At 72.6% G+C, this 112,244-nt stretch carries 116 protein-coding genes and 3 tRNA genes (2 of these 119 cut by a window edge); 56 read left to right on the forward strand and 63 right to left on the reverse strand.

What is annotated here, in order from left to right; translation table 11 throughout:
- Positions 1-171 carry the 3' portion of a DUF4242 domain-containing protein gene (locus tag OEB99_RS13060; RefSeq protein WP_263577717.1) on the forward strand. It extends 81 nt beyond the left edge of the window, so 171 of the gene's 252 nt are visible here — the last part of the coding sequence; the start codon falls outside the window, past its left edge; its stop codon occupies positions 169-171.
- A gap of 82 nt (positions 172-253) precedes the next feature.
- On the opposite strand, the gene OEB99_RS13065 is transcribed toward OEB99_RS13060, so the two are convergent.
- Positions 254-1,921 (reverse strand): ABC1 kinase family protein, encoded by a 1,668-nt coding sequence (locus tag OEB99_RS13065; protein ID WP_263577718.1) that lies wholly within the window; start codon positions 1,919-1,921, stop codon positions 254-256.
- Positions 1,922-2,002: 81 nt separating this feature from the next.
- Between OEB99_RS13065 and OEB99_RS13070 the strand changes: the two genes are divergently transcribed.
- The 5 genes from OEB99_RS13070 (at position 2,003) to OEB99_RS13090 (ending at position 6,024) form a co-directional block, all read left to right on the forward strand.
- Positions 2,003-2,926 carry an oxidoreductase gene (locus OEB99_RS13070; protein ID WP_263577719.1) on the forward strand — a complete coding sequence of 308 codons (924 nt, stop codon included), beginning with the start codon at positions 2,003-2,005 and terminating at the stop codon, positions 2,924-2,926.
- Positions 2,926-4,140: a low temperature requirement protein A gene (locus tag OEB99_RS13075; protein ID WP_263577720.1), complete on the forward strand. Its 1,215-nt coding sequence runs from the start codon at positions 2,926-2,928 to the stop codon at positions 4,138-4,140. The genes OEB99_RS13070 and OEB99_RS13075 overlap by 1 nt, the downstream gene beginning before the upstream one ends.
- A gap of 16 nt (positions 4,141-4,156) precedes the next feature.
- Complete coding sequence (locus OEB99_RS13080) at positions 4,157-4,888, forward strand: hypothetical protein (protein WP_263577721.1); 732 nt, start codon at positions 4,157-4,159, stop codon at positions 4,886-4,888.
- Positions 4,889-5,086: 198 nt separating this feature from the next.
- Positions 5,087-5,476 (forward strand): hypothetical protein, encoded by a 390-nt coding sequence (locus tag OEB99_RS13085; RefSeq protein ID WP_263577722.1) that lies wholly within the window; start codon positions 5,087-5,089, stop codon positions 5,474-5,476.
- A gap of 71 nt (positions 5,477-5,547) precedes the next feature.
- Positions 5,548-6,024 (forward strand): hypothetical protein, encoded by a 477-nt coding sequence (locus OEB99_RS13090; RefSeq protein ID WP_263577723.1) that lies wholly within the window; start codon positions 5,548-5,550, stop codon positions 6,022-6,024.
- A gap of 95 nt (positions 6,025-6,119) precedes the next feature.
- Here OEB99_RS13090 and OEB99_RS13095 read toward each other — a convergent pair whose 3' ends face one another.
- The gene (locus OEB99_RS13095; protein WP_263577724.1) at positions 6,120-6,551 is read right to left on the reverse strand and encodes a hypothetical protein; all 432 of its coding nucleotides are present in this window, start codon (positions 6,549-6,551) and stop codon (positions 6,120-6,122) included.
- 222 nt (positions 6,552-6,773) lie between these two features.
- On the opposite strand from OEB99_RS13095, the gene OEB99_RS13100 reads away from it, so the two are divergent.
- A complete protein-coding gene (locus OEB99_RS13100) occupies positions 6,774-7,286 on the forward strand; it encodes a hypothetical protein (protein WP_263577725.1) in 513 nt (170 codons plus the stop codon).
- Between the two features lie 202 nt (positions 7,287-7,488).
- Here OEB99_RS13100 and OEB99_RS13105 read toward each other — a convergent pair whose 3' ends face one another.
- Both OEB99_RS13105 and OEB99_RS13110 read right to left on the reverse strand, forming a co-directional pair.
- Positions 7,489-8,535, reverse strand: coding sequence for a hypothetical protein (locus OEB99_RS13105; protein ID WP_263577726.1), 1,047 nt, complete (start codon positions 8,533-8,535; stop codon positions 7,489-7,491).
- Positions 8,536-8,537: 2 nt separating this feature from the next.
- Positions 8,538-8,873: a hypothetical protein gene (locus OEB99_RS13110; RefSeq protein WP_263577727.1), complete on the reverse strand. Its 336-nt coding sequence runs from the start codon at positions 8,871-8,873 to the stop codon at positions 8,538-8,540.
- A gap of 365 nt (positions 8,874-9,238) precedes the next feature.
- Between OEB99_RS13110 and OEB99_RS13115 the strand changes: the two genes are divergently transcribed.
- Positions 9,239-9,802 (forward strand): DinB family protein, encoded by a 564-nt coding sequence (locus OEB99_RS13115; RefSeq protein ID WP_263577728.1) that lies wholly within the window; start codon positions 9,239-9,241, stop codon positions 9,800-9,802.
- 35 nt (positions 9,803-9,837) lie between these two features.
- Here OEB99_RS13115 and OEB99_RS13120 read toward each other — a convergent pair whose 3' ends face one another.
- Complete coding sequence (locus OEB99_RS13120) at positions 9,838-10,161, reverse strand: hypothetical protein (RefSeq protein WP_263577729.1); 324 nt, start codon at positions 10,159-10,161, stop codon at positions 9,838-9,840.
- An 88-nt stretch (positions 10,162-10,249) separates the two neighbouring features.
- Here OEB99_RS13120 and OEB99_RS13125 point away from each other — a divergent pair, with 88 nt between their 5' ends.
- Positions 10,250-11,053, forward strand: a complete 804-nt coding sequence (locus tag OEB99_RS13125; protein ID WP_263577730.1) for a class I SAM-dependent methyltransferase — start codon at positions 10,250-10,252, stop codon at positions 11,051-11,053.
- Here the strand turns inward: OEB99_RS13125 and OEB99_RS13130 are convergent.
- Positions 11,009-11,437: a hypothetical protein gene (locus OEB99_RS13130; protein ID WP_263577731.1), complete on the reverse strand. Its 429-nt coding sequence runs from the start codon at positions 11,435-11,437 to the stop codon at positions 11,009-11,011. The genes OEB99_RS13125 and OEB99_RS13130 overlap by 45 nt on opposite strands.
- 153 nt (positions 11,438-11,590) lie before the next feature.
- On the opposite strand from OEB99_RS13130, the gene OEB99_RS13135 reads away from it, so the two are divergent.
- Genes OEB99_RS13135 through OEB99_RS13145 form a run of 3 tightly spaced genes read left to right on the forward strand, consistent with a single transcriptional unit; the run spans position 11,591 to position 13,403 of the window.
- Entirely contained in the window at positions 11,591-12,136 is a 546-nt protein-coding gene (locus OEB99_RS13135) for a COG4315 family predicted lipoprotein (protein WP_263577732.1), read from the forward strand.
- Positions 12,137-12,159: 23 nt separating this feature from the next.
- Positions 12,160-12,666: a sigma-70 family RNA polymerase sigma factor gene (locus tag OEB99_RS13140; protein ID WP_263577733.1), complete on the forward strand. Its 507-nt coding sequence runs from the start codon at positions 12,160-12,162 to the stop codon at positions 12,664-12,666.
- Positions 12,663-13,403: an anti-sigma factor family protein gene (locus OEB99_RS13145; protein ID WP_263577734.1), complete on the forward strand. Its 741-nt coding sequence runs from the start codon at positions 12,663-12,665 to the stop codon at positions 13,401-13,403. The genes OEB99_RS13140 and OEB99_RS13145 overlap by 4 nt, the downstream gene beginning before the upstream one ends.
- A 99-nt stretch (positions 13,404-13,502) precedes the next feature.
- Here OEB99_RS13145 and OEB99_RS13150 read toward each other — a convergent pair whose 3' ends face one another.
- The 3 genes from OEB99_RS13150 to OEB99_RS13160 all read right to left on the reverse strand — a co-directional run bounded on the left by OEB99_RS13150 (position 13,503) and on the right by OEB99_RS13160 (position 15,347).
- Positions 13,503-14,186: a DUF4389 domain-containing protein gene (locus OEB99_RS13150; RefSeq protein WP_263577735.1), complete on the reverse strand. Its 684-nt coding sequence runs from the start codon at positions 14,184-14,186 to the stop codon at positions 13,503-13,505.
- A 114-nt stretch (positions 14,187-14,300) separates the two neighbouring features.
- Positions 14,301-14,699, reverse strand: coding sequence for a hypothetical protein (locus OEB99_RS13155; protein ID WP_263577736.1), 399 nt, complete (start codon positions 14,697-14,699; stop codon positions 14,301-14,303).
- 180 nt (positions 14,700-14,879) lie between these two features.
- Positions 14,880-15,347 carry a Dps family protein gene (locus OEB99_RS13160; RefSeq protein ID WP_263577737.1) on the reverse strand — a complete coding sequence of 156 codons (468 nt, stop codon included), beginning with the start codon at positions 15,345-15,347 and terminating at the stop codon, positions 14,880-14,882.
- 243 nt (positions 15,348-15,590) lie between these two features.
- On the opposite strand from OEB99_RS13160, the gene OEB99_RS13165 reads away from it, so the two are divergent.
- Entirely contained in the window at positions 15,591-16,808 is a 1,218-nt protein-coding gene (locus OEB99_RS13165) for an EAL domain-containing protein (protein WP_263577738.1), read from the forward strand.
- 51 nt (positions 16,809-16,859) lie between these two features.
- Here the strand turns inward: OEB99_RS13165 and OEB99_RS13170 are convergent, their stop codons facing one another.
- Together OEB99_RS13170 and OEB99_RS13175 are read right to left on the reverse strand one after the other, a co-directional pair.
- The gene (locus OEB99_RS13170) at positions 16,860-17,138 is read right to left on the reverse strand and encodes an adhesin (protein WP_263577739.1); all 279 of its coding nucleotides are present in this window, start codon (positions 17,136-17,138) and stop codon (positions 16,860-16,862) included.
- 120 nt (positions 17,139-17,258) lie between these two features.
- Positions 17,259-18,605 carry a mechanosensitive ion channel family protein gene (locus OEB99_RS13175; RefSeq protein WP_263577740.1) on the reverse strand — a complete coding sequence of 449 codons (1,347 nt, stop codon included), beginning with the start codon at positions 18,603-18,605 and terminating at the stop codon, positions 17,259-17,261.
- Positions 18,606-18,723: 118 nt separating this feature from the next.
- Between OEB99_RS13175 and galE the strand changes: the two genes are divergently transcribed.
- Positions 18,724-19,719: a UDP-glucose 4-epimerase GalE gene (gene galE, locus OEB99_RS13180; RefSeq protein ID WP_263577741.1), complete on the forward strand. Its 996-nt coding sequence runs from the start codon at positions 18,724-18,726 to the stop codon at positions 19,717-19,719.
- Positions 19,720-19,752: 33 nt separating this feature from the next.
- Here galE and OEB99_RS13185 read toward each other — a convergent pair whose 3' ends face one another.
- Both OEB99_RS13185 and OEB99_RS13190 read right to left on the reverse strand, forming a co-directional pair.
- Positions 19,753-20,661 carry an LLM class flavin-dependent oxidoreductase gene (locus OEB99_RS13185; RefSeq protein ID WP_263577742.1) on the reverse strand — a complete coding sequence of 303 codons (909 nt, stop codon included), beginning with the start codon at positions 20,659-20,661 and terminating at the stop codon, positions 19,753-19,755.
- Between the two features lie 11 nt (positions 20,662-20,672).
- Entirely contained in the window at positions 20,673-21,020 is a 348-nt protein-coding gene (locus tag OEB99_RS13190) for a metallopeptidase family protein (RefSeq protein ID WP_263577881.1), read from the reverse strand.
- Between the two features lie 110 nt (positions 21,021-21,130).
- On the opposite strand from OEB99_RS13190, the gene OEB99_RS13195 reads away from it, so the two are divergent.
- The 5 genes from OEB99_RS13195 (at position 21,131) to OEB99_RS13215 (ending at position 22,236) form a co-directional block, all read left to right on the forward strand.
- Positions 21,131-21,203, forward strand: a tRNA-Glu gene (locus tag OEB99_RS13195).
- 29 nt (positions 21,204-21,232) lie between these two features.
- Positions 21,233-21,306 (forward strand) — tRNA-Asp (locus tag OEB99_RS13200).
- A 34-nt stretch (positions 21,307-21,340) separates the two neighbouring features.
- Positions 21,341-21,413: transfer RNA gene (locus tag OEB99_RS13205), tRNA-Phe, on the forward strand.
- Positions 21,414-21,563: 150 nt separating this feature from the next.
- Positions 21,564-21,974: a phage holin family protein gene (locus tag OEB99_RS13210; protein WP_263577743.1), complete on the forward strand. Its 411-nt coding sequence runs from the start codon at positions 21,564-21,566 to the stop codon at positions 21,972-21,974.
- Entirely contained in the window at positions 21,961-22,236 is a 276-nt protein-coding gene (locus tag OEB99_RS13215) for a DUF3618 domain-containing protein (protein ID WP_263577744.1), read from the forward strand. The genes OEB99_RS13210 and OEB99_RS13215 overlap by 14 nt, the downstream gene beginning before the upstream one ends.
- A gap of 35 nt (positions 22,237-22,271) precedes the next feature.
- On the opposite strand, the gene OEB99_RS13220 is transcribed toward OEB99_RS13215, so the two are convergent.
- On the reverse strand, positions 22,272-23,102 hold the full coding sequence (locus OEB99_RS13220; protein WP_263577745.1) for a DNA-3-methyladenine glycosylase family protein: 831 nt from the start codon (positions 23,100-23,102) through the stop codon (positions 22,272-22,274).
- Complete coding sequence (locus tag OEB99_RS13225; RefSeq protein ID WP_263577746.1) at positions 23,099-23,308, reverse strand: BldC family transcriptional regulator; 210 nt, start codon at positions 23,306-23,308, stop codon at positions 23,099-23,101. Before OEB99_RS13225 ends, OEB99_RS13220 begins: the two co-directional genes overlap by 4 nt.
- 272 nt (positions 23,309-23,580) lie before the next feature.
- Between OEB99_RS13225 and OEB99_RS13230 the strand changes: the two genes are divergently transcribed.
- On the forward strand, positions 23,581-23,769 hold the full coding sequence (locus OEB99_RS13230) for a DUF3073 domain-containing protein (RefSeq protein ID WP_263577747.1): 189 nt from the start codon (positions 23,581-23,583) through the stop codon (positions 23,767-23,769).
- A 55-nt stretch (positions 23,770-23,824) separates the two neighbouring features.
- Here OEB99_RS13230 and purM read toward each other — a convergent pair whose 3' ends face one another.
- The gene (gene purM, locus OEB99_RS13235) at positions 23,825-24,922 is read right to left on the reverse strand and encodes a phosphoribosylformylglycinamidine cyclo-ligase (RefSeq protein WP_263577748.1); all 1,098 of its coding nucleotides are present in this window, start codon (positions 24,920-24,922) and stop codon (positions 23,825-23,827) included.
- Positions 24,919-26,451 carry an amidophosphoribosyltransferase gene (gene purF / locus OEB99_RS13240; RefSeq protein WP_263577749.1) on the reverse strand — a complete coding sequence of 511 codons (1,533 nt, stop codon included), beginning with the start codon at positions 26,449-26,451 and terminating at the stop codon, positions 24,919-24,921. Before purF ends, purM begins: the two co-directional genes overlap by 4 nt.
- A 334-nt stretch (positions 26,452-26,785) precedes the next feature.
- Between purF and OEB99_RS13245 the strand changes: the two genes are divergently transcribed.
- A complete protein-coding gene (locus OEB99_RS13245) occupies positions 26,786-28,417 on the forward strand; it encodes an esterase/lipase family protein (RefSeq protein WP_263577750.1) in 1,632 nt (543 codons plus the stop codon).
- 132 nt (positions 28,418-28,549) lie between these two features.
- Here the strand turns inward: OEB99_RS13245 and OEB99_RS13250 are convergent, their stop codons facing one another.
- The 3 genes from OEB99_RS13250 to OEB99_RS13260 all read right to left on the reverse strand — a co-directional run bounded on the left by OEB99_RS13250 (position 28,550) and on the right by OEB99_RS13260 (position 31,558).
- Positions 28,550-30,673, reverse strand: a complete 2,124-nt coding sequence (locus tag OEB99_RS13250; protein WP_263577751.1) for an ExeM/NucH family extracellular endonuclease — start codon at positions 30,671-30,673, stop codon at positions 28,550-28,552.
- A 155-nt stretch (positions 30,674-30,828) separates the two neighbouring features.
- Positions 30,829-31,170: a hypothetical protein gene (locus tag OEB99_RS13255; RefSeq protein ID WP_263577752.1), complete on the reverse strand. Its 342-nt coding sequence runs from the start codon at positions 31,168-31,170 to the stop codon at positions 30,829-30,831.
- A gap of 10 nt (positions 31,171-31,180) precedes the next feature.
- Positions 31,181-31,558 carry a sterol carrier family protein gene (locus tag OEB99_RS13260; protein ID WP_263577753.1) on the reverse strand — a complete coding sequence of 126 codons (378 nt, stop codon included), beginning with the start codon at positions 31,556-31,558 and terminating at the stop codon, positions 31,181-31,183.
- A gap of 288 nt (positions 31,559-31,846) precedes the next feature.
- On the opposite strand from OEB99_RS13260, the gene trpS reads away from it, so the two are divergent.
- Positions 31,847-32,965 (forward strand): tryptophan--tRNA ligase, encoded by a 1,119-nt coding sequence (gene trpS / locus OEB99_RS13265; protein WP_263577754.1) that lies wholly within the window; start codon positions 31,847-31,849, stop codon positions 32,963-32,965.
- A 7-nt stretch (positions 32,966-32,972) separates the two neighbouring features.
- Here trpS and OEB99_RS13270 read toward each other — a convergent pair whose 3' ends face one another.
- Together OEB99_RS13270 and purL are read right to left on the reverse strand one after the other, a co-directional pair.
- On the reverse strand, positions 32,973-33,806 hold the full coding sequence (locus OEB99_RS13270) for a M15 family metallopeptidase (RefSeq protein ID WP_263577755.1): 834 nt from the start codon (positions 33,804-33,806) through the stop codon (positions 32,973-32,975).
- Positions 33,807-33,856: 50 nt separating this feature from the next.
- The gene (purL, locus tag OEB99_RS13275) at positions 33,857-36,208 is read right to left on the reverse strand and encodes a phosphoribosylformylglycinamidine synthase subunit PurL (RefSeq protein WP_263577756.1); all 2,352 of its coding nucleotides are present in this window, start codon (positions 36,206-36,208) and stop codon (positions 33,857-33,859) included.
- A 131-nt stretch (positions 36,209-36,339) separates the two neighbouring features.
- Between purL and OEB99_RS13280 the strand changes: the two genes are divergently transcribed.
- A complete protein-coding gene (locus OEB99_RS13280; protein WP_263577757.1) occupies positions 36,340-38,028 on the forward strand; it encodes a peptidase M16 family protein in 1,689 nt (562 codons plus the stop codon).
- 174 nt (positions 38,029-38,202) lie between these two features.
- Positions 38,203-39,045, forward strand: a complete 843-nt coding sequence (ppk2, locus tag OEB99_RS13285) for a polyphosphate kinase 2 (RefSeq protein ID WP_263577758.1) — start codon at positions 38,203-38,205, stop codon at positions 39,043-39,045.
- A gap of 50 nt (positions 39,046-39,095) precedes the next feature.
- Here ppk2 and OEB99_RS13290 read toward each other — a convergent pair whose 3' ends face one another.
- Together OEB99_RS13290 and OEB99_RS13295 are read right to left on the reverse strand one after the other, a co-directional pair.
- A complete protein-coding gene (locus tag OEB99_RS13290; protein WP_263577759.1) occupies positions 39,096-39,701 on the reverse strand; it encodes a dihydrofolate reductase family protein in 606 nt (201 codons plus the stop codon).
- 105 nt (positions 39,702-39,806) lie between these two features.
- Positions 39,807-41,282 (reverse strand): AAA family ATPase, encoded by a 1,476-nt coding sequence (locus OEB99_RS13295; protein WP_263577760.1) that lies wholly within the window; start codon positions 41,280-41,282, stop codon positions 39,807-39,809.
- Between the two features lie 151 nt (positions 41,283-41,433).
- Here OEB99_RS13295 and OEB99_RS13300 point away from each other — a divergent pair, with 151 nt between their 5' ends.
- The 4 genes from OEB99_RS13300 to OEB99_RS13315 all read left to right on the forward strand — a co-directional run bounded on the left by OEB99_RS13300 (position 41,434) and on the right by OEB99_RS13315 (position 44,480).
- A complete protein-coding gene (locus OEB99_RS13300) occupies positions 41,434-41,826 on the forward strand; it encodes an ArsR/SmtB family transcription factor (protein ID WP_263577761.1) in 393 nt (130 codons plus the stop codon).
- Between the two features lie 33 nt (positions 41,827-41,859).
- Positions 41,860-42,837 carry an SRPBCC family protein gene (locus tag OEB99_RS13305; protein ID WP_263577762.1) on the forward strand — a complete coding sequence of 326 codons (978 nt, stop codon included), beginning with the start codon at positions 41,860-41,862 and terminating at the stop codon, positions 42,835-42,837.
- 183 nt (positions 42,838-43,020) lie between these two features.
- The gene (locus OEB99_RS13310) at positions 43,021-43,416 is read left to right on the forward strand and encodes a cupin domain-containing protein (RefSeq protein WP_263577763.1); all 396 of its coding nucleotides are present in this window, start codon (positions 43,021-43,023) and stop codon (positions 43,414-43,416) included.
- The gene (locus OEB99_RS13315) at positions 43,416-44,480 is read left to right on the forward strand and encodes an ATP-dependent DNA ligase (protein WP_263577764.1); all 1,065 of its coding nucleotides are present in this window, start codon (positions 43,416-43,418) and stop codon (positions 44,478-44,480) included. The genes OEB99_RS13310 and OEB99_RS13315 overlap by 1 nt, the downstream gene beginning before the upstream one ends.
- Positions 44,481-44,635: 155 nt before the next feature.
- On the opposite strand, the gene OEB99_RS13320 is transcribed toward OEB99_RS13315, so the two are convergent.
- Both OEB99_RS13320 and OEB99_RS13325 read right to left on the reverse strand, forming a co-directional pair.
- Positions 44,636-46,684, reverse strand: a complete 2,049-nt coding sequence (locus tag OEB99_RS13320; protein WP_263577765.1) for an acyl-CoA dehydrogenase family protein — start codon at positions 46,682-46,684, stop codon at positions 44,636-44,638.
- A complete protein-coding gene (locus OEB99_RS13325) occupies positions 46,681-47,445 on the reverse strand; it encodes a TetR/AcrR family transcriptional regulator (protein WP_263577766.1) in 765 nt (254 codons plus the stop codon). The genes OEB99_RS13320 and OEB99_RS13325 overlap by 4 nt, the downstream gene beginning before the upstream one ends.
- 208 nt (positions 47,446-47,653) lie before the next feature.
- On the opposite strand from OEB99_RS13325, the gene OEB99_RS13330 reads away from it, so the two are divergent.
- From OEB99_RS13330 to OEB99_RS13360, 7 genes are all read left to right on the forward strand, one after another.
- Positions 47,654-49,027, forward strand: coding sequence for an ABC transporter substrate-binding protein (locus OEB99_RS13330; RefSeq protein ID WP_263577767.1), 1,374 nt, complete (start codon positions 47,654-47,656; stop codon positions 49,025-49,027).
- Between the two features lie 193 nt (positions 49,028-49,220).
- Entirely contained in the window at positions 49,221-50,384 is a 1,164-nt protein-coding gene (locus OEB99_RS13335) for a carbohydrate ABC transporter permease (RefSeq protein ID WP_263577768.1), read from the forward strand.
- Positions 50,381-51,346 carry a carbohydrate ABC transporter permease gene (locus OEB99_RS13340; protein WP_263577769.1) on the forward strand — a complete coding sequence of 322 codons (966 nt, stop codon included), beginning with the start codon at positions 50,381-50,383 and terminating at the stop codon, positions 51,344-51,346. Before OEB99_RS13335 ends, OEB99_RS13340 begins: the two co-directional genes overlap by 4 nt.
- Positions 51,347-51,513: 167 nt before the next feature.
- Positions 51,514-52,803 carry an acetyl-CoA C-acetyltransferase gene (locus OEB99_RS13345; RefSeq protein ID WP_263577770.1) on the forward strand — a complete coding sequence of 430 codons (1,290 nt, stop codon included), beginning with the start codon at positions 51,514-51,516 and terminating at the stop codon, positions 52,801-52,803.
- A complete protein-coding gene (locus OEB99_RS13350; RefSeq protein ID WP_263577771.1) occupies positions 52,800-54,149 on the forward strand; it encodes a 3-oxoacyl-ACP reductase in 1,350 nt (449 codons plus the stop codon). Before OEB99_RS13345 ends, OEB99_RS13350 begins: the two co-directional genes overlap by 4 nt.
- Positions 54,146-55,066, forward strand: coding sequence for a MaoC family dehydratase (locus OEB99_RS13355; protein ID WP_263577772.1), 921 nt, complete (start codon positions 54,146-54,148; stop codon positions 55,064-55,066). Before OEB99_RS13350 ends, OEB99_RS13355 begins: the two co-directional genes overlap by 4 nt.
- A gap of 22 nt (positions 55,067-55,088) precedes the next feature.
- Positions 55,089-55,700 carry a pentapeptide repeat-containing protein gene (locus OEB99_RS13360; RefSeq protein WP_263577773.1) on the forward strand — a complete coding sequence of 204 codons (612 nt, stop codon included), beginning with the start codon at positions 55,089-55,091 and terminating at the stop codon, positions 55,698-55,700.
- A 3-nt stretch (positions 55,701-55,703) separates the two neighbouring features.
- Here the strand turns inward: OEB99_RS13360 and OEB99_RS13365 are convergent, their stop codons facing one another.
- From OEB99_RS13365 to OEB99_RS13435, 15 genes are all read right to left on the reverse strand, one after another.
- The gene (locus OEB99_RS13365; RefSeq protein WP_263577774.1) at positions 55,704-57,923 is read right to left on the reverse strand and encodes a methyl-accepting chemotaxis protein; all 2,220 of its coding nucleotides are present in this window, start codon (positions 57,921-57,923) and stop codon (positions 55,704-55,706) included.
- Between the two features lie 94 nt (positions 57,924-58,017).
- Positions 58,018-59,001 (reverse strand): GNAT family N-acetyltransferase, encoded by a 984-nt coding sequence (locus OEB99_RS13370; protein WP_263577775.1) that lies wholly within the window; start codon positions 58,999-59,001, stop codon positions 58,018-58,020.
- Positions 58,998-59,744: a phosphoribosylformylglycinamidine synthase subunit PurQ gene (purQ, locus tag OEB99_RS13375; protein WP_263577776.1), complete on the reverse strand. Its 747-nt coding sequence runs from the start codon at positions 59,742-59,744 to the stop codon at positions 58,998-59,000. Before purQ ends, OEB99_RS13370 begins: the two co-directional genes overlap by 4 nt.
- Positions 59,741-60,013 (reverse strand): phosphoribosylformylglycinamidine synthase subunit PurS, encoded by a 273-nt coding sequence (gene purS, locus OEB99_RS13380; protein WP_263577777.1) that lies wholly within the window; start codon positions 60,011-60,013, stop codon positions 59,741-59,743. The genes purQ and purS overlap by 4 nt, the downstream gene beginning before the upstream one ends.
- 108 nt (positions 60,014-60,121) lie before the next feature.
- Entirely contained in the window at positions 60,122-60,775 is a 654-nt protein-coding gene (locus tag OEB99_RS13385) for a class I SAM-dependent methyltransferase (RefSeq protein ID WP_263577778.1), read from the reverse strand.
- Between the two features lie 59 nt (positions 60,776-60,834).
- Entirely contained in the window at positions 60,835-61,353 is a 519-nt protein-coding gene (locus tag OEB99_RS13390) for a hypothetical protein (protein ID WP_263577779.1), read from the reverse strand.
- The gene (locus OEB99_RS13395; RefSeq protein ID WP_263577780.1) at positions 61,350-61,514 is read right to left on the reverse strand and encodes a hypothetical protein; all 165 of its coding nucleotides are present in this window, start codon (positions 61,512-61,514) and stop codon (positions 61,350-61,352) included. Before OEB99_RS13395 ends, OEB99_RS13390 begins: the two co-directional genes overlap by 4 nt.
- Positions 61,511-61,846, reverse strand: coding sequence for a PadR family transcriptional regulator (locus OEB99_RS13400; RefSeq protein WP_263577781.1), 336 nt, complete (start codon positions 61,844-61,846; stop codon positions 61,511-61,513). Before OEB99_RS13400 ends, OEB99_RS13395 begins: the two co-directional genes overlap by 4 nt.
- Before the next feature lie 106 nt (positions 61,847-61,952).
- Positions 61,953-62,996, reverse strand: coding sequence for a zinc-dependent alcohol dehydrogenase family protein (locus OEB99_RS13405; protein WP_263577782.1), 1,044 nt, complete (start codon positions 62,994-62,996; stop codon positions 61,953-61,955).
- Positions 62,997-63,003: 7 nt separating this feature from the next.
- On the reverse strand, positions 63,004-64,041 hold the full coding sequence (locus OEB99_RS13410) for a zinc-dependent alcohol dehydrogenase family protein (RefSeq protein ID WP_263577783.1): 1,038 nt from the start codon (positions 64,039-64,041) through the stop codon (positions 63,004-63,006).
- A 97-nt stretch (positions 64,042-64,138) separates the two neighbouring features.
- Positions 64,139-66,430: an alpha-xylosidase gene (yicI, locus tag OEB99_RS13415; RefSeq protein WP_263577784.1), complete on the reverse strand. Its 2,292-nt coding sequence runs from the start codon at positions 66,428-66,430 to the stop codon at positions 64,139-64,141.
- Positions 66,431-66,548: 118 nt separating this feature from the next.
- Complete coding sequence (locus OEB99_RS13420) at positions 66,549-67,439, reverse strand: carbohydrate ABC transporter permease (RefSeq protein WP_263577785.1); 891 nt, start codon at positions 67,437-67,439, stop codon at positions 66,549-66,551.
- Positions 67,439-68,392 carry a carbohydrate ABC transporter permease gene (locus OEB99_RS13425; RefSeq protein ID WP_263577786.1) on the reverse strand — a complete coding sequence of 318 codons (954 nt, stop codon included), beginning with the start codon at positions 68,390-68,392 and terminating at the stop codon, positions 67,439-67,441. Before OEB99_RS13425 ends, OEB99_RS13420 begins: the two co-directional genes overlap by 1 nt.
- An 83-nt stretch (positions 68,393-68,475) precedes the next feature.
- Positions 68,476-69,747, reverse strand: a complete 1,272-nt coding sequence (locus OEB99_RS13430; RefSeq protein WP_263577787.1) for an ABC transporter substrate-binding protein — start codon at positions 69,745-69,747, stop codon at positions 68,476-68,478.
- Between the two features lie 160 nt (positions 69,748-69,907).
- Entirely contained in the window at positions 69,908-71,692 is a 1,785-nt protein-coding gene (locus OEB99_RS13435) for a glycoside hydrolase family 3 protein (protein ID WP_263577788.1), read from the reverse strand.
- A gap of 297 nt (positions 71,693-71,989) precedes the next feature.
- Here OEB99_RS13435 and OEB99_RS13440 point away from each other — a divergent pair, with 297 nt between their 5' ends.
- Entirely contained in the window at positions 71,990-73,018 is a 1,029-nt protein-coding gene (locus OEB99_RS13440) for a LacI family DNA-binding transcriptional regulator (RefSeq protein WP_263577789.1), read from the forward strand.
- Positions 73,019-73,080: 62 nt separating this feature from the next.
- On the opposite strand, the gene OEB99_RS13445 is transcribed toward OEB99_RS13440, so the two are convergent.
- Complete coding sequence (locus OEB99_RS13445; RefSeq protein WP_263577790.1) at positions 73,081-73,401, reverse strand: hypothetical protein; 321 nt, start codon at positions 73,399-73,401, stop codon at positions 73,081-73,083.
- A gap of 52 nt (positions 73,402-73,453) precedes the next feature.
- Positions 73,454-73,858 carry a DUF1801 domain-containing protein gene (locus OEB99_RS13450; protein WP_263577791.1) on the reverse strand — a complete coding sequence of 135 codons (405 nt, stop codon included), beginning with the start codon at positions 73,856-73,858 and terminating at the stop codon, positions 73,454-73,456.
- Between the two features lie 98 nt (positions 73,859-73,956).
- Here OEB99_RS13450 and OEB99_RS13455 point away from each other — a divergent pair, with 98 nt between their 5' ends.
- The gene (locus tag OEB99_RS13455) at positions 73,957-74,277 is read left to right on the forward strand and encodes an ArsR/SmtB family transcription factor (protein ID WP_263577792.1); all 321 of its coding nucleotides are present in this window, start codon (positions 73,957-73,959) and stop codon (positions 74,275-74,277) included.
- Positions 74,274-74,744, forward strand: coding sequence for an SRPBCC family protein (locus OEB99_RS13460; protein ID WP_263577793.1), 471 nt, complete (start codon positions 74,274-74,276; stop codon positions 74,742-74,744). The genes OEB99_RS13455 and OEB99_RS13460 overlap by 4 nt, the downstream gene beginning before the upstream one ends.
- 57 nt (positions 74,745-74,801) lie before the next feature.
- Here OEB99_RS13460 and OEB99_RS13465 read toward each other — a convergent pair whose 3' ends face one another.
- Complete coding sequence (locus OEB99_RS13465) at positions 74,802-76,313, reverse strand: amidohydrolase (RefSeq protein WP_263577794.1); 1,512 nt, start codon at positions 76,311-76,313, stop codon at positions 74,802-74,804.
- Positions 76,314-76,366: 53 nt separating this feature from the next.
- Positions 76,367-77,320: a phosphoribosylaminoimidazolesuccinocarboxamide synthase gene (locus OEB99_RS13470; RefSeq protein WP_263577795.1), complete on the reverse strand. Its 954-nt coding sequence runs from the start codon at positions 77,318-77,320 to the stop codon at positions 76,367-76,369.
- Between the two features lie 282 nt (positions 77,321-77,602).
- Between OEB99_RS13470 and OEB99_RS13475 the strand changes: the two genes are divergently transcribed.
- From OEB99_RS13475 to OEB99_RS13510, 8 genes are all read left to right on the forward strand, one after another.
- The gene (locus OEB99_RS13475) at positions 77,603-79,222 is read left to right on the forward strand and encodes a peptide ABC transporter substrate-binding protein (RefSeq protein WP_263577796.1); all 1,620 of its coding nucleotides are present in this window, start codon (positions 77,603-77,605) and stop codon (positions 79,220-79,222) included.
- A 5-nt stretch (positions 79,223-79,227) separates the two neighbouring features.
- Positions 79,228-80,649 (forward strand): M14 family zinc carboxypeptidase, encoded by a 1,422-nt coding sequence (locus tag OEB99_RS13480; RefSeq protein ID WP_263577797.1) that lies wholly within the window; start codon positions 79,228-79,230, stop codon positions 80,647-80,649.
- On the forward strand, positions 80,646-81,578 hold the full coding sequence (locus tag OEB99_RS13485) for an ABC transporter permease (RefSeq protein ID WP_263577798.1): 933 nt from the start codon (positions 80,646-80,648) through the stop codon (positions 81,576-81,578). Before OEB99_RS13480 ends, OEB99_RS13485 begins: the two co-directional genes overlap by 4 nt.
- A complete protein-coding gene (locus OEB99_RS13490; protein WP_263577799.1) occupies positions 81,571-82,578 on the forward strand; it encodes an ABC transporter permease in 1,008 nt (335 codons plus the stop codon). Before OEB99_RS13485 ends, OEB99_RS13490 begins: the two co-directional genes overlap by 8 nt.
- 16 nt (positions 82,579-82,594) lie before the next feature.
- Positions 82,595-84,031: a serine hydrolase domain-containing protein gene (locus OEB99_RS13495; RefSeq protein ID WP_263577800.1), complete on the forward strand. Its 1,437-nt coding sequence runs from the start codon at positions 82,595-82,597 to the stop codon at positions 84,029-84,031.
- A complete protein-coding gene (locus OEB99_RS13500; RefSeq protein ID WP_263577801.1) occupies positions 84,028-84,615 on the forward strand; it encodes a GbsR/MarR family transcriptional regulator in 588 nt (195 codons plus the stop codon). The genes OEB99_RS13495 and OEB99_RS13500 overlap by 4 nt, the downstream gene beginning before the upstream one ends.
- A complete protein-coding gene (locus OEB99_RS13505; protein ID WP_263577802.1) occupies positions 84,612-86,276 on the forward strand; it encodes a dipeptide ABC transporter ATP-binding protein in 1,665 nt (554 codons plus the stop codon). Before OEB99_RS13500 ends, OEB99_RS13505 begins: the two co-directional genes overlap by 4 nt.
- 62 nt (positions 86,277-86,338) lie before the next feature.
- Positions 86,339-86,848, forward strand: a complete 510-nt coding sequence (locus OEB99_RS13510) for a P-loop nucleotide/nucleoside kinase family protein (RefSeq protein WP_263577803.1) — start codon at positions 86,339-86,341, stop codon at positions 86,846-86,848.
- 49 nt (positions 86,849-86,897) lie between these two features.
- On the opposite strand, the gene purD is transcribed toward OEB99_RS13510, so the two are convergent.
- Both purD and OEB99_RS13520 read right to left on the reverse strand, forming a co-directional pair.
- The gene (purD, locus tag OEB99_RS13515; protein WP_263577804.1) at positions 86,898-88,256 is read right to left on the reverse strand and encodes a phosphoribosylamine--glycine ligase; all 1,359 of its coding nucleotides are present in this window, start codon (positions 88,254-88,256) and stop codon (positions 86,898-86,900) included.
- 11 nt (positions 88,257-88,267) lie between these two features.
- A complete protein-coding gene (locus tag OEB99_RS13520; protein WP_263577805.1) occupies positions 88,268-88,861 on the reverse strand; it encodes a winged helix-turn-helix domain-containing protein in 594 nt (197 codons plus the stop codon).
- Positions 88,862-88,937: 76 nt separating this feature from the next.
- On the opposite strand from OEB99_RS13520, the gene OEB99_RS13525 reads away from it, so the two are divergent.
- Positions 88,938-90,269: an MFS transporter gene (locus OEB99_RS13525; protein ID WP_263577806.1), complete on the forward strand. Its 1,332-nt coding sequence runs from the start codon at positions 88,938-88,940 to the stop codon at positions 90,267-90,269.
- 6 nt (positions 90,270-90,275) lie between these two features.
- Here OEB99_RS13525 and OEB99_RS13530 read toward each other — a convergent pair whose 3' ends face one another.
- On the reverse strand, positions 90,276-91,562 hold the full coding sequence (locus tag OEB99_RS13530; RefSeq protein WP_263577807.1) for an adenylosuccinate synthase: 1,287 nt from the start codon (positions 91,560-91,562) through the stop codon (positions 90,276-90,278).
- A gap of 147 nt (positions 91,563-91,709) precedes the next feature.
- On the opposite strand from OEB99_RS13530, the gene OEB99_RS13535 reads away from it, so the two are divergent.
- Positions 91,710-92,069 (forward strand): STAS domain-containing protein, encoded by a 360-nt coding sequence (locus OEB99_RS13535; RefSeq protein ID WP_263577808.1) that lies wholly within the window; start codon positions 91,710-91,712, stop codon positions 92,067-92,069.
- Between the two features lie 63 nt (positions 92,070-92,132).
- On the opposite strand, the gene OEB99_RS13540 is transcribed toward OEB99_RS13535, so the two are convergent.
- Positions 92,133-94,214 (reverse strand): SpoIIE family protein phosphatase, encoded by a 2,082-nt coding sequence (locus OEB99_RS13540; protein ID WP_263577882.1) that lies wholly within the window; start codon positions 94,212-94,214, stop codon positions 92,133-92,135.
- Positions 94,215-94,283: 69 nt separating this feature from the next.
- On the opposite strand from OEB99_RS13540, the gene OEB99_RS13545 reads away from it, so the two are divergent.
- A complete protein-coding gene (locus tag OEB99_RS13545) occupies positions 94,284-94,736 on the forward strand; it encodes an STAS domain-containing protein (RefSeq protein WP_263577809.1) in 453 nt (150 codons plus the stop codon).
- A gap of 231 nt (positions 94,737-94,967) precedes the next feature.
- On the opposite strand, the gene fbaA is transcribed toward OEB99_RS13545, so the two are convergent.
- From fbaA to OEB99_RS13560, 3 genes are all read right to left on the reverse strand, one after another.
- Positions 94,968-95,987 (reverse strand): class II fructose-bisphosphate aldolase, encoded by a 1,020-nt coding sequence (gene fbaA / locus OEB99_RS13550; RefSeq protein ID WP_263577810.1) that lies wholly within the window; start codon positions 95,985-95,987, stop codon positions 94,968-94,970.
- A gap of 113 nt (positions 95,988-96,100) precedes the next feature.
- Positions 96,101-97,057, reverse strand: coding sequence for a prolyl aminopeptidase (gene pip / locus OEB99_RS13555; RefSeq protein WP_263577811.1), 957 nt, complete (start codon positions 97,055-97,057; stop codon positions 96,101-96,103).
- 17 nt (positions 97,058-97,074) lie between these two features.
- Positions 97,075-97,806 carry a TrmH family RNA methyltransferase gene (locus tag OEB99_RS13560; RefSeq protein ID WP_263577812.1) on the reverse strand — a complete coding sequence of 244 codons (732 nt, stop codon included), beginning with the start codon at positions 97,804-97,806 and terminating at the stop codon, positions 97,075-97,077.
- On the opposite strand from OEB99_RS13560, the gene OEB99_RS13565 reads away from it, so the two are divergent.
- On the forward strand, positions 97,805-98,350 hold the full coding sequence (locus OEB99_RS13565) for an NUDIX domain-containing protein (RefSeq protein WP_263577813.1): 546 nt from the start codon (positions 97,805-97,807) through the stop codon (positions 98,348-98,350). The genes OEB99_RS13560 and OEB99_RS13565 overlap by 2 nt on opposite strands.
- A gap of 21 nt (positions 98,351-98,371) precedes the next feature.
- Here the strand turns inward: OEB99_RS13565 and aspS are convergent, their stop codons facing one another.
- A complete protein-coding gene (aspS, locus tag OEB99_RS13570; RefSeq protein ID WP_263577814.1) occupies positions 98,372-99,709 on the reverse strand; it encodes an aspartate--tRNA(Asn) ligase in 1,338 nt (445 codons plus the stop codon).
- A gap of 262 nt (positions 99,710-99,971) precedes the next feature.
- On the opposite strand from aspS, the gene OEB99_RS13575 reads away from it, so the two are divergent.
- On the forward strand, positions 99,972-100,832 hold the full coding sequence (locus tag OEB99_RS13575; RefSeq protein ID WP_263577815.1) for an isocitrate lyase/PEP mutase family protein: 861 nt from the start codon (positions 99,972-99,974) through the stop codon (positions 100,830-100,832).
- 81 nt (positions 100,833-100,913) lie between these two features.
- Here the strand turns inward: OEB99_RS13575 and OEB99_RS13580 are convergent, their stop codons facing one another.
- From OEB99_RS13580 to OEB99_RS13605, 6 genes are all read right to left on the reverse strand, one after another.
- Positions 100,914-101,555, reverse strand: a complete 642-nt coding sequence (locus OEB99_RS13580; protein WP_263577816.1) for a winged helix-turn-helix transcriptional regulator — start codon at positions 101,553-101,555, stop codon at positions 100,914-100,916.
- Positions 101,556-101,560: 5 nt separating this feature from the next.
- A complete protein-coding gene (locus OEB99_RS13585; RefSeq protein WP_263577817.1) occupies positions 101,561-101,995 on the reverse strand; it encodes a VOC family protein in 435 nt (144 codons plus the stop codon).
- Positions 101,996-102,109: 114 nt separating this feature from the next.
- Positions 102,110-103,132, reverse strand: a complete 1,023-nt coding sequence (locus OEB99_RS13590; protein ID WP_263577818.1) for a patatin-like phospholipase family protein — start codon at positions 103,130-103,132, stop codon at positions 102,110-102,112.
- A gap of 205 nt (positions 103,133-103,337) precedes the next feature.
- Complete coding sequence (locus tag OEB99_RS13595; RefSeq protein ID WP_263577819.1) at positions 103,338-103,799, reverse strand: hypothetical protein; 462 nt, start codon at positions 103,797-103,799, stop codon at positions 103,338-103,340.
- A 140-nt stretch (positions 103,800-103,939) separates the two neighbouring features.
- Entirely contained in the window at positions 103,940-104,512 is a 573-nt protein-coding gene (locus OEB99_RS13600; protein WP_263577820.1) for a PASTA domain-containing protein, read from the reverse strand.
- Positions 104,509-104,844, reverse strand: coding sequence for a PadR family transcriptional regulator (locus OEB99_RS13605; protein WP_263577821.1), 336 nt, complete (start codon positions 104,842-104,844; stop codon positions 104,509-104,511). The genes OEB99_RS13600 and OEB99_RS13605 overlap by 4 nt, the downstream gene beginning before the upstream one ends.
- An 80-nt stretch (positions 104,845-104,924) precedes the next feature.
- Here OEB99_RS13605 and OEB99_RS13610 point away from each other — a divergent pair, with 80 nt between their 5' ends.
- Together OEB99_RS13610 and OEB99_RS13615 are read left to right on the forward strand one after the other, a co-directional pair.
- The gene (locus tag OEB99_RS13610; RefSeq protein ID WP_263577822.1) at positions 104,925-105,125 is read left to right on the forward strand and encodes a transposase; all 201 of its coding nucleotides are present in this window, start codon (positions 104,925-104,927) and stop codon (positions 105,123-105,125) included.
- Complete coding sequence (locus tag OEB99_RS13615; RefSeq protein WP_263577823.1) at positions 105,119-105,634, forward strand: GNAT family N-acetyltransferase; 516 nt, start codon at positions 105,119-105,121, stop codon at positions 105,632-105,634. Before OEB99_RS13610 ends, OEB99_RS13615 begins: the two co-directional genes overlap by 7 nt.
- A gap of 140 nt (positions 105,635-105,774) precedes the next feature.
- On the opposite strand, the gene purT is transcribed toward OEB99_RS13615, so the two are convergent.
- From purT to OEB99_RS13630, 3 genes are read right to left on the reverse strand one after another with little or no spacing between them, the layout of a single operon-like run.
- Complete coding sequence (gene purT / locus OEB99_RS13620) at positions 105,775-107,001, reverse strand: formate-dependent phosphoribosylglycinamide formyltransferase (protein ID WP_263577824.1); 1,227 nt, start codon at positions 106,999-107,001, stop codon at positions 105,775-105,777.
- Positions 106,983-108,287, reverse strand: a complete 1,305-nt coding sequence (locus tag OEB99_RS13625) for an ABC transporter permease (RefSeq protein ID WP_263577825.1) — start codon at positions 108,285-108,287, stop codon at positions 106,983-106,985. The genes purT and OEB99_RS13625 overlap by 19 nt, the downstream gene beginning before the upstream one ends.
- Complete coding sequence (locus OEB99_RS13630; RefSeq protein ID WP_318011417.1) at positions 108,284-109,192, reverse strand: ABC transporter ATP-binding protein; 909 nt, start codon at positions 109,190-109,192, stop codon at positions 108,284-108,286. Before OEB99_RS13630 ends, OEB99_RS13625 begins: the two co-directional genes overlap by 4 nt.
- 220 nt (positions 109,193-109,412) lie before the next feature.
- On the opposite strand from OEB99_RS13630, the gene OEB99_RS13635 reads away from it, so the two are divergent.
- From OEB99_RS13635 to OEB99_RS13645, 3 genes are read left to right on the forward strand one after another with little or no spacing between them, the layout of a single operon-like run.
- The gene (locus OEB99_RS13635) at positions 109,413-110,147 is read left to right on the forward strand and encodes a DedA family protein (protein ID WP_263577826.1); all 735 of its coding nucleotides are present in this window, start codon (positions 109,413-109,415) and stop codon (positions 110,145-110,147) included.
- The gene (locus OEB99_RS13640; RefSeq protein WP_263577827.1) at positions 110,147-110,923 is read left to right on the forward strand and encodes an HAD-IIA family hydrolase; all 777 of its coding nucleotides are present in this window, start codon (positions 110,147-110,149) and stop codon (positions 110,921-110,923) included. The genes OEB99_RS13635 and OEB99_RS13640 overlap by 1 nt, the downstream gene beginning before the upstream one ends.
- A gap of 9 nt (positions 110,924-110,932) precedes the next feature.
- Complete coding sequence (locus OEB99_RS13645; RefSeq protein ID WP_263577828.1) at positions 110,933-111,751, forward strand: YwiC-like family protein; 819 nt, start codon at positions 110,933-110,935, stop codon at positions 111,749-111,751.
- Between the two features lie 13 nt (positions 111,752-111,764).
- Here OEB99_RS13645 and OEB99_RS13650 read toward each other — a convergent pair whose 3' ends face one another.
- Positions 111,765-112,244, reverse strand: the 3' portion of a protein-coding gene (locus OEB99_RS13650) for a LemA family protein (RefSeq protein ID WP_263577829.1). 96 nt of this gene lie beyond the right edge of the window; 480 of the gene's 576 nt are visible here — the last part of the coding sequence; its start codon lies beyond the right edge, outside the window — the gene reads right to left on this strand; its stop codon occupies positions 111,765-111,767.

The raw sequence follows: 112,244 nt of genomic DNA on the forward strand, positions 1-112,244 counted from the left end.
GCCACGCAGGGCGACCACGGGGTCAGCTACCTGCGCTACTGGGTCGACGAGGAGGCCGGTCAGATCTTCTGCCTGGTCGAGGCGCCGGACGCCGAGGCCGCCAACACCGTGCACCGCGAGGCCCACGGCCTGGTCGCCGACAAGATCTTCGCGGTCCAGGAAGGCGCCTGACCGTGGTCGTGCTGCAGCCCGGTCGCGCGCCCGAGGCGCCGGCCGGGCCGCGGCGCGGACCGCGGCGCGAGCTCGCGGTCAGCTACCTGCGCGTGCCCGCTGCCAGCACCCAGACGAGTCCGAGCCCGGCCGCGACGAACAACCCGACCCCGGCCCCGAGGTAGCCCGACCCGACGAGCACGGACGCAGCCACCAGCAGCCCGGTGGTGAGCACCGCACCGGAGAGCCGGTCGACGGCCCGCCCGACCGAGCGCAGCGCACGCGTGCCCTGCTCGTCACGCACCGCGAGACCCTTGGTCTCCGCCTGCGCCAGGACCCGGCCGAGCTGGCCCGGCAGCGCGACGGAGGCCATCAGGGCGTCGAGGATCTCGTCCACCCACGCCCCGATCCCCGACGTCGCCTCGTCGGCGACCAGCCGCCGGGCGTACGGCGCGAGCTCTTCCCAGACGTTGAAGTCCGGCTCGAGCCCGGTGCACATGCCGGACAGGATCGCCACGGTGCGCACGACGTAGATCAGGTCTTGCGGCACCTGGAACGGCAGGTCGAGCAGCAGGTCGCGGTACTGGTGCGCGAACTGGCGCACCTCGTCGGGGTCGATGTTGCGCAGCTCGCTCATCGACATGCCCCAGTAGCGGTCGAACACCGCGGCCTCGGCGCGCTCGATCGCGTCCACGTCGGCCCCCGGGAGCAGCATGCCCAGCTGCTGGTAGGCCTTCACCACGCGGGACGCGTCCCTGGTCCCGACCGCCACGACCAGCTCGCGCAGGGTGACCCGCACGCCGTCCGGGATCCGCGCCACCATGCCGAAGTCGACGAACGTCAGCCGCCACCCGTCGGCTCCGCCGTCCGGCCCGGGCGTGACGAAGATGTTCCCCGGGTGCGGGTCGGCGTGCACGAAGCCGTCCTCGAACACCTGGCGCAGGTACACGTCGAGCAGCCGCGAGGCGACGTCCGCCCGGTCGATCCCGGCCGCGGTGATCGCCGCATAGTCGGTGATCTTGATCGCCGAGACGTCCTCCAGGGTCAGGACGCGCTGCGCGCTCAGCTCCCGGACCACCCGCGGCACCTGGACCCCGGGGTCGTCGGCGAGGTTCGCGCGGAACTGGTCTGCGTGGTCGGCCTCGAGGCGGTAGTCGATCTCCTCGTAGAGGGTCGCGGCGAACTCCCGCAGCAGCGCCGGGACGTCGGCGTGCGCCCGGATCGGCCGGTAGCGCATCAGCCAGCGGCCCACCCGGGCGAGCGCCGCGAGGTCGGTGTCGACGATGGCCTTGATGCCGGTGCGCTGCACCTTGATCACGACGTCCCGGAAGCCGGCCTCGTGCTCGGGCGTGAGCGTCGCGCGGTGCACCTGGCCGAGCGACGCGGCCGCGAGCGGAACGGTCTCGACGCTCGCGAACAGCTCGCTCAGCGGAGCGCCGAGCTCGGCCTCGGCGAGCGCCCGGATGTCCGCGAAGTCCTCAGCCGGCACCTCGTCCTGGAGGTTCGCCAGCTCGGCGGTGACCTCGCGCGGCAGCACGTCGAGCCGGGAGGACAGGAACTGGCCGATCTTGATCATCACGCCACCCATCCGGATGGCGAGCGCCCGGAACCGCACGGCCTCACGCCGGTACCGCTCGGTGGCGCCGCGGCGCACCCGACCCGCGAACCCGATCCGGCGCAGCACGAGGTCGAACCAGATGAACCGGGTGATCATCCCCGCGAAGAACGTGAGAATGTGCAGGTACCGGCCGCGCAGGCGGGACGAGGTCATCGGGCCTCCAGCCGGTGAGGGGTCACCGGCAGCATGCCACGCGCAGCGGTGCGACGGCGGACGAGCGAGAGGCGAGAACGCATGACGTACACACGGGACTCGATCCCGGACCTGACCGGGCTCACCGCGGTCGTGACCGGCGCGAACGGCGGCCTGGGCCTGGCGACCGCGGCCGCGCTCGCCGCGAAGGGCGCGCACGTCGTGATGGCCGTGCGGGACCGGGCCAAGGCCGACGAGGCAGTGCAGACGATCCGCGACGAGACGCCGGAGGCGAGCCTCGAGCTGGTGTCCCTGGATCTCGCCTCGCAGGAGTCGGTCAAGAACGCGGCCCGGCAGATCGCCGCGGCCCACGCGACCGTGGACATCCTGGTCAACAACGCCGGCGTGATGGCCACGCCCGAGCGCCGCACGGTCGACGGCTACGAGCTGCAGCTGGGCGTGAACCACCTCGGGCACTGGACGCTCACCGCGTCGCTGATGCCCGCGATCCTCGCCGCGCCCGCGGCCCGCGTGGTGTCGGTGACGTCGACCGCGCACCACATGGGCCGGACGCTCGACCCGGACAACCCGCACCTGGACGGCCGGTACGACCCGTGGCTCGCGTACGGGAACTCCAAGCTCGCGAACTACTACTTCGGTCTGGGCCTGCAACGCCGGTTCAAGGCCGCCGGGGTGAGTGCGCAGAGCCTGGTCGCGCACCCGGGCCTGAGCCACAGCGACCTGCAGGTGCGCACCGCGGCCGAGGGCGGCGCGGGCTGGCAGGGCCCGTTCTGGGCGTGGATGGCCGCGCACACCGGGATGGACGTCGAGCACGGCGCGATGCCGCAGATCCGCGCGGCGACCGACCCGGAGGCCAGGGGCGGTGAGCTGTACGGGCCGCGGTTCGTCAACACCGGCCCGGCGGTGAAGCTGCTGGTGCTGCGCCCCGGCCGGGACGAGGGCATCCGCACCCTGTGGGAGGTCTCCGAGCGTGAGACCGGGGTGCCGATGACGATCGAGGTCTGATGGGCGAGCCGGGGACCGGGTTCGGCCCGGCGCTGCGGCACTGGTTCACCGCGCCGCCGCGGCGGCACGGTGAGCTCGACACCGAGCGCACGGTCGGGTTCCTCGAGCTCTTCTACGACCTGGTGTTCGTCGTGCTCGTCGGCCAGCTCGCGCACACTCTGGCCGAGGACGCGTCGTGGTCCGGCCTGGCCGGGTTCGCCGTGGTGTTCGGGCTGGTGTGGATCGCGTGGCTGAACGGCTCGCTCTACCACGAGCTGCACGGCCGCGAGGACGGACGGCACCGGGCGTACATCTTCGGCCAGATGCTCCTGCTGGTGCTGCTCGCGACGTTCGCCGGCCACGCGACCGAGGACGACGGCGCACCGTTCGCGATCACCTTCGCCGTGCTGCTGGCCGTGCTGTCCTGGCAGTGGTGGACGGTGCGCCGGTACGACACCGTGGAGGTCTACCGGTCCTCGGCCGCGCGGTACATCGCGTTCCTGGTGATCGCGATCGTGGTGGTGCTGGCGAGCATCCCGCTCGCTGCGGCGCCGCGGCTGTGGGTGTGGGCGGCGCTGGTGGTGGGCTGGGTGACCGCCAACGCCGTCGCGGCCGCGACCACCCGGAACCGGCCACTCGGCTTCTCGGCGACCGAGTCGATGGCGGAGCGGTTCGGCCTGTTCACGATCATCGTGCTCGGCGAGGTCGTCATCGGCGTGGTCGACGGGATCCTCGAGGCGGACCGCGCGAGCATCGCGGTGGTGACCGGACTGCTCGCGCTGACGGTGGGGTTCGGCTTCTGGTGGAACTACTTCGACGGCGTCGGCCGCCGCACGCCGCACGCGGGCTCGCCGGGCGCGCTCGCCGCGTGGATGGTCGCGCACCTGCCGCTCACCGCCGCGATCGCCGCGGCCGGCGCCGGGATGGTCGGCCTGATCGAGCACGCCGCCGAGGACCGCGCGCCACTCGTGCCCGCGTGGCTCCTCGCCGGGGCCTCGGCCCTGCTCCTCGCGCTGCTGGCGGTGCTCGTCAGGTCGGTGGACCTCGGGCCCGCGACCGCGCTCGTGCCGAGCGTGACCGTGGTGCTGCTGCTCGGCTCGGCCGCGAGCGTCGCCGTCGGGGCGGTGCGACCGGTGGCGTGGCTGCTCGCGCTCCTGCTCACGGTGGTTCACGTCGCGGTCTGGACCGCAGTGTTCTGGCTGAAGGCCCGCGCTCCCCGCGCCGCGGGCGACTAGGCCGCACAATGACGCGGTGGACTTCTCCGAGCGCATCGACGCGCTGACGCAGAGCTGCCGCACCACCCCGGGTGTCACGAGCCTGGTCGTCTACGGCTCGACCACCACGGCGGCCGCGGGCCGCCGCGACGGGTGGTCGGACCTCGACTTCACGGTCTTTCTCACCGAGGACGTGCTGGCCGACCGCGCGGGCTGGGCGTTCCTCCCGGACCGCGAGCACCTCGTGCTGACGGCCCGCGAGGACGACAACGGCGGCGTCGCGATCTGGGACGACGGGACCGTCGCCGAGTTCGGCGCCGGCCGCCCCTGGCTGGTCCGCGACCCCGACCGCGAGGTCCTCATCGACGGCGGCGACCTCGGCTACGCCGACCCCGACCCGCTGCCCGACCCGGGCAACCAGATCCGCCTCTTCCTGGTGAAGCTCGCGATCGGCGTCGGCCGCGTGCGCCGCGGCGAACGGGTCGCCGGCAACGCGCACATCCGCACCTACGCGACGACCGCGCTGTGCGAGGCCCTGCGCCAACGCCTCGCGCCCGACTCCCCGCGCAGCCCGTTCGACCCCCTGCGCCGGATCGAGCAGGCCCTGCCCGAGATCGGCGCCCGGCTCGCCGACCTGCTCGACTCTCCCGCCGAGACCTGCGCCCGCGGCGAGCTCGACCTCGCCCGCGAGGCGCTCGAACCCGGCTGGGAGCACTTCCCGACCCGCGCCGCCGACGTGGTCGCGGCACGCCTCGGCTGGGCAGACTGAGCGGCAGCGCGCGACGGCGCGGGGCCTGGTCGGGGCGCCGGGGGCGCCCCGACCGGCAGACGGTGGACGGGGCGGCCGGGGCGCGGGGCGGCCGGTGCCGAGTGCCATGGTCGGGCAGGTCGGCAGAGAGCCGAGGACCAGATCGCGAGGGGCCCGTTGTCGGTTGTCGGCTTGGTCGTCGGGTTGCTCGCGTCACTCGTGGTGTTCATGGTCGGATCATGGATCTCCCGCTCCGGGGTGGACTACCTGCCCGGCGGTTGGTGGGTGCTCCTTCTCGGCCTCGCGGTCGTGGTCGTCGGGTTCGGGGGGATCGCGACCAGCGTGGACCTCGTCGTCGGTGGGGCGAATGCGGTCAACGAGATCCCCAGCTGGCTTCACACCGCATCCGCGGCAGCGTTCGTCGGGCTCGGCTTGGCGCTGGCCTGGTCCTTGCCAAGGCTGATCGCTGATCGACGTAGGGCCCCGGCGCGTCACCGCGGCGAGTCGGGCGAACCGGATCGGGGCCGCCTGCCGACTGTCCTGACATGGTTGGCTTCCGCGCTCCTCGTCGCCGCCGGCGTGCTCTTCGCCGTGCTGTCGCCCGCCTAGTTCGACGGGGCCTCGCGGCGAGTCGCGGCGGCCAGGCAACCGCTCGTTCGAGCAGACACGTCTCGTCTGGCATGCTCGGCCGGTGGCTGTTCGCCCAGGTCGACCCGAGTGAGTCCCCGGTGAGCCGGGTCGGCGTGGGCGTCGTGGTCACATCTGCCTCGCTCATCCCCGCGACGATCCTGCTGTTCAAGGGGCTGTTCGCCTATCACACCGGTTCGGATGAGTACTGGAAGCGCGGGGGCAGGTGGGGTCTGATCGCCACCGGGCTGAGCGGGTTCTGTCTCTTCATCGCAGGCAGCGCTGTCGGTCTCGTGTCCCAGGGCCGTCCACTGCCCGACCAGCTACCGCTCGCGGCTCTCGTGGTCGGCGGCATGCTCGTCGTCTTCGCCGGGGTCTACGCGGCGGCGATCAAGTGGAGGCAACCTCGGAGGCGCCCGGGGTCGGCTGGAGAGGCCCGTCCTGCGCAGTGGCGACACGTGAGCCCAGCGGCATACGCGGCCGCAGCGGGCACGCTGCTGGTGACCGGAGTCGTGCTCCTGACGGCATGACCGAGCCCGCGCAACAGCGGCGTGGCGTCGTCCGGTCGGGCCGCGGATGGCATCGGTTCCGGGTCCTTGACGATGGCCGCTCCGCGACCGGCTCCTCACACCCGGGTCAGCAGGGTTGAGCCGCCGAAGATCAGAAGCGCCGGCGGCAACCAGCGCGCCGCCGCCCAGATGTACGGCGGGAAGTCATGCCACCCCCGGCCGTTGAAGACCTCGGGACGGCGGCGGATCGACCAGTTGATGTAGTGCCGGAAGCTCACCGCCCAGGCCAGCCCGAGCCCGACGGCAGCGACGCCGGTCGAGACCGTTGCCGTGTGGAGCCACCCTCCTGGCTCGCCTGCAGGCGGGGCGACGAGCGCGAGGAGTGAAGCGCTGACCAGTGAGCTTCCTAGAACAAGGCCCACACCGATCGCCAGGAGCGCTTCCGCGGGGCGGAAGTGTGCGCCGGAGAATCCGTGGCCCCACGACACACCCAGCCCGACCACGACCACGCCACCGAGAAGTGCCGCGACCAGACCGAAGCTGGCCACCTCACACCCCCGTCCGGCCGCGGCAGGACGCGACCCGACGCGGGAACCTGCCCTCCACCCGCCCATCGTGCCGCAGAGACGCCACTCGACGGCTGAACCACCGGGCACGCGGCGTCGAACAGTCCGCCCATGCCGCAGATGGCATGGGCGGCGCATGCGCTGGCCCCTGTCGAGCCTGTCAGACTCCTCGGTGTACGAGACCTCTCCGACATCGAGCGGCGCGTGCTCACCAGGCTCCTCTCCGTGGACTTCCCCGGCGTGGAGGCGCTGCGCACACAGGTGGAGGAGATCCACGGGGTGGAGCTCAACTGCACCTGTGGATGTCCCTCGATCACACCGATCGTCGACCGCGATGCAGCGCCGCCTGCGCACGGTAGGTCCCAGCTCCCGGTCGAGCTCGCCGAGATGTCGCGCCGCGACGGGGTCGAGCGCAGCGTCCTGTGTTTCGTCGACGCCGGCGGGTACCTGGGCAACCTCGAGTGCGTGTACTACGACGACCCCAAGGCGGAGTGGCCGGACCCTGCCGACTGCGCGGTCCTCCTCGAGGACGAGCAGGGCTACACCCAGGCAGTCCAGCTTCCGGGCGGGGCCCTTGTGCGCCCGCAGGATCCGAACGACCGGTGGACCTCGTTCGGGCCGGTGGACGGTGGCCGGTTCTGCGCCACGACGTTCACCGGCTACCGCGAGTGCTTCGCTCCTGACGGCACCCTCGCCTCACGCACCTCCGCCAAGTAGCGCCAGATCGTCCGCTCATGCGCCGACCACGCGGGTGATGAACGTCCGCCCGGGCCTGGTGGCTGGTGCAAACCTGGCGAGCCCTGGTCGCGCGCCGACTCGCGCGGAACTCGCCCGGAGACCCCCACGCGGCAGCGCCCGAGGACGCCCACTCATGCTGCCGATGGTGCGCGTACCCTCCGGGACTCTGAGCTCAAGGGACCTACGCGTCGATGTCCACGTCGAAGTCGTCGGGTTCGCCCAGGGCGGCGCCCAGCTGGCCGGCAAGGGCTCGCAGGCGGGCGACCAGCCGGTCCCAGTGTTCGGCCGTGGCGGCGGTCTGGTCCACGTCGACCAGGCGCAGGCGCCGACGGTGGACCGCAACGCTCACTTCGCTGTACCAGTGCTCGTCCTGAGCGATGAACGACGCCTCGTCCACCCGCAGGTCCCGCGCCGTGGGCACCCGCCCGTCGACCCGGTACCCGAGCTCGCCCAACGCGGCCGCGACCACCTGCTCGTCCAGGGGTTCGAGCAGACGCGGGTCCTCCAACCCGGCCGCTGGGCCGCGGATCAGCACCAGCTGTGGCTGCTTGACCAGCACCGGGTTGCTGGGGGCGGGCACAGGTTCGGGCTCTTCGGTCCAGCGCAGGACCGGGGTGACCGCGGCCTCCGGCGGCATCGGGCCCAGATCGGCCGCCAGGTAGTGGGCGAGCACCGACTTCCCCCGCGGTTCACCCTCGGCGACCTTCGGGAAGCGCATCTGCACAAGCCGCAGGAGTCGGTCGGGGTCACGAGAGTTCATGGACTCTGACGAGGCTCTCCTCGCCGCGATCCTGACGTACTCGAAGTCGGGCACCTCTCCGTCCGAGCGTTGGATCCCGGTGATGTGCTCGAACGCGTCGCGAGGTTGCCCAGGGCGGGACACCTTGACCGCCCAACCTGCTGGTGGGTCGTAGTGGCCGACGACGAGACGGACGTAGTGCCCCAGCCGCTCACCCGCCACCGTCCTGCGGATGTTCTCACTGGGCTTGACTTCCGGCAGGTCGGCGGGCCGGACATCGCTCGACACGCCCGGCATCCCCATGTCGACGAACCTCACGAACCACTGCCACAACTCCACCAGCGACTCCGCAGAGGCGTCCATCGAGTCGATGGGGCCACCGGTCGCCGCCATCCACGTCGCCACCTCCCGCAGGAAGTACGGCTCACGTGCTCGAACGTGGTCGCAGAACTCCTGCGCGCGCTCGAGCGAGACCTGAGAGAACAACACCGCTACCCCCGGGGCAGGTGAGTCACGACCTCAATCTCGTCGCGCTCGAGCAGCGAGTCGAGGATGTACTGCGATGGGCCGATCCTGCCAGTCAGGTCGCTCGCGAAGTAGTGCCACTCCGCACCGTCGAAGACGCCCTCCGCGATAAGTGCCTTGTCGCGCGCGAGCTGACTCCGGGCCTGGGCACCGCGTCCCATCTTCGCCTCGAGCAGAATCCGTGCGCCGTCTCGGATGTACTCGCCGTCGGGGAATCGCCGGAACGCCCCGATCGAGTCCGTCCCCGAGAACCAGACGCTGCCAGGCACGACGTCGGGGTCGATGCCGCGGAACTCGCGCATGTACCGCCGGCGAGGACGGGTCGTGTTCGGCCGGCCCGACGGCGAACAGTCGGCAGCTACGGTCGATCAACGCCACGGTCGAACGGACTCCCCTGACGATCGACGTCGACCAGCTCCGGCAGCGCGTCGACGCCCTCCTGGTGCGGGCCAGGCTCGTGCCTCTGCCCGCCGCAGGGGCGCTCGCGACGCCCCCGCTCTTCAGCGCGTCGTACTCGGCCAAGGGTTGGCTCGGGTTCATCGGCGGCGCCGTTGGCGCTGCGTTAGTGGCCTGGCTCACCGCACCTTGGTGCGTGGAACCGATCAAGGTCGAGCGCCGGCGGTGATTGCGCTCGCCCCGTCCGCCGCGGCGGGGAGACACTCCTTCGATGACACCCCAGACCCCTGAGCGCTGGACCCGAGCGCAGCAGTACCCGGACACGTGGGTCGACCCGGCCGAGGACCCGCGGGAGAGCCAGCGCCCGCTGGTCACCGAGCGGGACGTCCTCGTGGAGTACCTGCGGCGGTACCGGCTGACGCTGGAGCTGAAGTGCGCGGACCTGAGCGCCGAGGACCTCGCCCGACGCTCGGTACCGCCGTCCACGCTCTCGCTGCTCGGCCTGGTCAGGCACCTGTCGGAGGTCGAGCGCGGCTGGTTCAGGCGCACGATGGCGGGCCTGGACGCGCCGCCGCACTTCTACTCGAAGGACGACCCTGACGGCGACTTCGACAACGCGAAGCCCGATCCGGCCCTCGTGGACCAGGCGTGGCAGGCGTGGCGCGAGGAGGTCGCTTTCGCCGAGGGTTTCGTCGCGGACCACGACCTTGACCACGAGGGCGTGACCGGGGTGCGGCTGCGCGAGGTCGTCGTGCACCTCATCGAGGAGTACGCCCGCCACGCCGGGCACGCGGACCTGCTGCGGGAGCGGATCGACGGGCGCGTCGGGCAGTAGCCCACCTGCGCGAGGCCCGCTTCGCGCTGCTCCGATCAATCCGCCGTCGCGTGATCGCGGACCACGGCACCCGCGCGCCGATGCCGGAGGGTGCGCCAGGAGTCGATCAGGGCCTGGAAGAAGGACCCGATCGCGAACGCCTGCACCGCCTGCGGGAGGAGGTCCGTCATGTTCACGGCGTGCAGCGCCACGGCGATGCCGATGGCCAGCACCCAGACGGGCATGAGCGCCGCCCACCGGCGCCAGTCCTGCGGACCGAAACGGCCACCGATGAACCCGGCGTAGGCGACGCCGAGCGCGACGCCACCGACGGTCACGAGCAGGAACATCTCAGCCCTTCGACGCGGAGAGATCAGCACCGGCCAGGCTAGCGCCGCCGCCTGGTCTGGCGCCGCGGAGCGAAGCCCCTCGAGTTGCCGAACCGGCGTGCGCGTCCACCCTGGTGGTGTGACCGAGCGCCCGGTGACCGACAGGTGGGAGCGCGGCGACCCGTACGAGCGGTACATCGGGCGCTGGAGCCGTCGCGTCGCGCCGCTGTTCCTCGACTGGCTCGACATCCCGCCAGGGCGACGCTGGCTCGACGTCGGCTGCGGCACCGGCGCGCTGAGCGCGGCGGTCGTGGACCGCTCCGCGCCGTCCGCCGTGACCGCCGTCGATCCGTCCGAGGGCTTCCTCGCGACCGTCTCCGAGCACCTCGGCCCCCGGGTCGCCGCTCGGCGCGGCACGGCCGACGACCTCCCGCTCGACACCGCGTCGGTCGACGCCGCGGTGTCCGGCCTGGTCCTGAACTTCGTGCCCGATCCGCGGGCCGCGCTCGCCGAGCTGTCGCGGGTCACTGCTCCAGGCGGCACGGTCGCGGCCTACGTCTGGGACTACGCGGACGGCATGCAGCTGCTGCGGCTGTTCTGGGACGCGGCCGTCGGGCTCGACCCCGCCGCGGCGCCGCTCGACGAGGGCACCCGCTTCCCGCTGTGCCGGCCCGAGCCACTCGGCGCGGCCTTCCGGGACACCGGGCTCGAGTCCGTCGAAGTCGTCCCGATCGAGGTCGACACCGTGTTCGCCGACGTCGACGACCTCTGGGCCCCGTTCCTCGGCGGACAGGGCCCGGCGCCCTCCTACGTGGCGTCGCTCGACGACTCCGCCCGCACCGCACTCCGCGACCGGCTGCGCCACCGGCTCCCGACCAGCTCGGACGGGTCCGTCCCGCTACGCGCGCGAGCCTGGGCGGTGCGCGGCTTCCGCGGCGACTGAGCCGCCGGCCGCACCACGACCCTCGAGCCGCACCCGCCACGCCCCGACCGCACCGAGCGCGATCGCCAGCGCCTCGGACACGGCCGCGAGCCATACCGCGGGTCCACGCCACTGCTCGTGCACCCCGAAGAACCCCACCGTTGTGGACAGCACGAACGCCCCGAGCGTCGCGGCGCCGAACCCCGCCGACGCGAGCAGCGGGAGCCAGTGGTCCCACAGCTGGACCAGGACGCCGAGCGCCAGACCCGCGACCGCGTTCACCAGGAACGCCGGCCCGACGACGGACAGCCCGGACATGCCCTGTGCCCAGAGCACGAGGTGGACCACCCCGGAGAGCATCACCGAGGCCGACGTGAGGGACCGGATCACGGTGATCGATGACATCCCGACCTCCCTGGCGGGCTCCGACGACCCTCGTCGGCCCCACCCAGGACTACGGCGGAGGGCGATCCGCGGTTCATCCACCGTGTCGACCGGGAGTGAACCGATCGGACCTCCGGCCCGTATCAACCGGTGAGGACGGACCAGGGAGGCATCATGGCGGTGACTGACGGAACGAGATCGTGGCGGACGGCCCGGCGGTGGGCGGTCCCCGTCGCGGCGCTGCTCGCCCTGAGCGCCTGCACGGCCCAGACCGGCTCGACCGGTGGGAGCTCGACTGGCGAGAGCTCGTCGGCCGCGGCGTCCACATCGTCCGGGGAGTCGACCGGCGCGACCTCGGCTGCGGCCGGCACGGCCGTCGACCTGGGATCGACCTCGCTCGGCACGGTGCTGGTCGACCAGAGCGGGCTGACCCTGTACACGTTCGACAGCGACACCCAAGGCAGCCCGAGCACGTGCTACGACGGGTGCGCCTCCGCCTGGCCACCGCTGCTCACGGACGGCACGCCCACCGCGGGCGACGGCGTCGACGCCGCCAAGCTCGGCACCGCCGACCGCACCGACGGCACCGTGCAGGTGACGTACGACGGCTGGCCGCTGTACTACTGGGCACAGGACTCGCAGCCCGGCGACGTGAACGGCGAGGGCGTCAACGACGTCTGGTGGGTGCTCGGGGCCGACGGCACGCCGATCCACGGGTGAGGACCGTGCGCGGAGGTGGTGGCATGGCGACGAGCGCCGAGGACGTGCTCGTCGCCCTGCACGCCGAGCACGGGAGGGGTCTGTGGGGGTACGTCCTGCGGCTCACCGGCGGAGACCGGGCGCGCGCCGAGGACGTCGTCCAGGAGACGCTGATCCGCGCCTGGCGCCACCCCGAGGTGCTCTCGCGTCCGCCCGGCGCGGTGCGGTCGTGGCTCTTCACGGTCTCGCGTCACCTCGTGATCGACCAGTGGCGGGCGGGCCACGAGGTCGCCGTGGAGGACCCACCCGAGCCGACCGGCGTCGCCGACACCTGGACCGACGAGGTCCTGAACGGCTGGATCGTCGCCGACGCGCTCACCCGGCTCACCCCCGAGCACCGGCAGGTCGTCGTGCTCTGCTACTTCCGCGGGCTGTCGGTCGCGGAAGTAGCGCGCCTGCTCGGCGTGCCCGACGGGACGGTGAAGTCGCGCACCCACTACGCGCTGCGGGCCCTGCGCCTGGCGCTCGAGGAGAAGGGAGTGACCCGGTGAACGACCCATGGCGGCCCGATGCCGAGGCCTACGTGCTGGGCGCGGTCGACGAGCCCGAGCGCGCCGCCTTCGAGGCCCATCTGCGCGGTTGTGCGGGGTGCCGGGCCGCGGTCGAGGAGGTCGGTGCCCTGCCTGCGCTGCTCGACCTGGTCCCGCCGGGGCTGGTCGATCGGCTGGCGGCGTCCGATCCGGTGACCGCTTCGGTCCCCGAGTCGGTCGTTACGCCGGTGCCCGAGTCCGTACTGGCCGGGCTGCTGGGCTCGGCCCGCCGCCGAGCGGTCATCCGTCGGCGCCGGTTCGTCCTGGGTGGCCTGGTCGCCGCCGCGGCCGCGGTCGTGCTCGCGCTGGTGCTGCCGGCCTCACCGGTCTCCCTGATCGGGTCCCGGCCTCCGAACGTCCAGGTCGTGGCGATGCAGCCCGAGGCGCCGTCCGCCATCACCGCGTCGGTCAGCCTGGAACAGGTCGCCTGGGGTACGAGGATCGAGCTGACCTGCACCTATGCCGACGACGGATCGCCGAGCGCCGGGAGCGCCGGCCCGGCGAGCGGCTACGGTCCGACGACGTACGCGCTCGTCGTCGTCGGCGAGGACAGCTCGACCGAGCAGGTCGCCACCTGGACGGCCGTACCGGGGCGCACCATCACGGTGCCCGCCGCCAGCAGCCTGCCGGCGTCCCAGATCGACGCCATCGAGCTCGTGGCCGACGACGGCACGGCACTCCTGACCGCGCAGCCGTGACCACGAGCCGGCCCCGGAAGAACGGCCCGGGCTGTCGAGCACGCCGCCGCGACGACCGTGCGCTGCTCGCCCGACGACGGCCCTCCCCCGCGGTGCCCGTCAGTCGAAGCTGAACGGCGGGTACCGGTCGGTCACCAGCAACGTCGCGTACGCAGCGACCCGCAGCGACCACCGACCGACGCCGACCACGTAGTCGAACAGTCCGCGCGGGTACCGCCCGGTGAACAGGATCGCGAACCACGCGATGACGATCGCGAAGAACGACCCGACCCACAGGAACGCGAGCACCACGACGTGCGGCAGCACCAGCAGCCACTTGACCAGGGGCATCAGCGGGTTGAGCCGCTGGGCGTCCGGGTAGTCCAGCTCGAGGTGCACGGACTGCTCGTCCTCGGTGGACGGGTAGCGGTCGGTGAGCAGCGCGCCGTACGCCGCGACCCGCGCCGAGAAGCGCTGGAACTGGAGCGCGAAGTCGAACCACCAGCGCGGGTACCGCTGCCGGAACACGATCATGATCAGCGTCGCGAGGAACAGCCCTCCGGCGATCCCGCCACCGGTCTGGCTGGTCTGCTTGATCACCTCACCGGTCTCGGTCAGGACGGTGTACGTCGAGGTCGCGGTCGCGGACAGCGCGCTCAGCACGATCGCGATCGGGATGATCCAGAGGAAGCGGAAGACGCTGGTCACCCGGTCCAGGCGCTCCGGGTAGTCGACCTGTAGACGTGCCGGGTACGGCTCGGGGCCGGGCGGCGGAGGGACTGGGTAGGGCTGGGGGGTGGCCACGGGGCCTCCTAGGTTCGGATGCCGGAGGGCCGACCCGTCGGGCACGGCCCGTGGGTCCCACGCAACGCCAACCGCAAGCAGCGCACAAGGGCTGAACGGCTCAGCTCGGCCGCCTCACTCGCACGGGTGGTCGAGCTGCTCCCAGTTGTGCGTGAACCAGGCGACCGGCTCCTTGCCGGCCGGACCGGCCGCGAGGCAGAAGGCGTCGGACGCGGCCGAGACGAGCACCACGTCCACATCGTTCGTCGGCACCCAGCCCGCCTGGATCAGCGCACCCGGGTCGACGGTGTACCCACCGTGCAGGTCGTGGAACGACTCCTGCGCGGCCGCGGCCTCGGCGAGCGCCTCGCTCACCGACTCCGACGGCGTGGTCGTGGCGAACGGGGCGTTCCACAGCCACATCGCGGCGGTCACGAGCACGGCGGCGATCGACGCGGCGACGACGGTGGTCACGCGCAGCGCGGTGTGGTGCGACGCCTCGTGCGCCGGCACCCCCATCGCGACTGTGGCCACGGCCGTGCTCCCTCTCGGTGCGAGTCCGCCGGGCCCCGGCTACGGGGCACGACCCTCACTCCTAGGGATCGACCACTCGGCCGTCACCTTGAGCGCGAACGGCAAGAGTCGCGCCCGGACTTCACGCGCCGAGGTCGACTCCGCGGGGATCGACGCGGAGCTCGCTCGAGACCGGTGCTCTCAGCCGCGCTCCGCCTGGAACATCCAGCGGTGCTTCTCGAGCTCGGCCGCGATGCCGATGAACAGGTCCTGCGTGATCGGGTCGGCCTTCTCGGTCTCCTCGACCTGCTCGCGCACCCGGCCGATCACGGCGCCGAGCTGGTCGACGAACCACGCGACGACGTCGGTGTCCGAGATCCAGCCCACCGGGTGCTCGGCGATCACGCTGTCGGCCGCCACGGTCGCGGCGCGCCCGTCCGGCGGGACCCCGATCGCCGCGGCCCGCTCGGCCACGGTGTCGGCGAAGTCGCGTGCTGCGGTCACGACCTCGTCCAGCTGCAGGTGCACGCTGCGGAACCTCGGACCCACCAGGTTCCAGTGCGCCTGCTTCGCGACCAGGCTCAGGTCCACCAGGTCCACCAGCACGGACTGCAGCGCGCTCCCCGCGATCCGCTGCTCGCCCTCCGCCAGGCTTCCGGTGATCTCCACGACATCCTCCTTCGATCCGGGTCTCGGTCTCCTCGACGGTACGCCGAGCCGGCGACATCTTCCCGGGGAACGGGGGCCGAAGACGCTCGAGCGGCGTGGCGTGGCGGTTGCGCTGGTCAACCCGGTACCGGCACGACATAGTGAGCAGGTGCCGGGGCTGGCCCCGGTCTCAGGGGGCATGCCGGTCACTCCGACAGCCGAGGAGCCCGGTGCTCGAGGACCGTTCGACCGCCGTGGGGGCAGATGAAGCTCGGCACCTCGTGGCCGCCGTCGTGGGAGCGCCCCACCGGCGTGCGAGAGCGCACCCTGGCGCGCCTCGTCACCATGCCCCCGATCGCGGCGGCCGTGATGATCGCCGCCGCGCTCGCCGTGTGCTGGGGCCTGGTCTGGGTGACCGGCGGCAGCCAGCGGGCCTTCAGCCACACCTTCTACGTGCCGATCGTGCTCGCCGCCGTCCGGTTCGGCCTGCGCGGCACCCTGGTCACGTCGGCGGCCGCGGCGACCCTCGCCGGCCCGCTGATGCCGCTCGACACGACGACCGGTGAGGCGCAGGCGCCCCACGCCTGGATCGTGCGGGCCGTGATGTTCCTGGCCGTCGGGACGCTGGTGACGTTCGCCTTCGAGGCCCGGCGACGCGCGGCCGAGCGGCAGCTGGCCCGGGACGTGCGTGAGACGCTCACGCCGTTCGTCGTGCGGCAGGTCGACGCCGCGCTCGTGCCCCTGGTCGACGGCGTGCTCGCCGACAACACGTTCCACACCGTCTTCCAGCCGATCTACGCACTGCACAGCGGACGGCTGCTCGGCGTCGAGGCGCTCACCCGGGTCGACGTGGCTCCGTACCGCCCGCCGGACGCCTGGTTCGCCGCCGCCCGCGCGACCGGGCGCGGCACCGAGCTGGAGCTCGCGGTCGTGGTGCACGCCCTGGGCGAGGCGCAGGCGCTCCCGGACGGCATCGACCTCGCACTGAACGTCTCGCCGACCACCCTGGCCGACCCGCAGCTGGTGGACCTGCTGCGGGACGCGGGGCGGCCGGTCACGATCGAGATCACCGAGCACGCCGGGGTCGAGGACTACGACCTGCTGTCCCACCGGATCGACGAGCTGCGCGGGGCGGGCATCCGGATCGCGGTGGACGACGCGGGTGCCGGGATCGCCAGCCTGCAGCACATCGTCCAGCTGGCCCCGCACGTCATCAAGCTCGACATCTCGCTGACCCAGGGGGTCGCGGCGAGCCCGTTGCGGCGCGCGCTCGCGGGCTCGCTCATCGAGTTCGCGCAGCAGACCGGAGCACAGCTGCTGGTCGAGGGCATCGAGGACGACGACGACCTGGAGACCTGGACGGCGCTCGGGGCGCACGCGTGCCAGGGCTTCCTCGTCGGTCGCCCGTCCGGCCTCCCGGTGCCCGCCGTGTCGCACGCGATCACCCGGCACCGCACGACGCTGGCGCGCCGGCCGGCCTGAGACGGCGCACGACCCGGTGATCGCGGGGCGATCACCGGGCCGTGCGTGCGCTCACTGCTGCGGGGTCAGGGTGAAGCCGGTGCCCTCGCCGGTGGACCGGGCGTCGAGCTGCTGGTTCGCGAGCAGCTCGCCGGCGACCGGCTCGACGAACACCCGGGCGCCGGACTGCTCGATGAGGGAGTCTCCCTCGACAGGGGCGGCGACGAGCGCCAGGTCGAAGGCCCCGTTCTCGGACGACTCGGCGATCCGCATCCCGCCGTCGGCCGGGAGCCCGGCGCGCTCGGTGAGGTCGTGGACCGCGTGGCAGGCGTTCTCGGTCAGGGTGAGCATGGCTCTCTCTTCTTTCCGGGTACGTGCAGGCGGTGGCGCCTGCTCGTCCACCGTCACCCGCGGGCTGGAGGTGGGCAACCCAGGGCCCGGAGGCATCCCACCCAGCGGACCAGGTCCGTGTCAGCGATCGGACCGCCGGTCGTCCTGCCCGGGCGGGCGGAGCCCTTCCGCGTGGTGCTCACGGTCGGCGATCACCTGGTCGCCGGGACCGGTGAACGCCTTCGACCGCTCGAGGGCCGACAGGCTACCGGTGAACAGCCCGGCGTCGCGGCCGCCGTCGACCAGCACCGTCTCCGCCGAGCCGGCCGGGAGCTCGCGGGTCCCGGGTTCCGGTGCGGGTTCTGCGCTCGGCATCGCACGTCGGCCGGTCCCGCCGGCCGGGGTGACGGGGCCGGGGACGCCGGCGCCTCCGGCCGGTTCCCAGCGCGTCCGCGGCAGTGACTCCGGGTGCTCGCGCTGCAGCCACGCGACCAGCCCCTCGCGCACCGCGCACCGCAGGTCCCACAGGGTCGGCGCGTCCGCCGCCGACGCGAGCGCCCGGATCCGGACCTTGCCGTCGACCGCGTCGGTGACCTGGAGAACGCCGACCCGGTGGTCCCACAGCTCGCTGGTCTGCAGGATCCGCATCAGCTCGGCGCGCATCCGGCCGACCGGCACCGTCCAGTCCACGTCGAGCTCGACCGTTCCGAGCAGGTCGGCGGCCCGCCTGGTCCAGTTCTCGAACGGCGTGGTCGCGAAGTAGGTCGACGGCAGGATGAGCCGCCGGTCGTCCCAGATGTGCACCACGACGTAGGTCATGGTGATCTCCTCGATCCTCCCCCAGTGCCCCTCGACCACCACGACGTCGTCGAGCCGGATCGCGTCGGTGAAGGCGAGCTGCACCCCGGCGAACACGTTGCCGAGCGAGGTCTGCGCCGCGAGGCCGGCGATCACCGACAGCACGCCGGCCGACGCCAGCAGCCCGGCGCCGATCGTGCGTGCGCCGTCGAAGGTGAGCAGTGCCGCGCCGATCGCGACGACGGCGAGCACCAGCACGGTGAGCCGGCGGGCGACGCTGATCTGCGTCCTGACCCGTCGCGCGTGCCGGTCGTCCCGGCCGCCGACCTGGTAGCGCGCGAGCGCGGCGTCCTCGGCCACGAAGGCCAGTGCGGCGACCAGCCAGGCGCCGGCGAAGATCAGCGCGATGAGCAGCAGGTGCTGCACCCAGATCATCCAGTCCGGTCGCGGCCGGCTCGTCGCGATCAGCAGCGCGATCCACACGGCCGCCACGAGGAGCACGGCGCGCAGCGGTCGGCGGGCGCGCCGGGAGAGCGCCTCGGCGAGCCGGGTGTGCCGCCCGACCGCCCTGGTGAGGGCCGCGAGGACCTCGGCGAGCACGAGTGCGAGGATCAGCGCGGCCGCGACCGCGAGGATGATCGTGACGCCGTCGGTGACGGCTGGGGGGACGTCGACAGCTCGGTGCAGCATCGGTCCAGGCTAGACGCCGCAGCCGCAACCGCCGGACGGGTGACGGAACCATCCGGCATGTGTTCGGTTTTGTTTGATTCTGATGACTCATGGGGGAAACTGCGCTAGCATGGCGGCCATGACCTGGATGGTGACCGGCGGGGCCGGATACATCGGTGCGCACGTGGTGCGCGCCTTCCTCGACGAGGGCATCGACGTCGTCGTGCTGGACGACCTGTCGAGCGGGCACGCGGACTTCGTCCCCGACGGCGTGCCGTTCGTGCGCGGCAGCATCCGCGACCAGCCCCTCGTCGCCGCAGCCCTGCGCGAGCACGCCTGCGAGGGCGTGGTGCACCTGGCCGGCTTCAAGTACGCCGGGGTCAGCGTGCAGCGCCCCCTGCACACCTACGCCGAGAACGTCACCGGCACCGTGTCGCTGCTCGCCGCGATGGCCGAGGCCGACGTCACCGCGATCGTCTTCTCCTCCTCCGCCGCCGTGTACGGCACACCCGACGTCGACCTGGTCACCGAGGAGACGCCCACCACGCCGGAGTCGCCCTACGGCGAGTCCAAGCTGATCGGTGAGTGGGTCATCCGCGACCAGGCCCGCGCGACCGCCGACGGCCCCCACCCGTTGCGGCACACGTCGCTCCGCTACTTCAACGTGGTGGGCTCGCAGGGCTCGTTGTACGACTCGAGCCCGCACAACCTCTTCCCGCTCGTGCTCGACGCGCTCGTCGCGGGCCGGACGCCGCGGGTCAACGGCGTCGACTACCCGACCCCCGACGGCTCGTGCGTGCGGGACTACATCCACGTCGCCGACCTCGCCGCGACCCACGTCGCCGCCGCGCGGGCGCTCGCCGGTGGCCGCGAGCTCCAGCCGGTCTACAACCTGGGCAGCGGCGCCGGCTCGTCGGTGCTGGAGATCATGGCCGCGATGGCGGCCGGCACCGGGATCGACTTCACCCCCGAGATCGCACCGCGCCGCCCGGGCGACCCGGCCCGGATCGTCGCCTCCGGCGAGGCGGCCGCACGCGACCTCGGGTGGCGCATGACGCACGATCTCGAGTCGATGGTCGCCTCGGCGTGGCGCGCGCGACAGCTGCTCGAGGAGTCCACGGCCGGCGCTGACTGACCGGCCCGAGGACGGTCGAGCCGGGGCTCGCGCTCAGGCGCCGATCGCCTGCAGCTCGGCCAGCCGTTCGACCACCTGGTCGAGCACCCGCTCGCTGCCCGCGTACACACCGTCCGGGCGCGGCCAGTGCACCACCACGTCGGTGAACCCGAGCGCCGCCGCCCGCTCGACACCCTCGGTGAGCACCTCGAGCGAGCTCATCGAGAAGACCGGTGCACCGTCCAGGCTCAGGTAGCGATCCACCGACGCAGGGTCCCGCCCGGCCGCCTCGAACCGGGCCTCGGCCCGCTCGACGAGCGCCGCGAGCCCGGTCCACCAGCGGTCCTGGTCGTCGCCGTCGCCGCCCTCGCCGACCCCGCCGGCCGCCGGGCCGTAGGTGATCCAGCCCTGCCCGTACCGGGCGACCAGGTCCAACGCCCGGGGCCCCTGCGCGGCGACCGCGAACGGCACCCGCGGCTGCTGCACGCACCCCGGCAGCATCCGGGCACCGCGGGCCTCGTACCACCCGCCGTCATGGTCGGTCACGGGCGCCGTGAGCAGGCGGTCGAGCAGCCCCACCCACTCGACGAACCGGTCGGTCCGCTCACGGGCGCTCGGCGCCGGGCCGAGCACCTCGGCGTCGAACCCCGAGCCGCCCGACCCGAGCCCCAGCAGCAGCCGGCCGCCGCTGATGTCGTCCAGTCCCATCACGTCCTTGGCGAACGGCACCGGGTGGCGGAAGTTGGGGCTCGCGACGAACGTGCCGAGCCGGATCCGCTCGGTCGTCGCGGCGGCCGCGGCCAGCAGCGGCACGGTGGCCAGCCACGGTCCGTCGGCCAGCGAGCGCCACGCCAGGTGGTCGTACGTCCAGGCGTGGTCGAAGCCCCACTCCTCGGCGGCCCGCCACCGCGCGGCGTCCGCAGCCCAGCGCTGCTCGGGCAGCAGCACGATCCCGATCCGCATCGTTCTCCCTCTCAGTCCCAGCCCAGCTCGTGCAGTCGCTCGTCGGAGATCCCGAAGTGGTGCGCCACCTCGTGCACGATCGTCACGGCGACCTCCTCGGCCACCTCCTCGACCGTGTCGCAGAAGGCCAGGGTCGGCAGACGGAACACCGTGATCCGATCCGGCAGCGACCCGGCGCCCCACCACTGGTCGCGCTCGGTGAGGGCGACCCCCTCGTACAGCCCGAGCAGGTCGTCCGGCTCACCCGGGGGCGGGTCGTCCTCGACGAGGACCACGACGTCGTCCATCATCTCGGCGAGGTCCGTCGGGATCAGGTCCAGCGCATCGCGCACGGCGTCCTCGAACTCGTCCCGGGACATCTGCACCACGCGACCATCCTGCCCTGTGCGCGATCGACTTTGGCGGTTCGGCACATGTGCCCGTATGATTCCCGAGGTTCTGGGCGCGAGGCGTCCCGGGCGCCCACCCGGCCCCCATCGTCTAGCGGCCTAGGACCCCGCCCTTTCACGGCGGTAGCACGGGTTCGAATCCCGTTGGGGGTACGAACGAAGCAGGACCTTGTTCCACACAAGGCCCCGTAGCGCAGTTGGTTAGCGCGCCGCCCTGTCACGGCGGAGGTCGCGGGTTCAAGTCCCGTCGGGGTCGCTCGTCGGTCCGGTCACACCGGACCGGAGGTCGAGGCCACTTAGCTCAGTTGGTAGAGCGTTCGACTGAAAATCGAAAGGTCGGCAGTTCGACCCTGCCAGTGGCCACCTCAGCGCCCCGCCCCGTTCCTCGGAGCGGGGCGTCGTCGTTCCCACCCGATTGCCCGCCGGGAAGCACGTGCGTTGCGTCTCGCCGTGCGGGAGGATGATCGGACGAAGCCGGCCCCGACCTGGGTCGTTTGCGACGGAGGTGGTGACGTGATCGGCCGCACCGAGACCAAGCCCTCGATCGGCGAGCTGGTGTCCTTGTTGTCCGAGAAGACCTCGAAGCTCGTGCGGGCCGAGATCGAGCTCGCGAAGGCTGAGATGGCCGACAAGGCCAAGCACGCCGGTGCCGGGATCGGCATGTTCGTCGGCGCGGGCCTGTTCGCGTTCTTCGCGTTCGGGACGCTCGTCGCCACCGCGGTCCTCGGCCTGGCCGAGGCGCTGCCCGCCTGGCTGGCGGCACTGATCGTGGCGGTCGTGCTGCTGCTGATCGCCGGAGCCCTCGGCTTCGTCGGCAAGACCATGCTCGACAAGGGCACCCCGCCCGTGCCGCTCAAGGCGCAGGAGAGCATCAAGGCCGACGTGGCCGCCGTGAAGGAGGGACTGGCGCATGAGCGGGACTGAGGGCATCGAGGCCGACATCGAGCGCACCCGCGCCGAGCTTCAGGCCACGGTCGACGAGCTTGCCGAGCGGCTGAACCCCAAGGCGAACGTCCTGCGTGCCCTCGACGAGGCGAAGGTCGCCGTGGACGACATCCGCCGCCGGGTGACCCACGAGGAGCGCGGCCCGGAGGACCCGGAGCCCACCACCACCGGTTGGGTGGTGCTCGGTGCCGGCGCCGCGGCCGCCGCCGCGATCGTGGCGGGCGTCGCCCGCAAGCTCTAGCCGGAGCCCGCCGGGTTCCGGCGAGGGTCCGCGCCTCACGCGGACCAGAGGAGCTGCGCGGCGAACCCACGCCACGGGCGCCAACGATCCGCGATCGCGAGCGCCTCACGCGGGTCGGTCACACCCAGTCGACGGCGCAGCACCAGGTCGTGCGCCGGGAAGGCGTCCAGGTCGCGCATCGCCCGGAGAGCGACGTACTCGACGGTCCACGGGCCGATCCCCGGCAGCGCGGCCAGCTCACGGCGCGCGGACGCCGGGTCTCCGGCGAGGTCCAACCCGTCGGCGAGCGCGGCAGCGAGGGCGAGCAGGGTGCGGGTCCGCCCGCCGGTGAGGCCCACCTCGCGCACCCCTTCCCCGGCCGAGGCGATCGCCGTCGGGGTCGGGAAGGCACGCAGGTCGCCCACGGGCTCGCCGAGTCGCGCGGCCAGCCGGCCTGCGAAGGTGGCCGCCGCGCCGAGACTGACCTGCTGGCCGAGCACGGTGCGCAGCGCGAGCTCAGCCGGGTCCACCGCCCCGGGGACGCCGAGCGCGGGCCTCGCCGCGAGCAACGGAGCCATCAGGGGGTCCTCGGCGAGAGCCACGCGCGCGGGCCCGAGGTCGAGGTCGGCGCCGAGCCAGCGTCGCACCGACGCGAGGGACTCCGTCCCTGCCTGGATCTCCGCGCCGTTCGGGGGCCAGGCCCGCTCGCGGTGTACGAGCGCGTCGTCGGCGCCGTCGCTGCCGAGCCGGATGGTCACGGCCTGCGGACCCACCGGTGTCGGAACCAGGCGACGCACCGAACGCTCCGGCGGCTCACCCAGCCGTTCGACCCCTGGCACGGCGCGAGCCCGGACGAACTCCCACCACGCCGTGAGGTCGAGCGTCACCGCTCCCGGGAGGGGGCCTGGTCCGGGACCCCCATCAGGGCGCGGACCTCGGACTCCAGGTAGCGACGGTGACCACCGAGGGTGCGGATGGAGCTGAGCTTCCCGCTCTTGGCCCATCGGGTGACCGTCTTGGGGTCGACCCGGAACATGGCCGCGACCTCGGCAGGAGTCAGCAGGTTCTCGGACTGCTCGGACCTCGTGTGCACGGCACCTCCCACGCTCTGGAACCACGACGTACCGTCGCCGCGAGCACGCCGGCCGGACGACCGTTACCGTGCTGTGACCACCGTACCCCGAGCCTCGCCGAACCGGACCGCGAGCGCCCGACCGCGTCCGCCGAGCGGGTGGGAGCCCGCGGGCTCCGGGGGGCGCGGTCGCAGGAAGCCCCCGGGACCCTGTAGCGTTAGGTCGGAACCAGCACTCCGGGGCCGCATCGTGATGGTGCCGCCCCGCTGCCACGTAAGAGGGGGTCGATGCCATGGGGCGCGGCCGTCAGAAGGCGAAGCAGACGAAGGTCGCTCGCGAGCTGAAGTACTCGATCTACGAGCCCAACTACAAGGCTCTGGAGCAGGAGCTCACCTCGGCGCAGCGACACGAGCACGCCGACGAGGACCAGTACGCATCGTGGGCCGACGACGAGGACGACGAGTCCGAGGACGACGACTGACCAACGGTCCGACCACCCGGGTCGCACCGGGCGCCTCGTCGTGCCCGGGCACTGCTCACGCGACCCGGTAGCCCCCCACCAGCCTGACCCCGCCGCCCTGGACCCCCTTGGTGCCGCGGACCACGTCCGCCCCGGCGTCGTCCTGGCCGATCTCGCCCGCCACCCAGGCCGGCACGCCTGAGGCGGCCAGCGAGGCGAGCGCCGCGTCGGCGGCATCGGCCGGGACCACCGCCACCATGCCGACCCCCAGGTTGAGAGTGCCCTCGAGGTCGTCCCACGGGACCTGACCGAGCCCGCGGACCAGCTCGAACACCGGCGGCACGGCCCACGTGCCGCGATCGACCGTCGCGACCAGGCCGGCCGGCAGCACACGTGCGAGGTTCGCGGCCAGCCCACCGCCCGTCACGTGCGACATCGCGTGCACCTCGACCGCGGCCGCGAGGTCCAGGCACGGGCGGGTGTAGAGCCGGGTGGGGGTCAGCAGCTCGAGGCCGAGGGCCTGGCCGAGCTCGGGGACCTCACGGTCCAGCGACCACCCGGCCACCTCGATGACGCGACGCACCAGCGAGAACCCGTTGGAGTGCAGCCCTGAGGACGCCATCGCGATGACGACGTCGCCTGACCGCACCCGGTCCGGGCCGAGCAGCGCGTCGGCCTCGACCACGCCGGTCGCGGCGCCTGCGACGTCGTACTCGTCCGGTCCGAGCAGCCCCGGGTGCTCCGCGGTCTCGCCGCCCACCAGGGCAGTCCCGGCCTCGGCGCAGGCCGCGGCGATGCCGCGCACGATCGCCGCGATCCGTTCGGGCACCACCCGGCCGCACGCGATGTAGTCGGTCATCACGAGCGGGCGCGCGCCCACCACCACGATGTCGTCGACGACCATGCCGACGAGGTCGAAGCCGATCGTGTCGTGCACGTCCATGGCCTGCGCGATCGCGACCTTCGTGCCGACCCCGTCGGTCGAGGTGGCCAGCAGCGGTCGGCGGTAGTCCTTGAGCGCGCTCGCGTCGTACAGGCCGGCGAAGCCGCCGACGCCGCCGAGCACCTGCGGGCCGTGCGTCGCGCGCACGGCGTCCTTCATCAGCTCCACGGCGCGGTCACCGGCCGCCGTGTCGACCCCCGCCGCCGCGTAGGTGATCGGCTGGTCGCTCACGGCTGCTCCAGGGCGGTGGCGCCGCCGACGCCACCCAGCAGGGTCGCGAGGCCGTCGTCACCGAGGGTCGGCTGGTCGACCAGCGTGGCGCCGAGCCGCTCGGCGGGCGGAAGCTCGATCGGGTACTCGCCGGTGAAGCACGCCGTGCACAGCCGGGTCCGCGGCTGGTCGCTCGCCGCGATCATGCCCTCGAGCGAGATGTAGCCGAGCGAGTCCGCGCCGATCGAGCGGCCGACCTCCTCGGCGTTCAAACCGGTCGCGATCAGCTCGGCCCGCGTCGCGAAGTCGATGCCGTAGAAGCACGGCCAGCGCACCGGCGGCGACGAGATCCGCACGTGCACCGCTGCCGCGCCGGCCTCGCGCAGCATCCGGACCAGGGCGCGCTGGGTGTTCCCGCGGACGATCGAGTCGTCCACCACCACGAGCCGCTTGCCGCGGATGACCTCACGCAACGGGTTGAGCTTGAGCCGGATGCCGAGCTGGCGCAGCGTCTGGGACGGCTGGATGAAGGTCCGGCCCACGTAGGCGTTCTTCGTCAGGCCCTGCGCGAACGGGATGCCGGACTCCTGGGCGAAGCCGACCGCGGCCGGTGTGCCGGACTCCGGCACGGGGATGACCAGGTCCGCGTCGACGGGGTGCTCACGCGCGAGCGTGCGGCCCATCTGGACGCGTGACGCGTGCACCGAGCGGCCCGCGATCGTGGTGTCCGGGCGGGCGAGGTAGACGTACTCGAACACGCAGCCGGTCGGCTGCGGCTCGGCGAACCTCGTGCTGCGCAGCCCGTTCGCGTCGATCGCGAGGAGCTCGCCGGGCTCGACCTCACGGACCAGGGCCGCGCCGATGATGTCGAGGGCCGCGGTCTCGCTGGCGACCGCCCAGCCGCGCTCGAGGCGACCGAGCACCAGTGGGCGCACGCCGTGCGGGTCGCGAGCCGCGTACAGCGTGTTCTCGTCCATGAACACCAGGGAGTAGGCGCCGCGCAGCCGCGGCAGGACCTCCAGCGCGGTGGCCTCGAGGGTCCGGTCCGGGTCGCCGGCGAGCAGCGCCGTGATCAGCGCGGTGTCGGTGGTGTTGCCCCGGCCGAGCTCGCCGCGCCGGCGCGAGCCGTACCGCTCGGCGACCAGGTCGATCAGCTCGGCGGTGTTGGTCAGGTTGCCGTTGTGGCCGAGCGCCACGGTGCCGGCCGCGGTCGGGCCGAGAGTCGGCTGGGCGTTCTCCCAGACGGACGCGCCGGTCGTCGAGTAGCGGGTGTGCCCGATCGCGATGTGCCCGGTGAGGGCGTTGAGCGCGGTCTCGTCGAAGACCTGGGACACCAGCCCCATGTCCTTGTAGACCAGCAGCTGGTCGCCGTTCGAGGTCGCGATGCCCGCGGACTCCTGTCCGCGGTGCTGCAGCGCGTACAACCCGAAGTAGGTGAGCTTCGCGACCTCCTCGCCCGGAGCCCAGACCCCGAAGACGCCGCAGGCGTCCTGAGGGCCCTTCTCACCAGGCAGGAGGTCGTGGGTCAGTCGTCCGTCTGGCCTCGCCACGGGCTCATCGTCGCACACGGATCTGCGCAACCCGACCCGGGGACCAGCCCTCGGGCACGGCGATCGAGCCGCCCGCACCGCCGCGTCACCCCGGACGCCGTGCCGGCGCCCTGCCCGCTCGCGCGACGGCCGAGGCACTTCTTTCTCGCGGTCGACGCCGGGTCTACAGTGCTGCCACGGGGGCGTTGATGTGATGTCCGTCACAGCGTCTGTGCGACGCGGATCGCCGACGATCTCGCGTGGCACCTGGCACCCGCGTGCACGCGGGTGACGTCGTGGATCTACCGACCACGTGCGACCCGGTGACCGCCGGGCCGCGGAACGCGAGACAGCGATGTCGAACCCAGCAGTCGCCCCGACCGGCCCCCGCCCCCTGATCCTGATCCGCGGCTTCGGCGGACCCGACGTCTCGGACGAGACGGCCAGCCCCTACCAGGGGTTCAACGACGGCACCGTCTACCCGGACCGTCGCGGCGAGAACTACATCTACGAGGGCTTCGTGCTTCGGGCCCTCAAGTCCGCCGACCACCCGTACCGCGACGCGACGAACGTCGTCGGCTACTACGCCGACGACATCGCGGCGCCACCCGAGACCGGAGGCCTCGAGCCGGACGACGTCCACGGAACGGTCGTGCTCGACCCGGCCACGGAGGCCAAGGTCCTCTCGCAGGGAACCGCCGGCACGATCTGGATCTACCGCTACTACGACCTACAACCTCGCGCTCTCGCGCGCTACGGCCAGGGGCTGCTGCGTCTGGTCCACCTCATCGAAGCCTGCGCCCAGCGACGCGGCGAGCAGTTCGACGGCGTCGACGTCGTGGCGCACAGCATGGGTGGCCTGGTCGCACGCGAGGGCGTGCTCGCCATGGACGCCGCCGAGCCCGGGTACGCCAAGCGTGCGATCCACCGGATCGTCACGCTCGGCACCCCGCACCGGGGCATCTCCTTCCAGCGGGTGCCGGACTGGCTGCTCCGCGTCCTGCCCGGGGTCGAGAAGGCCAGCGACGAGCTCGCGTCCTTCGACCCGAGCTCGACCCGGTTCCGCGAGTGGAACCACGCCTTCGACCCGCGACACGTGCTGACCGTCGTCGGGACGAACTACCGCACCTACGGCGTGCGGGTAGCGACCAAGCTGAACCGACTCTCGAGCCTGCTCGACGACGGCTCGCTGGTCTACAACCGCAGCGACGGCCTGGTGAAGCAGGCCTCCGCGCAGCTGCCGGGCGCACCACGCACCTTCGTGAACAAGTGCCACGGCGGTCACGACTCGCTGGTCACCTCGCGCGAGGCGTTCGAGATCGCCATGCGCTTCTTCCACGGCACCCACCGCGTCGCACTCTCGCTGGACAGCGGGGCGATCAAGCGCGGCGGCGACTGGTTCGGCCGCAGCGAGTTCTACCTCGGGGTGTCGGTCAAGCCGCGCTACGTCGACTTCGAGCTCTTCCACCAGAGCCCGGATGCGGAGAACTGCTACGGGCCGTTCCACGAGAACGACCTGAGCGACGACATGCCCGACCTCGCCACCGAGCTCGACAAGCCCCTCGCCGAGTTCGGCGACCGGACGACCGGCTGGGCCGGACCCGGCCGCCTGATCTGGGAGGGCTGGGTCGACGGCCAGGTCAAGCCCGACCAGGCCCAGGGCCTGGTGTTCCGCCTCGACTTCTACATCGGCGAGCGCGACACCTTCGGCATCGGCTTCTCCGACAACGTCGTCTACCGGAAGCAGTACTACGTCCAGGCCTTCCCCGGCTCACCGCCCGAGCTCTTCATCCACACGGGCGAGAAGTACCTTGCCGGCGACCTCGCGCTCGACCAGGCGGGCCTGCGGGCCAAGGCCGGCGCCGGCGCCGGGTCCGAGGTCCAGGCGGCCGCGCCGATCGACGGCTCGCCCGGCGAGTGGACCTTCGACATCGGCGGCACGGGGTTCGACGGGCGCTTCCGGATCAGCATCCACGCCGACGCGTAGCGGTGCGCCCGGCGCGGAGCCGGCACGCCTGCCACGTCCGGGCTCGGCACGTCGGCGGCACGGGAACGCGGCCCGGGGCAGGCCCGTCGGGTCGTCCGCTCTCCGGACCGACCCGACGGGCCTGCCGCGCCGTCAGTCGGTGACCTCGCAGGTGTGCCCGTCGAGCGCGAAGCCGGTCGGTGTGCCCGGACCGCTCCGCCCGGTCAGGCCGAGCGCCACGAACCCGATCCGGTCGTCCGGCACGGACGTGGCGCGCACCGCGGAGACCGTCACCTGGTCGCCGGACTGGTGCAGCCGGACCCCGAAGGCGGTGAGGTAGCGATCCTGGTCCGCCGCGGTCCAGGTGAGCTCCCAGCCGGCGCGGAGCTCGGGCGAGCTGAGCCGGACCTGGGACAGGAACGTCCGGTGGAACCCGGTCGCGCGGTAGCTCACCGTGCAGTACGCCGGGACGTCCACACCGACGACGATCGGGTCGTGGTCGGAGGCGCGGTACGGCGTCCCGATCTCCGGGAAGCCGCCGTAGTAGCCGAGTGCGGACCACTCGTCGGCGTTGATGTCCCACACGTCCGCGCCGGTCAGGCGCTCGGCGAGCGCCGGCGTGGCCAGGACGTGGTCGAGCGAGCCCTGCTCACCGTCGTACGTGTAGGTGTACTGGCCGGCCGCCAGGCTCGGCACGACGTCGGTGTAGCCGGCGTCCAGGAACACCTGGACCGGGTCCTCGTGCGCGTAGGCGTTGAGGTCGCCCATCACCGCGACGTCGGCGACCCCGGTCGAGGCCGTGATCTCGGCCGCGAGGTCGCGGACCGCCTGGGCCTGCTCGACCCGCTCGGCGTTGAACAGGCCCTGGCCGTCGGCCGGCTCCTCGCCGTCACCGCTCTTGGACTTGAAGTGGTTGGCGATCACGACGAGCTCGCCGCCGCTGCCCTCGACCGGGTCGAAGACCTGCGCGACGGGCTCGCGGGCGATGTCCCACACGGTCTCGTCGACGTCGGTGATCGCGTCACCGACCGGCGTCACCGCGGCGGGCCGGTAGATGAGCGCGGTCATGATCACATCGGTCTCGGGTGCGCCGTCGCCGTACAGCGCCGTCGGCGTGGGGACATAGGCCCAGGTGCCGGCGCCGGCCGCGGCGTTGAGGCCGTCGACGAGGTCCGCGAGCGCCTCGTCGGGGGTGGCGGCACCGAAGTGGATCGAGTTCTCGACCTCCTCGAGCGCGACGACGTCGGCACCGAGCCCGTTGATCGCAGCGACGATCTTGGCCTTCTGGATGTCGAACTGCGCCTGGTCGTCGGCGCCGCGGGCCAGGTCGGACTCGGACCGGAACGTGGTGAAGTAGTTGTAGACGTTGAACGTCGCGAGGTGCAGGTCCCCGCCCACGTCGGCGGGGGTCCGGGGCCGGGGGTTCAGCGCCGTGAACGACGCCTTCTGGTCGGCCGGGGTGTCGGCGTCGATCGGCTCGGTCGGCTGCAGCCGCCACTCGTCGTACCCGTAGGAGAGCACGTAGGCGAGGTCACCCGAGTCCAGCTGGTCGCCGACCCGGACGACGGTGCCCGGTGTCAGGTACGGCTGGGTCGCAGCGGTGACCTGGTTGCTGCGTCCGTCGTCGAGGAGCAGCCGGCGTGCGGCGTTGTCGGCCGCGATCGCGTCGGCCTCGGCGCCCGGCCGGGTCTGCTCGGTGCTCTTCACCATCGGGTCGAGGCCCGCCGACAGCCAGACCGTGCCGTACCGGTCCACCTCGTGCAGCGACGCGACCAGGTAGTCGTCGGTCGGGTCGACCAGCATGCCCTCGTACTGCTCACGGTCGGCCCCGGTGACGGTCGCAGGCAGGACGACCGGCTCGGGCAGCGGCGCGGTGCCGACCACGTCGACGCTCGTGCCGGTGCGTGAGGCGTTGATCTCGGTGAGGCCGAAGTACTCGGTGACCGCGCCGGTGACCTGGACCAGGTCACCGATGACTGCGGCCGTCGTGCGGCTGCCGAGGTACACGAACACCCCGTCGGACGCGCCGGGAGTGGCGTCGGACGAGCCGCCTGAGCCGGCGGTCTGCACGTAGACACCGCGGTACCCGCCGACCCGGTGGTCAGCAGTCACGACGCCCTCGACGGTGACGGTCGCTCCGACGAGGGCGCTGACGTCACCGGTGCCCTGCACGTCGGCGATCGTGGTGTCGGGCTCGGCGACGGCTGGAAGTGCGACGGCAGCGGAGAGCACCAGCGCTCCCGACGCCGCAGCGGCGATGCGATGAGTGATGGACACGGGACCCCCTTCGCTTCCCGGGCCCCGCGGGTGGCGGCGACCCGGAATCGGACGCAGGGGTCGGTCGCCCCCGCGCCGGGCACGCTAACCCGAACGGGTGATCGCGAAACAGAGGACGACCTGACGTGCGACGAACCGTTCGACCCGGGTTCACCTCAACGTCGGGCGCGTGCCTCCAGGCCCAGGGCGACCAGGAGGCCGAGGAGCGCGCCGAGGCCGCCGAGCCCTACGAGCGTGGCCAGGACGAGCAGCAGGCTGGCCGGGACGTCCTGGGTGGCGGCGCTCACCAGGAGCACGACCACCGCCACGAGGAGCCCGACGGCGATGCCGGTCATGGCGAACGCGCGGTACTGCGGCACGCGGCGCACCGTCCCCGGGACGGCGATCCGCTCGAGCTCGACCGGGTCGGGCACAGCGGGGTCAGGCACAGCGGGGTCGGGCGCAGCGGGGTCAGGCACAGCGGGGTCAGGCACAGCGGGGTCGGGCTGGTCGGTCACGGGGACGAGCCTACGGTCGGCGCCGAGCGGCCTGCAGCGGGAGCAGCCCGGACAGGTCGGCGCGCTCGCCGGACGCGTCCACCCGCCCGTCGGCCACCGCGTCGAGCCACGCCACCTCTCCGGTGACCAGCCCCAGCCACGTGACCGGGTCCGTCTCGATCACGTTGGGTGGGGTCCCGCGGGTGTGCCGCGGGCCCTCGACGGCCTGCACCGCCCCGTCGGGCGGCACCCGGACCTCGACGGCGTGGCCGGGTGCGACGTCCGCGAGCTCCTCGAGCGTGAACCGGACCGCGGTGCGCACGGTGACCCGCGAGCACCCCGGGTCGGCGAGCCACGCCTGCACGGCGGCCCGGCCCTCGACGGGGTCGGTACGGCGACGGGGTGGCACGGGCCGATTCTCCCTCGGGCCGGGGACGGAGCGCACCGCGGGGCGGTTCGCTGCAGGTGCGGGCTGCGCGCGCCGTGCACCACCGGTGCCGGCGCGGCCCGGGGCAGACCGCTCGGGGGCAGACCGCGGGCTCCGGGACGTCCCCGCCACCCGTAGGCTTGGCCCCATGTTCCGCACGACCTCGTGGTGGCTGCGCTAAGCAGCCGAGGTCCGCATGTCCCCGAGCTGCTCCGGCAGCTCGCGGGTTCCGCGTGCGCGTCGAGCAGCTCCCGTCTCCCTGGAGTCTCGATGAGCATCACCCTTCCCACCACGCCCGCGCCCGTCCCGCCGTCCGGCCAGACCTCCGGTCTGTCCTCCAGCCTCGACCTCGCTGCCGAGCGCGCCGTCGACCGTGGCCTGCACCTCGAGGGCGAGGTCGCGGCACACCCGGAGCGGTTCCGGGTGCTCACCGGCGAACGCCCCACCGGACCCCTGCACCTGGGGCACTACTTCGGCACGGTCGCCAACCGGGTCCGCCTGCAGCAGCTCGGGGTCGAGGTGCTCCTGGTCGTCGCCGACTACCAGGTGATCACCGACCGCGAGGTCGCCGGGGACGTCCGCGGCGCGGTGCACGAGATCGTCCTGGACTACCTGGCCTCAGGCCTCGACCCGGCCCGCACGACGGTCTTCCAGCACAGCGCCGTCCCGGCGCTGAACCAGCTCATGCTGCCGTTCCTGTCCCTGGTCACCGTGGCCGAGCTGGACCGCAACCCGACGGTGAAGGCGGAGCTCGCTGCCTCGGGCGCCGCGAGCATGAGCGGGCTGCTGCTCACCTACCCGGTGCACCAGGCGGCCGACATCCTGTTCTGCCACGCAAACCTGGTGCCGGTGGGCAAGGACCAGCTGCCGCACCTGGAGATGACCCGGCTCGTCGCCCGCCGGTTCAACCAGCGGTACGGGGCCGGCTACTTCCCCGAGCCGGACGGGCTGCTCTCCGCGGCGCCGACGGTGCTCGGCACGGACGGGCGCAAGATGTCGAAGTCCGGCCGCAACGCGATCGCGCTCCGGGACGACGCCGACGCCACCGCCCGGGCGATCCGTTCGGCCCGCACCGACTCCGAGCGGGAGATCACCTACGAGCCCGACCGACGGCCCGAGGTCGCGAACCTCCTGCTGCTCACCGCGCTGAGCACGGGCAGGAGTCCGCAGGAGATCGCCGCCGAGGTCGGCGGTCGCGGCGCGGGGCAGCTCAAGCAGCTCACGACGGATGCCCTGGTCGCGCACCTCGCACCGGTCCGCGCCCGGCGGGCCGAGCTGGCGGCCGACCCGGCCGTCGTGGCCGAGACGCTCGCTGCGGGTGCGGCGCGCGCGAACGCCCTGGCCGACGCGACGCTCGCCGACGTGCGCCGCCTCATGGCGATGGCATGAGCGGCCGTCACGGCTCGGCGTACGTGTCCCCTCCGGTGACGCCGAGGGTCTCCTCGAGCGTGGTCAGGTCGTGCTCCGCCATGTACTGGACCAGGTCAGTGCCGACGTAGCGCAGGTGCCAGGGCTCACCGGAGTAGCCCGTGACGTCGGCGTTGTCGTCGGTGTACCGGATGATGAAGCCGAACTCCTCGGCGTGCGCCGCGACCCACTGCCCCTCGACCGTGTCGGCGAAGCAGAGCTTGAGTCCGCAGCCGGGCTGGGTGGTGCTGTCGAGGTCGAGCGCGAGCCCGGTCTGGTGCTCGGAGTAGCCGGGGCGGGCCGAGTACTTCTCGGCGTGCTCGTAGCCCTTGCGCGCCTCGAGGTCGGCCCGGATCGCGGCCTGCTGGTCGTACGAGCGATAGCCCGTGCGCAGCCCGATGTGCACGCCGTCCGCCGATGCCGCGTCGAGCAGCTGCTGCAGGTGCTCGGCCGCCTCGGCGCGCAGGCGCAGCGACCCGACGGCGACCAGGTCGTCCGGCGCCCAGGTCAGCGGCGTGACCGGGTGCTGCTTGTTCACCACGACCCAGATGCTCGAGGGGTCCGAGGCCGAGTAGGTGGTGAGGTCGAGCCCCGGGGGCGTCGAGGGCTCGGCCGGCGCTTCCGACGTCACGCTCGGGCTGGGCGTGCTCGGTGTGGCCGTCGCCGTGGCGGTCTGGGTCACCGCGGTGACGGATGCGTCGGCCGTCTCCCCGGCGCCCGGCTCGGCCGCCATCGCCCAGGCGCCCCAGCCGGCGAGCGCGGACGCGACGACGCCCACCACGAGCAGGGCCGGGCGTGCGCCCGCCCCGCGCTTCGGGGCCACGTGCGCGACCGTCCGACGGCCGGGCCTGCCCCGTTCACCCACGAGGGGCCTCAGGCGAACTGGGCGGGCAGGGTCGCGCGGGACGCCTCGGCGAGCTCGGCGAGCGGCAGGCGGAACAGGCCCTCGACCTCGAGCGCCGGTCCGGCCTCGTCGTCCTCGACGTCGTCGGTCACGCCGATGCGCAACGCGGGCACGCCCCGCGCCGTGCACAGGTCGACGAACCGCACCTCCTCGGTGCCCGGGACGGCCACGACGGCTCGTGCGGTCGACTCGGAGAACAGGGCCGTGAACGGGCTGATCCCGTCCCGCTCGCACACGGCGTCGAGCCGGACGCGAGCCCCGGTCCCGTACCGCAGGCACGCCTCGGCGAGGGCGATGCCCAGGCCGCCCTCGGACAGGTCGTGCGCGGCGTCGACCAGGTTGTCCCGCGCTGCGTTGACCAGCACGCCGGCGAGCGCGCGCTCGGCGACCAGGTCGACCCGTGGTGGCAACCCGCCGAGCTGGTGGTGGACCACGTCCGCCCAGGCCGAGCCGTCCAGCTCGTCCCGGGTCCGGCCGAGCAGGTAGATCGCCTGACCCGGCGCGCGCCACCCGGACGGCGTCGCCCGCTGCACGTCGTCGAGCACACCGAGGACGCCGACCACCGGGGTCGGGAAGATCGAGGAGTCGATCCGGCCGGCCTCGCCCGAGGTGTTGTACAGCGAGACGTTGCCGCCGGTCACCGGCACGGCCAGGGCCTGGCACGCGTCGGCGAGCCCGGTGATGACCTGGACGAGCTGCCACATGCCGTCCGGGTGCTCGGGCGAGCCGATGTTCAGGCAGTCGGTCACCGCGAGGGGGCGAGCCCCGACGGTGGAGACGTTGCGGTAGGCCTCGGCGAGGGCGAGCTGCGCACCGGTGTACGGGTCGAGCTGCGAGTAGCGGCCGTTCGCGTCGGTCGCGAGCGCAACGCCCAGGCCGCTGGACTCGTCGACCCGGATCACGCCCGCGTCGTCGGGCTGCGCGAGGGCGGTGTTGCCCTGCACGAAGCGGTCGTACTGGTCGGTGACCCACGCCTTCGAGGCGAGGTTCGGCGCTCCGACCAGGCGTACCAGCGTCGCTCGCAGCTCCTCGCCGGTGGCCGGACGCGGGTACCGCGAGGCGCCGTCCTCACCGGAGACCGTGTCGGCCTGGAGCGCGTCCTGCCAGCCGGGCCGGGCGTAGGGGCGGTCGTAGACCGGGCTGTCGACCGCGACGGTGCGCGGGTCGACGTCCACGATGCGGTGCCCGTGGTGGTCGATCGTGAGCCGGTCGCCCTCGGTGACCTCGCCGATCACCGCGGTCTCGACGTCCCACTTGCCGGTGATCGCAAGGAACTCCTCGAGCCGGTCGGGGCGGACGATCGCCATCATCCGCTCCTGCGACTCCGACATCAGGATCTCGCCCGCGGTCAGGGTCGGGTCGCGCAGCAGGACCTTCTCCAGGTCGACGTGCATGCCGCCGTCACCGGCCGAGGCCATCTCGCTGGTCGCGCACGAGATGCCCGCGGCGCCGAGGTCCTGGATTCCCTCGACCACACCCGCGGCGAACAGCTCGAGGCAGCACTCGATGAGCACCTTCTCCATGAACGGGTCGCCGACCTGCACGCTCGGCCGCTTGGACGGCTTGGAGTCGTCGAACGTCTCCGACGCGAGGATCGAGGCCCCGCCGATGCCGTCGCCGCCGGTGCGTGCACCGAACAGCACGACCTTGTTGCCGGGGCCGCGGGCGGCCGCGGTCTGCAACTCGTCGTGCCGCAGCACGCCCAGGCACAGCGCGTTGACCAGCGGGTTGCCCTGGTAGGCCGGGTCGAACACGACCTCGCCGCCGATGTTGGGCAGGCCGAGGCAGTTGCCGTAGCCGCCGACGCCGGCGACCACGCCGTGCACCACCCGCGCGGTGTCCGGGTTCTCGATCGCGCCGAACCGCAGCTGGTCCATCACCGCGACCGGGCGGGCGCCCATCGCCATGATGTCCCGCACGATCCCGCCGACGCCGGTCGCGGCGCCCTGGTACGGCTCCACGAAGCTCGGGTGGTTGTGCGACTCGACCTTGAACGTGACGGCCCAGCCGTCGCCGATGTCCACGACACCGGCGTTCTCGCCCATCCCGGCGAGCAGGTGCTCACGCATCTGGTCGGTGGTCTTCTGGCCGAACTGGCGCAGGTGCAGCTTCGAGGACTTGTACGAGCAGTGCTCGGACCACATCACCGAGTACATCGCCAGCTCGGCGGCGGTGGGGCGACGGCCCAGCAGCCCGACGATCCGCTCGTACTCGTCCTGCTTGAGCCCCAGCTCCGCCCACGGCAGCTCGACCTCGGGGGTCGACGCGGCGTTCTCGACGGTGTCCGGCAGGTGCTCGGCGGTCTGCTCAGGGGTGCTCATCGACGGTGTCGTCCCGACGTCGCAGTGGCGCTGACGTGGCTCAGGCTACCGGTGCAGGCGCGAGCGGAGGCGCGCGGTCCTTCATCCGCATGGCGGCCCCGCGGAGCGGGCCGAGCCGCTACGGTCCCACCGTGACGGAGGCAGCTGGCGGCGGGTGGCGCGACCCGCACGTCACGGAGGTGGACGGGATCCCGACGGTCTGGGTCGACGATCCGGGTCCCTACTCCGGCGGACTCCTGCTTCGGATGGGCACCGCGGACGAAGAGCTGCCGACCCGCGGCCACAGCCACATGCTCGAGCACCTGGCCCTCTTCGGGCTGGGCCGACCCGGCGACCACAGCCTCGGCGAGGTCGATGCGACGACCACCCACCTGCACACCGTCGGCACGCCCGACGAGGTCGCGGACTTCCTCTCCAAGGCGGCGCGGCAGCTGGTGGACCCGCCGGTCTCCCGGCTGCAGGACGAGAAGGGAGTACTTCGGGCCGAGGCCGCGCGCCGAGCACCGTACGTGCTGGCGGAGGCATCGACGTGGCGCTGGGGGACGCGCGGCTACGGCCTCGAGTCGTCGCAGGAGTGGGGCCTGACGTCGATGACGGCTGACTCGATCCGCGCCTGGTCGGCGAGGTTCGTCGGCCGGCACAACGCCGTGCTGTGGTTCACCGGCCCGCCACCTCCCAGCCTGGTCCTTGGGTTGCCCGACGGCACGCGCCACCAGGCACCGGACCCCTGGCCGACGGTGCTACCACAGCTTCCCGCCTACTTCCGCTCCCAGAGCGGCATCGTCACGCTGCACGGGCTGCTGCCGCGAAGCACCCCCGGGAACGTGCTGGTCGGAGTCCTCAACGACCGACTCGTCGACGATCTGCGGACCGCACGGGCCGCCGCCTACTCGCCGGAGGCCCGCTACCGGCGCCTCAACGGCAGCACCGCCGCGCTCGTCGCAGTCTCCGATACCGTCGAGTCCCGGGAGAGCGAGGTCGCAGGCCGCATCGCCGAGATCATCGGTGGACTCGCGACGGCCGAGCATGCGGCACGCATCGAGGAGATCGCGGACGTCCGGAACCGGGTGCTCCGCTCGGTGGAGCACCCCGGCCACGCCGTTGCGCTCCTTCCCACGGCTTGGGACCTCCTCCACGACCGTGAGCCGCAGCCGCTCGAGGGCCTGCGCGGCGAGCTCACCGCTCTCGAACCCGACGACCTCGTCCGCGCGGCAGCCCAGGTCACGACGACGCTGGTCCTGCAGGTGCCCGGCGGGGCCGACGCACCCGAGGGGTGGGCGGAGGCCCCGCTGTGCGCGGTAGCGCCTGTGTCGGGGACGACCTACGAGCACCGGAACATCGATCGCAGGCTCATCGTGGGTGACGAAGGCGTCACGCTTCGGGGCGGCGATGGTCACGTGACCGTCCGCTTCGACACCTTGAGTGGACTTGGGGTCCGGCCCGACGGCGGCCGGCTGCTCATCGGCGGCGATGGCGTGCACCTGAGCGTCGAGCCGACGATGTGGTACCACGGCGCGAGCGCCGCGCGCGCGATCGACGAGGCGGTTCCGATGGGCCTCAAGATCCCAATGGACCGTCGCCAGCCGAAGGAGATCCCGCAACCGGGGCCGCGGAGCCGCCAGCGAGCCTTGGCCCCGGCACGCGAGCTACTGACCTGGGGTACCGGAATCCTCGTGTGGTTCGGGCTCACCTTCGGCGCCTTCGCCCTCGCCGATACGGACAGCCTGGGCGGCGCAGATCCCGGCACCGTCAGCGGCGTGGCCGCCGGCGCCATGCTGGCGATTGCGCTCGTGCGCAGTTGGCGGTCGCGCCGAGGCTAGCCCCCGGAGGACGAGCACATCCGGGCCGGACCCGCTCCACACTGCAGCTGACGACGACCGCGTCCCCGCGCCACGACGCGACCGGCGGCGACGTTGATCCGGTTCCTGACCGCGGCCGCCGAAACAGCGCGCGAGTGGCGCCGTAGCCGGGCTAGGCACGCCTACGCTCGGTCCATGGCCGACGACGGCAAGCACGGCAAGCACCACGGCGCCGGGGACAAGAAGGCGCGCTACCCCAAGGCCCTGTACGAGCGCGAGCTCTTCCGGCTCCAGGCCGAGCTGGTCACGATCCAGGAGTGGGTGCGCGCCGAGGGCAAGCGCCTCGTCGTCGTGTTCGAGGGGCGTGACGCGGCAGGCAAGGGCTCGACGATCAAGCGGGTCAGCCAGTACCTCAACCCGCGCGTCGCGCGGATCGCCGCACTGCCCACGCCCACCGAGCGCGAACGCACCCAGTGGTACTTCCAGCGGTACGTCGCACACCTGCCCGCCGCCGGGGAGATCGTGCTGTTCGACCGGTCCTGGTACAACCGCGCCGGCGTCGAGCGCGTGATGGGGTACTGCACCGCGGACGAGTACCACCGCTTCCTGCACCAGTGCCCGATCTTCGAGCGGATGCTCGTCGAGGACGGGATCATCCTGCGCAAGTACTGGTTCTCGGTCTCCGACGCCGAGCAGGAGGCCCGGTTCCGCTCCCGCCTGGAGGACCCGATGCGGCAGTGGAAGCTGTCGCCCACCGACGTCGAGTCGATCACCCGCTGGGAGGACTACTCCCGGGCCAAGGACCAGATGCTCGTGCACACCGACATCCCCGAGGCGCCCTGGTGGGTCGTGGACAGCGACGACAAGCGGATCTCGCGGCTGAACATGATCCACCACCTGGTCTCGAGCATCGACTACCACGACGTGCAGCGGGTGCCGATCAGGCTGCCGGAGCGGCCCGGACCGACCGGCTACCAGCGCCCGCCACGCGACATGCAGCGCTACGTGCCGGACCACGCGGCAAGCCTCCTGGGCTGAGCACGGGCCGCGCCGCGCGAACCGGCCGCCGACCCGGGCCCGAATGCGCGTCAGCCGGCCCGGCGGTAGCGGACGTGGGTGGCGAGCGGTGAGTGGAGCACCTCGGCGGGCTCGAAGCCGAACGACTCGACTCCCCTGAACAGTTGCTCGCCCGCGCCGAGCAGGACCGGTGCGATGTCGAGGGTGAGCTCGTCGATCACGTCGGCGATCAGCGCCTGCCGCACGGTCGAGGCGCCGCCGGCGATGTCCACGCCACGACCTCCGGCAGCCTCACACGCTGCCGTGTAGGCCGCGTCGAAGCCCTCGGTCACGAAGTGGAACGACGTACCCCCATCCATCTGGATCGGTGCACGTGGGTGGTGGGTCAGCACGAACACGGGCGCGTGATAGGGCGGTTCCGGCCCCCACCAGCCCGACCACTCCTCGTCCCAGTCCCCGCGGATCGGGCCGAACATGTTCCGACCCATCACGTACGCGCCGCGAGGGCGCATGAGCCACTCGGCCGCGATCGCGTCGGCATCAGTGGCCCGGGGGTCACCGATGTGCCAACCGTGCAGCTCGACGCCACGCAGCCCCAGAGGGTTCTCCCGGCTCTGGTCCGGCCCCGCGACGAAGCCGTCCAGCGAGATCGACATGTGACAGGTCGTGTCCGGCATCGAGAACCTCCTGGTGATCGCGACACAGGTGTGCGGACGCCGGCGTTCGCGGCGGCGCTCGCCCTACCGCTCAGGGGCTCGCCCCGGCGGCGACGGCCGGCGGGCTCAGCCCGCCGCGGGCACCGTACGTCCCGTCGCCCACGCTCGCAGCGCGGCGATCCGCTCGGCCATCACGACCGACAGCGGCCGGGTCGCGCGCAGCTCGCCGAGCACGTGGTCGGCGGTGACGGCTCCCCCACCGGCGTAGGCCGCGTAGCGCGCGGAGACCACCGCGTGCTCGAGCTCGGCCCCCGAGAACCCGGCGGATGCGTCGGCGAGGAGCGCGGCCTGCGCCTCGTCGAGCACCAGGCCTCGCCGGGCGGCGTGCACCCGCAGGATGTGGGCGCGCGCTGCGGCGTCGGGCAGGTCGACGAAGAACAGCTCGTCGAACCGGCCCTTGCGCACCAGCTCCGGCGGCAGCGCGGACACGTCGTTCGCGGTGGCGACCACGAACACGCTGGACCGGCGCTCGGCGAGCCAGGTGAGCAGCGTGCCGAGGACCCGCCGGGCGGCCCCGGACTCGTCGTCGGCGAGCGCCTTCTCGACCTCGTCGACCCAGACCACGCACGGCGCGAGCACGTCGGCCGTAGCCAGCGTCTCGCGCAGGATCCGCTCGGACTCGCCGACGTACTTGTTGTGCACCGCGGCGAGGTCGAGGTGCAGCAGCGGGACCCCGAAGACCCCGGCGGCGACCTTGGCGGCCATCGACTTGCCGCAGCCCTGCACGCCGACCAGGAGCACGCCGCGCGGCGGTTCGAGGCCGGCGCCCGAGCCGTCGAACGCCGCCCGGCGAAGGCCGAGCCAGCGGACCAGGGCGGCCATCCCGCCGAGGTCCGCGACGTCCGGCACGTCGTGCTCGTAGCGCAGCACGCCACCGCGGTTGAGCAGCTGGTACTTCGCCTGCATCACGACCGGCAGGTCCGCCGGGACGAGTGCGCCGTCGGCGACCGCGCCGCGGGCCAGCCGCTCGGCCTCCCCGATGGACAGCCCGCCGAGGTTCTCCACGAGCAGGTCACGGGCGTGCGGGTCCACCACGAGCGGGCCGCCGTGGTGCCTGCTCGCCTCGGCGATCGCGCGGTCGACGACCGTGGCGCGCTCGACGCGATCCGGCACCGCCACGGTGAGGCGGGCGACGAGGTGCTCGAGCTCGACGGGCACCGGCACCGCGTGGCTGACCAGCACGACGGTGCGCGGGACGGCCCCGTAGCCCTGGCCGATGTCCTTGAGCAGCCGCACGTGACGCGGGTCGTCGAGGTAGGGGTGGAAGTCGACCAGCACGTACACGCCGGGCAGGTCGGTCCCCCGGACGAAGTTGAGCACGTCGGCCGGCTCGGTGTTGAACCGCTGGGGACCGAGGTGCACGTCCTGCCGGGCCAGGCCCTCGGTGACCGTCCACCGGAACACCGGCAGGTTCCCGGCACTGGCCGCTGCGGCACCGACCACACCCAGGGCGCGCGCCTCGTCGCGGGTCTCCATCACGACGATCGGCACGCGGGAGGCGAGCAGCGCGACGAGGTCCTGCCCCGAACCGAGCTGGGTCATCGGCGATCCTCCACGCCGGGCACCCTACCGGCGCCGCGGCCGCGGGCTCCCTCGACACCGGGTGACCGTCGACGCGCGGACCGTGACCGCCGTGGCCGTCCGCACCGCGGACCGTTGACAGCAGGCCGGGACCTCCGTAACGTACAACCACATGGTTGTAGATCAGTCATCGCTGACCGACGCGGAGGTCGACCGGATCTTCCGGGCACTCGCCGACGCGACGCGACGCGACATCGTGCGCCGCACCCTGCTCGGCGAGGCCTCGGTCAGCGAGCTCGCCACGGCGTACGCCATGAGCTTCGCCGCCGTGCAGAAGCACGTCGCCGTGCTCGAGGGTGCGGGGCTCGTGACCAAGCAGGCCCGCGGCCGCGAGCGGATCGTCACGGCTGACCCGGACCGGATCGCCCAGGCCAGGCAGCTGCTCACCGCCCTCGAGGAGCTCTGGCGCGCCCGGTTCGGCCAGCTGGACGCGGTCCTGGCCGACCCGCCCACCGCGCCTCGCTCACCGGCCGGCCCCGGGCCGACGCCCGACCCGACCACCTGAGCCACCACCTCACCCACCGTCGAAGGAACCACCATGCCCATCACCACGGTCTCGTCCGACCCCACTGCCCTCACACTCACCGTCGTGGGCGACTACCCCGTCCCGACCGAGCGCCTCTGGGACGCGTGGGCCGACCCGCGCCAGCTCGAGCGCTTCTGGGGCCCGCCCACCTGGCCCGCCACCGTCACCCGGCACGACATGGCCGCCGGCGGTCGCACCGAGTACGTGATGACCGGCCCGGACGGCGAGCGCGCGGGCGGCTACTGGCAGATGCAGGCCGTCGACCCCGGCCGCAGCTTCGAGTTCGTCGACGGCTTCGCCGACGAGCACGGCGCACCCGACCCCGCCCTGCCGACGTCGCGGACCACGGTCGTCATCGAGCCGACCGCGACCGGGTCCCGGTTCACGGCGGTCACCACGTTCCCCGACCTCAGCGCGATGGAACGACTCGTCGCGATGGGCATGGTCGACGGCATGCGTGAGGCGCTCGCCCAGATGGACGCCGTACTGGCCGACCTTGCCGCGTTCGCCGCCGGGAACGGCACGACCACCACGATGCTCACCGACTCGCGCGTGCGGGTGACGCGGACCATCCGCGGCACGGTCGAGCAGGTCTGGCGGGCTCACCACGACCCCGACCTCATGCGTCGTTGGCTCCTCGGCCCCGACGGCTGGACCATGCCGGTCTGCGAGATCGCGACCACGGTGGGCGAGCGCTACCGCTACGAGTGGGCTGCCGAGGACGGCAGCGCCCGGTTCGGCTTCGAAGGCGAGCTGCTCGAGCACGTGCCGCCGGTGCGAGCGGTGACGACCGAGCAGATGATCAGCACCGACGGGCCGGCGACGACGAACGAGATGACCCTCACCGCGGTGAGCGGCGGCACGCTGCTCAGCATCGTCATCACCTACCCGAACGACGAGCTGCGCGACCAGATCCTCGCGACCGGCATGACCGAGGGCATGGAGGCGTCGTACCGCCGGCTCGAGGACCTCGTCCTCACGCCCGCCTGAGCGCGACCGCCGTCGCGGGCACACCGGGCTCGCCACCAGCGGCTCGCCCCAACGGCGCGGGCACCCCGGCGCTGCACCCCGGCTCGCCCCACCGGCCGTCCCGGGGTGCTCGCGTGCCCACGGCTTGCGATGATCGGACCGACGCGCCGCGGCCGTCGCGTCCGGCCGGCCGAGAGGACCCCGATGAGCGCAGCAGAACCCGTGCCCCGTTCCCGTGCGATCCCGGCGGACGCCCTGCGCCTGCCCGGCTCCCGCACCCTGAAGTTCGTCGGACGCGAGCACGGTTCCGGCGTGTCCTTCTTCCTCGTCGACAACGACCCGGGCCAAGGGCCGGCCCTCCACCGGCACCCCTACACGGAGACCTGGTCGGTCTTGGCCGGCACGGCGTCGATCACCCTGGGCGACGAGGTGGTCCAGGCGAGCGCGGGCCACACGGTCGTGGTCCAGCCGGGCACCTGGCACGGCTTCACGAACACCGGCGAGGACGTGCTGCGGATGATCTGCATCCACGCGTCGGACGTCATGATCCAGGAGGAGTGGTCGGACGTCGCCGGCCGGGACGAGGAGGCGGGCGCGTGATGGAGCTACCAGTGATGCCACCCGTGGACCCGATGCTCGCGCGCTCGGTGCCGCAGATCCCGCCGGACCGGTGCTACGAGCCCAAGTGGGACGGGTTCCGCGCGATCGTCTACCGCGACGGCGACGACGTGGAGATCGGCAGCCGGAACACCAAGCCGATCACCCGCTACTTCCCCGAGGTGGTGGACGCCATCCGTCGCGAGCTGCCCGCCCGGTGCGTGGTGGACGGCGAGATCGTGATCGCCACGCCGGACGCGAGCTCGCTGGACTTCGAGGCGCTGCTGCAGCGGATCCACCCGGCCGACTCCCGGGTGCGGCTGCTCGCCCGCGAGACCCCCGCCGTCCTGGTCGCCTTCGACCTCCTCGCGCTCGGTGACGACGACCTCACCGGGCTGCCCTACACCGAGCGACGAGCCCGGCTGGAGGCTTCCGTGCCGGGGACCGGGCCCGGCGTCTACCGCACCCCGATGACCACCGACCTCGCCGAAGCGGGTCGCTGGTTCGAGGTCTTCGAGGGTGCCGGCCTGGACGGCGTCGTCGCCAAGGACCCCGCGTCGACGTACCAGCAGGGCAAGCGCGTGATGGCGAAGATCAAGCACGAGCGGACCGCCGACTGCGTCGTCGCCGGGTACCGGACGCACAAGACCGACGACCGGGCGATCGGGTCGCTGCTGCTCGGCATCTACGACGACCAAGGCGCGCTCGCCTCCGTCGGGGTCACGTCGAGCTTCCCGATGGCCCGCCGCCGCGAGCTGTTCGACGAGCTCCAGCCGCTGGTCACCGACGCGGCCGACCACCCCTGGACCCGCGAGGCCCAGGCCGCCGGCACCCGCACACCGCGGGAGGCCGAGGGCAGCCGCTGGAACGCCGGCAAGGACCTGTCGTTCACGCCGCTGCGCCCCGAGCGGGTGGTCGAGGTGAAGTACGACCACATGGAGGGCCCGAGGTTCCGGCACACCACGCAGTTCGTCCGCTGGCGCCCGGACCGCGACCCGGCCTCGTGCACCTACGACCAGCTCGACCACCCGGTCCGCTTCTCGCTCGGCGAGGTCCTCGCCGGCTGACCCACACGGAGCAAAGCCCCCGAGTTCGCTGGCCAGAGCCCAGGGCGCGGGGGGAGGCCCGCGCACACGCCGACACCCCCCCCACACCCCGCTGGTCACGGCCAGCGAACTCGACGACACCCAGCGAACTCGCGGGAGGAGCCCCGCGACGCAGCTCAGCGGGGCTTGGTCTGCTTCTCCAGGCGGGGCGCGGTGCCCGAGGCGCGCTCGGCGCGGGCGTGGGCGCGGGCCTCGTCCTGGCGCTGCGCCTCGGCGCCGGTGGCGATCGCCGCACGCAGGTGCGCGGGGCCGTAGCCGAACGCGTCGACCAGGTCCTGGGCGTGCGGGCGGAGCCGCTCCAGCAGCCGTTCGACGTACGAGCCGACGACCCGCGCACGCTGCGCCGTGAGCCGGCCGTGGATCAGGTACCAGGCGAGGTTGCGCTCGACGAGCGTCAGCCCGAACAGGTCCCGCAGCCAGATCAGCACCTGGCGCGTCCCCGGGTCGGACACCTGGGACACGCCCGCGGTGAACGCCTCCCACTGCAGCAGGTCGGCGTGCGCCCGTGCGGCCTCGATCAGGGCGTGCTGGTGCTGGTCGAGCAGGCGGGCCGCCTCCGCACGCGACGCCTTCGCCGCGGGCCGGAGCGCCATGACCAGCTCCTCGACCATGGTCTCGACCCGGTCGGTGAGCAGCTCGCGCTGCGCGTCGACGTTGCGCACCTGGCCCACCGAGCGGCGGGCGTCGTACCCGTCGGAGAGCGTCTGGACCACGCGCCGCAGCGGGGTGCGGTGCATCGCCGCGTCGGCGGCGCGCTCGGCGACCAGACGGGCCATCCCGCTCGCGTCGATGTGTGCGAGCTCCTTGGCCGCGTCCGCGAGCAGCCGCTTGGCCACCAGCTGCAGCAGCACCGTGTTGTCGCCCTCGAAGGTCACGTACACGTCGAGGTCCGCCCGTAGCGAGACGAGCCGGTTCTCGGCGAGGAAGCCCGCGCCGCCGCACGCCTCGCGGCAGGCCTGGAGCGTGTCGAGCGCATGCCACGTGGAGGACGCCTTGAGCGCGGCGGCGATGGTCTCGAGGTCCTGGCGGTCGTCGTCGGAGTCGGCGCGACCGGAGAAGACGTCGTCGAACGCGGCGAGCAGCCGCTCGTGGGCGAACGTCTGGGCGTAGGTCTGGGCGAGTCGCGGGAGGAGCCGACGCTGGTGCTCCTGGCGGTCCAGCAGCACGACCTCGTCGGTGTCCGTGGCACCGGTGAACTGCCGTCGCTGGTTCGCGTAGGTCACCGCGATCGCGAGCCCGATCTTGCTCGCGTTGACGGCTGCGCCGTCCAACGACACCCGGCCCTGGACGAGCGTGGACAGCATCGTGAAGAACCGCCGGCCGGGGCTGGCGATCGGCGAGCTGTAGGTGCCGTCCGCGGCCACGTCGCCGTACCTGTCGAGCAGGTCGGTGCGCGGGACGCGGACGTGGTCGAAGTGCAGCCGGCCGTTGTCGATCCCGTTGAGCCCACCCTTGACGCCGTCGTCGTCGCCGCCGATCCCGGGCAGGAACGCGCCGGTCTCCGGGTTGCGGATCGGGACGTAGAACGCGTGCACGCCGTGGTTGACCGGTTCGCCACCGGGCCGAGCCGTGATCAGCTGCGCGAACACCACTGCGGCCGTGCCGTGCAGAGCCGCGTTGCCGAGGTAGTCCTTCCACGCCCCCCGGAACGGGGTGTCGATGACGAACTCCTCGGTGGCCGGGTCGTACGTCGCGGTGGTGGCGATGCTCGCCACGTCGGAGCCGTGCCCGGTCTCGGTCATCGCGAACACGCCCGGCACGTCGACGCTCATCGCGCCCGGAAGCAGCCGGGCGTGGTGGTCGGCCGTGCCGAGGTGCAGGATCGCGGAGGCGAACAGCCCCCACTGCACACCGGCCTTGATCTGCAGCGACGGGTCTGCCGCGATGAGCTCCTCGAACCGCGCGAGCGAAGCACCGTGGTCGTCGGCGCCGCCGAGGGCGGTCGGGAAGGCACGCAGCACGTCACCCTCGACCGCGAGGGTCTTGAGCTGGCTGAGCACCCGGTCCCGGTGCTCGGCGACCGGCATGCCCTCGACCTTGTGGAACCGCGGGTCGGCCACGGTGGCGCGAGCGGCCCGGCGGATGTCGGCCCAGCGCCCGAGCAGCAGCTGCTCGAGCCCGGCGACGTCGACGGCGGCCTCGGCGGTGGGTGTCAGCGTGGTCATGACGGCTCCTCGACGGTGAGTGCGGTGTCTGCGCTGGGTACGTCTGCGGTGGCGCCCGCTGCGCGGGTCTGCCGGGGTGCGCCTGCGGCGTCCTCGGCGACCTCGCCGCTGCGGGCGAGCGCGCTGACCGGGCCGGTCCACAGCCAGGTGGTGACCCGCTCGGTGAGCTCGGCGCGGGTCGGCGCGTCCGGGTCGTCGCGGTGCGCGAGCCACCACTCGCCGGCGCCGCGGACGAAGCCGACCGCGCCGCTGCCCCACAGGTCCGCGAGCGCGCCGTCGCCGTGTCCCGACAGGAGCCGGGCGAAGGGGCGCGCGACCAGGGTCGCGACGGCGTCCATGAAGTGCCCGAGCGGCGCCGACGCGTGCTCGCTGACCGGCCGGGTCACGAACCAGTAGACGTTCGGCGAGGCCTCGACCATCGCGAGGTAGGCGTCGATCATGGCGCGCAGACCGTCACGCGGGGTCACGCCACGGCGCCCCGCCTCGTCGAGCGCGACGTTGAGGTCGGCGACCACGGCGGCCCCGACGGCGGCCTGCAGACCGGGCTTGTCGACGAAGTACCGGTAGACGATCGACTTGGAGGTCCCGGCCGCGGCGGCGATCTCGTCCATGGACACGTCGGGCCCGCGGCGGTGCACGGCGCGGCGCGCGGCGCGGGCGAGCTCGGCGCGACGGGCCTCGCGGTGCGCCTCCCACCGCGTGGAACGTCCGTCCGCGGCGACGTCCTGCGCCGCCGATCGCTCCGGTGCTGATCGACTCACGATACTGACGGTATCAAGTACTTTCGGTTCCGGACACCCGAGGAATCGATGGGATCGGTCCCATCGACCCAGCACAGCCGCGCTCGGACGTTATGGAACCGTGGCCTGTGCTTGTTGCCGGATGTCATCGACGGGGCAATGATCGAAGAGTTCGCCCGTACGACGCGCTTGCGCGCCGGGAGACAACGACGTCAGACGAGGAGAGAACATGAGGTCTATCGGTCGCCGACGCACGATGATCGTCGGCTCCGCCGTGGCCGCCATGGGCTTGGTGCTCACGGCGTGTTCCAGCGGTTCAAGCGGAGGTGAGAGCAGCAGCAGCTCGTCGAGCAGCGACAGCGGTTCGGCCAGCGGTGACTGCGCGGCCTACGCCGACTACATGGGGCACGAGGGGACGACGGTGACCATGTTCGCCTCGATCCTGAGCCCCGAGTCCGATTCGCTCGAGGCATCCTGGGCCGACTTCAGCGACTGCACCGGCATCACGATCCAGTACGAGGGCACGAACGAGTTCGAGTCGCAGTTGCCCGTGCGGGTTCAGGGTGGCCAGGCTCCCGACCTGGCGATCATCCCCCAGCCCGGCCTGCTCGCTCGCATGGCCCCGAACGCTGTCGCGGCCCCCCAGGCTGTGGCGGACAACGTCGACACGTACTGGGCGGCCGGTTGGAAGGACTACGCCACGGTCGACGGAACCTTCTACGGCGCCCCGATGAGCGCGAACGCCAAGTCGCTCGTCTGGTACTCGCCTTCGATGTTCGCCGACGCGGGCTACGAGGTCCCGACCACGTGGGACGACCTGATGGCGCTGTCCGACCAGATCGTCGCCGACGGCGACGTCAAGCCGTGGTGCGGCGGCATCGGCTCCGGGACCGCGACGGGCTGGCCGGCCACCGACTGGCTCGAGCAGATCGTGCTGCGCAACTCCGGGCCCGACGTCTACGACCAGTGGGTCAACCACGACGTGATGTTCTCGTCTCCGGAGATCAAGGACGCGATGAGCATCCTCGAGGCCTGGATGAAGAACCCTGACTACGTCAACGGTGGCCACGGCGACGTCGCCTCGATCGCGACCACGACCTTCCAGGACGCCGGTCTGCCGATCCTCCAGGGCCAGTGCTACATGCTGCAGCAGGCGTCGTTCTACGCCGCCCAGTGGCCCGAGGGCACCAACGTCGGCCCGGACGGCGACGTGTGGGCCTTCTACCTGCCGGCCATGAACGACACCTACGGCAAGCCGGTCGTCGGCGGCGGCGAGTTCGTCGTCTCCTTCGCCGACCGTCCCGAGGTCGCGGCCGTGCAGACCTACCTGTCGACCCCGGAGTGGGCGACCAGCCGGATCGAGCAGGCCAGCGGCTGGGTGTCGGCGAACAACGGCGTGGACCCGTCGGTCTACACCGCGCCGATCGACCAGCTCTCCGCCGAGCAGCTGACCGACCCTGAGGCCACCTTCCGGTTCGACGCCTCCGACCTGATGCCGTCCGCGGTCGGCTCCGGCGCCGAGTGGACCGAGTTCACCAACTGGTTCGCCGGCAGCGAGTCGACCGACCAGATGCTGCAGAACATCGACGCAGCCTGGCCGTGATCGGCTGACCGCCACCGACAGGTGACGACCTAGCGCAGAAGAGGCGCCCGGATCCGGTTCGCCGGGTCCGGGCGCCTGTGCTAGGGCTAGTACTGACGACAGCCGTCGGGGCGCAACGTCGCATCCCGAACCCGAAGGAGGGACGCGTGTCCGACTCCACCACTTCCCCCGTTCCCGCGCTCGGAGGCTTGCCATGAGCCAGAGCAGGACAGCCGTTCCCGAGACGGCCACGACCCGTCGGGCGCCCGCATCGGCGGGCACCTCCAACCGCTCCTTCTGGATGTGGACCACCGGGTTCTTCGCCCTGGTGCTCCTGCTGATCGTGCTCGGCATGATGCACGTCATCTCGGTCCCGGTCTTCACGTCGCCGACGTCGCTGGTCGGGGCCTCGCTGTGGAAGCTCAGCGGCGGCGCCGCCGCGATCCTGGTGGTCGCCGCAGTGCTGTTCGTCGTGTTCTTCATCGCCGGCCAGGCTTCGGGTCGGGTGTCCCGACCCGTGGGCATCCTGGTCTTCCTCGGCCCGGCGGCGCTGTTCATGCTCGTCGGACTGGTGATCCCTGCGATCCGGACGTTCATGCTCAGCTTCTACGACGCGAGCGGCCAGGCCGCGGTCGGATTCGACAACTACGCCTGGGCGTTCACCAACTCGAACATGCAGACCGTGCTCATCAACACGGTGCTGTGGCTCGCGATCGCACCGACGGCGTCGACCGCGTTCGGACTCGTGCTCGCACTGCTCGCGGACCGGATGGGCAAGCGCAGCGAGTCGGCGACCAAGTCCCTGATCTTCCTGCCGATGGCGATCTCGTTCGTCGGCGCGAGCGTGATCTGGAAGTTCGTCTACGAGTACAAGGACCCGGCCCAACCACAGATCGGGCTGCTGTCCCAGATGTGCATCTGGCTGGGCTGGAAGAACCCGCCGAACTGGCTGCTCACCACACCGCTGAACACGTTCATGCTGATCGTGATCATGGTCTGGGTGCAGACCGGCTTCGCGATGGTGGTCCTCTCCGCGGCGATCAAGGCGATCCCGACCGACGTGCTCGAGGCGGCCTCGTTGGACGGCGCGACCGGCTGGCAGATGTTCGTCCGGGTCACCATCCCGATGATCCGCGGCACCCTCATCGTGGTGTTCACCACGATCCTCATCGCCGTGCTGAAGATCTTCGACATCGTCGCCACGATGACCGGCGGCAACTTCAACACCAGCGTGCTGTCGTACGAGATGTACCGGCAGACCTTCGTCCAGGGTGACCAGGGCCACGGCTCTGCACTCGCCGTGATCCTCTTCGTCGGCGTGGTCCCCGTGCTGATCTACAACATCATGCAGCTGCGGAAGGAGCGTGCTGTCCGATGAGCACCGTCGACTCGCAGCAGACCACCAAGGTCGATGCCCACACGGTCACCTCGAGCACCGGGACCAAGGTTCGCACCACGCTGAGCAGCCGGCTCTCGTCCGTGCTGGTCGTCGTGCTGACCCTGCTCTGGACGATCCCGACGTTCGGGCTGTTCGTCACGTCGTTCCGGCCGGACACCGAGGTGGCGAGCTCGGGCTGGTGGACGGTCTTCACCAACCCGGTCTTCACCCTGGACAACTACAACACCGTGCTGTTCTCGGGCGGCTACAACGTCCAGGGCGGCCTCATCCCGTACTTCGTCAACTCGCTGGTGGTCTCGATCCCGGGCTCGCTCTTCCCGCTCGCACTGGCGACCATGGCGGCGTACGCACTCGCCTGGATCCCGTTCAAGGGCAGCAACACGATCTTCTTCATCGTGTTCGGTCTGCAGGTGGTCCCGCTGCAGCTCGCGCTGGTCCCGCTGCTCCGGCTGTTCAACACCGGCGTGCACATCGGTGACGTGACCGTGTTCCCGGCTCTGGGGATCACCGGCCACTTCGCGTCGTTGTGGGTGACCCACACGATGTTCGCCATGCCGCTGGCGATCTTCCTGCTGCACAACTTCATGGCGCAGCTGCCGCGCGACCTGATGGAGGCGGCCCGCGTGGACGGGGCCAACTCCTTCCTGATCTTCCGCAAGATCGTGCTGCCGCTGTCCGCACCCTCGATCGCGTCCTTCGCGATCTTCCAGTTCCTGTGGGTGTGGAACGACCTGCTCGTGTCGTTGACCTTCGTCGGTGCGAGCAAGGAGTTCGTGTCGCCGCTGACCACCCGCCTGCAGGCGCTGGTCGGCAACTTCGGGTCGCACTGGGAGCTGCTGGCGCCGTCGGCGTTCGTGGCGATCGTCGTCCCGCTGATCGTGTTCTTCGCGCTGCAGAAGTACTTCGTGCGCGGGCTCCTGGCGGGGTCCGTGAAGGGCTGAGACGCGCTCGGACGAAGGGCGTCGCGCCGGTGCGCGGCGCCCTTCGTCATGTCCGGGTACCGACGTCGACGTGCGGTACCGCGGGTATCAGGTACCGTACGTACCAGGCACTTAGCAGGCCGCACTCGCCCAGTCCAGAGTCGGACGTCCCGGAGGAGTCAGAGCAGATGGCCGGAAGCAGGCGCCCCGTCGTCGTCGGGGGCAACCGCACACCGTTCGCGAGAGCCGGGGGCGCCTACGCCCACGTCTCGAACCTCGACCTGCTCACCGCAGCGCTCGACGGGCTGGTCGCCCGCTTCGGGCTCGCCGGCGAGCGGCTCGGCGAGGTCGCGGCCGGCGCGGTGCTCAAGCACACCCGGGACTTCAACCTGACCAGAGAAGCCGTGCTCGGCTCGGCGCTGTCGAACGAGACCCCCGCCTACGACGTTCAGATGGCCTGCGCGACCGGCATGGAGACGATCGCCTCGATCGCCGACAAGATCCGCCTCGGCCGCCTCGACGTCGGCGTGGCCGGCGGCGTCGACTCCGCGTCCGACGCACCCATCGTGGTGACCGAGCAGCTCCGGGCCGCGCTGCTCGACCTCAACCGGGCCAAGACCGTGCAGGCGAAGCTCGCCGCGGTCGCCAAGATCCGGCCCTCGCACCTCGCCCCCGTCGCCCCCGACGTGGCCGAGCCGCGTACCGGGCTCTCGATGGGCGAGCACCAGGCCCTCACCACCGCGGCCTGGGGCATCAGTCGCGAGGAGCAGGACGAGCTCGCCCTGGCCAGCCACCAGCGCCTCGCGGCCGCCTACGACGCAGGCTTCTTCGACGACCTCGTCACGCCCTACCGGCGCCTCGTGCGGGACGCCAACCTGCGGCCGGACACCTCGATGGAGAAGCTCGGCGCGCTGGCGCCCGTCTTCGGCAAGCGGCTCGACACCCCCGCCACGATGACCGCGGGCAACTCCACGCCGCTGACCGACGGCGCGTCCACCGTGCTGCTCGCCGACCAGTCCTGGGCAGCCGAGCGCGGTCTGCCGGCGCTCGCCGAGGTGGTCGACCTCGAGGCCGGCGCGGTGGACTTCGTGCACGGCAAGGACGGCCTGCTGCTGGCCCCGGTCCATGCCGTACCGCGGCTGCTCGCGCGGCACGGCATGAGCCTCGCGGACTTCGAGATCGTCGAGATCCACGAGGCCTTCGCCGCCACCGTGCTCGCCACCCTCAAGGCCTGGGAGGACCCGGACTTCTGCCGCGACCGGCTGGGTCGGGACGGACCCCTCGGCTCGATCGACCGGGCCCGGCTCAACGTGCACGGCTCGTCGCTCGCGGCCGGGCACCCGTTCGCCGCGACCGGCGGGCGGATCGTCGCCACGGCGGCCAAGGAGCTCGCGTCCCGCGGCTCGGGCGCACGGGGACTCGTCTCGGTGTGCGCGGCCGGTGGGCAGGGCGTCGTCGCGATCCTGGAGGCAGTGTGAGCGACACCTACCTCGAGCTGGTCAACTCCGGGTTCACCGCGGAGCTCGCCAAGCGGCTCGGCCTGCCGCGTCCCGCCCGGCTGCGCCGGTTCCGGGCCGGCGACCAGCTGGTGCCCGGGCCGGTCCTGGTGCTCGCCGACGGTGCGGCCGGGGCCGACGCCGACGCGCTCGCCGCGACGCTGCTGGACCGGGACCTCGACGTGCGCCGACGCCCGGACGGCGACCACCGGTGGGGTGCGGTGGTCGTGGTGCTCACCGGCGTCACCGGGCCGGCCGACCTGTCCGGCCCGGCGCTCGACCTCGCCGGAGTGCTCAAGAAGCTGGCGCACGGCGCACGCGTCGTCACGGTGTCCCGCGCAGCGGCCGAGGCCACCGACCCCGCGGCCGCGGCAGCCCGGCAGGGTGTCGACGGCCTGCTCCGCTCCCTCGCCAAGGAGCTGCGCGGTGGCGCCACCGGCAACGGCCTGGTGCTCGCCGACGGGACCGCGGTGACCTCGCCGTCCGCGCTGGGTGCGCTGGAGTTCCTGCTGTCCGCGAAGAGCGCGTTCGTCGACGGGCAGCTGCTCACGGTGCAGGGCACCGGCGGACACCCGCCGGCGGACCCCGACCGCCCGCTCGACGGCCAGGTCGCCCTCGTCACGGGTGCGGCGCGCGGGATCGGCGCGGCGATCGCCCGGACCCTCGCGCGGGACGGCGCCCGACTGCTGCTGGTCGACGTGCCCGCCGCAGGCGACGGTCTCGCCGCGGTGGCCAACGAGACCCGCGGCACGGCGCTGCAGCTCGACCTGACCTCGCCGGACGCCCCGCAGCGCCTGGTCGAGCACGTGCGCTCGCGGTTCGGCCACCTCGACGTCGTGGTGCACAACGCCGGCATCACGCGCGACAAGCTGCTCGCCAACATGACGCCCGACCGCTGGGACAGCGTGCTCGCGGTCAACGTGATCGCGCCGTTGCGGGTGACCGAGGCGCTGCTCGACGCCGGCGTGCTGGGCGAGGCGCCGCGGGTCGTGTGCCTCGCATCCACCAGCGGGATCGCGGGCAACCGCGGCCAGACGAACTACGCGGCGTCCAAGGCCGGGGTGATCGGCATGGTCCGGGCCCAGGCGCCGGTGCTCGCGTCGGCCGGCGGCACGGTCAACGCGGTCGCACCGGGCTTCATCGAGACCGAGATGACCGCACGGATCCCCGCCCTGACCCGGCAGGTCGCGCGGCGGCTGAACTCCCTGCAGCAGGGCGGCCTGCCGACCGACGTCGCCGAGGCGATCGCTTTCCTCGCCTCGCCGCAGGCGGGCGGGATCTCCGGCCAGGTGCTGCGGGTCTGCGGGCAGAACATGGTGGGTGCGTGAGCGGCGCAGCGCACGGCGCGAGCCACCCGGGCCGCGCCGTGCACGGCGACGGCCCGGTGATCGAGCTCGGCTCGGTGCCGTCGCTCGGCGCATCGCAGCGGCGAGGACTGGCCGGCTCGGCCGCTGCGGCCGCAACCCGCCGCCGCGACGTCGCGGCCGACGCCCTCGACGGAACCACCCTGCTCGCGCAGGGTCTGACCACCGACCCGGACCGGCTCACCGCCTACCAGCACCTGGTAGGCGCCCCGGCGCAGGACCGGCTGCCCGCCGGGTTCGTCCACGTGCTCGCGTTCCCGCTCGCCAACGCGCTCATGGTGCGCGACGGCTTCCCGCTGCCGCTGCTCGGCCTCGTCCACCTGGCCAACGAGGTCACCCAGCAGCGGCCGGTCGTGCTCGGCGAGGAGGTGGACGTCGCGGTGCACGCCGAACGGCTCACCGCGCACCACCGCGGGGTGAGCGTCGACGTCGTGGCCGAGGTCGGCGTGGCCGGCGAGCCGGTGTGGCGCGGCGTGTCGACCTACCTCGCCAAGGGCTACCGGCTGGACGGCGCGACGGCCGACCGGGCCGAGCGGCCCGAGTGGCACGCCCCGCAGCCCACCGGGGCCTGGCGCCTGGAGGCCGACCTCGGCCGCCGGTACGCGGCGGTCTCCGGGGACCGGAACCCGATCCACACCTCGACGCTCGCGGCGAAGGCGTTCGGGTTCCCGCGGACCATCGCGCACGGGATGTACACCGCCGCCCGCGCGCTCGCCCACCTCGACGAGCCCGACGCATTCACCTGGCGGGCCGAGTTCGCCGCACCGATCGTCCTGCCGAGCACGGTGTCGGTGCGCGCCGGCACGGACGGCCCGGCCCGCGTGCTCGACGCGTGGGCCAAGCGGCACCAGCTGCACGTCACCGTCACCCCGCGGGGCTGACCGGCACGCCTAGGCTCGGCGCATGGCTGACGACCTGGAACCGTTCGCCGGCGAGCTCGAGCCGGAGGGCGACTACGACCTCGTCGCCTTCACCGACCTCGATCTGTCCGGCGCGGACGGACGCGAGGCACGGTTCGTCGAGTGCCGGCTCACCGGCTGCACGCTCGACGAGACCCGCCTGGACGGCGCGCACCTGATCGACACCACCGTCGAGCGCGCCCGCGCCACGACCGTGCACCTGCGCGACGGCGTGTGGCGCGGCGTGACGTGGACCGACTGCCGGCTCGGTGCACTGCTCGCCAGCGGCGGCCGGCTCGACGACGTCACGCTGCGCGGCGGCAAGGTCGACTTCCTGTCCTTCGCGGGCGCCACGCTCGACCAGGTGCGCCTCGAGGGCGTCACGATCGGCGAGCTCGGGCTCGGCGGTGCGTCGATCCGCCGGCTCGTGGTGACCGACTGCCGGGTCGACCGGCTCGACGCCGCCGACGCCCGGATCCGCGACACCGACCTGCGAGGCGCGCTGCTGGACCAGGTCGACGGAGTGGCCGGGCTGGCCGGCGCGACCATCGGCCCGGACCAGGCTGCCGCCCTCGCGCCCGCCCTCGCGGCCGCGCTGCGGATCCGGGTGGAGTGAGGCTCAGTCGTCGCCGAGCTCGAACTCCCGGACACCGGCCATGAGCTCCTCCGAGACCGCACCTAGCTCGACGACGACAGCGCGCAGGTCCTCGACCTGAGCCTGGCCGCCACGCATCACCTGCTCGACCCCGGCGATGTTCTCGGCGATGCCCCGGCTGCCGTCGGCCGCCGCGACCAGGTTCCGCTCGATCTCGCTGGTCGTCGCGGTCTGCTGCTCGACCATCGCGGCGATCGACGACTGGTGCTCGTTGGCCTCGGTGATCGCCGAGGTGATCCGACCCACCGCGGCGCCGACGTCGGACGCATCCATCGTCACGGCCTCGAGGACCGGCGTGATGTCCTGGATCGCCTGCGCGGTCTGCTGGGCGAGCTCCTTGACCTCGCCGGCCACCACCGCGAAGCCCTTGCCGGCGTCGCCGGCTCGGGCAGCCTCGATGGTCGCGTTGAGCGCGAGCAGGTTGGTCTGCTCGGCGATCTGCGTGATCGCCTGCAGCACGGTGGCGATCCGGGTCGAGGACTCCTGCAGTCGCGCGGTGGACTGGGCGGCGTCGCTCGTGGTCTCCACGGCCTGGGCGACCTGCTGGCTCGCGGCGTGCACGTCGCCCGCGATCGCCTCGACGGAGGTGCGCAGCTCGGTGAGCGCGGCGGTCACCGAGCCCACCTCGCTCGACACCCGCTCCGCGACGCCCGCGGCGGCCGCGGACTCGGCGAGCGCGCCGCTCGCGCTCTCGGCCACCCCGCTGCTCGCGGTGTCCAGCGCGTCGGCCGTGGACCGCAGCTGGGTCGCGCCGGCGGCCATCCGGCCGAGCGCGTGACGCATCGCCTCGACGGCAGTGCCCACGGCGGTACCCATCCGCCCGACCTCGTCGAAGCCCTCGGCCTCGACGGTGCCGGTCAGGTCACGCTCGGCGACCTTCGCCATCGCGTCGGTGAGCCGGCGGACCCGGGCGACGGTGCGCCCGGTGAACAGCGCGAGCAGCACGCCGACGACGGCCACCACGCCGAGCCCGACGAGTAACGAGGTCCACAGGGAGGAGGTGACACCGGCCTGGAGGCGCTCGATCGGAACCATGTGGTCGGAGTCCATGCCCCAGGCGGCGATCGCCCAACCCCACGGGTCGAACGGGATCACCTCGACGCCGGCCAGGTCGTCGCTGAGCGGGATCTCGACACTGCTCGGGTTGCCGTCGGTCGACGCCGCGGCGGCGTCCAGGAGCGCCTGGCCGATCGATGCGCCGTTCGCGTCCACCGCGTCCACGGCGCTGTCGCCCTCGACCGCGCCCGGCGGCGGCACGACCCACGACCCGGCCTTGTCGACGACCGTGAAGTAGCCGTTCATGCCCACGCTCTGGGACGCGAGCGCCTCGCGCAAGGGTGCGTCCACGACGGCCTGCGGGATGCCGACGAAGATCGCGCCCACGACCTCGTCGCCCTGGACGATCGGCGCGTACCCGGTGACGTACAGCTCGCCGACCACGGTGGCGGTGCCGGTGAAGACCTCGCCCGAGAGCAGGGCCTTGACGACGGCGTTCTCCGAGCCGTCCGCCATCACCCGCGGGATGTAGGTACCGATCGCGCGCTCGCCGTCGGCCGTGACGATGCTGGTCGCCACCCGCAGCATGTCGCCGTCGCCCACCTTCTCGAAGATCGTGACGGCCTCACCGGTGAGGTTCGCGATGTCGTCGACGACCGGGACGTACGCGTCCGTCGCACGGTGCTGGCCGAGCCACTGCCCGCCGACCAGCATGGCGGGCGCCACGACCTCCGACTCGTCCCCGGTGAACTGGTTGACCGCGGTCCAGGTGACCGGCTCGCCGAACGAGTACTTGCCGGTCTGCGCCGCGGCCGCCTCCGCGACCCGCAGGTCGGACTCGATCCGGTCGGTGACGGTGCCGACCTGGGTCTCGACCAGCGTCGTCGCGTAGCGGGCGGCTTCGCCGACCGACATGTCGGCCATCGTCATGATGTCCTGCGTCGCGCCGTCGACGACGCGCGCGGTCTGCCACGCCGAGAGCCCGCCCACCAGGACGGCGGCGATCGCGACGGCACCGACCCCGGCCATCGTGAGCTTCGCGCGCAGGCCGAGGTGGCGGCGCGTGGCGGACGCGGAGCCCCGCGGGACGGCGGAGGGCTCGGCGCCTGGGGACGTGGCGCGAGCCGGGGCGGAGGTGGTCGCCGGGGTCGTGGTCGGATGGGTCTCGGTGGTCGTCGCGACGGTCATGCTCATCCTCGTTCGGGGGGAACGGCCACCTCGCGAGGCGGCCCGGACTACCGAACCGATCGGCCGCGGCGCCCACGGCCTGAGACGTTGGGCGCTACCAGCCCGCGGCGTCGAGCACCCGTTCCGCCACCCGGTCCACATCACCGACGCCGTCGACGACCGCGTCGTCGGCACCTGCGCGACGCAGGATCGCCTCGAGCTCGACGGTGCGGGCGAGCTCCCCCGGGTCGGGTGCGGTCGCGCGCGTCCGGAGCCGGTCCAGCCGCACGTCCTCCGGCACGCTCAGCCGCACGACGCGCACGTCGGCGCCGTCGAACGCCCGCTCGTAGTCGGCACGGTCGGCGGGCTCCTCGACGACGCGCGGCAGCACCACGTGACGCAGGCCCCGTTCGCGGTAGAGCGGTGCCAGCCTGGCCAGTGCGTCGAGAGCCAGTCGCTGGTGGAACGGGTCGTCGGGCGGCACGGGCGCGGCCGAGGTCAGCGCATCGACGTCGAGCACGACGTGCGGCACACCGCGGTCGGCGAGCAGGCGTCCCACCCGGTCGCCGACCGTGGTCTTGCCCGCACCGAGGCTGCCGTTGATCACCAGGACACGCGTGCGGTCCTCGTCGTGCAGCCACCGGCCGAGGCACACCGACCCGGGCTCGTCCACGTAGGGGCCCCAGCTCGGGATCCGCCGGTAGCCCGCCGACGCGTAGAGCCCGAGAGCCGCGGTCTGGCGCAGCCCGGTCTCCAGGACCAGCCGGCGCAGGCCGACCTCGCGGGCGGCACCCTCCAGCGCCACGAGCACCTGCCGGGACAGCCCGACGCCGCGCCAGGCAGGCCGGACGTACATCCGCTTCAGCTCGCCCGTCCCGGTCGGCAGGTGCGGCTCGAGGCGGAGCGAACCGGTCGCGACCGGTTCACCGTCGACGCGCACCAGGACCGTGCGCACCATCTGCTCGGCCGGCAGCTCGGGCTCGATGTCCTCGACCCCGTCGTAGAGCTCGGCGAGCCCGGCCTGCTGCTCGGCGCGCAGTGCCGCCGCGTCCTGGTCCGCCCAGGGCACGACCGTGAGGTCGGGCCCCGCGCCGCTCATCGGTGCAGCAGGGCGTTGAGCGCCGAGGAGAAGAAGCGCAGGCCGTCCGTGCCGGTGCGCGGGCCGTTCGGGCCGTCCGGTCCGAACCCGACCTCGACCGCGTGCTCGGGGTGCGGCATCAGCCCGACGACGTTGCCCTTGGCGTTCGTGATGCCGGCGATGTCCCGGCGGGAGCCGTTCGGGTTCCACCCGACGTACCGGAACACGACCCGGCCCTCGCCCTCGAGCTCGTCGAGGGTGTGCTCGTCGGCGACGAACTGGCCGTCCTGGTTCTTCAGCGGGATCGTGATCGTCTCGCCGGTGCGGAACTCGTGGGTCCACGCGGTGTCGACGTTCTCGACCGCGAGGACCTGCTCGCGGCAGACGAACGTGCGGTGGTCGTTCTTGATCATCGCCCCGGGGAGCAGATGGGCCTCGGCGAGGATCTGGAACCCGTTGCAGATCCCGAGCACCGGCATCCCGCCGTCCGCGGCGTCGACGACCTTCTCCATGACCGGCGCGAACCGGCTGATCGCGCCGGCCCGCAGGTAGTCGCCGTAGGAGAAGCCGCCCGGCAGCACCACGGCGTCGACATCGTGCAGGTCGGCGTCGGCGTGCCACAGCGCGACCGGTGTACCCCCGGCGAGCCGCACGGCACGCGCGGCGTCCCGGTCGTCCAGCGTGCCGGGGAACGTCACGACGCCGATCCGGGCGTCGGCCGCGGTGCGGGACGGCGCGGGGGGTGGCGCGGCGACGTGGCTCACGCGCCGGCTCCCTCGGCCTCGTCGGGCTCCTCGGTGACCCGGACGACGTCCTCGATCACCGGGTTCGACAGCAGCGTGATCGCGGCCTCCCGCACGGTGGCGAGCACCTCGTCGGTGATCGGACCGTCCACGGTCAGCTCGAACCGGCGGCCCTGGCGGACCCCGGTGAACCCGGTGAACCCGAGCCGCGGCAGCGCCGAGGCGACGGCCTTGCCCTGCGGGTCGAGGATCTCCGGCTTGGGCATCACTTCGACGACGACTCGTCCCACGGGTGCTCCCTGAGGTGGCGGTGCTGCGCTGTGGTGGGCGGCGCGCTGGACGGTGGCCAGCGTACCGATCGCGGCGTGCCGGGTGCGCCCTCAGCCCGCCGCCTGGACCTAGCGCGCCGTGCGGCGGGCGCGGAGCACCGAGTCGTGGGGGTGCCGAGCGTGCTCGCCGTCGGCGTGCGGCCGGCTCTCCAGGACCTCGACCTGCCAGCCGTCGTCGAGCAGCGCGGCCACGTCGGACGGTTGCACGCGCTCGGCCGGGTCCTGGCCACCCACGGCGACCGGCCGGCCGTCCTCGAGCGCGTGCCCGACGAACAGCAGGGTCCCGCCGGGTGCGACCGCGGCGAGCACGGCCCGAGCAGCCGCGTCGTCGTGGTCGTGCGACAGGGCCGGGTAGTGCGTGACGACCAGGTCGTACGCCTCGGCCCGCGGCGGGCCGTCGGTGATGTCGGCGACCAGCCACTCCACCTCGACGCCGTGCTCCGCACCGGCCCGTTCGGCGCGCTCGACCGCGACCCGCGAGATGTCGGTCGCGGTGACCCGCCAGCCCCGCGCGGCCAGCCAGACGGCGTCCGCGCCCTCGCCGCAGCCGACGTCCAGCGCACGCCCCGGTGCGAGGCCTCCGGCCTCGGCGACCAGCGTCGCGTTCGGGCGTCCGCTCCACACCCGGTCGCTCTCCGCGTAGCGCCGGTCCCAGTCGGCGGCGGTCTGCGGGTGCGTCGGCGGGTGGCTCGAGTGGTCGTGGCTCGAGTGGTCGTGGCTCACTGTCGGGTCCTTCGGCTCGGCACGGCGAGGGGCAGCCCGACGGTACCCGCGGCGCGGCGTCAGTACGGCTTGGACGGACCCCAGATGCTGCCGGCCGGCGGTGGCTCGTCCTGCATCAGGTGCCACTTGCGGGCCCGGCGTCGGGTGGGCCGCGCCACGACCGGCACCGCGCCGATCGCGACGAACCCGAGGTACTGCCAGAACGTGTGCGCACCGGGCGAGCGGACCGCCGCCACGACGGCGATCGCGACGAAGACCCAGGCCAGCCCCACGTGGCGGAGGTAGTACCACCGACCTTCGATGTCGTCGGACACCCAGTCCGCGTGGCTGGTGATCGGCAGGTCGAAGAACCGGTACATCACCCAGGACACGGGGTCGGGGCGGGTGCGCCACCGAGTCGCCCAGCCGCTGCGCGCGAGGTCCCAGGCGGTACGCCGGTCCAGCCGCCGCGCGCCGTCCGGCGCGAGGTCCTCGAGCAGGCCGAGCACCTCGTCCTCGTGGAACCGGCGCCAGCGCGCCGGGTAGGCGCGCAGCCACCAGCGCGCACTGCGCTCGAATGCCTCCCGCTGCTCGGTCATGTCGGCATCACCCCGAACCCGAACCGTGCGATCGGCGGCGGGTCGTCCTGGAGCACGTGGCGACGACGGGCCCGGTCGAAGAAGCGGTGGAGCGCCCAGGACAGCGGGTCCGGGTAGGCGCGGAGCCAGAAGCGGGCGCTGCGCTCGAGGTCGGGGCTCATGACGCACCGCCGAGCGCGGGGCCGCCCAGCATCCGGCCTGCCCGGTTGGCGAGCGCGGTCAGCCGGGCGGTCTCGGCGGCCGCTGCTGCGCCGCCCTCCTCGGTCATCCGGTAGTAGCGCCGCAACCGGCCGTCGACGACCTCCTGGCCGGCCTCGGCGATGAGCCCGGCGGTGAGCATCCGGTCGAGCAGCCCGTAGAGCGTGCCGGCACCGAGCCGCACCTCCCCCTCGGAGAGGTCGAGCACGGTCTGCACGATGCCGTAGCCGTGCCGTGCCCGTTCGGAGAGCGCGAGCAGGACGAGGTAGGCCTTGTTGGTCATCCGGAACGCCATGACCGATATATATCGCCAACCGACCTATGGCGGCGAGGGCGGAAGGTCCCTGCCGGGCCTCACCCCGGCTTCGGCCGAGCGCCGCAGAACCGGCCGACCGCGCCGGTCAGGGCACCACGACGGTCATCCGCGGGTGCGCCGCGCCCTCGAGTGCGGCGAGCGCCTCGGCCGCCTCGCCCAGCCCGACCGTGCGGCCGACCAGCACCGACGGGTCGAGCCCGCCCGAGGCGACCCGGGCCAGCATCGCCGGGTACTCGTGCGCGGCCATCCCGTGGCTCCCGTACAGCTCGAGCTCCCACGCCACCACCCGGTCCATCGGAAGTGCGGTGCGGGCGTGGTCGGCGAGCAGCAGCCCGACCTGCACGTGGCGCCCGCGGCGGCGCAGCCCGAGCACCGAGGCCAGCGCCGTCCCCGGATGACCGAGCGCGTCCAGCGACACCGCCGCGCCGCCGTCGGTCGCCTCCACGACCGCCGCGGCGAGCAGCTCGGGCGCGAGGCCGGTGGGGTCCAGGGCGGCCACGGCACCCAGCTCGAGGGCCGCGGCCCGCGCACCCGGCGACGGGTCGACCGCGACCACCCGCCCTCCCTCGGCGGTCGCGATCATCACGGCCGACAGCCCCACGCCGCCACAGCCGTGCACCGCGACCGGGTCACCGTCGCGAACCCGACCGTGCACCGTGATCGCGCGGTACGCGGTGGCGAACCGGCAGCCCAGCGAGGCCGCGGTCACGGCGGTCATGCCCACGGGCACCGCGACCAGGTTGACGTCCGCCGAGCGCAGCGCGACCAGCTCGGCGAACGATCCCCAGTGCGTGAAGCCCGGTTGGGTCTGGTTCTCGCAGACCTGGTGCTCGCCCGCGGCGCAGGCGTCGCAGCGGCCGCAGGCGCACACGAACGGGACGGTGACCCGGTCGCCGACGGACCACCGGCGGACGTCGGGTCCGACCGCCGCGACGACCCCGGCCAGCTCGTGGCCGGGCACGTGCGGGAAGACCACGTCCGGGTCGTGACCCTGCCAGGCGTGCCAGTCGCTGCGGCACACGCCGGTCGCGTCCACCCGCACCAGCACGCCGTCGGTGGGGCAGGCCGGGTCCGGGAGCACGGCGACCCGGGGTGCGGCGCCCGGGCCGTCGATCAGCAGACCGCGCACAGGACGCTCACGGCCGCAGCAGCACCTTGGTCGCGCGGCGCTGGTCCATCGCCGCATACCCCTCGGGTGCCTCCTCGAGCGACAGCTCCAGGTCGAACACCGGGGACGGGTCGATCGTGCCGTCCAGCACGTCGGCGAGCAGCTCCGGCAGGTACGCACGGGCCGGCGCGACACCCCCGCGCACGGTCACGTTGCGCCGGAACAGGACGGACAGGTCCAGCCCCTCGTCCACGCCGTTGGGCACGCCGACGTAGCCGATCGTGCCGCCGGGCCTGGCGATCCGCACCGCGGTGTCCCACGAGCCCTGCATGCCGACGCACTCCATCACGTGCGGTGCGCCGAGGCCGTCGGTCCGCTCGAGCACGGCGGCCACCGCGGCCTCGCCACGCTCGGCGATCACCTCGGTCGCGCCGAACCGGCGCCCGATCGCTGCGCGGTCCTCGTGGGTCGAGAGCAGGGTGATCCGCTCGGCCCCGAGACGGTGCGCGGCGAGCACGCCGCACAGCCCGACCGCGCCGTCCCCGATCACCACCACGTGCGAGCCGGCCCCCACCCCGGCCGACACCGCGGCGTGGTGCCCGGTGGCCATCACGTCGGACAGCGTGAGCAGCGCGGGGAGGCGGGGGTCGTCCTCGCCGACCGGCGCGGCGACCAGGGTGCCGTCGGCCAGCGGGACCCGGACCACCTGCCCCTGGCCACCGCCGATCGACTCCGACCCGTAGAAGCCGCCGCGCACGCACGAGGTCTGCAGCCCGGCCCGGCAGAACTCGCAGTCGCCGCACGAGTACATGAACGGCGCGATCACCAGGTCGCCGACCGCGAGGGTGCGGACGTCGGCGCCCACCTCCTCGACCACGCCGAGGAACTCGTGGCCGATCCGATGGGCGTGCTCCGGCGCGTCCTGCCGCCGGTACGGCCACAGGTCCGACCCGCAGATGCAGGACAGCGTGACGCGAACGATCGCGTCGGTCGGCTCGAGGAGGACAGGGTCGGGCACGGTCTCGACGCGGATGTCGCGCGGCCCGTGGTGCAGGACGGCTCGCATGGCCTCCATCCTGGCCTGTTCCGGGGCGTGGTGTGTCGCTCGTCTCTGCGCGGCTGCATCCTCGAGCTGGTCCGACGGGGTCGCTACCCACCGGAGATCAGGACCGAGCTGCCTGCTCCTCCACACGCACCTCCGCCAGTCCACCCCGGGACTCGGCGTTCAGCGTCCGGCCGTCGAGCAGCACGCGCAGGCTCCAGCGCATCGGGGAGTCGCTCGAGGCCCGGATCGTGCTGCCTGACCTGGTCACGACGAACGTGACGTCCTCACCGGGCATACCCGGGCCGCGCGGCACGCGCACGACCGTGCGGGAGCCGTCGGCCGGCTCGGCGACGTGAAGCAGCACGCCATCGGGCCAGTCGTACTCGGGTCGGTCGTCGACCGCCCCGATCGGCACGACCGCCCCGGGCCGCACCAGCAACGGCAGGGAGTCGGCGGGATGCCGCTGACGCACCCAGCGCGGGCCGACCACGCGCGACCCGTCGAGCAGGGACGTCCAGGTGCCCTCGGGCACGTAGACGTCCACGTCGCCGTCGGCGCTGAACACCGGCGCGACGAGCAGCGAGTCCCCCAGCAGGTACTGCGTCTCCACCGTCGCCGCCGTCCGGTCCGTGGGGAACTCCAGCAGCATCGGGCGCATCATGGGCACGCCGTCGGTCGCCTCCTGTGCCACCCGCGCGAGGTACGGCATGAGGGTCATCTTGAGTGTCGTGAACCGGCGGGCGACCTCCACGGCCTCCTCGTCGAAGGCCCACGGCACCCGGTACGACGTCGACCCGTGAAGCCGGCTGTGCGACGACAGCAACCCGAAGGCGAGCCACCGCTTGAAGAGCTCCGGGTCGGGCGTGCCCTCGAAGCCCCCGATGTCGTGGCTCCAGTAGCCGAACCCGGACAGCGCGAGCGACAGGCCGCCGCGCAGCGACTCGGCCATCGACTCGAACGTCGAGTCGCAGTCCCCGCCCCAGTGCACCGGGAACTGCTGGCCTCCGACGGTCGCCGAACGGGCGAACAGCACGGCGTCGCCCTCGCCGCGCTCGTCGACCAGCAGCTCGTGGACCGCCTGGTTGTAGAGGAAGGAGTAGTAGTTGTGCATCCGCTCGGGGTCGGAGCCGTCGTGCCAGACCACATCGGTCGGGATCCGCTCGCCGAAGTCGGTCTTGAACGTGTCGACACCTTGGCGCAGCACACCGCGGAGCTTCTCGGTGAACCAGGCCGACGCGTCGGGGTTGGTGAAGTCCACGAGGGCCATCCCGGCCTGCCAGCTGTCCCACTGCCACACCGAGCCGTCGGCACGGCGCACCAGGTAGCCCTTCTCCTTCCCCTCGGTGAACAGCGCCGATCGCTGGGCGATGTACGGGTTGATCCAGACGCTCACCCGCAGGCCACGGTCGTGCAAGCGGGCGAGCATGCCCTCGGGGTCCGGGAAGACCGAGGGGTCCCACTGAAGGTCCGTCCAGTGAAACTCACGCATCCAGAAGCAGTCGAAGTGGAACACGCTCAAGGGGATGTCGCGCTGTGCCATGCCCTCGATGAAGGACATGACCGTCGGCTCGTCGTAGTCGGTGGTGAACGACGTGGACAGCCACAGCCCGAACGACCAGGCGGGCACGGCGGCGGGCCGGCCGGTGAGGGCCGCGTAGCGCCGCAGCACATCGGCCGGTGTCGGCCCGTCGATCACCAGGTACTCGATCACCTGGCCGGGCACCGAGAACTGGACCGACGAGACCGTCTCGGACCCGACCTCGAAGGAGACCGGGCCCGCGTGGTCGACGAGGACTCCGTACCCACGGTCCGAGAGGTAGAACGGCACGTTCTTGTACGCCTGCTCGCTCGACGTCCCCCCGTCGGCGTTCCAGATCTCGACGGTCTGGCCGTTCTTGACCAGCGGCCCGAACCGCTCCCCGAGCCCGTAGACGTGCTCACCGACCGACAGCCCGAGGCGCTCGTGGACCCAGTGGTTGCCCTGGTCGTCCGACACCGCGCCGATGGCCTTGGCCCCCGAGTGCGTCAGCAGGCGCCCGTCGGAGCGGAACTCCATCAGCCACGGGCTCCCCCGGCGGACGCTCACCTCGAGGTCCCCGGTACGCAGCACACCGCGGTCGGCGTCGATGACGACCTCCGGGACGTGCGCCGTGCCCGCCATCTCGAACCTCGGCCCCGGCTCGAGGCCACCCGCATGGTGCTCGACCCGCACCCGCGCGACGCCCGGGGCCGGCGAGCTCACCCGGACGGTCAGCGCAGGCAGGTTGAGCGTGTCGCCCCGGTGCCGCACGACCTTCGTGGACGCGTACGCGACCAGCGACCCGTCCGCTTCTTCCAGATCGCGGACATCGGCCGGGTGCAGCGACTCCATGCCCTCGCGCACCAGCCAGTACCCGTCGGTGAACTTCATGGGCGGGACCCCTCACATCGATGGTTTGTCGTGCCGGGCACTGGGCCGCGTCGCGGCGGCGGGTGGGCTCGGCGGCGGGAACTCGGTACAGGGCCGCGATACGCGCGGCCGTCGGTCGTCAACCCTTCAGCCCTCCGCTGAGGACATCCAGGCGCCAGTAGCGCTGCAGGACGACGAACAAGATGATCAGGGGCAGCACCGAGACGAGCGCTCCCGTGATGACGGTCGTGTACAGCGCGGGCTGCCCGGCGCCGCGGTTCAGCAGGCTGAACAGTCCCACGGTGAGCGGGAACATCTTCTCGTCGGTGATCATGATGTACGGCAGCATGAAGTTGTTCCAGATCGCCACGAACTGCAGCAGGAACACGGTCACCAGGCCGGGGAGCATCAGCCTCAGCCCGACGCTCCAGAACAGGCGGAGCTCGCCGGCGCCGTCGATCCGACCGGCCTCGAGGATCTCGGTGGGCACCGAGGCCTGCGCGAACACGCGCGACAGGTAGATCGAGAACGGGCTGATCAACGACGGCAGCAGCACCGACCAGTAGCTGCCTGTCATGTGGACCTTGGACAGCAGCAGGTACTGCGGGATCGCCAGAGCGATCGGCGGGATCAGGACGCCGGCCAGGATCACCTTGAAGATCAGCTCGCGCCCCAGGAACTGGAACTTCGCGAGCGCGTACCCGGCTGCGGCGGAGATCAGGACGGTCAGGAGCGTGCCCACGCCGGCGAACAGCAGGGTGTTGAGGACCCAGCGGCCGAACACGCCGTCGTTGTAGGCCAGCAGGTCGCGGAGGTTCTCGCCGAGGCCGCCGTTGAAGCTCGGGGCGAACGAGAACGTCGTGAACAGCTCGCCGGCGGTCTTCGTCGACGCAGTGACGATCCACGTGACGGGCAGCACGCAGTACAGCGCGCCGACGACGAGCACCGCCGTCGTGCTCAGGCCACGGCCGGTGCTGGTCCGGCGACCACCCGACGCGCGGGCGCCGACCGGCGCGGTTGCGACGGCCATCAGTCCTCCACCCCCTGGAACCGGCGCGTCGCGCGCATCACACCGAGCGACACACCGAGCGTCAGCAGCGCGAGGAGGACCGACTCGGCGGCGGCCAGGAAGGTGTTGTTGAGCACGAAGGCATCGGAGTAGATCTTCATCATCGGCATCCAGGTGCTGGTGATGGCGTGCGACAGCGTGGACAGCGCCGTGGGCTCGTTGTAGACCTGGATCATCGCGATCAGCGCGAAGATCATGGTCATCACCATGGCGGGAGCGATCATCGGGATCTTGATCGAGAACGCGATGCGCAGGTCGGAGCACCCGTCGATCCGCGCGGCCTCGTAGATCTCGCTCGGGATCGCACGCAGCGCCGTGTAGAGGATGATCATGTTGAACCCGGTGCCGCCCCAGATCGCGATGTTCGCGGTGGAGAACAGGACGGTCCCGCTGCCGAGGAAGTCCGGCGGGGCCAGGCCGAGCGCCTCGAAGGCCGACACGATCGGGCTGACCGCCGGCAGGTAGATGAATCCCCACATCAGCGACGCGATGACGCCTGGCACCGCATACGGGATGAAGATCGAGGTGCGCCACAGACCCGCAGCCCGGGTTCGCGGGTGGTCGAGGAGCAGCGCGAACGTCAACGCCAGGCCGAACATGATCACGACGACGATCACGCCGTAGACGACCATCCGCCCCATCGCTTCCCAGAACACGCGATCGGTCAGGACGGTCGTGTAGTTCGACAGACCTGCCGCCTGCTCGGTCCGTCGTCCGAGCAACGAGCCGTCCGCCACCTTCACCGTCCGGAAGCTCAGCCACACCGAGTATCCGATCGGGATCAGCATGAAGGCGGTGAGCAGCGCGAGCGCGGGAGCGAGCAGCACGTAGGGCGCGGTCTTGGCGTTGAGCCTGCGGCGCGTCCGGCGAACACCCGGCACCGGGGCCTCCGGTCGCCCGACCTCCGCTGCCATGGACTCCACCGTTCGCACGACTACCTCTCTCCTCTCGTCGACCGATCCTGGCCGGGACCCGTAGGCCCCGGCCAGGACGGGCATCAGTCTGCGACCGGGTAGCCCTGGTTCACGAGGTCGTCGACGCTCGCGGTCTGGACGCCGGCGAGGGTGTCCGTGAGGCTCGTGCCGTTCTCGATCGCGGTCGAGAAGGCGTCCTGCATCGTCGCGAACGTGAAGGCCACGTTCGGCGACCAGCGGAACGCGCGCGCGTTCGACGCGGACTCGGCGGACAGCTGCCAGAAGTCGGTCTGGTCGCCCAGGACGGCCGGAGTGGCGCTGGTGGCCGAGTACTCCTGACCAGGGATCGAGGCGGGGTACAGGGTGGCGACGTCGACGAGCTGCTGGACGCCCTCGTCGGAGGTGTAGAGCCAGGTCAGGAACTCGGCCGCCGCCTCCTTGTGCGTGCTCGTGTCGGCGATCGCGGCCGAGGACCCGCCCCACAGCCCGGTGTAGGTCTCGCCCGCGTTCCACTGCGGCAGCGGCACTGCCTGCCACGAGCCCGCCGTGTCAGGGGCGATCCCCTCGATGACGCCGGCGCCCCAGGTCGGTGCGATCCACGACAGGATCGTGCCGTCGGCCAGGGCGGTGTTCCACTCCGCGGAGTAGGTCGGCGAGGTGCTCACGAGTCCGTCGGCGAGCAGGCCGCTCCAGTAGTCGGCGACCTTCTCGGTGGCCTGGTCGTCGATGTTCACGGACCACTCGTTGTCCTGCGCGGTCCACCACTCGGCGCCCGCCTGCTGCGACAGACCGGCGAACCACCCGGGGTACGTCGCGTCGAAGGAGGTGATGGACACGCTCGGGTCGGCGGCGTGGATGGCTGCCGCGGCCTGCGCGAACTCGTCCCACGTGGTCGGGACGGGCACGCCGTACGTGTCGAAGAGATCGGTGCGCACGTACATCATCAGGGGGCCGACGTCGCCCGGGATCGCGTAGGTCGTGTCGCCCCAGCTCACCTGGTTCAGGACGCCCTCGGAGTACTGGCTCAACGCGTCGGGGGCGAGGTCGTCGAGCTCGGCGACGATCCCGTTCGAGACGAGGATCGGCAGGGACTGGTACTCGGCCTGGACGATGTCGGGGAGGTTGCCCGCCTTGGCCGCCGTCACCGTCCGGGTCACGAGGTCGTCTCCCTCGGCCAGGCGGTCGATCGTGACCTGGATGTCGGGGTGCTCGGAGTTCCAGACGGCGACGATGTCCTCGACGTTGGTCATCCAGGTCCAGTAGGTCAGCTCGATCGGGTCGGCGGCCGACCCGGTCTCCTCGTCGGCCGAGCTCGACGGGTCGGAGCTGTCGCCGGAGCCGCAGGCGGCCAGCATCAGGGCACTCGCGGCCGCCAGGGCGCCGAGCTGCGCGGTCCGGCGGTGGGACGCCGTCCGCGACGTTGAGGTTGTCGATCGTGAAAACAGCATTGTTCTCCTCCGGATAGCGCGCACGTCACGCGTCTTCTTGTCGCTCGTCGACCGGTGGGGCGGGCTGCTACCCGTACCGCAGGCCGTGACCGCAGCGGAACTGCGGGCGCTGTGTGTCGAACGGGACGTCCGACCGGCTCCGCTCGACCGCCTCCATCGAGCTGGGCAGGTCGAACGGGAGCGAGCCCTGAGGCGCGTCGGCGCCGAGCAGGACGTCGGCGAGCGCGGCGTCGCTGACCCCGAAGTCCGCTACCACCGCGCTCGCCACCTCGGTGAGACGTCCGAGGATCGCGGGGCGGTCCAGGTAGACCACCAGCACGACGGGAACCTGGGAGGCGATCGCCTCGATGTGCTCCACCTGCTGATCGGGGAAGGCGAGGCTGCCGGTGTGGAAGCCGGCCGCGAGGCCGTCCCGGGGCTCGTAGGGGGCGCTGACGCGGATCACGGCGACGTCCGCGCCCTCCGGGTGTTCCGCGAGCACGGCGCGCGGCGTCAGCACGGAGCCGTCCACGCCCTCGACGTAGACCGACACGCCGGTGCGCAGCGGCAGGACCGGCTCGGTGGCGCCGTTGGTCAGGAGGGTGAGCGATCGCCGCTGCGCGGCCAGCCCCTCCTCGACGAAGGCCGCGGAGCCCACCACCGCGTCCGCTCGATCCGCGTCGAGGAACGGCCGGTCGAAGAGCCCGAGCTCGAACTTCTCGCGCAGGATCCGCCGCACCGACTCGTCGAGGCGCGCCTCGCTCAGGCGCCCGGTCCGCAGCAGGTCGAGGACCAGGTCCGTCCGATACTCGCCGCCGAACTGGTCGGCGCCGGCGTCCAGGACCTTGGCGACGCGCTCGATCTCGGTCAGGTGCTCGACGCCCCAGGCCCGAGCCGAGGTGTGGTCGTGCATCGCGACGTGGTCGGTCACCAGGCTCCAGTCCGTGCACACGATGCCGTCGAACCCGAGGCGCTCGCGCAGGATCCCGGTGACGACCGACCGGTTGAAGCCGAAGCCCACCTCCTCGTACTCGGTGCCCACCGGCATGCCGTAGTACGGCATCACCTGCCGGGCGCCGGCGTCGAGTGCGGCGACGAAGGGTGCGAGATGCGTCTCGAAGCGTCCGCCCGGGTACACCTGTTCGCGTCCGTAGGGGAAGTGCGGGTCCTCTCCGTCGCGCTGCGGCCCGCCGCCGGGGAAGTGCTTGATCATGGCGGAGACCGAGTCCGGCCCGAACGCGGACCCCTGGAGCCCGCGCACGTAGGCGCGGGCGAAGCGGGTCACGAGGTCGACGTCCTCGCCGAACGTGGTGAAGATCCGCGGCCACCGGGGCTCGGTGGCCAGGTCGAGCTGCGGGTGCAGGGCGACCGTGAGCCCCACCGCCCGGTACTCCTCCCGCACGATCGACGCGAAGCGCTCCACGAGCTGCTCGTCGCCGATGGCGGCGAGCCCCAGGGTGTCGGGCCAGCGGGAGAAGAAGCCTGCGGGCGACTCGCTCGCCGGGTCGCCGGTGAGGGCGTTGCGCGGATCCGTGGTGACCGGGTGCCGGGTGTCCGTCGAGAAGGTCACCGGCACCCCGTGCCCGCTGGCCAGGGCGATGCGCTGGACGTGGTTGTGCCACTGCGCGAACTCGCGTGGCGTGGCGGTCGTCCCGAGCAACCCGTAGTGGGTGATGTGCTGCTCGACGATCGTGGGCCGCAGGGCCGGCAGGTCGAACTCCCGGTTCGGGGTGTCCACGTCCTGAAGCGTCCCCATGGGGTGGAACAGCTGGCCGACCTTCTCCTCGATCGAGAGCCGGGACACCAGGTCCTCGACCCTCGCGCCGACGTCGAGGGCGGAGTCCTGGAAGGGGAAGCGGGCGTCAGCTGGCACGGTGCTCCTCATCGGTGCGTGCTGGACGGGCAGAGAACAGGACCCCGGTACCCCGGCCCTCGTGATCGACCGAGCCGAAGCAGTCGCCGTCGATCATGGCCGGCGCATCGGACGCGGCCGACCGGGCAGCCATGTCGATGATCCCCCTGGATTTCGTCGAAGCGCTTCGCCAACGGCGTCGATGCCGAAGGTACACCGACCGACTGCGTCGCGTCCAGGACCTCCGCCTGACGGCTGAGTACAGTTGGGCGGTCACCGGTGCGGAGACGCTTGGCAGCCGGCAGATGGGGGTACCCGATGGCGACGATCGCCGACGTGGCGCGCCTCGCTGGGGTCGCGCCGTCGACGGTCAGCTACGTCCTGTCCGGCAGGCGGTCGATCTCCGACGCGACGCGCCTGCGCGTCGAGAGCGCGATCGCCGAGCTCAACTACCGACCGCACGCGGGTGCGCGGGCGCTGGCCTCTGCGAGATCGAACACCATCGGGCTCCAGGCTCCCTTCCGCGAGGGCGTCGACGTGAACGTGATCATGCAGTTCGTCGCCGGCGTGACCTCGGGGGCGCACGATCACGACTACGACGTCCTGCTCGTCACCCAGGGCGACGGATCGCACCTGGCCAGGGTCTCGGCGTCCTCGATGATCGATGCGCTTGTCGTGATGGACGTGGAGGACTTCGACGCGCGGCTTCCCGCGCTACGGAACCTGACCATGCCGACCGTGCTCATCGGCCTGCCGATGGAGACCGCCGGCCTCACGTGCATCGACCTCGACTTCTACCAGGTCGGCCTGATCACGGCCCGCCACCTGGCCGAACGGGGACACCGGTCGATCGCCCTCCTCGGCTCACCGGTCGAGGTGATCTCCAGGGGCACGTCCTACGCCATCCGGATCGATGACGGGTTCGCCACGGGCGCGACGCACGCGGCGACCCAGCACGTGATCATCCCGACCGGTGCCTCGGTCACCGGAGCGCACGCCGCCGTCGACACCCTGGTCGACAAGCACCCGGACGTCACGGGCATCGTGGTGCACAACGAGGTCGCCCTTCCCCACGTCATCTCCCGCCTGCGCGAGCACGGCCTCGCGGTACCGGACGACATGTCGCTCGTCGCGGTCTGCCCGAACAACGTGGTGGCGGCGATGCCACTTCCGCTGACAAGTGTCGAGATCCCGGCGCAGCGCATCGGCGAGATGGCCGTCGAGATGGTGGTGCGGATGATCGGGACCGATCCGCAGACGCGGGACAACGAGGTCCGCCTCCTCGCGCCCCGGCTGACCGAGCGTGGGTCGACCCGGCACCTGGAGCCCCTCGGCTCCGAGTCCTGAGCCGCGAGCCCGCAAGGCCGGTCCGCGAGGCCCGGGCCGGCGGGTCCCCTGCTACCGGACGGTCAGCGCCGCCGCCTGGCGGCGCATCCGCCGCCGCCGCCACCGCCGAAGATCGCGGACAGGCCGATCAGGTAGCCGAAGTTGTACCAGCCGCCGTTGTTGTGGACCTCGTAGATCCCGACCGAGTCGTTGAACAGCGACACGATGAACGCGAACGGCGCGATGAAGCCCTGCCACAGGCCCCACCAGAAGCCGACCGTGCCGCGCACCTCGCTCGACGTCCCGACGTACTCGTTTCCGCTCGCCGCGCACGCCGCGAGCACCAGAACCAGCACCGCTCCCAGCGCGACAGCGCGGACGGTGCGTGACCGTGTCGACGTCATGCCCTGATCCTCCCGCGGGAAGCGGCCGGCGCGGGCCTTGTTTTCGTGCCCGCTACGCGGTCCGCGGCGGAGGCACGCGATGCACGGTGGCCCTCGCGACGAGCTGCCGCAGCTCCGGGTTCGCGAGATCGGCCGCTGCGCGGATCTTCACGTGCCGCATCAGACGTCCCATGCCCTCGAGCAGGCCCTCGGGCGCAGGAAGCTCGGCGCCGTAGTAGAACCCGAACACCAGGTGCTTCGAGTGCGGCGCCAGCCAGACGAACTGCTCGGTCATCTTCTTCGGTCCGGTGCCGTAGCCGGCGACCCCCTGACGGGGCCAGACCACCTCGACGGTCTGCGGAAGGACATCGAAGACGAGACCGCGGGCCAGCAGCGCGAGCCGGGCGACCGGTTCCGGGCTCTCGGCCAACATCGCCCGGAACTCGGTGTCGCTCGACGTCACGATGCCGTCCGCCATGCCCCGACTCTACGAGTCGCTCGAGCCCCTGTGGCAGCCTGCGGCTCCGGCTCCTTCCTCGGTTGACATGTGACCAAATAGTCACCTATTGTCCTCGGGTGGACGGCGACAGCGATCAGGTCTTCAAGGCCCTCGCCGACCCGACCCGTCGACACCTGCTCGACCGGCTCTTCGAACGCGACGGCCGCACGCTGAACGAGCTGGAGGCCGAGCTGGAGATGACTCGATTCGGAGTGATGAAGCACCTTCGGGTGCTGGAGGACGCCGGGCTCGTCGTCGTCCGGCGGTCCGGACGAGAGAAGCTGCACTTCCTCAACCCGGTCCCGATCCGGCTGATCCACGACCGGTGGATCGACAAGTTCACCGAGCGCCGAGCCTCGGCGCTCGTAGACCTCAAGAAGGAGCTGGACGAGTCATGACGACGACGCGAGCGACGCAGGCCTCGACGGCGCAGGTGTACCAGATCTTCATCAAGGCCTCACCGGACGCGATCTGGGAGGCGATCACCAAGCCCGAGTTCAGCGCGCGCTACTTCTACGGCTCCCGCGTCGAGACCACCGGCGAGCCGGGCACGCCGTTCCGGTACCACTCACCCGACGGCACCTCCCTCTGGGGCGACGAGACCGTGCTCGAGTCCGACCCCCCGCGGCGGCTCGTCGTCACGTGGCGCTCGCTGTACGACCCGCGGCTCGCCGACGAGCCGGCCAGCCGTGTGACGTGGCAGATCGAACCTCAGGACGGCGGGATCTGCCTGCTCACCGTCGTCCACGACCGGCTCGAGGACGCACCCAGGACCGCGGAGAACGTCTCGGGACCGGGCTGGATGCTCGTGCTGAGCGGTCTGAAGACGATCCTCGAGACCGGCTCGGGCCTCCGCGACAGCTAGGCGAAGTCACCCCGTCCGGGCCGAGGTCTCCCGTCGAGGCAGCCATCGCCACAGCCCTCAGAGCGGAGACTCGCCCAACGAGTGATAGGTCCAGCGGCCGGCCAGCATGGTCGCGGCGACCGGCATCGCGCGCAGCGACCCCGGGTCGCCCAGCGGGTCGGCGTCGAGCACAGCGAGGTCGGCCGGCTGCCCGGCCGCGACGCGCGAGCGGACCGAGGACGCGAGCGCGACCCGGGCGGACAGAGCCTGCTCGGGGTGCCAGGGTTCGCGACCGTCCCGGGTGCGGGTGACCGCGACCGAGATCGCGAACCACGGCTCGAGCGGCGCCACCGGGGCGTCCGAGCCGAGCATCAGGCGCACGCCCGCCTCGTGCAGCGAGCGGAACGGGTAGCAGCGGTCGGTCCGGTCGCCCCAGGCGGCGTCGAGCGCGTCCCGGTCGTCGACGACGTGCTCCGGCTGGATGCTCGCCGCGACACCCAGCTCGGCGAACCGCGGCACGTCGGTCCAGGCCAGGAGCTGCGCGTGCTCGATCGACCCGCGGGCACCGCTGGCCGCGAACGCGTCGAGCGCGAGCCCGTTGGCCTTGTCACCGATCGCGTGGATCGCGGCATGCACGCCGTTGCGGGCGGCCTTGGCCATCAGCGGCACGAGCTCGGCCGGCGGCACGTTGAGCACACCGCTCGTGGTGCTGCCGTCCGGGCCGGGGTACGGGTCGTGGCAGTAGGCCGTCAGGGTGTTCAGCGACCCGTCGCTGATCACCTTGAGCGGGCCCTGGGTCAGCAGCCCGTGCCACTCGGGCTCGCCGGCGATCACGTCACCGGTGGCGAGCTCGCGTGCGAGCACACCGTCGAGGTGGTCGCGCCAGACACCCGCCGCGATCCGCAGGTCCCGCGTCCCGGCGGACATCCGGCGCTGCCAGCTCGCCAGGTTGTCGGCGAGGTCGTAGTCCACGACGCCGACCACTCCCCGGGCCGCCGCAGCCCGCGCCGCGTCCGCGACCCAGGCGTCCAGGGTGGCCTCGTCCGGGTCGAGCCGGCCCATCGACGCGAACCACGGGTCCTCACGCACCACGCCGCTCGGCACGCCGACCAGACGCGCTGCCGCGGTCGAGAACCAGCCGCTGTGCAGGTCACCGCAGACCAGCACCACCGGGGTGTCCGGCAGGCCCGCACGGGCTGCTGCCTCGTCGAGGGCCTCCGCGGTCGGGGCGTCCGCCCACAGCACGTCGCGGTAGCCGTAGCCGACCAGCAGCGCGCCGGGCTCGGGCGGGTCGGCCACCAGCCTCGCGGTGACGAGCGCGGCGGCCTCGGCGACCGAACCGGCCGCGGACACGTCGAGCCGGCGTCGGACCGTCGCCCACTGCCCCACGTGTGCGTGCGCGTCCCACAGTCCGGGGATCACCCACCGGCCGCCGAGGTCGACCTCGTGCTCGCCCGGCCCTCGGTCGAGCCTGGGCGCGACGTCGCGGATCCGGCCGTCGACCACGCGCAGGTCGACCGGGCCGTCCGGCAGGGTGGGTGCGGCGTCGTCCAGCGGGACCACCCGGGCACCGCGCAGCAGCAGGTTCACGTCCGCAGCGTAGGACCGGGACGGCCCGCCGCGTGGCGCGATCCGACCGGCGGTCAGAGGTCGAGGGTCCGCCCGGTCAGCAGGCGGTACGCCTCGAGGTAGCGCTCCTGGGTCCGCGCGACGACGTCGTCCGGGAGCGGCGGCGGTGGGGTGTCGGACGCGCGGTCCCACCCGGATGCGGGCGACGTGAGCCAGTCCCGGACGTACTGCTTGTCGAAACTCGGCTGGGCGTGGCCGGGCTCCCAGCCGGATGCGGGCCAGAACCGCGACGAGTCGGGGGTCAGCACCTCGTCGCCGAGCACGATCCGGCCCGCGTCCGGGCCGTCGGCGGGCCGGCCGAACTCGAGCTTGGTGTCGGCCAGGATCACGCCGCGCTCACGCGCGGCCTGCTCGGCCCGCGAGTAGACCGCGAGCGTCAGGTCCCGCACCGCGATCGCGTCACCCTCCCCGATCACGCCGGCGACGTGCTCGAACGTGACGTTCTCGTCGTGCTCGCCGAGCTCGGCCTTGGTGGCCGGCGTGAAGATCGCCTCGGGCAGCCGCGAGCCGTCGACCAGCCCGGCCGGCAGCGGGACGCCGCACACCGCGCCCCCGGCGCGGTACTCCACCAGCCCGGAGCCGGTGAGATACCCGCGGGCCACGCACTCGACCGGGATCATCGCCATCCGCCGGCACACCATGGCCCGGCCGGCCACCGCGTCCGGGACGCCGTCCCGACCGGTCTCGGCGGTCACCAGGTGGTTCGGCAGCAGGTCGGCGAGCAGGTCGAACCACCACAGGCTGAGCTGGGTCAGGACGACGCCCTTGCCGGGCACCGGCGTGGACAGCACGTGGTCGTAGGCGCTGATCCGGTCGCTGGCGACGACCAGGACGACGTCGCCGGCCGGGTGCGGCGAGGCCGGGACGTACAGGTCCCGCACCTTACCGGAGTAGACGTGGGTCCAGCCGGAGAGCTCCGGCGCTGTGGACGCGGGGCCGGTCGGCGGTGCGGCGGGTGTGTCGGTCACGCCTCACATCCTGGCGCAGCCGACGGCCGGACCGCGCGGGCCGCTCGCCGCGACCTCCTCGCCATGTCACGCCGGCGTTAAACTTTCATTTCTTACTGAAACTTCGGCGACTTCAGTATTGACCAGCACCGTCGCGGCGGGGTTGCCTGCAAGCACGCTCCACCACCACGACCGATCACCGACCTCGCCGGCGGAGACACCGCACGGTACCGGCGACGGCCACCCCGACCGCCTTCGTCGCCGCACCCGCACCGACGGCGACCCCACCACGGAGGACGACACGTGAGACTCAGCCTACGGATCACCGTCGGCGCCCTCGCCGCCACGCTGGCCCTCGCCGCCTGCTCCGGCGGCACCGACCCGGCAGACGACAGCGCCGACACCTCGAGCTCCACCGGCACCGGCGGCGCCATCAGCATCGGCGTCACCGAGCCCGGCCAGCTCATCCCCGGTCGCCAGACCGTCGCCTACGACTTCTCGATGGCCGTCTGGGCGCCGCTGACCTTCATCGACGACCAGTCCAACCTCACCTACGTCCAGGCCGAGTCCATCGAGTCCGACGACGCCACCACCTGGACCATCACGCTCAAGGACGGCTGGACGTTCCACGACGGCACCCCGGTGACCGCGCAGTCGTACGTCGACGCGTGGAACACCGTCGCCTACGGCCCCAACGCCTTCGAGAACAGCGGCCAGCTCGCGAACGTCGTCGGCTACGGCGACCTCAACCCGGCCGAGGGCGACCCGACGACCACCGAGATGTCCGGCCTGACCGTCGTCGACGACCTGACCTTCACGGTCGAGCTGGTCGGCCCCGACAGCCAGTTCCCGATGCAGGTGTCCCAGGCCCAGACCGCGATGTACCCGATGCCGGAGTCCGCGCTCGCCGACCTCGACGCCTACAACACGCACCCGGTCGGCAACGGGGCCTTCGAGCTGACCGGCGACTACGTCGAGGGATCGCCGCTGGTCGTCACCGCGTACCCGGACTACCAGGGCGACCCGCCGACGGTCTCGCAGATCACCTTCGTGCCCTACACCGACACCGGGACGGCCTACACCGACGTGCTCGCCGGCAACCTGGACGTCTCCAGCCTTCCGGCCGACAAGATGGCCCAGGCGGCGACCGACTTCGGCGACCACGTCTACTCGTTCGAGGCTCCGGGGATCTCGTTCCTCGGCCTGCCGCTGTGGGACGAGCGCTACTCCGACATCCGGGTGCGCGAGGCCATCTCGATGGCGATCGACCGCGACACGATCAACCAGGTGATCTACGGCGGGCTGTACACGCCGGCCACCGCATGGACGCCCGGCATCGAGCCCGGCACGCCCGAGGGGATCTGCGGCGAGTACTGCGAGTACCACCCCGACGAGGCCAAGGCCCTGCTCGAGGAGGCCGGCGGCTTCGAGGGCGACATGGAGATCTACTACCCGGGCGGCGTCGGCCTCGACGAGTTCTACACGGCCATCGCGAACAACATCCGGCAGAACCTCGGGATCAACGCCTACGCGAGCCCCAGCACCGACTGGGCCGAGTTCTACCAGACCCGGCTCGACGGCGACGTGCCCGGCCCGTTCTTCTCCCGCTGGGGCGCCCTGTACCCGAGCCAGCAGAACACGCTCCGGGTGTTCTTCGTCGAGGGCGGCGGCTGCGACATGTGCATCCCGTGGTACGACCCCGAGGTCGCCACGCTGATCGCCCAGGCCGACGCCACCGTGGACTCCGCCGACGCGGCCGACGCCTACGCGACGGTGCAGCAGCGGATCCAGGACGAGTTCCCGGCACCGCCGCTGTTCTGGGAGGCGTACTCCTACGTCACCTCGGACCGCATCGCGAAGCTCAACACCTCCGCGGCCGGCAACCCGAACTACTCCCAGACCATCCTCGTGGACGGCGCCTGAGCTCGATGACGTCCACCGACCAGCGCCTGGCGGGCTCGCTCGAGGACACCCTCGAGCGGGCTCGCCGGGTGCGCCCGCTGCGTGACTTCCCCACCGTCGACGAGCTCCTGGCGTCCTTCGACGCCCTGGCCGAGGCCCACCCCGGGCTCGTCTCGCGCCGCCGGATCGGCACGTCCAGGCTCGACGAGCCGATCCCGATGTACGTCGTCGGCTCGGGTCCGCGCCACCACCTGCTGTTCGCCGGCGTGCACCCCAACGAGCCGATCGGGTTCCGCACGCTCCAGCACCTCGCGGAGCAGCTGTGCACCGACCCCGAGCTCCGCGCGACGCACGACGCCACCTGGTACCTGGTGCCCTGCATCGACCCGGACGGCACCCGCCTCAACGAGGGCTGGTACGCCGAGCCCGCCGACCGGGTCCACTACGCGCGGGGCTTCTACCGCCCGGCGCCGGACGAGCAGGTCGAGTGGACCTTCCCGTTCGCCTGGAAGGGCCTCTGGTTCGATCGCGTGCTTCCCGAGACGCAAGCCCTGATGCGCGTCATCGACGAGGTGCGACCCCGGCTCATGGTGTCGCTGCACAACGCCGAGCTCGGCGGCGTCTACTACTACGTCAGCGAGGCCCTGCCCGGCCTGGTCGATGCCCTGCACGCCGTGCCGGAAAGCCTCGGCCTGCCGCTCGAGACCGGCGAGCCGGAGTCACCGTCCCTGACCCGCCTGGCACCGGCCGTTTTCCGGGCCACGTCACTCGCCGACGACCTCGAGTTCGTCGAAGGGCTCGGGGTCGACCCCGGCCCCCTGCTGTGCGGTGACTCGTCGGCGGCCTACGCAGCCCGCTACGGCACCTTCAGCCTCATCGCGGAGCTGCCCTACTGGTCGCACCCCGCGGTCGGCGACCAGTCACCCACAGCGGCGACCTACCGCGACACCTTGCTCGCCAAGGCCGACGCGCTCGCCGGGACCGGACGGCTGCTCGGCGCGATCCTCGACGCGGCCCGCCCCGGGCTCAGCGTCGCCACCCCGTTCCGCCGTGCGTCCGAGGCGTTCATCCCGGTGCTGAGCCGGATGGCCGAGCAGGAGCGTGCGCGAGCCGCGCGACCCGAGAACGACCGTCCCGCCACGGTGGCCGAGGTGTTCGACAACGAGGACCTCGTGCGGTGCTTCCGGCTGCGCTACGGCGGCATGCTGCTGCGCGCCCTGGACGCCGAGGTCGACGCCGGGGTCGCACCCGCCGAGGTCCGCGCGCAGCGGGCCCGGATGCTCGAGGTCTGGCGCGAGTGGACCACGGAGGCGCGCGCGCTCGAGGACCTCACGACGCTGCCGGTGGCCGCGCTCGTCGGGGTGCAGCTCGGCGCCGTGCTCGCGGCGGCGCACGCGGTGGCCGAGCGGGACCGGCAGGCTGCGGACGGCGGGGAGGCCGCCCGATGACCGCGGCGCGGCTCGTGACGCGTCGCGTCGTGGAGCTCCTGGTGGTCTTCGTGGGCGTGTCGTTCGTCATCTACGCGATGGTCTTCGCCCTGCCCGGCGACCCGATCGCCGCGCTCGGCGGGGACCGCCCGCTGCCGGCGAACGTCGTGGCCCAGCTGCGCGAGCAGTTCCACCTCGACGAGCCGGTGTGGCGGCAGTACCTGTACTGGCTCAGCGCGCTGCTGCACGGCGACCTCGGCACCAACTTCGCCGGGCAGTCGGTCGCCGACAAGCTCGCGCTGCGCTGGCCCGTCACGATCACCCTCGCGCTCACCGCATGGCTGATCGAGGTCGTCGTCGGTGTGGCCCTCGGCCTGTGGGCCGGCCTGCGTCGCGGTCGCGCCGCGGACAAGGCGGTGCTCGCCGGGACGATCCTCGCGTCGTCGATCCCGGTGTTCGTCGTGGCCGTCTCCGCGCAGCTGCTGTTCGGGGTGCGGCTCGGGTGGTTCCCGGTGGCCGGCACGGCGGCCGGCTGGCCGATGTCCTACCTGCTGCCCGCCGCGTGCGTCGCGCTGTTCGGCCTCGCGTCGGTCGCGCGGCTCATGCGCGGGTCGGTGATCGACACCCTGCACTCGGACTTCGTCCGGACCCTGCGCGCCAAGGGGCTGCCGAGGAAGGAGATCGTCGGCGTGCACGTGATGCGGAACTCGGCGATCCCCGTGCTGACGTTCCTCGCCGTGGACCTCGGCTACCTGCTCGGCGGGACCGTGGTCATCGAGGGCGTGTTCAACCTGCCGGGTGTCGGGAACCTGCTCTTCCAGGCGATCCGCGCGCACGAGGGACCCACCGTCGTGGGCGTCTCCACCGCGCTGATCCTGGTGTTCCTCGTCACCAACGCCCTCGTCGACCTCCTGCACGCCGTGCTCGACCCGAGGATCCGCCATGCGTGACACAGGCACACCCGGCACCGGGCTCGGCGACCCGGGACCCGACACGACTGTGCCCGACACGACTGTGCCCGACACGACTGTGCCCGACACGACTGTGCCCGACACGACTGGTCTCCCCGCACTCGACGAGAACGTCGAGCACAGCGAGCAGGCCGCCCGGCGCGGCGTGTGGCGCACCCTGCGGCGCCGCGTCCTGTTCTGGGCGTGCGCCGCGACCCTGGTCGTGCTGGTGGCGGTCGCGCTCGTGCCGTCGTGGTTCGCCGGCTGGTTCGGCCAGCCCGACCCGCGGGCCTGCGACCTGGCGGCGAGCGCCCAGCCGCCCAGCGCCGAGCATGTGTTCGGCACCGACCTGCAGGGCTGCGACGTGTACGCGAACGTGATCTTCGGGACGCGCAACTCGCTCGCGGTCGGGCTGCTCGCCACCGCGCTGGCGTTCGTGGTCGCGCTCGTTCTGGGCACCCTCGCCGGCTACCACGGCGGCTGGGCGGACCGGCTCGTGTCCCGCCTGACCGACGTGTTCCTCGGCTTCCCGTTCCTGCTCGGCGCGGTCGTCGTGCTGACCAGCATCGGCACCCGGTCGGCGGTGTCGGTGGCGCTGGTCCTCGCGCTCTTCTCGTGGCCCACGATGGCGCGGCTGATGCGGTCGTCGGTCCGGTCGGTGCGGGTCGCCGAGCACGTGGAGGCAGCCCGGGCGATGGGCCTGCGCACGGGCCGGATCCTGCTGCACTACGTGCTGCCCAACGCGATCGGCCCGGTGGTGGCGGTCGCGACCATCATGGTCGGATCGGTGATCGTCGCGGAGTCGACCCTGACCTTCCTCGGTCTCGGCCTGCGCGCCCCCTCCATCTCCTGGGGCCTGCAGCTGGCCAGCGCCCAGTCCCACTTCCAGACCGCCCCGCACATGCTGGTGTTCCCGAGCATCTTCCTCACCGTGACCGTCCTGGCGATGATCACCCTCGGGGACGTGCTGCGCGACACCCTCGACCCGCAGAGCCGCTGAACCGGAGAGAGACCTGATGAGCAACGACGACGTCAACGCCCGCACCACGACGCTCCGCGCCGCCGCCGGCTACCTGGAGCAGTGGGTCCGGACCCAGGTGACCCTGTCCCGGGTCCCGGGCGTCCAGGTCGCGGTCCGGTCCGGCGGCGAGCTGGTGCTGGACCTCGCCGTCGGGGTGGCCGACGTGAGCACCGGCGAGCCGCTGCGCACCGACCACCTGTTCCGGATCGCGTCCCACTCCAAGACCTTCACGGCGACCGCCCTGATGCAGCTGCGCGAGGCGGGGCGGATCCGGCTGGACGACCCGCTGAGCCAGCACGTTCCCGAGCTCGACGGCACGCCGGTCGGCTCCGCGAGCATCCGCGAGGTGCTCGGCCACCAGGCCGGCGTCATCCGGGACGGCGAGCACGCCGACTTCTGGCAGCTCGCGTACCCGTTCCCCGACCGGGCGGCGCTGATCACGGAGGCGACCCAGCGCGGCCGCGTGTTCGACCGCAACGAGCACTTCAAGTACTCGAACATCGGCTACGGCCTGCTCGGCCTCGTGATCGAGGCGGCCTCAGGCAAGACCTACGGCGAGTACGTCGACGAGCACATCGTCGCTCCGCTCGGGCTGACCCGGACCGGCGCCGAGTACGTGCCGGCCCGGGCCGCCGAGTACGCCGCCGGGCACACCGGGCTGCTCCCCGGCGAGCTCGAGCGGCTGCCGATCGAGCACGTCGACACCCAGGCGCTCGCCGCGGCGACCGGCTTCTACTCGACCGCCGCCGAGCTGTCCGCCTACGGCGCGGCCCACGTCCCGGGCGACGACCGGCTCATCTCCGACGACTCCAAGCGGATCATGCAGCGACTCGAGTCGATCGTCTCGCACGACGGCACCGAGCTCGGCCGCTACGGCGTCGGCATGGAGCTGCGCACGGTCGGCGAACGGCAGCTCGTCGGGCACTCGGGCGGGTACCCGGGCCACATCACCCGGACGTTCGTCGACCCGAAGGACAACCTCGTGGTGAGCGTGCTGACCAACGCCGTCGACGGGCCGGCCTCACCGATCGCGGTGGGTCTGCTCGCGCTCATCGACGCCGCGCTCGCGCCGTCGACCGCACCCGCGCCACCGGCCGACGCCCCCGATCCGGCCTCGTTCGAAGGACGGTTCGCCGCGCTGTGGGGCGCCGAGGACATCGCCCTGCTCGGCGACCGGCTCGTGCTGGTCCGGCCGACCGAGGCCGACCCGCGCCTGAGCATCGAGGAGCTCGAGATCGTCGACTCCCTGCACCTGCGCCTGCCCGCCCGGCCGAGCTTCGGGCCGTCCGGCGAGGTGGTGCACCTGACCCGGTCCGACGAGGGTCTGGTGACCTCGGTGCGGGTGGGCGGCATGACCGCCTGGCCGATCGAGGACTTCCTCGCCCGGCGCCCCGCGATGACCCAGGTCGCTCGCCCTAGGGTTGCCCCGTGACGACGCACGACGAGGTGCCCACCCCCAGCCCCCGGTCCGATGTGCCCGACGCGCTCGACGACGCCGCCGCGACGTTCGTCGAGGAGTTCGGCCTGGTCTGGGAGTCCGCGAACAACCCCCGGATGGAAGGTCGGGTCGTCGGTCTGCTGATGATCGTCGACGCGCCGTACCTGTCCTCGGCGCAGATCGCCCGGCTGCTGCACGCGAGCGCCGGCGCGGTCTCGACCTCGTGCCGGGCGCTGGTCGAGATGGGGTTCATCAAGCGGCACGTGGTCCCCGGAGACCGCAACCACTACTTCCGCGCCGAGGACGACATCTGGGGCGGGTTCCTCGCCGCGGAGCGCTCCTACCTGGTGCGCCTCGCCGCCGCGATCTCGCACGGCTTCGACGCCGTCGACGACGACCGCTCGGGACCGGTGCGCCGCCTGACCAACGCACGCAACTACATGCACTGGCTGGCCGGCTACCACCGCAAGATGCTGGGCGACTGGCAGGCCTACCGCGACGCCGTCGCAGCGGACCCCAGCCTGGCGCCCACCGGACCGCTGTACCCCGAGCCCGACGACCCGACTGGAGCGCCGTGACCGACTCCACCGCCCCCGCGGCGCCCGTCCTGACGGTCCGCGACCTGAGCGTGACGTTCCGGGTCGACGGCGGCCGCTCGCCCGACGTGCACGCCGTGCGCGGACTGTCCTACGACCTGCACCGGGGCGAGGTGCTCGCGATCGTGGGCGAGTCGGGCTCCGGGAAGTCCGTGAGCTCCATGGCGCTGATGGGCCTGCTCCCGCGCACCGCGACGATCGCCGGCTCGGCCCGGCTCGGCGACATCGACCTGCTGGACCCGCACGCGGACCTCGAGCCCGTGCGCGGTGCGCGGATCGCGATGATCTTCCAGGACCCCGTCGGCGCCCTCGACCCGGTGTTCACGATCGGCTACCAGCTGGACGAGATGCTGCGCCGGCACGTTCCGGGCATGGGGCGCGCCGCGCGGCGGGCGCGGGCCGTCGAGCTCCTGCAGATGGTCGAGCTGCCCGACCCCGAGCAGCGGCTCCGGTTCTACCCGCACCAGCTCTCCGGCGGGCAGTGCCAGCGCGTCATGATCGCCATGGCACTCGCGTGCGACCCCGAGGTGCTGGTCGCGGACGAGCCGACCACCGCGCTCGACGTCACGGTCCAGCAGGAGGTCCTCGACGTGCTGCGCCGCCTGCGGGCACGCACCTCCGCGGCGATCGTCCTGATCACGCACGACATGGGGGTGGTCGCCGACCTCGCCGACCGCGTCGTGGTGATGCGGCACGGCGAGGCCGTCGAGCAGGCCCCGGTCGAGGACCTGTTCGTGCGCCCGACCGCGGCCTACACCCGGCAGCTGCTCGACGCGGTCCCGCGGATCGGTACGGCCGATCGCGTCAGCGACGCCGACCAGCGCGAACGCCCCGTGCTCGCCGTCCAGGACCTCGTCGTGGAGTACCGGAACCAGCGCGGCCGGCACGTGCGGGCGATCGACGGCGTGACGTTGCACGTGCAGCCGGGCGAGATGCTCGCGCTGGTCGGCGAGTCCGGCTCCGGCAAGTCCACGCTCGGCCGGTGCGCTCTCGGGCTCGCGCCGCTGACCTCGGGCACGGTCGAGGTCGTGGGCGTCCGGCTCGGCGAGAGCAGCAGAGCGGCGCTGCGCCGCGCGCGCACCAGCATCGGCGTCGTGTTCCAGAACCCCGGCGGTTCGATGAACCCGCGCTACACGATCGGGCAGTCGGTCGGCGAGCCGCTGCGGGTGCACGCCGGCCTGCGTGGTGCGGCGCTCGAGCGGCGCGTCGGTGCGCTCCTCGAGTCCGTCGAGCTGCCGGCCTCCTGGGCCTCGCGGTACCCGCACGAGCTGTCCGGCGGGCAGCGCCAGCGGGTGTCGATCGCACGTGCCATCGCGCTGGAGCCCGCCCTGCTCATCGCCGACGAGCCCACGTCCGCGCTGGACGTGTCCGTCCAGGCCACGGTGCTCGAGCTGTTCCGCGAGGTGCAGCAACGCTTCCGGTTCGCGTGCCTGTTCATCAGCCACGACCTCGCGGTGGTCGACGAGCTGGCCGACCGGGTCGCGGTGATGCACCGCGGCAAGGTCGTCGAGGCGGGTGATCGGCGGTCGGTGCTCCAGGCCCCCGAGCACGAGTACACCCGGCGCCTGCTCGCCGCAGCGCCGGTGCCGGATCCCGTCGAGCAGTCCGCGCGCCGTCGCCGGCGGCTGGCCGGAGCGGCCTGAGGACCGGCGATCGCCGCTCCGGACCGATCCCTCATCCGGCCGGCGGCTGGCACCATGGCGGCGTGCGCCCGATCCTCATCTCCCTCGGCGGGTTGCCGGGGGTCGGCAAGACGACGCTGGCGCGCGAGATCTCACGGAGCCTCGGCGCGACCCACCTGAGAGTCGACAGCGTCGAGCAGGCGCTCCTGTCCTCCGGGCGCTGGGACCGCCTGGATGACCTCGCCGATCTCGGCTATCGCGCGCTGCACGCGGTGGCGGCCGACCAGCTGCGGCTCGGGCTGAGCGTGGTGGCCGACACCGTGAACCCGATCCCGCTGACGCGCGACGCGTGGCACTCGGTCGCAGGCGCGACCGACGCCCGACTCCTGGAGGTCGAGGTGGTCTGCTCGGACCCGGGCGAACACCGCAGGAGGGTCGAACGACGGACCGCGGACATCGCCGGGCATGCGCTGCCGACCTGGGCCGAAGTCGAGGCTCGCACCTACCACCCGTGGCCGGGCGCTCTCCGGGTCGACACGGCGGTGCCGGGCGCGGCCGACGACGTGCTCACCGCGGTGCGCGCGCTCGGCTGAGCGAGACCGGCCCGACGCCCCCGCCGCCCGGTCGGTGCACCGGTTCGCGCTAGCGGAGGTCCTCCGTGCTGAGCATCGCCGAGTGGATGTCGTCCTCGGGGTCGTCCGTCTCGGCGGTCGCGTCGTCCGCGGCGATCGGCTCGGGCATCCGGGCGGCGATGTCCGTGCGGTGGTGCGAGCCGCGCAGGGCGATGGCCTCGACCCCGGCGTAGGCGCGCTCGCGCGCGGCATCGACGTCGGCGCCGACGCCGACGACCGACAGCACCCGGCCACCGGCCGAGACGAGGGTCCCCTCGCCGTTGCGGGCCGTGCCGGCGTGCAGCACGTGCACGTCGGCCAAGGCGTCCGCGTCGGCCACCCCCTCGATCTCGTCGCCCGCGCGCACCGTGCCGGGGTAGCCGTGGGCTGCGACCACCACGGTGACCGCGGCGTCGTCGCGCCAGCGCAGCGGCGGGAGCGTGTCGAGCTCGCCGGTCGCGGCGGCCATCAGCACCTCGCTGAGCGGGGTGACGAGCCGGGCGAGCACCACCTGGGTCTCGGGATCGCCGAACCGGGCGTTGAACTCGACCACCCGCACACCGCGTGAGGTCAGCGCGAGGCCGCAGTACAGCACTCCGGCGAACGGCGTCCCGCGGCGCCGCATCTCGTCGACGGTCGGCTGGGCGACGCGCGTCATCACCTGCTCGACGAGGTCGGCCGGCGCCCAGGTGAGCGGCGAGTAGGCGCCCATCCCTCCGGTGTTCGGCCCCTCGTCGCCGTCCAGCGCACGCTTGAAGTCCTGCGCCGGGGCGAGCGGCACGACCGTCTGCCCGTCGCACACGCAGAACAGCGAGACCTCGGGGCCGTCGAGGTACTCCTCGACCACCACGGCGGGACGCTCGCCGGACTGCGAGCGCCGGTCCAGGCAGGCCAGGCCGTGCGCGAGCGCGGCCGCCCGGTCGGACGTGACGACCACGCCCTTGCCGGCCGCGAGACCGTCGTCCTTGACCACATAGGGTGCGCCGAACGCGTCGAGCGCCTCGACGAGCTCGGTCTCGGTGGTGCACACGTGGGCCATCGCGGTCGGCACCGCTGCGGCAGCCATGACCTCCTTGGCGAACGCCTTGGAACCTTCGAGGGCGGCGCCCTCGGCGCTCGGGCCGAAGCACGCGATGCCGGCGGCGCGCACGGCGTCGGCGACCCCGGCGACCAGCGGCGCCTCGGGGCCGACCACCACGAGCTCCGCGCCGACCTCGGCGGCGAGGGCTGCGACGGCCGCACCGTCGGTCGCCTCCACCTCGTGCAGCGTGGCCAGCGCGGCGATCCCCGGGTTGCCCGGAGCGGCGTGCAGCTCGTGCTCGCCGCCCTGCGCGAGCGACCTGACGATGGCGTGCTCCCGCGCGCCCTGACCGATGACGAGGATCCTCACGGGCCGCCAGCCTAGCCGCGCGCCGCGGCCGGACCGTCCGGTGGGATCGGGAACGCGTCCAGGTGCACCCGGATCCTGCGCCGCTCGAGCCCGTCGCCGCTGTCCCGGCGGCGCTTGGCGTCCTCGAAGTGACGCATCATCACGGCCTCGAGCTCCTCGGACATGGCGCGCAGCTCGTCGGCCGTCAGCTGTGTGCTGCCCTCGTTGGCCATGCCGGCCTCGCGCCACTCCTCGTCCTCGTCGGGAAGGTGCTCGAGCCAGCGCTGGAGCACCGCGGCCCGGATGGCGAACCGCGCGCCGAGCATGCCGGTGAGCGCGCCGAGCGTCTCGGAGTCGGCGAGGTCGTCGGGCCCGATCTGGAAGCCGACCGGCCGCCACCAACGCTCGCGCCCGCCGGCGTGCTCGGGGTCGTCCTCGACGAAGCCGTGCTTGGCGAGCTGGCGCAGGTGGTAGCTGGTCTGCCCGGTGCTCTCGTCCATGGCCCGGGCGAGCTGGGTCGCGGTCGCGGACCCGTGGTCGCGCAGGTACTCGAACATCGCCATGCGCAGGGGGTGCGTGAACGCCTTGAGCGCCTCGGGACCCGGGTGGGGGGTTGCGTCAGCCATGATTGCAGAACTACCTTTGCAGAGGTTCTTTTGCAAACAGATCTCTGTCGATACCCGACCACTCTAGTGAGGGACCATGACGACCGACGTCGCGCGCGCCGACCAGTCCGACCCGACTCCGCACGCCGCCTCCGCCGGCACCCCTGACGCCGCCCACGACGTCCCGGCCGAGGGCGCGCCGCACGCCGCCGCCAAGGAGCCGCTCGGACCGCGCTTCCGGGCGCTGCTCACCTCCACCGGCCTGGCGAACCTGGCCGACGGGATCGTCCAGGTCGGCCTGCCGCTGTACGCCGTCACCCTGACCCGCTCGCCGTCGCAGGTCGCACTGCTCACCGCCGCGTCCTGGCTCCCCTGGCTGCTGCTCGCGCTGGTCGGCGGCATGGCCGTGGACCGCAGCGACCGCAAGCGCGTGCAGGTCGCGGCGCTCGGCACCCGCGCGGTGCTGCTGACCGGCGCGGCAGCGCTCGTGCTGACCGGGCACATGAGCATGCTGCTGCTGGTCACCCTCGCGCTCGCCTACGGCGCGACCGACGTGCTCGTCGACCTCGCCGAGACCGCGTTGGTGCCGGACGTGGCACCCCGCTCCCGGCTGCAGGCCGCGAACGGGCGCGTCCAGGCCGTGCAGATGGTCGCCGGCGCGTTCGTCGGCGCGCCGATCGCCGGGCTCCTGCTCGGCTGGGACGCCACGGCCCTGCTCGCCGTCCCGGCCGTGCTCGCCGCCGCCGGCGCCGCCGTCCTCGCGACGATCCGCGGCTCCTACCGGCACGCCACGTCCGGGCCACGTGGCCCGCGGGCCGCGCTCCACGAGATCCGCGAAGGCCTGTCCACCCTGGTCCACCACCCTGTGCTGCGGCCGATGACGATCGCCGGCGCGGTGTTCAACATGGCGAGCACCGGGTACACCACGCTGCTCGTGCTCTGGGCGGTCGGCGAGGGTTCCGCGCTGGGTCTGGCCCCCGAGCAGTACGCCTGGATCGGCGTCGCGATGGCGGTCGGCGCCGTGACCGGATCGGTGCTCGTCGAGCCCGCGCTGCGCGTCGTGCCCGAGCTCCGGCTCATCCTCGGCGGCTGGTGGGCCGGCGCGGTGCTGCTCGCCGTCCCGGTGCTGTTCCCGGTGCCGTGGCTGCTCTACCCCGTGCTGGTCGCGATCGGGATGGCCTCGGCGTCCGCGAACGTGGTCTCCCGGACGCTGCGGCAACGGCTCGTCGCGCCGCGGCTGATGGGCCGCGTGACCGGCGCGAGCCGGACCCTCGGCTTCGGCCTCATGCCGCTCGGCGCCGTGCTCGCCGGCGTCGCAGCGGACCGCTGGGGCCTGGCGCCGGTCATGCTCGCCGCGGCCGCCGTGTGCGTCGCGGTGCCCGCCCTGCCCGCCCTCACCGTCCGTCAGCGGATGCTCGACGAGGCGTGACTCGCGTCAGTCCAGCAGGTCGTGCCGGCTGATCGTCGCCTCACGGCCGGGGCCGACCCCGATCGCCGAGATCCGGCACCCGCTCATCTGCTCGAGCGCCTCGATGTACCGCTGCGCGTTGACCGGCAGGTCCTCGAACGTCCGGCAGCCGGAGATGTCCTCCCACCAGCCGGGGAGCTCCTCGTAGATCGGCTTCGCGTGGTGGAACAGCGTCTGGTCGGTGGGCAGCTCGTCGTACCGCACGCCGTCCACGTCGTACGCCACGCACACCGGGACCGTCTCGCGGCCGGTGAGCACGTCGAGCTTGGTGACCACCAGGTCGGTCAGGCCGTTGACCCGGGAGGCGTAGCGCGCGACCACGGCGTCGTACCAGCCACAGCGGCGCGGACGGCCGGTCGTGGTGCCGTACTCGCCGCCGGTCTTGCGGAGCCACTCGCCGTCGTCGTCGAACAGCTCGGTCGGGAAGGGGCCCTCGCCGACCCGCGTCGTGTAGGCCTTGATCACGCCGACCACCCGGTCGATCCGGGTGGGACCGACGCCGGACCCGGTGCAGGCCCCGCCCGCGGTCGCCGAGGACGACGTCACGAACGGGTAGGTGCCGTGGTCGACGTCGAGCATGGTCGCCTGGCCGGCCTCGAACAGCACCGTCTCGCCCCGGTCCAGCGCGTCGTTGAGCACCACCGCGGTGTCGGTGACCATCGGGCGCAGCCGGTCCGCGTACCGCAGCAGCTCCTCGACGGTCTCCTCGACCGTGATCGCACGACGGTTGTAGACCTTCACCAGCAGGTGGTTCTTCTGCGCGAGGGCGCCCTCGACCTTCTGGGTGAGGATGTGCTCGTCGAACAGGTCCCAGACCCGCAGCCCGACCCGGCTGATCTTGTCCGCGTACGCCGGGCCGATGCCGCGGCCGGTGGTGCCGATCCGGCGCTTGCCGAGGAACCGCTCGGTGACCTTGTCGATGGTGCGGTGGTAGCCCGCGATCAGGTGCGCCCCGCCGGAGACCAGCAGCCGCGAGGTGTCCACGCCGCGCGCCTCGATCGCGTCGAGCTCGCCGAACAGGACCTCGAGGTCCACGACCACACCGTTGCCGATCACCGGGGTCACGCCGGGCGAGAGGATCCCGGACGGCAGCAGGTGCAGCGCGTACTTCTCGCCGTCGATGACCACCGTGTGGCCCGCGTTGTTGCCGCCGTTGAACTTCACGACGTAGTCGACCCGCGAACCGAGCTGGTCGGTCGCCTTGCCCTTGCCCTCGTCGCCCCACTGGGCACCGAGCACCACGACGGCTGGCATGTTCCCTCGATCCTTCGGCCCGCCCCGGTGATCGGGGCCGTACGAGCGTACAAGGTGGGTACCCACGCACGCGGTGCCCGCTCGCCGTGCGGGCGGCTACCGCCGCGGTTATCGTCGGCCCGACCGGCTCCACGGGGAAGGCCCACCATGCTCGAGATCTCGATGTCGTCCACCGCGACGACGGTGACGATCTCCGGCGACCTCGATCTGGCCGAGCGCGAGGAGTTCCCCGAGGTGACCGCACGGGTCACCGGGCTGCGCCGTCAGCTGCTGGTCATCGACATGTGCGGGGTCACGTTCATGGACTCCACGGGCGCGGCGTTCCTGATGTCGCTGGCGGACTCCACCCGGCGGCGCGGCGGGGCGACGGTGCTGCGCGGCTGCGCGCAGCGCGACCTGTTCGTGCTCGACGTGTGCGGCGCCCTGCCGATGTTCCGGGTCGACAGCACGCACCGTTGCCCCAAGGTCGGCGCCACCGCGGGTGGCGGTTCGCGGGCTCACCTCTGACGCCTGCCGGCCCACCGCCGTCGCGCGGGTCCGCTCGCGAGTGCTCGGGCGGTCGAGCCCGGTTCAGCCCACCGGCGGCGTCGGGTGCACCACGGCCCAGACCATCTTGCCGGTGTCGGTGACCTCCCAGCCCCAGTCAGCGAGGCGCTCGACGATCCGCATGCCGTAGCCGCCGACCCGCCCCTCGTGACCGTCCACGCTGACCGGCGGCGACGGGTTCGCGTCCTCCACCTCGATGCGCAGCGCACCACCGACGTCGAACAGCCGGAGCACCACGTGCCCCCACCCGTGCAGCACCGCGTTCGCGACGAGCTCGGAGACCACGAGCTCGGCACTCTGCTGACCGGGGATGCCCCAGGTCTCGCAGGCCCGCAGCACGGCGTGCCTGGCCCGGGCGATCGACCCGGGCTCGCTCGGCAGCGACCACCGCCGGCGCCGGCCGTCGGCATCCTCCACGATCAGTCCCGCGTGCGGGTCCGGCACTCGGAGCACGACCACCGCGACATCGTCCTCGGGCGCGTCCGCCAACCGGGACAGCAGAACCTCGCCGACCCCGGCCGCGTCCACGCTGCCGACGCCACCGGCGACCCCCACCAAGGCCTCCAGACCCGCGCGCAGCGGGCGGTCCCGACGCTCGATCAACCCGTCGGTGAACAGCACGAGCAGGTCGCCGGGTCGCAGCTCCTCGCTGCCGGTGCCGCGGCCGCCGGCCCCGAAGCCGATCATCGTCCCCGACGGTTCGGTGAGGACCCTGGCCTCGCCGCGACGGACCAGCACCGGCGGCAGGTGCCCGGCCCGCGACCAGCGCAGCAACCAGCCGCCCTCGCCGTGGGTCAGCGAGGCCAGGACGAGGCTCGCCGGACGGGCCAGCCGCACACCGGAGACGTGCTGGTCGACCCGGTCGAGCACCACGCCGGGCTCGCTGTCGTCGTGCGCGTACGAGCGCACCACCGACCGCAGCTGCCCCATCACCGCCGCGGCCTCGACGTCGTGACCCACCACGTCGCCGATCACGACGACGACGTGGCCGGGCGTCACCTCGAGCACGTCGTACCAGTCGCCGCCGACCTGGGCGTGGTTGGAGCTCGGCGCGTAGTAGGTCCACACGTCGAGGTCCGCGACGTGCGCCTGCTCGGGCAGCATGGCGCGCTGCAGGGTCTCGGCGAGCTGGTGCTCGCGCGCGTAGAGCCGCGCGTTGTCCGCCGCCATGCCGACGCGTCGCACCACCAGGTAGAGCAGCCGGAGCTCGTGCTCGGAGTACCCGGCCAGCCCCGAGCCGTGCCGCGGCGCGCTGACCAGCACGCCCTGCACCACCCGGCGTCCGGTGATCGGGTGCACGACGACCGCGTCGAGGCCGGGCCGCTCGCGAACCGGGCCGAGCAGGTGGTCGACCAGGTGCTGCGTGGTCGGACCCATCTCCGTCGCATCGAGCCGCACCTCCAGGGGACCGGCCGTGGATCCGTCCAGCAGGTCCTGCACCGGGTCGGGTGCCCCCGCGGGCAGCTTCCGCCGGCGACGCAGGTGCTCGGCCCCCGCGTCGATCCCCGTCGTCGCACGCAGCCCGCCGTCGTCGATGAAGAAGCCGGCCCAGCCGACCGTGTGCTCCTGCAGCAGGTCGGCGATCTCGGCGAGCACGTGCGGGTCGTCCAGGTCGAAGAGCAGGTCCGAGACCCGCGAGACCATCACCAGGCCCTCGCGGGCCTTGCGCTCCTCGAGGATCGACGCGGCCTGCGCATCGGCGTGCGCCACCTGGTCGGTGACGTCCCGCGCGAGCCCGACCCAGTGCGTGATCCGGCCGTCGCCGTCCCGCATCGGGGAGATCGAGACCTGGTTCCAGAACTCGCTGCCGTCCTTGCGGTAGTTGAGCGCCGTCATGGTGGCCGGTTCGCCGCGCCGCACCGCGTCGGCGAGCCGGTGGGTGACGGTGTGGTCGGTGCGCGGTCCGTGCAGCAGGTTGGGGTCCTTGCCGACCGCTTCGGCGAGCGTGTAGCCGGTGTTCCGGGTGTACGCGTCGTTGACCCACACGATCGGGGTCCCGGTCGGTAGGGCGGCGGTGATCACGACCGCGACGGTGGTCGAACGCAGGGCCCGGTCACGGGTCTCCGCGAGCACGTCGTCGTCGGCGCGGCGGCCCTCCTTGACCATCACCACCACCGATCGTCTAGCGTTCCCCGCAGGCCCACCGGAGGTGGGTCACGGACGAAGGACACGGACGTGCGAGACGGTAACAGCAGCGGGCCTCGGAAGCCTGGTGAGGCGACGGTTCCGAGCGACCCCGGCGAGCCCGCCTCGGTGCACGTGATCCTCGACGAGGACCGGACCCGGATCGTGCTCTCCGGGGAGGTCGACGCGGACCTCGCGGCCGACCTGGCGGAGGCGACCTCGGACGCCGAGGTGGCCGGCCGGCCGATCGACATCGACGCCGCGCACGTGACGTTCATGGACTCCTCCGGCATCGCGTTCCTCGCGCGGCTCGCCTCGCGCGTGCCGCAGCCGGTGCGGGTGCTGCGGGCCCCGGAGTCGGTGCGCTTCCTGCTCGAGGTCACCCGGATCCGCGAGCTCCTCGAGGTCGTCGAGGACGACACCGAGCCCGCCGCGGACGCCGCCCTGCCGCACATCGGCCCGCACGGCCGCGAGCGCCCCGAGCCCCCCGACACCGTGGCCTGACCCACACCCCTTCGCCACGACCCCCGCACCCCGAGTTCGCTGGTTCGCGCCGAGTTCGCTGGCCCTACCCAGCGAACTCACCGACACCCAGCGAACTCGGCAAGCTCGGGGGGATCGCGGGATCGTGGGATCGCGGGATCGTGCTGCGGACGGAGACGACGACGCCCCGCCGAACGATCGGCGGGGCGTCGTGTGCGTGGGGGTGCGGTCAGGCACCGTCGCGCAGGGTCGTCACATCTTGGTGCCGGCGGACCGCAGCTGCTGGCAGGCCTCGACGACGCGCGCGGCCATGCCGGCCTCGGCCATCTTGCCCCAGGCACGCGGGTCGTAGGCCTTCTTGTTGCCGACCTCGCCGTCGACCTTCAGCACGCCGTCGTAGTTCGTGAACATGTGGCCCACGACCGGACGGGTGAACGCGTACTGGGTGTCGGTGTCGACGTTCATCTTGATGACGCCGTTGTCGACGGCCTCGGCGATCTCCTCGGCCGTCGAGCCCGAGCCACCGTGGAACACCAGGTCGAACGGCTTGTCCTTGCCGACCTCGGCGCCGACGACGTCCTGGATCTCCTTGAGGATCGCCGGACGCAGCTTGACCGCACCCGGCTTGTACACGCCGTGCACGTTGCCGAAGGTCAGGGCGGTCAGGTAGCGGCCCTTCTCGCCGGAGCCCAGCGCCTTGACGGTCTTCAGGCCGTCCTCGGGCGTGGTGTACAGCTTCTCGTTGATCTCCGCCATGTGGCCGTCCTCCTCGCCACCGACGACGCCGATCTCGATCTCGAGGATCGTGCGGGCGGCCTGCGAGAGCTCGAGCAGCTCCTCGGCGATCACCAGGTTGGGGTCGATCGCGATGGTCGAGCCGTCGAACATGTGGGACTGGAAGAGCGGGTTCTCGCCGCGCTTGACCTGCTCGGCCTCGTACGCGAGCAGCGGGCGGACCCAGGAGTCGAGGTTGGCCTCAACGCAGTGGTCGGTGTGCAGGACGATGTTCACCGAGTAGTGCTTGGCGACCTCGGTGGCGTAGGCGGCCAGCGCGAGCGAGCCTGCGACGCGGTTCTTGATGGTCGATCCGGAGGCGTACTCGGCGCCGCCGACCGACACCTGGATGATGCCGTCGCTCTCGGCCTCGGCGAAGCCCTGGATCGCCGCGGTGACCGTCTGCGAGGACGTGATGTTGATGGCCGGGTAGGCGAACGAGCCAGCCTTGGCCCGGTCGAGCATCTCGGCGTAGACCTCGGGAGTGGCGATGGGCATGGGGTCTCCTGTGGAACGTGGGTGCCTGTCGGCCCCATCGTGGCACGAAAGTCCCTGGACGGGAGGGGACCCTTCGCCTGCCGGTCAGGCCCCCGCGTGTGCTGCGGGACGGGTCACTCGGCGAACCGGTCGGTGGCCGTGATCAGGGCGTCCAGGATGCCCGGCTCGTCGAACGCGTGCCCCGCGTCCGGGACGATCACGAGCTCGGCGCTCGGCAGCGCCCGGTGCAGGTCCCATGCCGTGGTCGCCGGGGTGCACAGGTCGTAGCGGCCCTGGACGATCACCGTCGGGATGTCGGCGAGCATCGGGGCGTTGGCGATCAGCTGCCCCTCCTCGAACCAGCCGCCGTTGACGAAGTAGTGGTTCTCGATCCGGGCGAACGCCAGGGCGTGCGCGGGCTCGGCCATCTCGGCGACCAGCTCGGGGCGCGGCAGGAGCGTGACGGTGGACGCCTCCCAGGTGGACCACGCGACACCGGCCGGCAGGTGCACGGCCGGGTCGGGGTCGGTGAGCGCCCGGTGGTAGGCCTGCATCATCGAGCGGCGCTGGTCCGGCGGGATCGGCGCGACGAAGCCCTCCCACAGTTCGGGCATGAGCGCCGCGGCACCGCCCTCGTAGAACCAGTCGAGCTCGGACCGGCGCAGCGTGAAGATGCCGCGCAGCACGAGCTCGGTGACGCGCCCGGGGTGGGTCTCGGCGTAGGCGAGGGCGAGCGTCGAGCCCCAGGAGCCGCCGAACACCTGCCACCGGTCGATGCCGAGGTGCTCGCGCAGCAGCTCGAGGTCGGCGACCAGGTGCCACGTGGTGTTCGCGGTCAGGTCGGCGCCGGGCTCGGCCGCGTGCGGGGTCGAGCGGCCGCACATCCGCTGGTCGAGCAGCACGATCCGGTACCGCTCGGGGTCGAACAGCCGCCGGTGCTTGGGGGAGGTGCCGCCGCCGGGGCCGCCGTGCAGGAAGACCACGGGCTTCCCGTCGGGGTTGCCGGAGGTCTCCCAGTAGACCTCGTGGCCGTCACCGACCTCGAGCATGCCGGACGCGTACGGTTCGATCTCCGGGTACAGGGTTCGCACCCCCGCAACCTAGCCCCTCATCCCATGTCTGCGTGCCGCACGACCCACGTGTGCATCGCGATCGCGGCGGCCGCGCCCGCGTTCAGCGAGCGCGTCGAGCCGAACTGCCGGATGTGCAGCACGTCGTCGCACGCGGCCACGGCGTCGGGCGAGAGGCCCGCGCCTTCCTGGCCGAGCACCAGCACGCACGCCTCGGGCAGCGGGTAGCCCTCGAGCGGCACCGACCCCTCGGTGTTGTCGATGCCGAGCAGTGGCAGCGGGCCGCCACCCGGGCCGGCGGTCGCGGCCCAGGCGACCAGGTCGGCGACCTCGGGGTGGTGGCGGATGTGCTGGTAGCGGTCGGTGACCATCGCGCCACGACGGTTCCACCGGCGGCGGCCGACGATGTGGACCTCGGCGGCGAGGAACGCGTTCGCGGTGCGCACGACCGACCCGATGTTGAGGTCGTGGGCCCAGTTCTCGATCGCGACGTGGAACGCGTGCCTTCGGGTGTCGAGGTCCGCGACTATCGCCTCGACCGTCCAGTACCGGTAGGCGTCGACGACGTTGCGGCGGTCGCCGTCGGCCAGGAGCTCGGGGTCGTAGCGCGGGTCCAGCGGCGCGCGCGGGTTCGCCGCTCCGTCCGACCCCGGCACGCGCGGCCAGGCGTCCGGTCCGCCGGGCCACGGCCCGACCCCGACCTCACGCTCGTCGTCCACCGGGCCATCCTTGCGCGCGTCCGGGGGTGCGGCGTGCGAGGCTCGGGCCATGGCCTGGCCCGTGACCTCCTCCCGTGTCCCGTACGAGAACCCGTGGATCAAGGTCCGCGAGGACCAGGTGGTGCGCCCGGACGGGACGCCGGGCATCTACGGCGTCGTCGAGCTGCGCCACCCCGCGGTCTTCGTCGTCCCGCTGACCGACGCCGACGAGGTGGTGCTCGTCGAGGTCGACCGGCACACCGTCGGGCTGTCCCTCGAGGTGCCGGCCGGCGGCGCCGACGGGCAGGACCTGTTGGTCGCCGCGGCCCGCGAGCTCGCCGAGGAGACCGGTCTGGTCGCCGACGTGCTCGAACCCGTGGGCTCGACCTTCGCGCTGAACGGCGTGTGCGTGGCACCCGAGCACGTGGTGCTCGCTCGCGGCCTGCGCCCCGCCGACACCGCCCCGCACGAGGACCAGTGCGAGGAGGGCATCAGCGCGGTCCGCACGGTCCCGTGGCCCGAGGTCATGGACCTCGTGCGCAGCGGCGCGATCAGCGACGGCGAGACCGTCGCCGCCCTCATGCTCGCCGCGCTGGCCCTGGGCCGGGTGTCCTGACGGGTCGCGGGCGCGCGGCTCTCACGGCGTGAGCCGATGGAGGTCGCGCGGGAACAGGGTGACCTCGCGGATGTTCGCCGCCCCGGTCAGCCGCGCGACCCAGCGTTCGAGCCCGATGGCGAAGCCCCCGTGCGGTGGCATTCCGTGCGCGAATGCCTGCAGGTACGCCGCGTACGCCGACGGCCGTTCACCGCGCGCGACGATCGCGGCCTCGTAGTCGCTCGGCCGGTGCAGACGCTGCCCGCCGGTGGCCAGCTCGAGCCCGCGGAACAGCAGGTCGAAGCTGTTCGACCAGGGCCCGCCGGGCACCGGCTCGCCGGTCCAGCCGTGCGTGTAGAACGGTCGCTTCCGCATCGGGTAGCCCTCGACCACCAGCACGTCGCTGTCGAGCTCCTCCGACGCCCACGCGCCCAGGGCCCGTTCGTGCTCGGGCGCCAGGTCGGGCTCGTCGACGGGCGCCCCGACCCGTCGTAGCGCGTCGGCGAAGTGGATGGTCGGGACCTCGTCGGGGATCCGCGGCAGGGTCAGGTCGAGGCGCTCGACCGCCGGGCCGGCGTGCTGCCGGATCCCCTCGACCATCCCGGCCAGCACGTCGCGCAGCACCGCGACCACGTCGCGATGGTCCCGGATGAAGCCCAGCTCGACGTCGAGCGAGACGTACTCGGCCAGGTGCCGGACCGTGTCGTGCGGCTCGGCACGGAACACCGGGCCGACCTCGTAGACCCGCTCGAAGACCCCGACCAGCTGTTGCTTGTAGAACTGCGGGCTCTGGGCGAGGTACGCGGGCCGGCCGAAGTAGTCCACCTCGAAGACGTTGGCGCCGGACTCGGTCGCCTGCTCGACCAGCTTCGGCGAGTGGATCTCGGTGAACCCCCGCGCCGTCAGCACGTCGCGGAAGCCGCGCAGGCTCGCGGCCGCGAGCTCCCAGGTCGCGCGCTGGGCGGGGTGCCGCCAGGTCACCGGCGCGTGGTCGAGCAGGGCGGGCAGCCCGGCGGTGAGGGACGGGCGCCAGAGCTCGACCGGCGGGGTCAGCGCGGGCTCGGTCAGCAGCACGACCCGTGGCTCGGTCACCTCGATCCCGCCGGGCGCCTGCGGGTTCGCCGTGGCGACGCCGGTCACCTCGATGGCGGTCTCCTCCGGGGGCAGGCCGTCGGGCGGCACGTCGCCGGGTCGCAGCACGACCTGCGCCAGTCCCGAGCGGTCGCGCACGACGAGGAAGGTCACCGACGCGAGCTCGCGGCGTCGGTGCACGTGCCCCATCAGGGACACGGTGCTGCCGGGCTCCACGGCGGCGAGCTCGGCGGCGAGGGTGCGGGACGGCGCTGCGCTACCGACCGGTCCGCCGTCGAGTGCGGACACGGCAGCGCGGACAGGTGCGGCGGCAGGTACAGGTGGTCTCATCGTTCCTCCAGGTGGCGGGAGCCCTGGAGGTGTGGGCGGGGGCCAGGTCGCTGTGCCACCACACCTTCGCCGGCGGTCTCGCCGGCCTCTCGTCGGTCCGCCGTCCGCGCGGGCGCCGCCTGCCCGGAGAAACCCGGGCCGAGGGTCGTCAGTCCTCGCGGCCGCCGGTCCGACCGTACCTCGCACGCGGGCGCGGGCGCCTCGGCTGTCGCAAACCCCCGTGAGCGCGGACGATGAGGTCGTGGTCACCGGTGATCCGCACGGCGATGCGCCGTCGCTCCCGACCGACAAGGCAGCCAGGCTCCTGGCCCTGCACGCCGGTCCAGGTTTCGTGCTGCCGAACGCCTGGGACGCCGGGTCCGCCCGGATCCTCGAGCAGGTCGGCTTTCCCGCGGTCGCGACGACGAGCGCGGGCATCTCGTGGGCCCTCGGCGTCCCGGACGGGGAGTCGGTGGACCGCGACACCATGCTCGAGCACGTCGGTCGGATCGCATCCGCGGTCGACGTGCCGGTCACGGCAGACCTCGAGGCCGGCTACGGCGAGACCCCGGAGGACGTGGGCCGCACCGTGACGCTCGCCCTGGAGGTCGGGGCGGTGGGCGGGAACCTGGAGGACGCCCGATCGGGCGGGCTGTACGGCGTCGACGAGGCGGTCGACCGGGTGCTCGCGGCCCGGGCCGCCGCGCCGCGCGGCACCTTCGTGCTGAACGCCCGCACCGACACCTACTTCGGCGGGTTGACCGGGGACCCGTTCGACGCGACGGTCGAGCGCGCGGCGAAGTACCTCGAGGCCGGCGCGGACTGCATCTTCGTGCCGGGTGTCGTCGAGGCGGAGACGATCCGCCGGCTCGCCGAGGCGATCGGTGGCCCGTTCAACGTGGTCGCCGGACTCGCGAACACGATCGACGTGCCCACCCTCTTCTCGTTGGGCGTCCGGCGGGTGAGCCTGGGCGGGAGCCTTGCGCGGGCCACGCTCGGTCTGCTCGAGCGTGCGGGGCGTGAGCTGCTCGACACCGGCACGCTCGGCTTCCTCGACGGCGCGATCGGGTACGGCGACCTGCAGCGGCACTTCGGCAAGTAGCGGCCTCCGCTGGTCCGCGCGTGAGCGGGTGCGGTCGCGCACGCGGTCGGCACCGACCGGGATCGGACGCGCCTGCGCTCGTCAGGCCGCCAGGTGGAACGTGCGCGCGAAGCGGTCGAGGAGGTCGCGGCGTCCGTGCAGCACCTCGACCACGCCGGTCGCGATCGCCAGGTCCGGTGCGAGCTCGCCCGAGATGACCCGGCGGATGTCCGGGCCGGCCGCGAACGCCAGGTCGACCGGCCCCTCCTCGCGACTCACGACGAGGTCGGCACCGTCCACCCGGATGAGCAGCTCGGCGGGACCGAGGTGCGCCGCGTACGCAGTGGCGGGCAGGCCCGCCGCTACCTGCGGTCGGAACGCGGTGCGCAGCGCCATGGTCATCGAGTCGGGCGTGATGATCTGCTCCTCGCGCGGCTCACCCATCGCCTTGAACCCCCACGCGCCGAGCGCGAGCACGATCGGCTCGAGCTCGCGGCCGTACGGCGTCAGCTCGTAGACGATGACCCGGGACCGGGGTGCCCGCCGGATGATCCCGGCCTCCTGGAGCTCCTTGAGCCGCGCCGCGAGGATGTTGCTCGGGATCCGGGGGAGCCCGGCGGCGAGCTCCCCGTAACGGCGCGGCCCGACCAGCAGGTCGCGGATGATGAGCAGCGCCCAGCGCTCACCGACGAGCTCGAGCGCTCGCGTGACGCCGCAGTACTGCCCGTACTCCCGTGCAGCCATCGACCTCAGGCCTGCTGGCTCGCGAACGCCTGGGGCCCCTGCTCGGCCGCGACCGGGTCCATCCAGCCGAACTCGAGGATGTTGCCGTCGGGGTCGGTGAGCTGGCGCTGGTACATGAAGCCGTAGTCGGAGGCGGGCTGCTCCTCGGTGCCGCCCGCGGCAAGACCGTCGGCGACGGTGGCGTCGACCGCCTCGCGGCTGCCGAGGAAGATCGCGGTCGCCACCGAGGGAGCGACCTTCGGGTCGCCGAGCGGCTTCTCGGTGAAGGTCTGGAAGAACTCGCGGGTCAGGATCATGAACGCGCTGTGCCCGTCCTCGACGACGACGCAGGCCGCGTTGTGATCCGTGAAGAGCGGGTTGATGGTGAAGCCGAGCGATGTGTAGAAGCCCTTCGCGCGCTCCAGGTCGGTCACCGGCAGGTTGACGAACATCCAGGTCATCGCGGTCTCCCTCTCGTGGATCGATTTGTGACGGCGATTCCCATACTTGCAAAAAACAAGTGGCCCGTCAACGGGTCGTCAGCGCCAGGACCCGCGAGGAGCCTCCTCGGGTCGTCAGCGCCAGAACCCGCTGAGCCGCTCCGCGACGGCAAGACCCTGGTCTCGACCGGCTCGGGCGGCCGGTGTGCGGGTCGACGGATCCATCAGGTTGCCGCCGAACGCGTCGAGCGAGCGGCCGTCCGGGAGGATCGTCTCGACCCGGCTGCCACCCGCCCGTAGCTCGGCGGCCTGCGCGTCGAGGTGCATGCCCCACTCGAGGGCCGTCCGGGTCCGCCCGCCGAGCGGGGACAGCACCAGGACCCGCCCGTACCCCGCCGCCAGGTCGGCGTTCTCGTTTCGCCGGTAGCCGCCGTCGAGGTACCGCTCGTCGCCGATGCGGTACGGCAGGCCGCTGGACGTGCTGGCAGCGACCGCGTCGACCAGATCGACCCCCCTGTCCCGGTCGAAGACGACCGGTTCGCCGGTGCGGGCGTCGACCGCGGTGACCAGCAGCGCCCGCTGCGGCCACTCCTGGTCGGGCAGCCGGGAGGCCACGATGGCGCGCCACCGGACATGTGCCGATCCGTCCGAGGCCGCCTCCAGGTCGAGGGCCGCCGCACCGAGCCTGCGGCGCATGTCGGCCGGGTCCGCCGCAGCGGCGATGATCCGGCCGGTCCGTTCCAGGTGTTCGGCCACGGACGCGTGCGGAGCGCGGCCGGCACCGGCCGTGGGACCCGTCCGGGGTGCGGCCGGTGCAGCGAGGATGTCGGCGAACAGGTCGGCCGGGGTGCGGCCCGCGATCTGAGCCGCCGCGGTCGCGCCGGCCGACGTCCCGACGACCAGGTCCGCGTCGGTCACGTCCAGCCCGGCCTCGCCGAGGCCGGCGATCACGCCGATCAGCCACGCGTTGCCGGCCGATCCCCCGCCACCGAGCACGAGAGCGCGCTCGCGCGGGGCAGGCGGCCGGTCCGTGGCGGAGGGCAGCGACTGGTGGCCGACGGCCGTCGCGGAGGTGGGACGCGGCTGGTGGCCGCCCGATGGACGACGGACGGCCGTCGCGGAGGTGGGGCGCGGAGACGCTGAGGGTGTGCTGCTCATGGGAGTCGCCCTTCGGTGGTTGCCCGTCGGGCGCTCCGGTCGCGACTACCTCAGCCGCGCGATCGTGGCCTGCAGGGGAGCGCCCTGTGCCGACACTGCGTGCATGGGTCTCACCTCCCGCGATGGATCACGATCGGCGCGACGGTAGCCCGCCGGCGCCGCGACCCACAACGGGAGTCCTCCGGGCCACCGTGCAGGTCGCCGGTCACGCTCCCCGTGCCGTGAGCTCCACCGTGAGCGACGCCACCGCACCGTCCTCGCGTGAGTGCCGCCGCAGCTCGGCGATGCTGAGACCCACGACGAGTCCCACGGCGGCCACCGAGACCACCCCGAGCGTCAGGTGCGCGTGCCACGCACCTTCCGCCAGCTCAGGGACGGCTGCGTACAGCGCGGCCACCGCGTACGGCACACCCACCGCGAGGTTCGTGATGGCGCCGGCGCGAGTCGGCAGGAACAGCGCGACCGCCGCCATGACCAGCGGCACCGCGGCCATCGCCGCCATCAGCTGCGCCATTCCCATGGTCACCGGGTCGCCCTCCATCACGCCCGCGACCCCCTCTTCGAGCACACCAGGCTCGTAGAAGAACACCGCCATCGCCCCGGCCATCGCGATTCCGGCGAGCCCCCAGAGCACCCCGAACCGAATCTTCCCGAGTGTGGAGTCCACGCTGATCACCTTCTCGTCCCGACTCCACGGGGGACTGACGTACCCCCTTCCAGGGTCCCACCGGAGCACGGCGCTCGTGGTGGGTCCCGGCGTCGGGCACGGCGGTCGGACCGTAGCCGCGCGTGGCTTGATGCCGTCGATCAGGGGGTCAGCAGGAGGATCACCGTGGACCCTCGGTCGACGGGTGTGCCGTTGGCGGGGTCCTGGTCCGCGACGACGTCCCTGGGCAGGGAGCTCGTCCCGGGGAGGGAGGCGCCGTCGTCCAGCGTCTGGAGCTCGGCAGTCAGGCCGGTCGCCTCGAGCCTGGCAACGGCGTCGGCGCTGCTGAGGCCGCGGACGTTGGGGACGTAGACCTGAGCGGCGCCTGTTGACGCGGTAGGTTCCGGCGCTGCCTGGGGCGACTCCCAGCGGGTGAACCCGGCCCATGCGCCGATCGCAACGAGCACGGCCAGGACAACAGCGCCGACGAGGGTGCGGGACCGGCGGTGGGACGCGTGGTCGACGGTCGGTGCGGAAGCTCCCAGCAGCTCTGCGGCGTAGGCGTCGGGGTCGAGGTCCTCGTCGATCAGACGATGCCCGTCATCGCCACGCTCGAGCAGGTGATCGGCCAGGCCGTCGGTGAGCTCGGCCCGGGTCGCTGAACCGACACCGACCATCGCGGTCTCGACCCTGCGCACGAAGGCTTCGGCCCGGTCCTGGGCGTCGTCGTTCATGTCGTTGCCTCCGATCGGTCCAGGACCAGTTCGTCGATGGCGTCGCGGAAGGATGACCAGATCGCGGCTCCCGCGTCCAAGGTCGCCTCCCCGGCGGCCGTGAGGGTGTAGCACTTGCGGGCCGGGCCCCGTTCGGACGGCTCCAGGTGGGTGGAGACCAAACCCTCCCCGTAGAGCCGCTGCAGCGTGCCGTACACCGAGGCGTCACCGACCTGGGTCAGGCCGGCACCCCGCAACGTGCGCACGATGCTGTACCCGTGGGCGTCGCCGCCCGAGACCGCCGCGAGCACCGCGGTCGGCAGGACCCCGCGCAGTAGCTGGCTTGTATCCACGCCATCTCCTTAATACTCCGCGCAACAGAGTAGTACCTGGAACGGACCTATGGAAGACCGCGGCGAGAAGCCACCCGGCCATGGCGGCTCCAGACGGAACCGCACCGATCGACGCGTCCTCCGGCGGCCATGTGAGCCACTGCCTGTCCGACGCCGGGAACCGGCAGACCAACCGGGTGCTGCACATCATGGCCACCGCCCAGCTATGCAACCCGAGCGTCGGCCACGACCACCACGACCACCGACCGACGCAGGCCGGTCTACGGTCGAGAGTGTGCTGAGCATCCATGCGCCGACCATCGAGGAGTTCGGTATCCGGCAGGCGTGGCTGGCAGATCCGGTGATGATGTCCTACAACGCCGACTGGGACATCACCTACCCCGGCTACGACCGGACCACCGGCTGCATCGACTGGCCCGAGAGCGACTGGCCGACGTTCCAGACCCGGCTCGCCCTGCCACCCGCACGGCAGGGCTACTACTACGTCCTCGACACCGACATGGACCAGTTCATCGGACACATCCACTACCTCGTGGGCCCGGACGGGGTCGCCGAGATCGGGTTCAACGTCATCCCCGAGCGACGCGGCCAGGGGCTCGGCGCCCAGTTCCTGCGGCTGCTCCTGGACCGGGTCTGGGAGGACACCCCGGCTCAGGTCATCGTCCAGGAGTTCGAGGACCAACGGATCGCCGCCGTCAAGGTCCACCAACAGTGCGGCTTCACCCCCGAGCGGGAAACCGCCACACGCCATGGCAGGCCTACCCGCACCTGGCGGCTCGCCCGTCCGTAGCCCAGCCTGCAACGGCGCTCCGCCGTCGACACACCTGCCGGCCCGATCGCGGCCAGATGCGGTCGCGAACCTCGCCGGCATCGGCAGGTGCGGGCATACGCGCGCGGACGCTCACCTCGCGCCCGGGCCGCCCGCCCGACTCAGTCGAGCCCGACCCGCATCGCCGTTGCCGCCTCGACCGCTCGTGCTCGCGCCTCGTCCACGTCCGCACCGCGTGCCAACGTGACCGCCACCCGGCGCCGCCCGCTCACGCTCGGCTTCCCGAACAGCCGGACCTGGGCCGTCGGCACCGCGAGCGCGGCGTCGACCCCGTCGAACACCGGCACACCCTCGCCCTCGGCGAGCACCGCGCACGACGCCGCCGCCGCCTGGTCCCGGCCGCCGAGGCGCAGCACCTCACCGGCGGGCAGCCCGAGCAGCGCGCGGGCGTGCAGGGCGAACTCGGACAGGTCCTGCGAGACCAGGGTCACCAGGCCGGTGTCGTGCGGGCGCGGGGACACCTCGGAGAACAGCACCTGGTCCCCCACCACGAACAGCTCGACACCGAACACGCCCCAGCCGCCGAGCGCGTCGGTCACCGAGCGCGCGACGTCCTGGGCGGTCTCGAGCACTCCGGGCGGCAGCGCGGCGGGCTGCCAGGACTCGCGGTAGTCGCCGTCCACCTGCACGTGCCCGATGGGGTCGCAGAACGTGGTGCCGCCGCTGTGCCGCACGGTGAGCAGGGTGATCTCGGTGTCGAACGCGACGAAGCCCTCGACGATCACCCGCACGTCGCCCGCGGCGGCTGCCCGGCCCCCGGTCTGCGCATAGCGCCAGGCGGGCTCGACGTCCTCGCGAGTCCGGACCACCGACTGGCCCTTGCCGGACGAGGACATCACGGGCTTGACCACGCACGGCAGCCCGACGGCGTCGACCGCGGCGGCCAGCTCATCGACCGAGTCGACGAACCGGTAGGGCGAGGTCGGCAGCCCGAGCTCCTCGGCGGCGAGCCGGCGGATCCCCTCGCGGTCCATCGTGAGCCGGGTGGCGCGCGCGGTCGGCACCACGCGGGTCCCGGCCTGCTCGGACTCGAGCAGCACGTGCGTCGCGATCGCCTCGATCTCGGGCACCACGACGTGCGGACGCTCGGCGGCGAGCACGGCGCGCAGCGCGTCCGCGTCGAGCATGTCGATCACGTGCGAGCGGTGGGCGACCTGCATGGCGGGGGCGTTCGGGTAGCGGTCGGCCACGACCACCTCGGCGCCGAGGCGCTGCAGCTCGATCGCGACCTCCTTGCCGAGCTCGCCGCCGCCGAGCAGCAGCACCCGCGTCGCACCGTCGGACAGCGGCGTGCCGAGCCGGACCCCGCTCACCGCGTGCCCCGCCACGCCTGCTTCACGCTGCTGCGCGCCGAGGTGTGCATCAGCGACCCCTCGTACAGCCGGGCCCCGATGATCACGAAGAGCACGCCCGTGGCGAGCACCAGCAGCGCGGACAGCGGCGGCTCCCACGGCGCCGCGTTGCCGAGCACCACCCGTGCAGGCATCAGCAACGGTGCGGTGAACGGCACGTAGGACAGCAGACGCTGGAGCGGCCCGGGGTCCATCGCGAACAGCGCCGCGAAGAACGGCACGATCACCAGCACCTGCATCACCACGGTCGTGGCCTGCAGGTCCTCGATCCGCGACGCGAGCGACCCCGCCACGGCCCACAGGCAGGCCAGCATCACGAACCCGAGGAGGAAGAACACGATGAACCAGCCGGACGCCGCGAGCACCTGGCTGACCAGCTCGCCCTGGCCCGCCGCGGTCGCGCCGAGCAGCCCCGCCCCGAGGATCACCACGATCTGCCCGAGCGCCATGAGGGTGTTGCCGAGCACCTTGCCGGCCAGCAGCCACCGCACCGGCAGCGCCGCCACCAGCAGCTCGATCACCCGCGACTGCTTCTCCTCGACCACGCTCTGCGCGATCGACATGCCGAAGGTCAGCACCGACAGGTAGAAGAGGAACGCGAACACCAGCACCAGGAGCTCGGGCGGCACGACCCCGGTCGGGCTGGCCGCGAGCAGCTCGATCTCCGGCATGACCGGGCTGGTCAGGCTGGCCATCTGCTCGGCCGTGAGCCCGGCCTCGTCCGCCGCGCGCTGCACCTGGAGCTGCGAGCTCGCGGCCCGCAGCAGCACGTCGAGCTCGTCCGGGACGCCTTCGGCACCGAGCACCGTGAGCTGCGCGATGTCGTCGCCGACCACTGCGGCGTCCACGTCCCCGTCGAGCACGAGCCGCTCGACGTCGCCGCCGGGCTCGACCTCGACGCTCGTGATGTCGGCCGCGGGCAGCCCGCCGACGCCGAACACCGCGAGCGCGGGCGGCAGCGCCGTCCCGGACTCCTGCGCGTCACGCCCGAGCACTGCTGCGGCGTCGACCACCTCGGCGGCACCCGCGCCCTGCACCGCGACCCGCACCGACGGGGTCTGCTGCTGCAGCAGGATCGGGATCAGCGTCGCGGCCGTGACCAGGAGCAGCATGAACACGGTCGAGCCGATGAAGGCCTTGTCCCGCAGCTTGACCGCGATCTCGCGGCCCGCGACCACGCCGATCGAACGCCAGGCACCCGCCTGGGAGCGGACGGGCTCCGCCGTCGGCTCCGCCGTGGGCTTCGTCGTCGGGGCGCTCACCGGACCACCTCCCGGAAGATCTCGGCCAGCGTGGGTCGGACCCGGGCGAGCTCGCGCAGGGTCCCGAGCCGTTGCGCTGCGGCGAGCAGCACCTGGTCGTCGGCGGAGTCGTCGAGCTCCACGAGCACCGTGGCGCCGTCGACGGACACCAGCCGCGCACCGGGCACCGCGTCGACCAGCGTCGCGAGGTCCGTACCGGGCGGGACGTCGACCTCGACCCGGTACCGTCGCCCGCCTCGCCGCGCGCGAAGCTCGTCGGCCGAGCCGGCCGCGACCACCCGGCCGTCGTCGATGATCACCACGTCGTCGCACAGCTGCTCGACGAGCTCGAGCTGGTGCGAGGAGAACAGCACCGGAACACCGCTCGCCGCACGTTCCCGAAGCTGCTCGCCCATGGCGTCGATCGCCAGCGGGTCGAGCCCGGAGAACGGCTCGTCGAGCACCAGGAGCACCGGGTCGTGCATGAGCGCCGCAGCGACCTGCACGCGCTGCTGGTTGCCGAGCGACAACGTCTGCAGCAGGTCGTGCCCGCGCTCGCTCAGGCCGAGCCGCTCGAGCATCTCCTCCGAGTGCGCGCGGGCCTGGGACGCGCTGAGCCCGTAGACCCGGCCCAGGTAGACGAGCTGGTCGAGCACACGCATCCGCGGGTACAGGCCACGCTCCTCGGGCATGTAGCCGAACGTCCGGCGGACCTCGCGGGTGAGCGGGCGTCCGCCGAGGGTCACCTCGCCGGCCGTCGCCGCGAGCACCCCCATCACGATCCGCATCGCGGTGGTCTTGCCGGCACCGTTCGCGCCGACGAACCCGGTGGTGCGACCGGGCCGGACCTCGAAGGAGACCTCGTCCAGTGCGCGCCGGTCACCGAAGTCCCGCGTCACCCGCTCGAGCGCGAGCACCCCCGTCACCCAGCCACCTCCCGTTGACCCGTTTCGACCGCACGACCCTACCCAGCCGGGACGTCCTGCGGGATCCACTCGCCACCCCAGCCTCTCCCCGGTGCCGCGCCGGCCGGCCCGTCGCCGGTCCGCCCGCGCCGACGATCCCGCCCACACCTGCACCGTCCCCGCACAGCGCGTGCACAGTCCCGACCGGGCCGCCTCCAGGCTCGGCCCGTAGGCTTGCCCGGTGATCCCGACGCTTCTGACCACCGGTGCCGCGATGTCCCCCGTCGCCACGCTCGGCCCGGACTGGCTGAACGCCGAGTACCTGATCGAGTCCTTCGGCACCTACGCGATCATCGGCGTGGTGGTGGTGGTCTTCATCGAGACCGGCCTGTTCTTCCCGCTCCTGCCGGGCGACTCGCTGCTGTTCACCGCGGGCGCCCTGGTGGCCCAGGAGCAGCTCGACTTCCCGCTCTGGCTGCTGTGCCTGCTGGTCTTCCTCGCCGCGTTCGCGGGGGACCAGAACGCCTACTGGATCGGCCGCAAGGCCGGACCCAGGATCTTCAACCGGCCCGACTCCCGGTTCTTCAAGCGCGAGCACATCGACGAGACCTACCGGTACTTCGACAAGTACGGCGGCGGCACGATCATCGTCGCGCGGTTCGTGCCGTTCGTGCGGACCTACTCCGCGGCCGCGGCCGGGATCGGCCGGATGCGCTACGGCAAGTTCGTCGCCTTCGACCTGGTCGGCGCTCTGCTGTGGGGCGTGGGCGTCACGGTCCTCGGCTACCTGCTCGGCAACATCCCGTTCGTCCGCAACAACATCGAGTACCTGCTGGTCGCCGTCGTCGCGGTCTCCGTGCTCCCGGTCGGGCTCGCCTGGCTGCGGGCGCGCCGCGCCCGCAAGGCCGACCCGGACCTGGAACGCTATGAGGACCCGGCCGAGCGGGAGCGGGTGGAACGAGAGGACATGGCCTGATGACCGAGCGCGCGATCCACTCGTGGCTGACGGACATGGACGGCGTCCTGGTCCACGAGGGGACCGCACTCCCCGGTGCGGCCGACTTCATCCGCGCGCTGCGGGACAACGGCCGGCCGTTCCTCGTCCTGACGAACAACTCGATCTACACCCCGCGGGACCTGGCCGCCCGGCTGCGCGGCTCGGGACTCGAGGTGCCCGAGGAGTCGATCTGGACCTCCGCGCTGGCCACCGCGACCTTCCTGGCCGAGCAGGCACCCGGCGGCTCGGCGTACGCGATCGGCGAGGCCGGCCTGACCACGGCCCTGCACGAGGCCGGCTACACGCTGACCGACGCGGACCCGGACTACGTGGTGCTCGGCGAGACCCGCACCTACTCGTTCGAGGCGATCACCAAGGCGATCCGGCTGATCCAGGGCGGCTCGAAGTTCATCGCGACCAACCCCGACGTGACCGGCCCGAGCACCGAGGGCGACCTGCCCGCGACCGGCGCTGTCGCCGCGATGATCAGCGCCGCAGCCCAGCGCAAGCCCTACTACGTGGGCAAGCCCAACCCGATGATGTTCCGCTCGGCGCTCAACCGGATCGAGGCGCACTCGGAGACCACGGCGATGATCGGCGACCGGATGGACACCGACGTCGTCGCCGGGATGGAGGCCGGGATGCGGACGTTCCTGGTGCTGTCCGGCTCCACCACTGCGAGCGACCTGGGTCGCTTCCCGTTCCGCCCGACCCGGGTGGTGGACGGGGTCGGCGACCTCGTCGAGCTGGTCTGACCGTCCCGCGTGACCGCGACGCACGTTCCGGCCGCGCGGCGACGCCGGAGCCCCGGCTGGGTTCCGCAGCAGCACGGCGCGTGGGCGATGCTCGTGGTCCCGCCGCTGGTCGGCATCGCGCACGCCGGTCCGCAACCCTGGCAGGCGCTGCTCGTCGCGACGTGGCTGGCCGGCTACCTCGCGTTCCAGGCGTCGGCGCTGCTGCTCAAGGCGCGCGGCAAGGCCCGCTACCGGCGGCCGGTGCAGGTCTACGGGCTCGGTGCCGTGGTTCTCGGCGCGACGCTGCTCGCACTGCGGCCGAGCCTGACGTGGTGGGCGGCGGTCTTCGTGCCGCTGCTGGCGATCTCGCTCGCGGCCTCCTGGCGGCGTGCGGAGCGGTCCTGGCTCAACGACGTCGTCACAGTGACCGCCGCTTGCCTGCTGGCCGCGGTGGCGCACACGCCGCAGGCCGCGACGTCCCCGAGCCCTGCCGCCCTGGTGGGTGGCTCCGTCGGGGCATGGCAGCTCGTCGCGGTGCTCGCGCTGTACTTCCTCGGCACGGTCGCCTACGTGAAGTCGATGATCCGCGAGCGCGGCAATCGGGCGGTGCTCGCGGCGTCCGTGCTCTGGCATGCGGCGGCCGTCGGCGTCGTCCCGGTGGTCCTCGGGGCGGTGGGTCCCGGACGGCTCGACCCGTGGCTGACGGCGCCGCTCATGGTGCTGTTCGCGGCGCTCGCCGCCCGAGCGTGGCTCGTCCCGATGCGCCGGCCGGGTGCCGCCCCGATGGCGATCGGACTCGGCGAGATCGCCGCGAGCGTCGTGCTGACGGCGCTCCTGCTCGCGGCCTGAACCGCGGTGCGGTTCAGGCGCCGAAGTCGACCTGCGGGGCCTGGCGCACCTGGGGGTCGGTGACCTCGAAGTACTCGGCGCGCTGGAACCCGAACATGCCGGCGATGACGTTCGCCGGGAAGGTCTCGACCTTGGTGTTCAGCGCACGCACGTTCGCGTTGTAGAACCGGCGGCCCGCGGCGATCCGGTCCTCGGTGGTGGCGAGCTCGGTCTGCAGCTGGGAGAAGTTCTCGCTGGCCCGCAGCACGGGGTAGTTCTCGGCGACCGCGAAGAGCCGGCCGAGCGCGGCGGTGAGCGCGTTCTCCTGGGCGGCCTGCTCGGCGACCCCCGAGCCGGGCGCCGCGGCCATCGCACGCGCCTTGGTGACCTCGTCGAACACCCCGCGCTCGTGCGCGGCGTAGCCCTTGACCGTCTCGACGAGGTTCGGGATCAGGTCGTGCCGCCGGTGCAGCTCGACGTCGATCTGCCGCCAGGACTCCTGCACCAGGTTCCG

Source organism: Actinotalea endophytica, from assembly GCF_025717005.1.
Classification (GTDB): domain Bacteria; phylum Actinomycetota; class Actinomycetes; order Actinomycetales; family Cellulomonadaceae; genus Actinotalea.

Coding starts and splice junctions, on each gene's coding strand:
- OEB99_RS13065 (WP_263577718.1), bottom strand. CDS start 1,921: ATGACCTCGTCCCGCCTGCGCGGCCGGTACCTGCACATTCTCACGTTC.
- OEB99_RS13070 (WP_263577719.1), top strand. CDS start 2,003: ATGACGTACACACGGGACTCGATCCCGGACCTGACCGGGCTCACCGCG.
- OEB99_RS13075 (WP_263577720.1), top strand. CDS start 2,926: ATGGGCGAGCCGGGGACCGGGTTCGGCCCGGCGCTGCGGCACTGGTTC.
- OEB99_RS13090 (WP_263577723.1), top strand. CDS start 5,548: ATGCTCGGCCGGTGGCTGTTCGCCCAGGTCGACCCGAGTGAGTCCCCG.
- OEB99_RS13110 (WP_263577727.1), bottom strand. CDS start 8,873: ATGCGCGAGTTCCGCGGCATCGACCCCGACGTCGTGCCTGGCAGCGTC.
- OEB99_RS13115 (WP_263577728.1), top strand. CDS start 9,239: ATGACACCCCAGACCCCTGAGCGCTGGACCCGAGCGCAGCAGTACCCG.
- OEB99_RS13130 (WP_263577731.1), bottom strand. CDS start 11,437: ATGTCATCGATCACCGTGATCCGGTCCCTCACGTCGGCCTCGGTGATG.
- OEB99_RS13135 (WP_263577732.1), top strand. CDS start 11,591: ATGGCGGTGACTGACGGAACGAGATCGTGGCGGACGGCCCGGCGGTGG.
- OEB99_RS13140 (WP_263577733.1), top strand. CDS start 12,160: ATGGCGACGAGCGCCGAGGACGTGCTCGTCGCCCTGCACGCCGAGCAC.
- OEB99_RS13165 (WP_263577738.1), top strand. CDS start 15,591: ATGAAGCTCGGCACCTCGTGGCCGCCGTCGTGGGAGCGCCCCACCGGC.
- OEB99_RS13170 (WP_263577739.1), bottom strand. CDS start 17,138: ATGCTCACCCTGACCGAGAACGCCTGCCACGCGGTCCACGACCTCACC.
- OEB99_RS13175 (WP_263577740.1), bottom strand. CDS start 18,605: ATGCTGCACCGAGCTGTCGACGTCCCCCCAGCCGTCACCGACGGCGTC.
- galE (WP_263577741.1), top strand. CDS start 18,724: ATGACCTGGATGGTGACCGGCGGGGCCGGATACATCGGTGCGCACGTG.
- OEB99_RS13185 (WP_263577742.1), bottom strand. CDS start 20,661: ATGCGGATCGGGATCGTGCTGCTGCCCGAGCAGCGCTGGGCTGCGGAC.
- OEB99_RS13190 (WP_263577881.1), bottom strand. CDS start 21,020: ATGTCCCGGGACGAGTTCGAGGACGCCGTGCGCGATGCGCTGGACCTG.
- OEB99_RS13215 (WP_263577744.1), top strand. CDS start 21,961: ATGAGCGGGACTGAGGGCATCGAGGCCGACATCGAGCGCACCCGCGCC.
- OEB99_RS13230 (WP_263577747.1), top strand. CDS start 23,581: ATGGGGCGCGGCCGTCAGAAGGCGAAGCAGACGAAGGTCGCTCGCGAG.
- OEB99_RS13245 (WP_263577750.1), top strand. CDS start 26,786: ATGTCGAACCCAGCAGTCGCCCCGACCGGCCCCCGCCCCCTGATCCTG.
- trpS (WP_263577754.1), top strand. CDS start 31,847: ATGAGCATCACCCTTCCCACCACGCCCGCGCCCGTCCCGCCGTCCGGC.
- purL (WP_263577756.1), bottom strand. CDS start 36,208: ATGAGCACCCCTGAGCAGACCGCCGAGCACCTGCCGGACACCGTCGAG.
- ppk2 (WP_263577758.1), top strand. CDS start 38,203: ATGGCCGACGACGGCAAGCACGGCAAGCACCACGGCGCCGGGGACAAG.
- OEB99_RS13290 (WP_263577759.1), bottom strand. CDS start 39,701: ATGCCGGACACGACCTGTCACATGTCGATCTCGCTGGACGGCTTCGTC.
- OEB99_RS13295 (WP_263577760.1), bottom strand. CDS start 41,282: ATGACCCAGCTCGGTTCGGGGCAGGACCTCGTCGCGCTGCTCGCCTCC.
- OEB99_RS13300 (WP_263577761.1), top strand. CDS start 41,434: ATGGTTGTAGATCAGTCATCGCTGACCGACGCGGAGGTCGACCGGATC.
- OEB99_RS13305 (WP_263577762.1), top strand. CDS start 41,860: ATGCCCATCACCACGGTCTCGTCCGACCCCACTGCCCTCACACTCACC.
- OEB99_RS13310 (WP_263577763.1), top strand. CDS start 43,021: ATGAGCGCAGCAGAACCCGTGCCCCGTTCCCGTGCGATCCCGGCGGAC.
- OEB99_RS13315 (WP_263577764.1), top strand. CDS start 43,416: ATGGAGCTACCAGTGATGCCACCCGTGGACCCGATGCTCGCGCGCTCG.
- OEB99_RS13320 (WP_263577765.1), bottom strand. CDS start 46,684: ATGACCACGCTGACACCCACCGCCGAGGCCGCCGTCGACGTCGCCGGG.
- OEB99_RS13330 (WP_263577767.1), top strand. CDS start 47,654: ATGAGGTCTATCGGTCGCCGACGCACGATGATCGTCGGCTCCGCCGTG.
- OEB99_RS13335 (WP_263577768.1), top strand. CDS start 49,221: ATGAGCCAGAGCAGGACAGCCGTTCCCGAGACGGCCACGACCCGTCGG.
- OEB99_RS13340 (WP_263577769.1), top strand. CDS start 50,381: ATGAGCACCGTCGACTCGCAGCAGACCACCAAGGTCGATGCCCACACG.
- OEB99_RS13345 (WP_263577770.1), top strand. CDS start 51,514: ATGGCCGGAAGCAGGCGCCCCGTCGTCGTCGGGGGCAACCGCACACCG.
- OEB99_RS13360 (WP_263577773.1), top strand. CDS start 55,089: ATGGCTGACGACCTGGAACCGTTCGCCGGCGAGCTCGAGCCGGAGGGC.
- OEB99_RS13365 (WP_263577774.1), bottom strand. CDS start 57,923: ATGACCGTCGCGACGACCACCGAGACCCATCCGACCACGACCCCGGCG.
- OEB99_RS13370 (WP_263577775.1), bottom strand. CDS start 59,001: ATGAGCGGCGCGGGGCCCGACCTCACGGTCGTGCCCTGGGCGGACCAG.
- OEB99_RS13390 (WP_263577779.1), bottom strand. CDS start 61,353: ATGACCGAGCAGCGGGAGGCATTCGAGCGCAGTGCGCGCTGGTGGCTG.
- OEB99_RS13395 (WP_263577780.1), bottom strand. CDS start 61,514: ATGAGCCCCGACCTCGAGCGCAGCGCCCGCTTCTGGCTCCGCGCCTAC.
- OEB99_RS13400 (WP_263577781.1), bottom strand. CDS start 61,846: ATGGCGTTCCGGATGACCAACAAGGCCTACCTCGTCCTGCTCGCGCTC.
- OEB99_RS13410 (WP_263577783.1), bottom strand. CDS start 64,041: ATGCGAGCCGTCCTGCACCACGGGCCGCGCGACATCCGCGTCGAGACC.
- yicI (WP_263577784.1), bottom strand. CDS start 66,430: ATGAAGTTCACCGACGGGTACTGGCTGGTGCGCGAGGGCATGGAGTCG.
- OEB99_RS13420 (WP_263577785.1), bottom strand. CDS start 67,439: ATGGCCGTCGCAACCGCGCCGGTCGGCGCCCGCGCGTCGGGTGGTCGC.
- OEB99_RS13425 (WP_263577786.1), bottom strand. CDS start 68,392: ATGGCAGCGGAGGTCGGGCGACCGGAGGCCCCGGTGCCGGGTGTTCGC.
- OEB99_RS13430 (WP_263577787.1), bottom strand. CDS start 69,747: ATGCTGGCCGCCTGCGGCTCCGGCGACAGCTCCGACCCGTCGAGCTCG.
- OEB99_RS13440 (WP_263577789.1), top strand. CDS start 71,990: ATGGCGACGATCGCCGACGTGGCGCGCCTCGCTGGGGTCGCGCCGTCG.
- OEB99_RS13445 (WP_263577790.1), bottom strand. CDS start 73,401: ATGACGTCGACACGGTCACGCACCGTCCGCGCTGTCGCGCTGGGAGCG.
- OEB99_RS13450 (WP_263577791.1), bottom strand. CDS start 73,858: ATGGCGGACGGCATCGTGACGTCGAGCGACACCGAGTTCCGGGCGATG.
- OEB99_RS13460 (WP_263577793.1), top strand. CDS start 74,274: ATGACGACGACGCGAGCGACGCAGGCCTCGACGGCGCAGGTGTACCAG.
- OEB99_RS13480 (WP_263577797.1), top strand. CDS start 79,228: ATGACGTCCACCGACCAGCGCCTGGCGGGCTCGCTCGAGGACACCCTC.
- OEB99_RS13485 (WP_263577798.1), top strand. CDS start 80,646: ATGACCGCGGCGCGGCTCGTGACGCGTCGCGTCGTGGAGCTCCTGGTG.
- OEB99_RS13490 (WP_263577799.1), top strand. CDS start 81,571: ATGCGTGACACAGGCACACCCGGCACCGGGCTCGGCGACCCGGGACCC.
- OEB99_RS13495 (WP_263577800.1), top strand. CDS start 82,595: ATGAGCAACGACGACGTCAACGCCCGCACCACGACGCTCCGCGCCGCC.
- OEB99_RS13520 (WP_263577805.1), bottom strand. CDS start 88,861: ATGGCTGACGCAACCCCCCACCCGGGTCCCGAGGCGCTCAAGGCGTTC.
- OEB99_RS13525 (WP_263577806.1), top strand. CDS start 88,938: ATGACGACCGACGTCGCGCGCGCCGACCAGTCCGACCCGACTCCGCAC.
- OEB99_RS13530 (WP_263577807.1), bottom strand. CDS start 91,562: ATGCCAGCCGTCGTGGTGCTCGGTGCCCAGTGGGGCGACGAGGGCAAG.
- OEB99_RS13535 (WP_263577808.1), top strand. CDS start 91,710: ATGCTCGAGATCTCGATGTCGTCCACCGCGACGACGGTGACGATCTCC.
- OEB99_RS13540 (WP_263577882.1), bottom strand. CDS start 94,214: ATGGTCAAGGAGGGCCGCCGCGCCGACGACGACGTGCTCGCGGAGACC.
- fbaA (WP_263577810.1), bottom strand. CDS start 95,987: ATGCCCATCGCCACTCCCGAGGTCTACGCCGAGATGCTCGACCGGGCC.
- OEB99_RS13565 (WP_263577813.1), top strand. CDS start 97,805: ATGGCCTGGCCCGTGACCTCCTCCCGTGTCCCGTACGAGAACCCGTGG.
- OEB99_RS13560 (WP_263577812.1), bottom strand. CDS start 97,806: ATGGCCCGAGCCTCGCACGCCGCACCCCCGGACGCGCGCAAGGATGGC.
- OEB99_RS13580 (WP_263577816.1), bottom strand. CDS start 101,555: ATGGCTGCACGGGAGTACGGGCAGTACTGCGGCGTCACGCGAGCGCTC.
- OEB99_RS13585 (WP_263577817.1), bottom strand. CDS start 101,995: ATGACCTGGATGTTCGTCAACCTGCCGGTGACCGACCTGGAGCGCGCG.
- OEB99_RS13590 (WP_263577818.1), bottom strand. CDS start 103,132: ATGAGCAGCACACCCTCAGCGTCTCCGCGCCCCACCTCCGCGACGGCC.
- OEB99_RS13600 (WP_263577820.1), bottom strand. CDS start 104,512: ATGAACGACGACGCCCAGGACCGGGCCGAAGCCTTCGTGCGCAGGGTC.
- OEB99_RS13610 (WP_263577822.1), top strand. CDS start 104,925: ATGGCGGCTCCAGACGGAACCGCACCGATCGACGCGTCCTCCGGCGGC.
- OEB99_RS13640 (WP_263577827.1), top strand. CDS start 110,147: ATGACCGAGCGCGCGATCCACTCGTGGCTGACGGACATGGACGGCGTC.